91 protein-coding genes (2 of these 91 cut by a window edge) are annotated in these 115,343 nt (G+C 69.4%); 57 read left to right on the forward strand and 34 right to left on the reverse strand.

Annotated features, from left to right (window positions below; all coding sequences use genetic code 11):
* From NM961_RS14515 to NM961_RS14565, 11 genes are all read left to right on the forward strand, one after another.
* On the forward strand, positions 1–310 hold the 3' end of the coding sequence (locus NM961_RS14515; protein WP_255915121.1) for a DUF3379 family protein. Its footprint begins 413 nt before the window's first position; the window shows 310 of its 723 coding nt (coding positions 414–723); the start codon falls outside the window, past its left edge; its stop codon occupies positions 308–310.
* A gap of 46 nt (positions 311–356) precedes the next feature.
* The gene (locus NM961_RS14520; protein WP_255915122.1) at positions 357–1,109 is read left to right on the forward strand and encodes a glycosyltransferase family 2 protein; all 753 of its coding nucleotides are present in this window, start codon (positions 357–359) and stop codon (positions 1,107–1,109) included.
* A gap of 349 nt (positions 1,110–1,458) precedes the next feature.
* Positions 1,459–2,805 (forward strand): hypothetical protein, encoded by a 1,347-nt coding sequence (locus tag NM961_RS14525; protein ID WP_255915123.1) that lies wholly within the window; start codon positions 1,459–1,461, stop codon positions 2,803–2,805.
* A gap of 111 nt (positions 2,806–2,916) precedes the next feature.
* Positions 2,917–4,611 carry a gamma-glutamyltransferase gene (gene ggt / locus NM961_RS14530; protein WP_255915124.1) on the forward strand — a complete coding sequence of 565 codons (1,695 nt, stop codon included), beginning with the start codon at positions 2,917–2,919 and terminating at the stop codon, positions 4,609–4,611.
* 157 nt (positions 4,612–4,768) lie between these two features.
* Complete coding sequence (locus NM961_RS14535) at positions 4,769–5,968, forward strand: hypothetical protein (RefSeq protein ID WP_255915125.1); 1,200 nt, start codon at positions 4,769–4,771, stop codon at positions 5,966–5,968.
* Between the two features lie 710 nt (positions 5,969–6,678).
* Positions 6,679–7,308, forward strand: coding sequence for a nucleotide-binding protein (locus tag NM961_RS14540; protein WP_255915126.1), 630 nt, complete (start codon positions 6,679–6,681; stop codon positions 7,306–7,308).
* 171 nt (positions 7,309–7,479) lie between these two features.
* Positions 7,480–9,192 (forward strand): serine hydrolase domain-containing protein, encoded by a 1,713-nt coding sequence (locus NM961_RS14545; protein ID WP_255915127.1) that lies wholly within the window; start codon positions 7,480–7,482, stop codon positions 9,190–9,192.
* Positions 9,193–9,256: 64 nt separating this feature from the next.
* On the forward strand, positions 9,257–9,727 hold the full coding sequence (locus NM961_RS14550) for a SixA phosphatase family protein (protein WP_255915128.1): 471 nt from the start codon (positions 9,257–9,259) through the stop codon (positions 9,725–9,727).
* Between the two features lie 141 nt (positions 9,728–9,868).
* Positions 9,869–10,453, forward strand: a complete 585-nt coding sequence (locus NM961_RS14555) for a YceI family protein (protein ID WP_255915129.1) — start codon at positions 9,869–9,871, stop codon at positions 10,451–10,453.
* A gap of 1 nt (position 10,454) precedes the next feature.
* On the forward strand, positions 10,455–12,287 hold the full coding sequence (locus NM961_RS14560; protein ID WP_343231920.1) for a phospholipase D-like domain-containing protein: 1,833 nt from the start codon (positions 10,455–10,457) through the stop codon (positions 12,285–12,287).
* Between the two features lie 152 nt (positions 12,288–12,439).
* Positions 12,440–13,018, forward strand: coding sequence for a YkvA family protein (locus tag NM961_RS14565; RefSeq protein WP_255915130.1), 579 nt, complete (start codon positions 12,440–12,442; stop codon positions 13,016–13,018).
* A gap of 242 nt (positions 13,019–13,260) precedes the next feature.
* Here the strand turns inward: NM961_RS14565 and NM961_RS14570 are convergent, their stop codons facing one another.
* Positions 13,261–15,687 carry a NosD domain-containing protein gene (locus tag NM961_RS14570; protein WP_255915131.1) on the reverse strand — a complete coding sequence of 809 codons (2,427 nt, stop codon included), beginning with the start codon at positions 15,685–15,687 and terminating at the stop codon, positions 13,261–13,263.
* A 575-nt stretch (positions 15,688–16,262) separates the two neighbouring features.
* Here NM961_RS14570 and NM961_RS14575 point away from each other — a divergent pair.
* Positions 16,263–16,865, forward strand: a complete 603-nt coding sequence (locus NM961_RS14575; protein ID WP_255915132.1) for an RNA polymerase sigma factor — start codon at positions 16,263–16,265, stop codon at positions 16,863–16,865.
* Complete coding sequence (locus tag NM961_RS14580) at positions 16,855–19,536, forward strand: serine/threonine-protein kinase (RefSeq protein WP_255915133.1); 2,682 nt, start codon at positions 16,855–16,857, stop codon at positions 19,534–19,536. The genes NM961_RS14575 and NM961_RS14580 overlap by 11 nt, the downstream gene beginning before the upstream one ends.
* 199 nt (positions 19,537–19,735) lie before the next feature.
* On the opposite strand, the gene NM961_RS14585 is transcribed toward NM961_RS14580, so the two are convergent.
* Together NM961_RS14585 and NM961_RS14590 are read right to left on the reverse strand one after the other, a co-directional pair.
* Positions 19,736–20,905, reverse strand: coding sequence for an RDD family protein (locus NM961_RS14585; protein WP_255915134.1), 1,170 nt, complete (start codon positions 20,903–20,905; stop codon positions 19,736–19,738).
* A 107-nt stretch (positions 20,906–21,012) separates the two neighbouring features.
* Positions 21,013–22,296 (reverse strand): acetyl-CoA C-acetyltransferase, encoded by a 1,284-nt coding sequence (locus tag NM961_RS14590; RefSeq protein ID WP_255915135.1) that lies wholly within the window; start codon positions 22,294–22,296, stop codon positions 21,013–21,015.
* A gap of 70 nt (positions 22,297–22,366) precedes the next feature.
* Between NM961_RS14590 and NM961_RS14595 the strand changes: the two genes are divergently transcribed.
* On the forward strand, positions 22,367–23,083 hold the full coding sequence (locus NM961_RS14595; protein ID WP_255915136.1) for a 2OG-Fe(II) oxygenase: 717 nt from the start codon (positions 22,367–22,369) through the stop codon (positions 23,081–23,083).
* Positions 23,084–23,207: 124 nt separating this feature from the next.
* Here NM961_RS14595 and NM961_RS14600 read toward each other — a convergent pair whose 3' ends face one another.
* From NM961_RS14600 to gltB, 4 genes are all read right to left on the reverse strand, one after another.
* Positions 23,208–24,383 (reverse strand): DUF2167 domain-containing protein, encoded by a 1,176-nt coding sequence (locus tag NM961_RS14600; RefSeq protein WP_255915137.1) that lies wholly within the window; start codon positions 24,381–24,383, stop codon positions 23,208–23,210.
* A 9-nt stretch (positions 24,384–24,392) separates the two neighbouring features.
* Complete coding sequence (locus NM961_RS14605) at positions 24,393–24,731, reverse strand: hypothetical protein (protein WP_255915138.1); 339 nt, start codon at positions 24,729–24,731, stop codon at positions 24,393–24,395.
* Positions 24,732–24,801: 70 nt separating this feature from the next.
* Positions 24,802–26,226, reverse strand: a complete 1,425-nt coding sequence (locus tag NM961_RS14610) for an FAD-dependent oxidoreductase (protein WP_255915139.1) — start codon at positions 26,224–26,226, stop codon at positions 24,802–24,804.
* A complete protein-coding gene (gene gltB, locus NM961_RS14615; protein WP_255915140.1) occupies positions 26,223–30,683 on the reverse strand; it encodes a glutamate synthase large subunit in 4,461 nt (1,486 codons plus the stop codon). The genes NM961_RS14610 and gltB overlap by 4 nt, the downstream gene beginning before the upstream one ends.
* Before the next feature lie 388 nt (positions 30,684–31,071).
* Between gltB and NM961_RS14620 the strand changes: the two genes are divergently transcribed.
* Together NM961_RS14620 and NM961_RS14625 are read left to right on the forward strand one after the other, a co-directional pair.
* Positions 31,072–32,277 carry an EAL domain-containing response regulator gene (locus NM961_RS14620; protein ID WP_255915141.1) on the forward strand — a complete coding sequence of 402 codons (1,206 nt, stop codon included), beginning with the start codon at positions 31,072–31,074 and terminating at the stop codon, positions 32,275–32,277.
* Positions 32,274–34,886 (forward strand): ATP-binding protein, encoded by a 2,613-nt coding sequence (locus NM961_RS14625; protein ID WP_255915142.1) that lies wholly within the window; start codon positions 32,274–32,276, stop codon positions 34,884–34,886. Before NM961_RS14620 ends, NM961_RS14625 begins: the two co-directional genes overlap by 4 nt.
* 98 nt (positions 34,887–34,984) lie before the next feature.
* Here NM961_RS14625 and NM961_RS14630 read toward each other — a convergent pair whose 3' ends face one another.
* A complete protein-coding gene (locus NM961_RS14630; protein ID WP_255915143.1) occupies positions 34,985–35,344 on the reverse strand; it encodes a phage terminase large subunit family protein in 360 nt (119 codons plus the stop codon).
* Positions 35,345–35,463: 119 nt separating this feature from the next.
* Positions 35,464–35,802 (reverse strand): P-II family nitrogen regulator, encoded by a 339-nt coding sequence (locus tag NM961_RS14635; RefSeq protein WP_255915144.1) that lies wholly within the window; start codon positions 35,800–35,802, stop codon positions 35,464–35,466.
* A gap of 505 nt (positions 35,803–36,307) precedes the next feature.
* Here NM961_RS14635 and ubiK point away from each other — a divergent pair.
* The 3 genes from ubiK (at position 36,308) to NM961_RS14650 (ending at position 39,601) form a co-directional block, all read left to right on the forward strand.
* On the forward strand, positions 36,308–36,565 hold the full coding sequence (gene ubiK / locus NM961_RS14640; protein WP_255915145.1) for a ubiquinone biosynthesis accessory factor UbiK: 258 nt from the start codon (positions 36,308–36,310) through the stop codon (positions 36,563–36,565).
* 588 nt (positions 36,566–37,153) lie between these two features.
* Entirely contained in the window at positions 37,154–37,540 is a 387-nt protein-coding gene (locus NM961_RS14645; protein ID WP_255915146.1) for a suppressor of fused domain protein, read from the forward strand.
* Between the two features lie 549 nt (positions 37,541–38,089).
* Entirely contained in the window at positions 38,090–39,601 is a 1,512-nt protein-coding gene (locus NM961_RS14650; protein WP_255915147.1) for a YifB family Mg chelatase-like AAA ATPase, read from the forward strand.
* A 34-nt stretch (positions 39,602–39,635) separates the two neighbouring features.
* On the opposite strand, the gene NM961_RS14655 is transcribed toward NM961_RS14650, so the two are convergent.
* Entirely contained in the window at positions 39,636–40,784 is a 1,149-nt protein-coding gene (locus NM961_RS14655) for a phytase (protein ID WP_255915148.1), read from the reverse strand.
* Positions 40,785–40,932: 148 nt separating this feature from the next.
* On the opposite strand from NM961_RS14655, the gene NM961_RS14660 reads away from it, so the two are divergent.
* The 4 genes from NM961_RS14660 (at position 40,933) to NM961_RS14675 (ending at position 45,711) form a co-directional block, all read left to right on the forward strand.
* A complete protein-coding gene (locus NM961_RS14660) occupies positions 40,933–43,263 on the forward strand; it encodes a TonB-dependent receptor plug domain-containing protein (protein WP_255915149.1) in 2,331 nt (776 codons plus the stop codon).
* 111 nt (positions 43,264–43,374) lie between these two features.
* Positions 43,375–44,346, forward strand: a complete 972-nt coding sequence (locus NM961_RS14665; RefSeq protein WP_255915150.1) for an XdhC family protein — start codon at positions 43,375–43,377, stop codon at positions 44,344–44,346.
* Complete coding sequence (locus tag NM961_RS14670) at positions 44,343–44,912, forward strand: nucleotidyltransferase family protein (protein ID WP_255915151.1); 570 nt, start codon at positions 44,343–44,345, stop codon at positions 44,910–44,912. Before NM961_RS14665 ends, NM961_RS14670 begins: the two co-directional genes overlap by 4 nt.
* A 157-nt stretch (positions 44,913–45,069) precedes the next feature.
* Positions 45,070–45,711, forward strand: coding sequence for a TetR/AcrR family transcriptional regulator (locus NM961_RS14675; protein ID WP_255915152.1), 642 nt, complete (start codon positions 45,070–45,072; stop codon positions 45,709–45,711).
* A gap of 372 nt (positions 45,712–46,083) precedes the next feature.
* On the opposite strand, the gene NM961_RS14680 is transcribed toward NM961_RS14675, so the two are convergent.
* The 3 genes from NM961_RS14680 to trmL form a co-directional block, all read right to left on the reverse strand.
* On the reverse strand, positions 46,084–47,082 hold the full coding sequence (locus tag NM961_RS14680) for a hypothetical protein (protein ID WP_255915153.1): 999 nt from the start codon (positions 47,080–47,082) through the stop codon (positions 46,084–46,086).
* A gap of 199 nt (positions 47,083–47,281) precedes the next feature.
* Positions 47,282–47,833, reverse strand: coding sequence for a hypothetical protein (locus NM961_RS14685; RefSeq protein ID WP_255915154.1), 552 nt, complete (start codon positions 47,831–47,833; stop codon positions 47,282–47,284).
* A 133-nt stretch (positions 47,834–47,966) separates the two neighbouring features.
* Positions 47,967–48,431 carry a tRNA (uridine(34)/cytosine(34)/5-carboxymethylaminomethyluridine(34)-2'-O)-methyltransferase TrmL gene (gene trmL, locus NM961_RS14690; RefSeq protein ID WP_255915155.1) on the reverse strand — a complete coding sequence of 155 codons (465 nt, stop codon included), beginning with the start codon at positions 48,429–48,431 and terminating at the stop codon, positions 47,967–47,969.
* A 110-nt stretch (positions 48,432–48,541) separates the two neighbouring features.
* Between trmL and NM961_RS14695 the strand changes: the two genes are divergently transcribed.
* On the forward strand, positions 48,542–49,036 hold the full coding sequence (locus tag NM961_RS14695) for a cytochrome C (RefSeq protein WP_255915156.1): 495 nt from the start codon (positions 48,542–48,544) through the stop codon (positions 49,034–49,036).
* 1 nt (position 49,037) lies between these two features.
* Here NM961_RS14695 and NM961_RS14700 read toward each other — a convergent pair whose 3' ends face one another.
* On the reverse strand, positions 49,038–49,736 hold the full coding sequence (locus NM961_RS14700; protein WP_255915157.1) for an SDR family oxidoreductase: 699 nt from the start codon (positions 49,734–49,736) through the stop codon (positions 49,038–49,040).
* 174 nt (positions 49,737–49,910) lie between these two features.
* Between NM961_RS14700 and NM961_RS14705 the strand changes: the two genes are divergently transcribed.
* Together NM961_RS14705 and NM961_RS14710 are read left to right on the forward strand one after the other, a co-directional pair.
* Positions 49,911–52,649, forward strand: coding sequence for a M16 family metallopeptidase (locus tag NM961_RS14705; RefSeq protein WP_255915158.1), 2,739 nt, complete (start codon positions 49,911–49,913; stop codon positions 52,647–52,649).
* 164 nt (positions 52,650–52,813) lie between these two features.
* Positions 52,814–53,209: a DUF4156 domain-containing protein gene (locus NM961_RS14710; RefSeq protein WP_255915159.1), complete on the forward strand. Its 396-nt coding sequence runs from the start codon at positions 52,814–52,816 to the stop codon at positions 53,207–53,209.
* A gap of 51 nt (positions 53,210–53,260) precedes the next feature.
* Here the strand turns inward: NM961_RS14710 and NM961_RS14715 are convergent, their stop codons facing one another.
* A complete protein-coding gene (locus tag NM961_RS14715) occupies positions 53,261–55,321 on the reverse strand; it encodes a hypothetical protein (RefSeq protein ID WP_255915160.1) in 2,061 nt (686 codons plus the stop codon).
* A gap of 337 nt (positions 55,322–55,658) precedes the next feature.
* On the opposite strand from NM961_RS14715, the gene NM961_RS14720 reads away from it, so the two are divergent.
* From NM961_RS14720 to NM961_RS14745, 6 genes are all read left to right on the forward strand, one after another.
* A complete protein-coding gene (locus NM961_RS14720) occupies positions 55,659–56,675 on the forward strand; it encodes a 3-oxoacyl-ACP synthase III (protein ID WP_255915161.1) in 1,017 nt (338 codons plus the stop codon).
* Positions 56,676–56,784: 109 nt separating this feature from the next.
* Positions 56,785–57,684, forward strand: coding sequence for an alpha/beta fold hydrolase (locus NM961_RS14725; RefSeq protein ID WP_255915162.1), 900 nt, complete (start codon positions 56,785–56,787; stop codon positions 57,682–57,684).
* A 25-nt stretch (positions 57,685–57,709) separates the two neighbouring features.
* Positions 57,710–58,429, forward strand: coding sequence for a M50 family metallopeptidase (locus tag NM961_RS14730; RefSeq protein ID WP_255915163.1), 720 nt, complete (start codon positions 57,710–57,712; stop codon positions 58,427–58,429).
* A 4-nt stretch (positions 58,430–58,433) separates the two neighbouring features.
* Positions 58,434–60,092, forward strand: coding sequence for a fatty acid CoA ligase family protein (locus NM961_RS14735; RefSeq protein ID WP_255915164.1), 1,659 nt, complete (start codon positions 58,434–58,436; stop codon positions 60,090–60,092).
* 80 nt (positions 60,093–60,172) lie between these two features.
* A complete protein-coding gene (locus tag NM961_RS14740) occupies positions 60,173–61,042 on the forward strand; it encodes an NAD(P)-dependent oxidoreductase (RefSeq protein ID WP_255915165.1) in 870 nt (289 codons plus the stop codon).
* A gap of 98 nt (positions 61,043–61,140) precedes the next feature.
* Entirely contained in the window at positions 61,141–62,463 is a 1,323-nt protein-coding gene (locus tag NM961_RS14745; protein WP_255915166.1) for a PQQ-dependent sugar dehydrogenase, read from the forward strand.
* Between the two features lie 80 nt (positions 62,464–62,543).
* On the opposite strand, the gene NM961_RS14750 is transcribed toward NM961_RS14745, so the two are convergent.
* The 3 genes from NM961_RS14750 to NM961_RS14760 all read right to left on the reverse strand — a co-directional run bounded on the left by NM961_RS14750 (position 62,544) and on the right by NM961_RS14760 (position 65,981).
* A complete protein-coding gene (locus NM961_RS14750; protein WP_255915167.1) occupies positions 62,544–63,155 on the reverse strand; it encodes a thioredoxin family protein in 612 nt (203 codons plus the stop codon).
* Between the two features lie 70 nt (positions 63,156–63,225).
* Positions 63,226–63,837 (reverse strand): thioredoxin family protein, encoded by a 612-nt coding sequence (locus NM961_RS14755; RefSeq protein ID WP_255915168.1) that lies wholly within the window; start codon positions 63,835–63,837, stop codon positions 63,226–63,228.
* Complete coding sequence (locus tag NM961_RS14760) at positions 63,834–65,981, reverse strand: protein-disulfide reductase DsbD family protein (RefSeq protein WP_255915169.1); 2,148 nt, start codon at positions 65,979–65,981, stop codon at positions 63,834–63,836. The genes NM961_RS14755 and NM961_RS14760 overlap by 4 nt, the downstream gene beginning before the upstream one ends.
* A gap of 210 nt (positions 65,982–66,191) precedes the next feature.
* Here NM961_RS14760 and NM961_RS14765 point away from each other — a divergent pair, with 210 nt between their 5' ends.
* From NM961_RS14765 to NM961_RS14780, 4 genes are all read left to right on the forward strand, one after another.
* Positions 66,192–67,901 carry a DUF1800 domain-containing protein gene (locus NM961_RS14765; RefSeq protein WP_255915170.1) on the forward strand — a complete coding sequence of 570 codons (1,710 nt, stop codon included), beginning with the start codon at positions 66,192–66,194 and terminating at the stop codon, positions 67,899–67,901.
* A 10-nt stretch (positions 67,902–67,911) separates the two neighbouring features.
* A complete protein-coding gene (locus NM961_RS14770) occupies positions 67,912–69,342 on the forward strand; it encodes a DUF1501 domain-containing protein (protein WP_255915171.1) in 1,431 nt (476 codons plus the stop codon).
* A gap of 124 nt (positions 69,343–69,466) precedes the next feature.
* Positions 69,467–70,729, forward strand: coding sequence for a TCR/Tet family MFS transporter (locus tag NM961_RS14775; protein ID WP_255915172.1), 1,263 nt, complete (start codon positions 69,467–69,469; stop codon positions 70,727–70,729).
* Positions 70,726–71,073 (forward strand): EF-hand domain-containing protein, encoded by a 348-nt coding sequence (locus NM961_RS14780; RefSeq protein ID WP_255915173.1) that lies wholly within the window; start codon positions 70,726–70,728, stop codon positions 71,071–71,073. Before NM961_RS14775 ends, NM961_RS14780 begins: the two co-directional genes overlap by 4 nt.
* A gap of 18 nt (positions 71,074–71,091) precedes the next feature.
* Here NM961_RS14780 and NM961_RS14785 read toward each other — a convergent pair whose 3' ends face one another.
* Complete coding sequence (locus NM961_RS14785) at positions 71,092–71,493, reverse strand: hypothetical protein (protein ID WP_255915174.1); 402 nt, start codon at positions 71,491–71,493, stop codon at positions 71,092–71,094.
* A gap of 161 nt (positions 71,494–71,654) precedes the next feature.
* On the opposite strand from NM961_RS14785, the gene NM961_RS14790 reads away from it, so the two are divergent.
* Positions 71,655–71,831 (forward strand): hypothetical protein, encoded by a 177-nt coding sequence (locus tag NM961_RS14790; RefSeq protein WP_255915175.1) that lies wholly within the window; start codon positions 71,655–71,657, stop codon positions 71,829–71,831.
* Positions 71,832–71,926: 95 nt separating this feature from the next.
* Here NM961_RS14790 and NM961_RS14795 read toward each other — a convergent pair whose 3' ends face one another.
* Entirely contained in the window at positions 71,927–73,750 is a 1,824-nt protein-coding gene (locus NM961_RS14795) for a sensor domain-containing diguanylate cyclase (protein WP_255915176.1), read from the reverse strand.
* Positions 73,751–73,875: 125 nt separating this feature from the next.
* Here NM961_RS14795 and NM961_RS14800 point away from each other — a divergent pair, with 125 nt between their 5' ends.
* Entirely contained in the window at positions 73,876–74,268 is a 393-nt protein-coding gene (locus NM961_RS14800; protein WP_255915177.1) for a YchJ family protein, read from the forward strand.
* Here the strand turns inward: NM961_RS14800 and NM961_RS14805 are convergent.
* The gene (locus tag NM961_RS14805) at positions 74,241–75,251 is read right to left on the reverse strand and encodes a LysR family transcriptional regulator (protein WP_255915178.1); all 1,011 of its coding nucleotides are present in this window, start codon (positions 75,249–75,251) and stop codon (positions 74,241–74,243) included. The genes NM961_RS14800 and NM961_RS14805 overlap by 28 nt on opposite strands.
* Before the next feature lie 163 nt (positions 75,252–75,414).
* Between NM961_RS14805 and NM961_RS14810 the strand changes: the two genes are divergently transcribed.
* The 3 genes from NM961_RS14810 to NM961_RS14820 all read left to right on the forward strand — a co-directional run bounded on the left by NM961_RS14810 (position 75,415) and on the right by NM961_RS14820 (position 80,677).
* Positions 75,415–76,122, forward strand: coding sequence for an SDR family NAD(P)-dependent oxidoreductase (locus tag NM961_RS14810; RefSeq protein WP_255915179.1), 708 nt, complete (start codon positions 75,415–75,417; stop codon positions 76,120–76,122).
* 25 nt (positions 76,123–76,147) lie between these two features.
* A complete protein-coding gene (locus tag NM961_RS14815) occupies positions 76,148–77,356 on the forward strand; it encodes an efflux RND transporter periplasmic adaptor subunit (RefSeq protein ID WP_255915180.1) in 1,209 nt (402 codons plus the stop codon).
* Positions 77,357–77,500: 144 nt separating this feature from the next.
* Positions 77,501–80,677: an efflux RND transporter permease subunit gene (locus tag NM961_RS14820; protein ID WP_255915181.1), complete on the forward strand. Its 3,177-nt coding sequence runs from the start codon at positions 77,501–77,503 to the stop codon at positions 80,675–80,677.
* 170 nt (positions 80,678–80,847) lie between these two features.
* Here the strand turns inward: NM961_RS14820 and NM961_RS14825 are convergent, their stop codons facing one another.
* On the reverse strand, positions 80,848–82,530 hold the full coding sequence (locus NM961_RS14825; RefSeq protein WP_255915182.1) for an ankyrin repeat domain-containing protein: 1,683 nt from the start codon (positions 82,528–82,530) through the stop codon (positions 80,848–80,850).
* A 137-nt stretch (positions 82,531–82,667) separates the two neighbouring features.
* The gene (locus NM961_RS14830) at positions 82,668–83,240 is read right to left on the reverse strand and encodes a hypothetical protein (RefSeq protein WP_255915183.1); all 573 of its coding nucleotides are present in this window, start codon (positions 83,238–83,240) and stop codon (positions 82,668–82,670) included.
* Between the two features lie 309 nt (positions 83,241–83,549).
* Between NM961_RS14830 and NM961_RS14835 the strand changes: the two genes are divergently transcribed.
* Genes NM961_RS14835 through NM961_RS14850 form a run of 4 tightly spaced genes read left to right on the forward strand, consistent with a single transcriptional unit; the run spans position 83,550 to position 89,017 of the window.
* Complete coding sequence (locus tag NM961_RS14835; protein WP_255915184.1) at positions 83,550–84,890, forward strand: hypothetical protein; 1,341 nt, start codon at positions 83,550–83,552, stop codon at positions 84,888–84,890.
* Positions 84,887–85,570, forward strand: a complete 684-nt coding sequence (locus NM961_RS14840; protein ID WP_255915185.1) for a hypothetical protein — start codon at positions 84,887–84,889, stop codon at positions 85,568–85,570. The genes NM961_RS14835 and NM961_RS14840 overlap by 4 nt, the downstream gene beginning before the upstream one ends.
* Positions 85,563–88,388 (forward strand): AAA family ATPase, encoded by a 2,826-nt coding sequence (locus NM961_RS14845; RefSeq protein ID WP_255915186.1) that lies wholly within the window; start codon positions 85,563–85,565, stop codon positions 88,386–88,388. The genes NM961_RS14840 and NM961_RS14845 overlap by 8 nt, the downstream gene beginning before the upstream one ends.
* Complete coding sequence (locus NM961_RS14850; RefSeq protein ID WP_255915187.1) at positions 88,385–89,017, forward strand: DUF938 domain-containing protein; 633 nt, start codon at positions 88,385–88,387, stop codon at positions 89,015–89,017. The genes NM961_RS14845 and NM961_RS14850 overlap by 4 nt, the downstream gene beginning before the upstream one ends.
* A gap of 246 nt (positions 89,018–89,263) precedes the next feature.
* Here the strand turns inward: NM961_RS14850 and NM961_RS14855 are convergent, their stop codons facing one another.
* The 3 genes from NM961_RS14855 to NM961_RS14865 all read right to left on the reverse strand — a co-directional run bounded on the left by NM961_RS14855 (position 89,264) and on the right by NM961_RS14865 (position 92,954).
* Entirely contained in the window at positions 89,264–90,772 is a 1,509-nt protein-coding gene (locus NM961_RS14855; RefSeq protein WP_255915188.1) for an SH3 domain-containing protein, read from the reverse strand.
* A gap of 13 nt (positions 90,773–90,785) precedes the next feature.
* Positions 90,786–91,970: an SPFH domain-containing protein gene (locus tag NM961_RS14860; RefSeq protein WP_255915189.1), complete on the reverse strand. Its 1,185-nt coding sequence runs from the start codon at positions 91,968–91,970 to the stop codon at positions 90,786–90,788.
* A gap of 180 nt (positions 91,971–92,150) precedes the next feature.
* Positions 92,151–92,954 (reverse strand): helix-turn-helix domain-containing protein, encoded by an 804-nt coding sequence (locus tag NM961_RS14865; RefSeq protein ID WP_255915190.1) that lies wholly within the window; start codon positions 92,952–92,954, stop codon positions 92,151–92,153.
* Between the two features lie 178 nt (positions 92,955–93,132).
* Here NM961_RS14865 and NM961_RS14870 point away from each other — a divergent pair, with 178 nt between their 5' ends.
* Together NM961_RS14870 and NM961_RS14875 are read left to right on the forward strand one after the other, a co-directional pair.
* Positions 93,133–94,107: an alpha/beta fold hydrolase gene (locus tag NM961_RS14870; RefSeq protein WP_255915191.1), complete on the forward strand. Its 975-nt coding sequence runs from the start codon at positions 93,133–93,135 to the stop codon at positions 94,105–94,107.
* Between the two features lie 104 nt (positions 94,108–94,211).
* The gene (locus tag NM961_RS14875; protein WP_255915192.1) at positions 94,212–95,324 is read left to right on the forward strand and encodes a PQQ-dependent sugar dehydrogenase; all 1,113 of its coding nucleotides are present in this window, start codon (positions 94,212–94,214) and stop codon (positions 95,322–95,324) included.
* 10 nt (positions 95,325–95,334) lie between these two features.
* Here the strand turns inward: NM961_RS14875 and NM961_RS14880 are convergent, their stop codons facing one another.
* Positions 95,335–96,120 carry an aspartate/glutamate racemase family protein gene (locus NM961_RS14880; RefSeq protein WP_255915193.1) on the reverse strand — a complete coding sequence of 262 codons (786 nt, stop codon included), beginning with the start codon at positions 96,118–96,120 and terminating at the stop codon, positions 95,335–95,337.
* A gap of 251 nt (positions 96,121–96,371) precedes the next feature.
* Complete coding sequence (locus NM961_RS14885) at positions 96,372–96,827, reverse strand: hypothetical protein (protein WP_255915194.1); 456 nt, start codon at positions 96,825–96,827, stop codon at positions 96,372–96,374.
* 29 nt (positions 96,828–96,856) lie between these two features.
* On the opposite strand from NM961_RS14885, the gene NM961_RS14890 reads away from it, so the two are divergent.
* Positions 96,857–97,759 (forward strand): hypothetical protein, encoded by a 903-nt coding sequence (locus NM961_RS14890; protein ID WP_255915195.1) that lies wholly within the window; start codon positions 96,857–96,859, stop codon positions 97,757–97,759.
* A 198-nt stretch (positions 97,760–97,957) separates the two neighbouring features.
* Entirely contained in the window at positions 97,958–98,695 is a 738-nt protein-coding gene (locus NM961_RS14895; RefSeq protein WP_255915196.1) for an HAD family hydrolase, read from the forward strand.
* A 167-nt stretch (positions 98,696–98,862) separates the two neighbouring features.
* On the opposite strand, the gene NM961_RS14900 is transcribed toward NM961_RS14895, so the two are convergent.
* Positions 98,863–100,422 (reverse strand): hypothetical protein, encoded by a 1,560-nt coding sequence (locus NM961_RS14900; protein WP_255915197.1) that lies wholly within the window; start codon positions 100,420–100,422, stop codon positions 98,863–98,865.
* Positions 100,423–100,948: 526 nt separating this feature from the next.
* Between NM961_RS14900 and NM961_RS14905 the strand changes: the two genes are divergently transcribed.
* The 3 genes from NM961_RS14905 (at position 100,949) to NM961_RS14915 (ending at position 103,933) form a co-directional block, all read left to right on the forward strand.
* Complete coding sequence (locus NM961_RS14905) at positions 100,949–101,953, forward strand: two-component system sensor histidine kinase NtrB (RefSeq protein ID WP_255915198.1); 1,005 nt, start codon at positions 100,949–100,951, stop codon at positions 101,951–101,953.
* A complete protein-coding gene (gene ntrC, locus NM961_RS14910; protein ID WP_255915199.1) occupies positions 101,940–103,337 on the forward strand; it encodes a nitrogen regulation protein NR(I) in 1,398 nt (465 codons plus the stop codon). Before NM961_RS14905 ends, ntrC begins: the two co-directional genes overlap by 14 nt.
* A gap of 131 nt (positions 103,338–103,468) precedes the next feature.
* Complete coding sequence (locus NM961_RS14915; protein WP_255915200.1) at positions 103,469–103,933, forward strand: GNAT family N-acetyltransferase; 465 nt, start codon at positions 103,469–103,471, stop codon at positions 103,931–103,933.
* A 262-nt stretch (positions 103,934–104,195) separates the two neighbouring features.
* On the opposite strand, the gene folE is transcribed toward NM961_RS14915, so the two are convergent.
* The 3 genes from folE to radC form a co-directional block, all read right to left on the reverse strand.
* Positions 104,196–104,786 carry a GTP cyclohydrolase I FolE gene (gene folE, locus NM961_RS14920; protein ID WP_255915201.1) on the reverse strand — a complete coding sequence of 197 codons (591 nt, stop codon included), beginning with the start codon at positions 104,784–104,786 and terminating at the stop codon, positions 104,196–104,198.
* Between the two features lie 311 nt (positions 104,787–105,097).
* Positions 105,098–106,174 (reverse strand): hypothetical protein, encoded by a 1,077-nt coding sequence (locus NM961_RS14925; RefSeq protein ID WP_255915202.1) that lies wholly within the window; start codon positions 106,172–106,174, stop codon positions 105,098–105,100.
* 274 nt (positions 106,175–106,448) lie between these two features.
* Positions 106,449–107,120, reverse strand: a complete 672-nt coding sequence (radC, locus tag NM961_RS14930) for a RadC family protein (protein ID WP_255915203.1) — start codon at positions 107,118–107,120, stop codon at positions 106,449–106,451.
* A 124-nt stretch (positions 107,121–107,244) separates the two neighbouring features.
* Between radC and coaBC the strand changes: the two genes are divergently transcribed.
* The 3 genes from coaBC to NM961_RS14945 are packed head-to-tail and all read left to right on the forward strand — an operon-like array spanning position 107,245 to position 111,365.
* Positions 107,245–108,468 (forward strand): bifunctional phosphopantothenoylcysteine decarboxylase/phosphopantothenate--cysteine ligase CoaBC, encoded by a 1,224-nt coding sequence (gene coaBC / locus NM961_RS14935; RefSeq protein WP_439334219.1) that lies wholly within the window; start codon positions 107,245–107,247, stop codon positions 108,466–108,468.
* Positions 108,465–108,920: a dUTP diphosphatase gene (dut, locus tag NM961_RS14940; protein ID WP_255915205.1), complete on the forward strand. Its 456-nt coding sequence runs from the start codon at positions 108,465–108,467 to the stop codon at positions 108,918–108,920. Before coaBC ends, dut begins: the two co-directional genes overlap by 4 nt.
* Before the next feature lie 21 nt (positions 108,921–108,941).
* Entirely contained in the window at positions 108,942–111,365 is a 2,424-nt protein-coding gene (locus NM961_RS14945) for a phosphomannomutase/phosphoglucomutase (RefSeq protein ID WP_255915206.1), read from the forward strand.
* 474 nt (positions 111,366–111,839) lie between these two features.
* Here NM961_RS14945 and NM961_RS14950 read toward each other — a convergent pair whose 3' ends face one another.
* The gene (locus tag NM961_RS14950; RefSeq protein WP_255915207.1) at positions 111,840–112,508 is read right to left on the reverse strand and encodes a DUF4124 domain-containing protein; all 669 of its coding nucleotides are present in this window, start codon (positions 112,506–112,508) and stop codon (positions 111,840–111,842) included.
* Between the two features lie 217 nt (positions 112,509–112,725).
* Positions 112,726–113,370 carry an orotate phosphoribosyltransferase gene (gene pyrE / locus NM961_RS14955; RefSeq protein WP_255915208.1) on the reverse strand — a complete coding sequence of 215 codons (645 nt, stop codon included), beginning with the start codon at positions 113,368–113,370 and terminating at the stop codon, positions 112,726–112,728.
* Between the two features lie 157 nt (positions 113,371–113,527).
* Here pyrE and NM961_RS14960 point away from each other — a divergent pair, with 157 nt between their 5' ends.
* Both NM961_RS14960 and NM961_RS14965 read left to right on the forward strand, forming a co-directional pair.
* Positions 113,528–114,625, forward strand: coding sequence for a sensor histidine kinase (locus NM961_RS14960; RefSeq protein WP_255915209.1), 1,098 nt, complete (start codon positions 113,528–113,530; stop codon positions 114,623–114,625).
* Positions 114,622–115,343: the 5' portion of a LytR/AlgR family response regulator transcription factor gene (locus NM961_RS14965; protein ID WP_255915210.1), read on the forward strand. The gene runs 76 nt beyond the window's last position; only the first 722 of its 798 coding nucleotides appear in the window; its start codon is at positions 114,622–114,624; its stop codon lies beyond the right edge, outside the window. The genes NM961_RS14960 and NM961_RS14965 overlap by 4 nt, the downstream gene beginning before the upstream one ends.

Raw genomic sequence — 115,343 nt, forward strand, 5'->3', positions numbered from 1 at the left:
GCGCGGCGTACGTCTGGCCGGGCCGCTGCCGGCCGGTATCAGCTATGCCCAGCCCTGCCCGGTCGGCCTGCTGCCGTCGGTGCACATGGTCATGCCCGAGCCGGAAGGCCCGGTGACCGTGTTCTTCCTGCCCAGCCACCAGGAGCGGCGCGGCGACTACAGCCGCGGCAGCATGCGCGTGCGCGCCGTGCCCATGGCCGGCGGCACCCTGGCCCTGGTCGCCGCCGATGACGGCCGCTTCGACGCCCTGGAAAGCAGCTGGCGGCGCAGCCTGGAAGGCGAGGCCGAAGTCGCCGCCGGCAGCCGCTGAGCCCGCGCCTCCGCAGCGTTTGGGCCTGGGCGGCGCTCCGGCGATAATGCGCGCCGCATACGCTCCCGGATTCCCCGCAATGCCCCAGCTATCCGTCGTCGTGCCGGTGTTCAACGAGCGCGACAATGTAAAACCGCTGATCGACGAGATCGTCGCCGCCCTGCGCGGCCGGCAGGATTTCGAGATCGTCTACGTCGACGACTGCAGCAAGGACGACAGCCTGGCCGTGCTGCAGGGCCTGCGCCCGGCCGTACCGGAGCTGCGCATCATCAGGCACATTTCGCAGAGTGGACAAAGCACGGCGGTGCGCAACGGCGTCAAGGCCGCGCGCGGCGCCTGGATCGCCACCCTCGACGGCGACGGCCAGAACGACCCGGCCGACATACCCAAGCTGATTGCCGCGCGCGACGCCGGCCCGGCCGACGTCAAGCTCTACGCCGGCTGGCGCATCAACCGCCAGGACACCGGCAGCAAGCGCTGGGCGTCGAAGATCGCCAACGCGATCCGCTCGCGCCTGCTGCGCGACTCCACCCCGGACACCGGCTGCGGCATCAAGCTGTTCGAGCGCGAAGCCTTCCTGGACCTGCCCTACTTCAACCACATGCACCGCTACCTGCCGGCGCTGATGCAGCGGTCCGGCTGGAAGACGGTCAGCGTGCCGGTCAACCACCGCGCGCGCGGTGCGGGCGTGTCCAAGTACAACAACCTCAACCGCGCCCTGGTCGGCATCGCCGATCTGCGCGGCGTGGCCTGGCTGATCCGCCGCGCCAAGCGCACTGCGGTGGAAGAACTGCAATAACCAGCCTGCGCAGCGGCCAGCGGCGAATTCGTGCTGGCCGTGGACCGCGCGCGCAATGCCAGCAGCGGCATGTACCTGATCCGGTTCGCCGTGCTGGACAGCGGCTCCTGCGCGCCGCCGTTCGCCCGCCTGGCAGACCCGGATCTGCCGGGAGCCGCCCGCGGCGATAGCGGCCGCCACGGCGCGGAGCCCGCCGCGCCGGGGCTTCAACCCCGCCACCGCTGCGCCATCCGTTGCAGCGCTCCGGCCCGGTTGGCCGGCGGCCGCGCCGCTTTTCGCCCACGGCGCGCCATTCGCCGGCCCCAGCATGACCGGGCCGCAACCACCAAAAACAGAGGGGAGTCAGTCCATGAAATACCTGCTGGCCGTCACCGGCCTGCTGTTGGCGCCGTTCGCCCAGGCGCAGAACTGGAACCAGCTGCTGGGCGCCGCGCCCGGCCAATCCACCCGGCTGGCCGCAAGCCAGGCGCTGGACAACAGTGCCGACGGCAACATCCACGTACAGACACTCAGCACCGCCGGCAGCACGGCCACGGGCCGCCTGTACGCGCTCAACAGCAACGGCGCGCCGCTGACCGCGCTGACTACCAGCGCGCTGCAGCCGGCCAATGCCAGCACGGTCGCGCAGGCCGTGTCCGCGCGCAACGGCTACCGCGTCAGCTGGTATGACCGCGCCTACGGCGGCGGCGCGGTGCAATCCACGTTCTATTCCTACTTCCCCGGCCAGGCCGTACACGAGCGCGTCACCGGCGTCAGCGGCCAGGCCGTCTTCGCTGCCAGCGACGGCAACGGCAGCGCGCTGGTGGTCTACGAGGATCCGCAGTCCTACCAGCGACCGCGCATGCTGCTGATCGGCGGCCCGCAGTTCGTGCTCTGGTCGCGCATGACCGGTGGCTGTCCGCTCAACGATTTCCAGCCCGCCCGCATCCTCGCCGCCGATTTCCAGCCCGCGCCGGTGCCGCGCCTGACCGTGGTCGCGCGCTGCGAGGACACGCCGGCCAACGGCGGCGGCCAGATCATGGTGCGCAGCGTGGATCTGGCCGACGGCAGTACGCTGAGCAAGCGCCACAGCTGGCCCTATGCCGACAGCGCCGCGCCGGTCATCGGCGCCCGCGCGATAGGCCAGGGCCGCTTCGTGATCGAGCAGGCCGACAGCGCGAGCGGCGAACACGTGGCGCGCGTCATCAGCATCGACGGCGAGGAAGACCCGCTCGCCATGCCGGGCCAGTTCCGCCTGCAGGACACGGTGCGCTTCCCCGGCGGCGCGCTGATCCCGACCATCGACGACGTGCGCAAGAACCTCGGCCTGCTGGTATTCGACGCCCAGCGCAACGACTGGACGGAGCTGCCGGAACTGGCTGATCTGGCCCGCACCCCTCTGGCCTGGGGCGCCACCGCCGCCGGCAGCATGGCCGTGGCCTACAGGCAGGCCCAGCCCGACCAGCGCGGCCCGGTGCAGCTGCGTGTCCTGAACAGCGCCGGCCGTGTGATCGCCAAGCGCGCCCTTGCCTATGCCAGCCAGGCCCAGGGCCGCATCGAGCTGCGCGGCCTGGCCGACGGTAGCGAGGCGTTGCTGCTTGCCGCCGATGTGGAACAGGCCGACGGCAGCGGCGCGGTCTACGTGGAGCAGTTCGTACCCGAGGGCGACGGCACGGGCGAGATCGAGATGCCTGTGATCGACCTACCCCGGCATTGAGGCAGTCCCGCCGACCCTAGACCATGGTCGGCGCCGTACCCAGCCGTCCTACCCATGGACGGCGGATCCGGCCGGCTTATGCTGCGGGTTTCCGCCCCGGGAGCACGCAGCATGTCGCGATTGGCCCTAGCCTTGCTACTCACCCTGCCGCTGGCTGCCGCCGCGGCCGACCGCGTCACCGGAAAAGCCTTCGCCACGCGCTCGGAAGTCATCGCGCCGCACGGCATGGTAGCGACCTCGCAGCCGCTGGCGACCCAGATCGGACTGGACATCCTCAAGCAGGGCGGCAGCGCGCTGGATGCGGCCGTCGCCGCCAATGCCGCCCTGGGCCTGATGGAACCCACCGGCAACGGCATCGGCGGCGACCTGTTCGCCATCGTCTGGGATGCGAAGACGCGCAAGCTCTACGGCTACAACGGCTCGGGCCGTTCGCCGGCGACGCTGACGCTGGAGTATTTCCAGCAGCAGGGCATCACGGACATCCCGCCCACCGGGCCGCTGCCGGTCTCGGTGCCGGGCTGCGTCGACGCCTGGTTCGCCCTGCACGACAAATTCGGCCGCCTGCCGATGAAGAAGCTGCTGGCGCCGACCATCGCCTACGCGCGCGACGGTTTTCCGGTCAGCGAGCTGATCGCCTGGTACTGGCAGCGTTCGGTGCCGCGCCTGTCGAAATATCCCGGGTTCAAGGAACAGTTCACCCGCGACGGCGTGGCGCCGGCCAAGGGCGAGCGCTGGCGCAATCCGTATCTCGCCGACACCCTGGAGGCCATAGGCAAGGGCGGCCGCGACGCCTTCTACAAGGGCCGCATCGCCGGGACCATCGGCGACTACATGAAAGCCAACGGCGGCTTCCTCAGCGCTGCCGACCTCGCTGCCCACCGCGGCGAATGGGTGGAGCCGCTGTCGACCAACTACCGCGGCTACGACGTATGGGAACTGCCGCCCAACGGCCAGGGCGTGGCCGCGCTGGCCATGCTCAACATCCTGGAAGGCTACGATTTCAGCAAGATTCCTTTCGGCAGCGTGGAGCACGTGCATCTGTTCGCCGAGGCCAAGAAGCTCGCCTTCGCCGACCGCGCCCAGCACTTCGCCGACCCGGCCTTTGCCAAGCTGCCGCTGAAAGGCCTGATCGCCAAGGACTACGCCGCCGAGCGGCGCAAGCTGATCGGCGATACCGCGGCAAAATCGGTGGATGCCGGCCATCCGCCGCTGGACGAGGGCGACACCATCTACCTGACCACGGCGGACAAGGACGGCAACATGGTCTCGCTGATCCAGTCCAACTACCGCGGCATGGGCTCGGGCATGACCCCGCCGGGGCTGGGCTTCATCCTGCAGGATCGCGGCGAGATGTTCGTGCTCAAGCCCGGAAATGCCAACAGCTACGCCCCGGGCAAGCGGCCCTTCCACACCATCATCCCGGCCTTCGTCACCAAGGGCGGCAAGCCCTGGCTCAGCTTCGGCGTGATGGGCGGCGCCATGCAGCCCCAGGGCCATGTGCAGATCGTGATGAACCTGATCGACTTCGGCATGAACCTGCAGGAAGCCGGCGACGCCCCGCGCATCCAGCACGACGGCTCCACCGAACCTACTGGCCAGGCCACCGCCATGAGCGACGGCGGCGAGATCAACCTGGAAACCGGCTACAGCTGGGAAACCGTGCGCGGCCTGCTGCAGAAGGGCCACAAGGTCACCTATGCCGATGGCCCCTACGGCGGCTATCAGGCCATCGCCTGGGACGAGAAGAACCAGGTCTGGATCGGCGCTTCGGAAAGCCGCAAGGACGGGCAGGCTGCGGGCTACTGAATGCCGCGGCGGCGCCGGACCTGATCATCTTCGCCGCCGGATTGCGGTAGTGAAGAAGAGCAGAGTCACGCGGCGGCTGTATTTGGGATCGGCCGTCCGTGCCCGCCGGCACGGAGGCCGGCCTGACTCTGCCCCTTTCCTTGCCGGAGTGATGGCCATGTTCACCCGAATTGCCGCTGGCGTACTGCTGGCCCTGCTGATGGATGCCGCCCCGGCGCAGGATGCGGCGGCGGCTGAGGATGCTACGGCGGTCGAAATGGAACTTGTTATCGCCGAAGCCAAGGCTATCCTGCAATCCCTTCCTAGGGTGTACGAGATAGCCGGGCCGGTCTTTCGCGATCTCAGCGTCAGCACCGCGCCGCGCGACTGGATGCTGGCTTCGCAGCTGCAGACGCTGCTGGATCCGCTCGATCCCGCCTACAGTGGCAAGGTGCGCGCCGAACTGCTGCGCAACGCGGCGGCGGCGGCGCCGGACGATGCCCTGGTACAGTGGGTGGCGATGACGGCCATGCCCGGCGACGGCGGCAAGGTGGGCTGCGCCGCACCCGCCGGCCTGCCGGCCAACATAGACAACGTGCTGCGCCTGGAAAGCGACAACGGCCTGGCCTGGCTGCCGGTGCTGAGCCACGCCTACCAGAACGACGACGCGCTGGGCATGGACGCGGCGCTGGCGCGCATGGCCGCGGCCGAGCGCTTCGACGATCACGTAGATGATTTCGCCAAGGTACTGGCGCAATTCCATGCGGACCATCCGCAGTTGCTGCAGACCCTGAGCAAGATCGTGCGGGAGGCGGATCCACGCCAGCCGCCGCAGGAACCCGGCGACGAAGTCTCGGCAGAGGCCTTCGGGATCATGGAGGCGGAGAGAGTTTCTCCCTACCCGCTCCTGCTGCTGAGCGTCTGCGGCGGCGATCCGCAGTCGACGCCGTTGCAGCCCACGCGGCGCGCGATCTGCGCCGATGTGGCCCAGCGTATGCTGCGCCTGGGCAAATCGTCGGATCTACAGACGGCGGGACTGAGCCTGCTGCATCAGCTCGGCGAGCGGGATACGGCGGCTGAAGCCGCCGCGCGGGAATACCAGTGGCTGACTTCGGTGATTTTCCAGAGCCCCGACGTGGACAATGACGTCGCCGCCGAATGGCTGCGCAGCGGTAACGAACAGCAGGCAATGCGCACGGTTGCCCAGGCCCGCGGGCTGCCGCTGACGCCGCCGCCGTTCTGGCAGCCGGAGGAGCTTTCTTACGATCCGGATGACGACGCCCTGGACGCGGACGAGGAAGCCGCGGACGCCGCCGCCGGAGAAACTGATGCGGAAGCCGACCCATCCGCCGCCGCGCCCCCGGACGAGCGATTCTGACCAGGCAGCCGTACTGGCGGCATTGACGCCCTTTGCTGCCGGGCGGCCAGGCGGCAACGCGTGCGCCCACGCGGGACAGCCGCAAACGCCATGGCCGGGGATTGTCCGGCCGAACCAGCGCCCGGGCCCATGACAACGGGCGCTGTCGTCGGTACCTGCCGCGCTTGCGCGGCTGCCGCAGTTCCTGATCATCTTTTCCGCCGCAATCCGGTTGGACATAAGCGGAGTAGCACGGCGGTCGAGCGGGCCAGCCGTGAGGGCTGGAAGGGAGGCCAGCCTGACTCCGTATCTCGTCCAGGCGGTGGCCGGTGAGGTCTGTCCAGGCAGATCGGCGCCGCACGGGCGCCGCCGTACCGCGCCGTGTAACCCGCAGCGCGAAGACAGGTTCATCCCGCCTATGACCCACGCACCATCGCCATTGCCGGCAAGGCCGGGGATGCGTGACGTCGCAGGCTGCCGGCCGTGCCGTCAGCCCGGCAGCCATTCCCTGTTGGCCACCCAAATCGCGACGGCTGCTGCCATGAGCCTGCATCGCCTGCTGCGCGCCGGCCTGGGCCGGCGTGTCGCCCCGGTTGCATCAGCGAGCTGGGCGCGGCTGCCCGCAGGCGAATACCGCCGTATCCGCCGCAACGCGACCGGCTGCAATTTGCAGCCTTGTTGACACGGTGTACCCTCAGCCTGGGCCGTTTGCCCGGCGCGAGGACGCTTCGATGCTGAAAGTCCTGATTGCGAGTTGCAAAGGCGGTTGCGGCAAGACCACGCTGGCGACGCATCTGGCGGCGCACTACGCGGTCGAGGGCAGGAACACCGTGCTGGTCGACTGCGACCGGCTCGCCTCCAGCCGGCACTGGTGCGAACGCCGCGCCGGCCTGGCCAGCGCGGTACTGCCTATCGACGGCACCCGGCGCAACTGGCGCGAACGCCTGCCTGATGGCGTGGAGCGCGTCATCGTCGATACCCCGGCCGGTTCCAGCGCCGACGACGTGGAAGCCCTGCTGGATTTCGCCGACGCTGTGCTGATCCCGGTGCTGCCGTCCCCGTTCGACCTGGAAGCCTGCGCCCCCTTCGTCGCCGCCGTGGCCGAACTCGGCCGGATCAAGCGCGGCAAGGTCGCCGCCGGCATCGTCGCCAACCGCCTGCGGCCGTGGACCCACGCCAGCCAGGCCGCGCTGGAACAGATGCAGGGCTTCGCCCTGCCGGTGATCGCCAAGCTGCGCGACACCCAGGGCTACGTCGCCGCGACCGGCCTGGGCAAGAGCCTGTTCGACTACCACGCCGAGACCGTGCGCTCGCACCAGGACGACTGGAAGCCGCTGCTGAAGTGGCTGAAGAAGGTTTGAAGGCGGGAATCCGGGGCTGCAGATCCGGCATTCGTGACCGCGGTGCCGGGTGCTGAGCGGTTGCGCTTCTGCGTTGCTGCCACGTTGCGGCTTCACCAGTCCCGAAACCCGGATCTCCCATCCCGGGGCGCCCTTCGCGCAATCCTCACCGCGACCCGTCACACTGCGGGCATGCGCCGGATCGCCCGCGGTTTCGTTCTGCTCATCAGTCTGTTTGGCGGCGCCGCCCTGGCGCAGGACCCGCTGCCGGCCGTGCGGGAGAAGCTGCGTGTCGAATTCGCCGGCCTAGCCGGCTCGCGCAAGGTGCCGGGGTTGTCCGTCGCCCTGGTCGTGGACGGCCAGGTGCGCTGGATCGAGAGCTTCGGCCATGCCGATCGTGCCAGCCGCCGCGCCCTGGGCAATGACACCCGGCATGCCCTGGGCGACCTGAGCAAACCCTTCATCGCCGCGCTGGCGCTGCAACTGGCCGCCGCGGGCAAACTGGAGCCGCAGGCGCCGGTCACGCGCTACCTGCCGGATTTGCAGATCGCCGGCGGCGAGATGCAGGCCGTCAGCCTCGACCGCCTGCTCAGCCACCATGCGGGCCTGCCGCCGAACCAGCTCGCCGGCATGTACCGCGAAGCGGGCCAGCCTGCGCCGGCGCGCTCGCCGCCGGCCGAGGCGCTGTATTTCACCCAGCCGCCGGGGACGAGCTATGCCTATTCGAATATCGGCATGGAACTCGCCGCCCAGGCCCTGGCCGCGGCCGGCGGCGCCGGCTACGCGCAATTGCTGCAGGATCGCGTGCTCACGCCGCTGGGCCTGGACGGCGCCGGCTTCGTACCGCGCGAGGACGACGCCCGCGGCCACCGCAAGGGCCGTCCGGTCGCGCCGCTGCTGGCGCGCGAACAGGCTGCGCTGGGCCTGCGCGCCAGCATCGCCGACCTGGCCCGCTTCGCCGCCAACCTGACCGCGGCCGAGCCCGCCGTCGACCTCGCCGCCCTGTTCCGGACCTACAACGGCGACAGCGTGCTGGACCTGGACTACCGCAACGGCCTGGCCTTCTCCCTGTTCGCCGACCAGCGCAACGAGGTCGGCACGGTGGCGCGGCTGGTGTCCGAATTTCCCGGTTTCCGCGGCCGCCTGGATGTCGCCCTGCGCCAGCGCGTCGCCGTCATCGTGCTCGCCAACGGCGACGAAGCCGGCGAGGCGGTCAATGAAAGCACCGACAGATTGCTCGACGCCTGGCTGCAGGCGGCCCACGGCATTGCCCCGCGCCAGCGCAACGCCACGCTGCCGGAGGTTGGCGAATGGCCCGGGGCCGCGCAGCGCGACAGCCCGGCGCGCTACTACTCCAGCGCCGCCGGCCTGATCGCGCTGACGCCGGACGGCGAGGATCTCGACGTGCGCGTGCTCGGCCTGCGCCTGCGCGCCGAACGCCGCGCCGACGGCTGGTACCGGCTGCATCTGCGCCTGCTCGGCCTGCCGCTGGATCTGGGGCCGCTGCGCCGGATCCTGGTGGCGCCGGCCGTGCTGGCCGAGCGCCGCGTGCTGATGCTGTGGAGCGCGCGGCGACGCTTCCTGATCGGCACCGCCTGGCAGCCGCCGGCGCTGGATGCTTCGTTCCAGGCCCTGGCCGGGTCGTACAAACTGCTCAATCCGGACCGCCTCAGCGGCGAGCTGGGCATTGCCGGGATGCGGCTGGAACTGCAAGACGGCGTGCTCTGCGCCACCTATCCGCTGGATATGCCCCTGCTGGAGGCGCGCGTGCCGCTGCAGCCCGAAGGCCCGGACATCCTGCGCGTGCCCGGCCTGGGCTGGGCCACCGGCGAGCGCCTGCGCGTGGAGCGCGGCGGCGGACGTGTGCGCCTGCATTACTCCGGCTATGTTTTCGAACACGAATGAGTGTCGCCAAACCCGCACGGGCTTGGTGCACCATAAGCCACTCCGAAAGGCGAGGAAGCCAGCCATGCTAGAACTCATCCTGTTGCGTCACGCGCACGCCGGCGCCAGCGGTCCGGACCAGAGCGACATCGACCGCCCGCTCAGCCTGACCGGCGAGGCCGAGGCGGAAGCCGCCGCCGCCTGGCTCAAGACCCATCGCGCGCGACCGCAGCGGGTGCTGTGTTCCCCGTCCACGCGCACGCGCCAGACCCTGGAACGGGTACTGGCCAAGATCGAATACTCCGACACACGCTACGAACCGGCCATCTACGAAGCCACCGCCGGCGACCTGATGGGCCTGCTCGACGCGCACAAGGATGCCGACCAGGTGCTGCTGGTCGGCCACAACCCCGGCATCGAGACCCTGGTCGCGCTGCTGGCCACCGGCCAGTCCGGCGAATTCCGCGGCATGCCGCCGGCCGGCATCGCCTGGCTGGAGCTGGGCGGCGAGATCGAACCCGGCGCCGGCAGCCTCAAGGCTTTCTGGTCGCCTTGAGGAAGGTCTGGACAAAGGGTCCGCGGCGCGGCTCCCATGCCCATCCTCTCTTCCCTACAAACCCGCCGGACGCTTGCTGCGCAGGCGTTCGGCCGCCTCCTTGATTCAATGGGACGGCGCAAACCCGAGCGTGATCCCGGCTTGTTCAGAGGTTCCCCGGCAACCCTGTGGCGCCGCCTGGGCCTGCTGCTGGCGCTGGGGGCTGCGCCGCTGCAGGCCGAAGTACTCACGCTGGATCCGGCCCGCTCCAGCGCCGATTTCGAGATCCGCGCCATGTGGATGTTCGACGTCGGCGGCCGCTTCGGCGAGGTCACCGGCGAAGTGGATTTCGACCGGCAGGCGCGCAGCCTCACGGTGCGCGCGCAGATCGACGTGCGCGGCGTGGAGATGCGCCGGGACAGCTACGAGGAATGGGTCAAGTCCGACGAGTTCTTTCACGCCGAGAGGCATCCGCATATCGTGTTCCAGTCCGAACCGTTCCCGCTGGCCACGCTGGATCTGGGCGGCGACATCGTCGGCAGCCTCAGCCTGCGCGGCGTGACCCGCAGCATGCGTTTCCGCCTGCGCCCCACCGCATGCCCGGGCGCGGCTGCGCTGGAATGTCCGGTGATCGCCGACGGCAGCCTGCAGCGCAGCGATTTCGGCATGCGCACGCGGCGGGCAACCCTGGCCGACAAGGTGCGCCTGCACCTGAGCGTGGTGGCGAAGAAAGCAGTGCAGCCTTGAAATGATCATGTGGAACGGACGCCTATCCCTGTTGTTCCTGGCCGGCCTGGCCCTGCTGCTGGGCGGCTGCTCGCTGTCGCGCGACCGCGTGCGCCGCGCCGATGCAGTGATCGAGCAGCTGCGCGACCACAGCGCCAGCTGCGGCCAGCCCGACCATTGCGCCGCGCCGTCGCCGTATCACGGCCTGTACCAGGAAAGCGCGCAGGCGGCCGGACCGCTGCATTTCGTCACCCTGCTCGACCACGGCGCGGATTCGCTGGCCCTGCGCCTGCATCTGGTGCGCAGCGCGAAGAAAAGCATCGAGGTGCAGACCTTCATCTTCGCCGCCGACGACTCGGGCTATCTGTTCCTGGACGAGCTGATCAAGGCCGCGCGCCGCGGCGTCAAGGTGCGCGTGATCGCCGACCAGCTGTTCTCGCTGGGCGACTACACCCTGCTCGCGCGGCTGGCGCGGGCGCATGCGAATTTCGAGCTGCGCCTGTACAACCCGGCCTTCGACGACGCCGCCACCCAGCCGCTGGAATTCGCCGCCAATCTGCTGTGCTGCTTCTTCCAGTTCAACCAGCGCATGCACAACAAGCTGCTGCTGATCGACGGCGAGACGGGCCTGGCCGGCGGGCGCAATTACGAGGACCGCTATTTCGACTGGGATCCGGAATTCGATTACCGCGACCGTGACGTCGTCGTCACCGGCGCGCGCGCCGGCGCGCAGATGCAGGCCTCGTTCGAGCAGTTCTGGGCCCATCCGCGCACCCGCAGCATGGCCCAGCTCAAGGACGTCAACCGGCGCCTGCTGCAGGTCACGCGCGAACCTGCGCCGCCGTGGAGCACGCCGGCCTGGGTGCGGCCCGCGCGGGTCGCGGCGATCTCGCGCCAGGCCGACGACGCGCAGTGGATCGCCAGCCGCTTCGTCGCGCCCAGCTTCCGCGTGGCCGAGGTGGATTACTTTTCCGATTCGCCGAACAAGCCGCTGGAACCGGAAAACCGCGCGGACAAGGAACTGACCCGGCACATCATCACCCTGCTCGACGGCGCCCGCCACGAGATCGTGCTGCAGACGCCGTACCTGGTCATCAGCCGGCCGGCGCGGCGCGTGTTCCGCGCGCTGCGCGAACGTACGCCGGAACTGCGCGTGATCGTCTCGACCAATTCCCTGGCGGCGACCGATGCGTTCTACGTCTACGCGCTGTCGCACAAATACAAGAAGCGCTACATCAAGCACCTCGGCTTCGAGATCCACGAATTCAAGCCGTTTCCCGGCGATGCGGCGCAGATGATCCAGGGCTACGAGGAACTGTCCGGGCCGGCCGAGCCGCTGGCCGTGGACGACGATCTCGCGCCGGTGCCGCTGCACGCGGACGAGGACAGGAAAGTGCGCCTGGGCCTGCACGCCAAGTCCATCGTCATCGACGGGCGCATCAGCCTGATCGGCTCGCACAACTTCGATCCGCGCTCGGACAACTACAACACCGAATCCGGCTTCATCATTCACGACACCGCCTTCGCACAGGCGCTGCGCCGCTCGGTGCTGCGCGACACCGAGCCGCAGAACGCCTGGACCATCGCGCGCCGGCCGCGGCCGGTGCTGGTCGACCGCATCAACAACGCGATCAACGATTTCTCCACCGCCCTGCCGCTGTTCGACTTCTGGCCGTTCCGCTACGCCACCAGCTTTGAACTCAAGCCCGGCTGCCAGCCGCTGCGCAGCACCGATCCGGGCTTCTACGACTGCTACGAGCCGGTCGGCGATTTCCCCGGCGTGAACCTGCCGCTGAAGAGCATCTACACCCGCATCGTCACCGCCTTCGGCGCCGGCCTGGTCGGAATCCTCTGAGCCCGGCCGGCCGCGGCGCAGCACCGCCGCGACCGGGTGTACCGGTACACCGCCACGCCGTTTTGCGCCGCGCCGCGCGCGGCCCCGCCTCGATTGACGTCACGGCCCCGCGCTGGCAGGCTGCTACGCCTCCCGCAGCCTGAAGACCAGCCATGTCCCTCACCATCACCATCGAACTCGGCGACGCCGATCTGCAGCACTTCATAGACGGCATGAAAAAGGCGCAGGAGGAAACCAAGCACCTCAGCGCGCAGCAGGTCACCGACGCCGCCCGCAAGCTGCTGGCCGATTCGGCCAACGTCACCGTGCCGCATTTCATCGCCGAGCGCCTGGCCAAGCTGGACGCCATGATCGCCATGGTCCACGACGCCGGCTGGGCCCTGCCGGACGAGGACAAAAGCCGCGTGCTGTCGGCGCTGACCTATTTCGCCGATCCCAAGGACGTGATCCCCGACACCGTGCCGGTGCTGGGCTTCCTCGACGACGCCATCATGATCGAGCTGTGCGTGCGCGAGCTGAAGCACGAACTCGACGCCTACGACGATTTCTGCGATTTCCGCAACAACGAAGCCGCCCGCCTCGGCGTGGACCCGGCCAGCCACGATGTGCAGCGCGCGCAGTGGCTGGAAGGCCGCCGCGAGGAACTGCAGGACCGCATGCGCCGCCGCCGCCGCGATTCCTACAGCGGCGCGACCGGTTCCTGGAAGCCGACGCTGTTCCGCTTCGGCTGAACCGGTTCCGCGAACAAGGCAGTACCGCAAAGACCCCGGCCCCGGCCGGGGTCTTTGCGTATGGGGCGGCGCGACGGTCCGGCGGCCTGCGTTGCAGCGTGCGGATCCGGCATGGGCGGCCTGTCTGCGCCGGAGGCCGGATCTGCCCGCCGGTCGCCGGCCCGTCGCGGCCACCTTGCCGGCGGCCGTTTCCCGTTCCGGCGCCGGCGCGGGGTCCAGGCCGGGACGCTGCGGCGGGAAGCTCAGTCGAACCCGTCCAGGAAGATCGAATCCAGCTGGTAAGTGCGGCAGGCCGACAGCTCCGAACTCGCGCCGTTGTGCGCCCCGCCGATCTGCGTGGCGATGGCCGTGACCCGGGCATTGGTCAGCTGTGCCAGCGGGCTGCGCGGACGCAGCGGCAGGTTGAACGCCGCCAGGCCGTTCACACCGGGCGGCGCACTGCCGACGGTGACCAGGGCCCAGCCGGCCGGCTGGCGCGCTTCGGTGCCGCTGATGCAGTCGCTGGCGATGAAGGCTTCGACGAGGTACTCGCCGGCGTTGGTCAGCAGCCTGCCGCTCACGCTGCCGCGCTGTGCCGGGCCGCCGGCGATCAGCAGCACCGGCGCATTGATGCCGCGATTGGGCTGGGCGGCGGCGGCCGCGCTGCCGTCGTAGTCCAGCGGCTCGGGACCGTCGCTGCCCAGGTCCACGGCCAGCCCGGCGTTGTCCCAGATGCTGTTGCCGATGAAGCTGTTGCGCTGGCCGCCGGTCTGGCGGATGCCGGCGCCGCCGCTGTTGGCGATCTGGTTGCCGCTGATGCGGTTGTCGCTGGAGCTGCCCTGGATCAGCACGCCGTGGCTGCTGTTGGACAGGTCGTTGTCGCAGCCGCCGCCGGGGCAGAACTGGAAGCCGACCCGGCGCCCGAGCACGTTGTCGCGGATCTGGTTGCGCGAGGCGTCGAACAAGGCCAGCGGCGAGCTGGTGCCGGAAATGGCGTTGTCCACGACGACGTTGTCGTGGCTGCTGATGCCCACGCCCACGCCGTTGCCGCCGGTGGCTTCGTTGCCGCTGGCCTTGAGGCCGATCAGGTTGTTCTCCACCCGGCTGCGCGTGCTGGGCCAGTTCAGCGCGATGGCGTAGTCGCGCAGGCCGGGACCGAACAGGTTGATCCGCCAGGCATCGGCGCCGCCGATCGCGGTCTGTTCGGCGCTGCCGCGCACGAACACGCCCAGCGGACTGGCCAGGAATTCATTGCCGGCGATGCTGGAGCCCTGGCCGGCCTCCAGCGCGATGCCGGCCTCGCTGAAGAACGAGAACGCCATCCCGCTGACGCCGAGCTGCGCCGTGCTGCCGGCCGCCTGCGGCAGGCGCAGGCCGTAGTGCAGGCCGTTGATGCCGGTCAGGCTGACGCAGATCGTGGCGTTGGTGGACTTGCCTATAGGCGCGGTGTTGGGCGCGCTGCCGGGCTGCGAATAGCCGTCTATGCCGATATGCGAGAGGATCAGCGGCAGCTCGCTGTCCGGTGCGATCACGCGCGGGCAGGCGCCGGGAATATTGAAGCGGATGACCGAATAATCCGGATCGGCATTGGCCTGGTTCAGCGCCCAGCGCAGTGTGCCTATGCCGCTGCCGTCGTCGTTGCGCGTCACCAGGATTTCCCCGCCGACGCCAGTGACGGCCGACTCGTAGGCGCCGCGGTCGGGCGCCGGACCGATATGGCGCGGATTGCCGCTGATGTCGTACTGCGGCAGGCCGCCGCTGGGCGCGATCAGGCCGCTGTTGATGGCGGTGGAGGCGTTCTGCAGGCGGAAGTCCTTCGCCGCCGGATTCACGAACAGCGGATCGAACGACAGCGAGCCGCTGGAACTGGCCGCGCCGGCGAACTCGACGCTGACGCTGCTCAGCGTGTTGTTGCGGCGGACATGGTTGGATGTTCCGGCGATATCCAGATCCAGGCCGTTGCCCCAGAAGATGTTGTTGTCCAGGCGCACCGCGGCGCCGCCGTCGCCGGAACCCCGGCGCCAGCCTATGCACAGCCCGTTGGCCGGGTTGTGGGCGATGGTGCTGTGGTTCATCGTCAGCGCGTCGTCGCTGTCGACCAGGGAGCGGATGGTCAGCGCGCAGTGCCGCTCGGCCGCCGTATCGGGGCCGCCGCTGGAATGCACCAGCACGTCGGTGACGGAAACCTCCTCGCCCGAGAGGACATTGCCGAGCACGGCCGGCCCCTCGAAGCGCAGGCGCGCGGCGTCGAGCCGGGCGTTGGCGAACACGGGTCCGGTCGCGCTCAGATACACCTCGCCACCGAAATCGCGAAAGCTCAGCGAGTTCAGCGAGAGGTTGTCGGCGTAGATGGTCAGGCTCTCGCCGATGGCCGGCCGCAGCACGGTCAGGGCCGGATCGACGCTGCGCGCGGTGCAGCTGGCATCGGCATAGCCGCCGATCAGCGTGAGGTCGTTGTCGAACTGCGCGACCTCGGGACGGATGGCGTAAGTGCCCTGGACCAGGCGCACGATCGTATCTTCGCCTTCGTCGAGATAGTCCTGCAGTGCGGCATCGAGCAGTGCATTGCTGTCGACGCAGAAATCCTGCAGCGCCAGCGCCGGCGGCGCAAAAAAGCCCGCCAGCAGGAACAGCGGAGCCAGCAGGCACCGGCGCAGCAGGCGGGCCTTGGTTTTCGGAATATCGCGCATGACCAGTTCCTTTTGCATGGAGGCTGTGGACGCGGCTTGCCGTGCCACTGCGGGTCCAAGCAGGGCTGGCGCAAAATCCGAACGCGCGCCCTGGTGCTGCGGGTGAACGCGGCTTCATCCTTCGCCGGCATGTGCCGCGGCGGACGGGGCAGCCACTGTTCGCGCTGCGGCGGGTGTGCGCGGACGGCTGGCGTCTGGTGCTCCGCTGCACCGCCTTCGATGACGCTGCACGAGGCATCGGTGTCAGCCGCGCTGAAATGCCGCAAGTTACATTGTAGAAAATGCAACTTCAGGGCTGCCGCCGGTGCCGTCGCCGCTGTTTGCGGCGGCCGTGCATGACATCCCGGCTGATCGGACCGCTTTCGGCCTGCATTCCCTGCCGGGCGATCTGCGCCGGCGGCGGCGATACCGTGCCGTACGCCACGCACCGGCTTGCACCGCAGCGAACGGCGGGAGTAGCTTGGTTTGAAGGCAGGCGCGGATCTCCGGGGCTGCCGGCGGTCACGGTTGCGCCGATCAGGCGCGGTGCAGAATCCGGACACGCGGCGGCCTTCCGGCCGCAAGGATGGCAAATCATGCGCGACACCCCGCCCGCCCCTGCCGCGGTATCCGTGCACACCACGCAATTGCTGCTGGCACGCATCCGCGACGGCGACGGCGCCGCGCGCGAGGAACTGGTGCGGCGCGTGCTGCCGCTATTCGAGCGCTGGGCCCACGGCCGCCTGCCGGCGCGGGCGCGCGGCGCGGTGGATACGGCCGATCTGGTCCAGGTTTCCCTGCTCAGTGCGCTGGGCCGCATCGGGCAGTTCGAGTCCGCCCATCCCGGCGCTTTCTTCGCTTATCTGCGCCAGATCCTGCTCAATGCGCTGCGCCGCACCCTGGCCAACGAAGTGCGGCCGGGCGCGGCGGTGGATTTCGACGAAGTGCAGCACGAACTGGTCGACCAAGGTTCGGCGCTGGAGCGCATCGTCGGCCGCGACAACCTGCTCGCCTACGAGCAGGCCCTGGCCGGCCTGCCGCCGCCGCACCAGGCCCTGGTCGTGATGCGGTTCGAGTTCGGCATGAGTTTCGTGGAGATCGCCGCCGAACTCGGCGAAACGCCGGACGGTGTTCGGATCAAGCTCAATCGCGTGCTTAAGAAGATGGTGGCGGCGATGGGCGGCGCGCATGAGCAATGAACGGGCACTGGAACGACTCATAGAGCGGCTGCTCACCGGCGCGCCGGGCGAGACTGCGCAGACGAGTCCGCTCGAAGGCCTCTCGGCTGGCGAGGCGGCCGCACTGGATGTGATCGGCAGCGTGTTCGCCGGCTACGACGCACTGCGCAGCCAGCCGCTGCCGGCCGCCGCGCCGCGGCCGGAGCCGCAGGAAGGCGACCGGGTCGGGCCGTTCCGGTTGCGCGGCCGGCTCGGCGCCGGCGGCATGGGCGAGGTCTGGCTGGCCGAACGCGCCGACGGCCAGGTCGAGCAGCGTGTGGCGGTCAAGTTCCTGCGCATCAGCCAGCAGCATTTCGCCGAATGGTTCCAGCGCGAGCAGCGCCTGCTGGCGCGGCTGGAACACCACTACATCGCCCGCTTCATCGACGCCGGCCACGACGGCCGCGGCCTGCCCTGGCTGGCCATGGAATACGTCGACGGCGAAGCGCTGGACAGCCATTGCGATGCGCACGGCTACGGCCTGGAACAGCGCCTGGCGCTGTTCCTGCGCGTGTGCGAGGCGGTCGAGCATGCCCACCGCCACCTGGTGCTGCACCGGGACATCAAGCCGGCCAATATCCTGGTCAGCCGCGACGGCACGCCCAAGCTGCTGGACTTCGGCGTAGGCAAGGCCCTGGGCGCCGCCGCCGATGCCGAGACCCGGCAGCCCGCCTTCACCTTCGCCTACGGTGCGCCGGAACAGTTCCGCGGCGCGCCGGTATCCACCGCGACCGACGTGTTCTCGCTGGGCCTGCTGCTCTACCACTTGCTCGCCGGCGAGCTGCCGCGCTCGCGCCAGCAGGCTTCGGTGGCCGAGCTGGCGCTGCGCGAGCAGACCCTGGAACCGGCCTCCGCCCAGGCCCAGGACAACCCGGCTGCACCCGTGCCGGCGGCGCGCCTGCGCGGCGACCTCGATGCCATCCTGGCCAAGGCCACGGCGGCCGATCCGCGCGACCGCTATGCCGCGGTGACCGCGCTGGCCGACGACCTGCGCCGCTTCTGCGACGGCCTGCCGGTCAATGCGCGGCCCGCCACGCGCCGCTACCGCGCGCGCAAGTTCGTGCGCCGCCATCGCACCGGCGTTGTCGCCGCGGCCGTGGCGCTGCTGGCGCTGACCCTGGGCCTGGGCCTGGCCCTGTGGCAGGCCGGCGAGGCGCGCGCCCAGGCGCGCCGGGCCGATCTGCAGGCCGCGCGGGCCGAGCGCATCGCCGATTTCATGACCGGCCTGCTGCGCGAGCAGGATCCGCTGGAGCGCCCTGGCAGCCGGCCGCGTTCGGCGCAGGAACTGGTGGCCGACGGCGTGCGCCGCGCGCGCAGCGACCTGGCCGAGCAGCCGGAGCTGCGCGCCAGCCTGCTGGCCGTGCTCGGCGAGGCGACGGCCAACCTGGGCGACCTGGGCGCCGCGCAGGCGGTGCTGAGCCAGGCCCTGGCCGAAGCGCCGGCCGGCAGCGCCGCCGCGGCGCGCCTGGAAGCCTTGCTGGGCCGCATCGCCATCCAGCAGGGCCATGACGGCGAGGGCGTGGCGCGGCTGGACGCGGCCTTGCCGCTGCTGCTGGCCGGCAGCGCGCAGGACCAGGTGTTCGCCGCGCGCCTGCAGGTCTACCAGGCCAACGACCTGTTGCAAAAGGGCAGGACCGAGCCGGCGCTGGCGCTGATGCGCACCAGCTACGCGCGTGTCAGCGCGCGCCTGGGCGAGGACAACCTGGATGTGCTGGACGTGCGCGAGAGCCTGATCGGCCTGCTCGAACAGGCGCGCCGCGACGACGAGGCCGAACCGCTGGCGCGCGACCTGATCGCGCGGCTGGAACGCCTGGCCGGCGCCGATTCGCCGCAGCTGGCCGACGCGCTGCGCTACCTGGCCGGCATCGAAAAACGCCGCGGCAACTTCGCCGCGGCGGGTGCGCTGTACCAGCGCGCCATCGCCCTGGCGCTCAGGCATCTGGGCGCGCGCCACCACGCGACCGCGACGCTGTACTCGCGCTATGCCAATGTGCTGCAGGACGCCGGCCAGCCCGAGTCGGCCCTGGCCCAGCTGGCCCTGGCCGAGCAGGCCCTGCCCGACGGCGCCGACAAGGCGCGCGCGCAGATCCTCGCCACGCGCGGCGAAACTCTGATCGACCTCAAGCGTGCCGACGAGGCCGAGCAGGTGCTGCGCGAAGCCCTGCGCCTGCGCCGCGAAGCCGGCGGGCCGCAGGACGCGCTGGCCTGGTATGCGCAGAGCGAATGGGGCCGCGCGCTGCTGGCGCAGGGCCATATGGCCCAGGCCGAGGCCGCCCAGCGCGAGGCCCTGGCCCAGATGCAGCGCATCATGGGCGCGGACGCCTATCAGCTGACTTTCGTGCTGCGCGCGCTCGGCGATACCTGCATGGCCGCCGGCCGGCCCGCCGAAGCGGCGGCGCTGCGCGGCCGCGCGCGCGAGCTGGCCGCGCGGCGCTACGCCGCCGGCCACATCATCGTGCTGCAGTTCCGCCTGGGACAGGCCGAGGCGCTGCTGGCCGCAGGCGACGCGGCGGCGGCGCTGGCGCAGCTGCAAGCCATCCTGGCCGAACCCGAGCAGCCGGGAACCCAGGCAATCCGTGCACGGGCGCGCGAGTTGCAGGCCGCGGCGCCGCACAGCGCCGGTAGCGCCGCGAAAAAGAGTACGCGGCGGTGATCTCCATTGGCTCGGCAAGTCTGCGCGGAGCCGGTGCAGGTGCTCGCACAGGAGCGCGGCAGTCCGACGCAGCCACGGCGACCTGCGGCAGCGTCATGCATGCATTCCCGCCGCATTCGCCGCCAACAAAAAAGCGCCCGGCGGGCGCTTTCTTGTTCCAGCGAAACCGCGCCGCCGTCACCGGCGGCGGGCAAGGCGATCAACGCATCGCGGCGACGAAGGCCATCGCGGCGAGGAAGAACAGCGGCGGCAGGGACAGGCAGACAATATTGATCAGCCAGCCGTACCAGGGCATGGGCGAGCGGTCGGTGGGCAGGGGCTGGCCCGGCTGCACCGTGTCGAAGACCACGAAGGTGCTGGCCAGCATGTCGTGCAGGCCCTGCTTGCGCTCGGTGAAGCCGACCATGAAGAAGCCGATGCCGAGGATGATGCCGGACAGGATCTTGCCGAAATGGCGGCCGGTGGCGCGGGCGAAGCTGATGCGGTTGCCGAATTCGTTGACCACCTTCAGCTGCATGGCGCGCTTGCCCAGCGTGGCCTGGGCGTCGCCGGCTTCGAGCTTGGCGAAGTAGAGCCAGCCGATGACGATGCCGACCAGCGAAGCGAGCAGGTTGACGCCCAGCGCCACCTCGGCCGAGCCGGTCATGGCACCGGCGAAGCCCAGGATGAAGCTGACGATGAAGTTGGCAATGCCGATCAGGAAGCTGTCGATCAGGTAGGCGCTGGTGCGGCGCCAGAAACCCGCATGGATGGCTTCGCCGGCGGGCAGCGGCTCGTCGGAGAGGATTTCGCCACTGTTGACCGGATCGGAGTATTCGGTCGGGTTGGCATAGGGCGAGTATTCCTCGGCCGCGGTCAGCACCGGCGGCGCGGCGGCGGCGCGCGGTTCTATCGGCTGGTAGGCGCCGGGCGGCGGCTCGGCGCGGAACGCAGGCGGTGCCGGCGGCGGCGGCGGTACCGCGGCGGCCGGCGGCGGAGACAGGCGGCTGAACGGGCCCCAGTTGTTCTCGCCGACCTTGGCCACTTCCACATTGCCCGACCAGTCGCCGGTGGCGACCTTGCGCTCGATGAAGGCATGCGGCACCGGGCCGCGCGGCTTGCCGCCGACGACGGCAAACAGGCTGCCGCGCTCGTCCAGCACATGGATCTCGCTTTCCGCGCCGATGCCGCGCAGGCCGTCCTGCAGCCCCTGCAGCTTGCCGAGGTCGTCGCTTTCCTTGAGCGTTACCGGCGCGCGCGGCACCAGCTGGGCGCTGACCTTGTCCGGTTCCATGCGGAAATAGCTGGCCAGGGCCGGCCATACCGATTCCGCGGCGTGACCGGGCAATACGATGCCGGTCAGCACCAGGGCGTGTTTGGTGTTTTCCATTGTGATCCCCAGATGACGCGCACGCCGGGACCGGCGCGCTGGCCCGACTTTACCGTTTCAGCATCGGCGCGCAACCCGCGGCGGGCGGCGTGCGCGCGGTGCTGTGCCTACGGCCGTTCGAGGATCGCCGTCACGCCCATGCCGCCGGCGGTGCAGATCGAGATGAGGCCGCGGCCGGAGCCTTTCTCCTCCAGCAGCTTGGCCAGCGTCGCGACGATGCGCGCGCCGGTCGCGGCGAAGGGATGGCCCAGCGCCAGCGACGAACCGTTCACATTCATGCGCGCCGGATCGATGCTGCCCAGCGGCGCATCCAGGCCCAGGCGGTTCTTGCAGTAATCCGGGCTTTCCCAGGCGCGTAGCGTGCACAGCACCTGCGCGGCGAACGCTTCGTGGATCTCGTAGAAATCGAAATCCTGCAGGGTCAGGTTGGCGGCCTTGAGCATCTGCGCCACGGCCACGGTCGGCGCCATCAGCAGGCCTTCGCCGTGGACGAAATCCACCGCCGAGACCTTGGCATGGGTCAGATAGGCCTGCACCGTCAGGCCGCGCGCGGCGGCCCATTCATCCGTGCCCAGCAGCACCGCCGAGGCGCCGTCGGTGAGCGGGGTGGAATTGCCGGCAGTCAGCGTGCCCTGGCCCGAGGTCTTGTCGAAGGCGGGCTTGAGCGTGGCGAGCTTTTCCAGCGTGGTATCCGGACGCAGGATGTTGTCCCGCTCCACGCCGCGGAACGGTATGACCAGATCCTTGAAGAATCCGCGCTGGTAGGCCGCGGCGCCTTTCTGGTGGCTCTCCCAGGCCAGCTTGTCCTGGTCGGCGCGGGCGATCTTCCACTCCTTGGCCATGAGTTCGCAGTGGTCGCCCATGGACTTGCCCGTGCGCGGCTCGGCCACGCCGGGGAAATGCGGCTTGAGTTCGCTGAAGCTGAAACCGCGCAGCGCGGTCTTGACCTTGTCCAGCGGCGTCTTGGCGCGGGCCGCGGCGAGCAGGCGCTGCTGCAGCTTGCGGCCGTAGACCACGGGCACGTCGCTGGTGGTGTCGGAGCCGCCGGCGACGCCGCAGTCCATCTGGCCGACGGCGATCTTGTTGGCGATGTAGATGGCCGTGTCCAGCGAAGTGCCGCAGGCCCGCGTGATGGTGATGCCCGGCGTGGTCGGGGCCAGGCCCGAGGACAGGGCCGCCTCGCGCGCGAGGTTCCAGTCCGAGGAATGGTGGATCACCGCGCCCATCGCCACTTCGCCGACTTCCACGCCGTGCAGGCCGAACTTCTCGACCAGTGCGCCCAGGGTCTTGATCGACATGCCCAGGTTGCCGACGTCGGCATAGGCGGTGTTGTTGCGACAGAAGGGGATGCGAACCCCGCCGATGATGCCTACGCGCTGCTTGCTGGTCACGATTCGCCTTCCTGCGGCTGAGGGAGAAGCGCCTGTTATCATCGGACGTTTCCGGGCGCTTGTTTATTCTATGCCGTACGTTTTCGATCTTGACAGGTTGGGGCTGCTGGCCGAAACCGGCGCCGCCGGTTTCCGCGCCGCCGATCCCTACCCGCATGCGGTGTTCGAGGACTTCCTGCGGCCCGAAGCCGTGGCCGAGCTGGCGGCGGTGTTTCCCAAGCCCGAGGATCGCCTTTCCTGGGACCGCTTCGGCGCCATCGGCTACGAAGTGAAGCTGGGCTCGTCCGACGAGGTGCGTTTTCCCGCCGCCCTGCGCCGCGCCATCCACGACCTCAATTCCGGCCCTTTCATCCGCTTCCTGGAGCGCCTGAGCGGCATCGACCACCTGCTGCCGGATCCCGGCCTGGTCGGCGGCGGCATCCATCTCAGCCGCCAGGGCGATCATCTGGGCATCCATGCCGACTTCAACTGGCATGAAGGCCTGCAGGCGCATCGCCGCCTGAACCTGCTGATCTACCTCAGCCCGCACTGGGAAACCGGCTATGGCGGCGAGCTGGAGCTGTGGGACACCAGCGGCACGCGCCGCGTACGCACGGTGGAGCCGCTGTTCAACCGTGCCGTGGTGTTCAACACCCGCTCGGACACCTTCCATGGCCATCCCAACCATTGGGCCGCGCCCGACGGCGTCTACCGCCAGTCCATCGCGCTGTACTACTACACGACCCAGCGCCCGGCCGAGGAACAGCGCGCGGCCCATGGCACCTTGTACAAGGGTTACAACGTGTAGGAGCGGGATTCGGGATTCGTGAGAGCCGGCTTCGGCTGCGTTGACCAAGCCCTCAATTCCTGGTCAGAAGGCCGGGATTCGGGATTCGCAAGTACCGGCCTTGGCTGCTCCGACCAATCCCGAATCACGGCATATGCGTGGCCAGCGCCGCCAGGGTATACGGCGCGCGCAGGCCGTCCGGCGGTGCGGCCGGGTATTCCTTGCCTTCGAGGAAGCTGGTGCGGTCGGCCAGCAGGCGTACGGTGGCCTGGCACAGCGCGAGCTGGCCCGGCGCCATGCCGACGATGCTGAATTCCAGCACGCCGCGCCGGCCCGGCCGCAGCGCGTGGCAGTCGACCACCTGGTGGTCGGAATTGACCAGCACACGTTCCTCGGCCCATTCCAGCACTTGGCCGTCGAACCGCGGCGCGACGGCGTAGCCGAGCAGGTCGCCGCTGCTGGCCGCCACGCGCGGCTGCGGCTGCTTGTTATCCAGCGCCGTCTGCAGCAGCTGCACCGGTTCCAGCGCCTGGGTCGCGACCCAGCCGTCGCTGATCCAGCGCACCTTCACATGCCAGCTGTCCGGGTCGGCCAGCGGCGTGTTCTCATGCAGTATCCAGGCCATGATGCGGCTGTCCTCGGGTCGCGCCCGAGCGCTGTCCAGGCGGCGCGCGTCGGCGGCGCTGATCAGGCGGAACTTCGCCGGAACGTCGATGGAGAAGCCGGTGGAATCGCGCGTCCAGCGGCCGCGGTTGAACACGGCGCGGCGCGCGGCTTCCGCATAGCTCAGGGTTTCGACGGGGCGTTCCTGCGCGGCGACCGGGCGCGGATTGTCGAACTCCGCGTCGCGCGCGCGCGACGGCTCGCCGCTGCCGTGAGCGCCGGCTGCCACTGCACCGCTGCCGTCGCCCTCGTCGCGCACGCCCAGCTCACGCCAGGCCGCGTCGGATACGGCCTCGTCCTCGCTGAGCAGGCGCTGTTCCTGTTCCGGGGTGATGGTGAGGCCCTGCTCGCGCATGATCTTGATGACCTGGCTGCGCGCCTGGAGGTCGGCCTTGTCGCCCACGCCGCTCATGCCGCCGGCGTGGCGGGTCATGCTACTGGCGGACCAGATCGCCACCACGCTGCAGATGAAGATGCCCAGTACGTGGAAGCGGATGTTGTGATCCGGGTCGTTCCAGTACTTGATCAGCGCGACGATGAAATAGAACGGCAGCAGCAGGGTGAGCACGCCGTCCAGCGTGCTGGCGCGCCAGACGCGCACCACCATCAGGATGCCGAACACCAGTGAGATCAGATAGGCGACGAGGACCAGGGTCATGATGCTGCCTCAGCGCGGCGCGATGCGCGCGACATTGGCGCGCGGCAGGGTGTAGCTGACGCTGCGCGCGGGCAGCTCTATCGCCAGGGTCAGCGCATCGCGGCTGACGGCGGTCAGGGTGCCGAGATAGACGCCCTGGCTGCGCGTCTCCACCACCACGCGCTGGCCGACCAGGCTGGCCGCACTGTCGGTTTCGGCGGCCTTGCCGCGGGCCGGCTTGCCCTTGGCTGCCGGCGCGGCGGCTTCGGGTTTCGCCGCGAGCAACTGCTCGATACGGGCCTCGTCCGGGCCGGCGGCAAGGGCCGGCAGCGCCGCCAGCGACAGCATCGAAAGCATTACGGCACGCATCAGATCCGGCTCCACCGCGCCCCTCCCGGGCGCGGCGATTCTCCGGGGCGTCCTGCCCGGCTGCAAGCCGCTATGTGGCCGCCGTCACAGCTTGCAGCTGGGCGAGGATGGCGCGCGCGGCCTCGCGGCCGTCCAGCACGGCGCGCACCACCAGATCCGCGCCGCGCACGGTGTCGCCGCCGGCGAAGACCTTGGGATTGCTGGTCTGCTGGCGCGCGCGGCCGGCGCCGCCGACCACGATACGGCCGCTGGCATCGGTGGCGATGCCGTGGTCCGCGCACCAGTCCGGCGGACTGGCGAGGAAGCCGAAGGCCTGGATCACCACGTCGGCCGGCAGATCCTGTTCGCTGCCGGGAATGGCGCGGCTCTGCGCGCGGCCGCGGCCATCGCTCACCAGTTCGGTCTGCACCACGCGCACGCACTGCGCGCGGCCCTCGCCGTGTATCGCCAGCGGCTGGCGCTGGAACACGAATTCCACGCCTTCGTCGCGGGCGTATTTCACCTCGCGGCGCGAGCCGGGCATGTTGGCCTCGTCGCGGCGGTAGACGCAGCTCACGCGCGCCGCGCCCAGGCGGATGGAGGAACGCACGCAGTCCATCGCCGTATCGCCGCCGCCGAGCACGACCACGCGCTTGCCGGCCAGATCCGGCAATGCATCGCCCGCGCCCGCGGTGCCGAGCAGGCGGCGCGTGTTGGCGATCAGGAACGGCAGCGCGGCATACACGCCGTCGAGCTGCTGTCCCGGCAGCTGTGCATCGACATTCGTATACGCGCCGGTGGCGAGGAACACCGCGTCGAATTCGCGCAGCAGCGTAGCGAACGGCAGATCGCGGCCGACCTCGGTGCCCAGGCGGAAACGCACGCCCAGTTCTTCGAGCACGCTGCGGCGGGTGCGCACCACGCTTTTCTCCAGCTTGAACGCCGGAATGCCGAAGGTGAGCAAGCCGCCGATTTCCTCGTGCCGGTCGAACACGTCGACCTCGACGCCGGCGCGCACCAGCCGGTCCGCCGCCGCCAGTCCGGCCGGGCCGGCGCCGACGATGGCCACGCGCCGGCCGCTGCGCTCCTGCGTATGCAGCGCCGGGCGCCAGCCGCGGCGCAGCGCCTCGTCGGTGACCCAGCGCTCGATGCCGCCGATGGTGACCGCGCCGAAGCCGCCTTCCTCCAGTGTGCAGGCCCCTTCGCAGAGACGGTCCTGCGGACAGACGCGGCCGCAGATCTCCGGCAGCGGATTGGTTTCGTGCATCAGGCTGGCGGCATCCTCGATGCGGCCGTCGCGCACCAGCTGCAGCCACTGCGGAATGCGGTTGCCCAGCGGACAGCCCCAGGAACAGTAGGGATTGCCGCAGTCGATGCAGCGCGCGGCCTGGTCGCCCGCATCGCCGTTGACGAAGCCGCCGTGGATCTCGCCGTGGCCGAGCACGCGGATCGGCACCGGCACTTCCTGCGGCAGGGCGCGGTGGAACTTGAGGAAGGGAAAGGTTTTCTCGCTCATGCGGCGCGCCTCAGCGTTTCGGCCAGCGCATCCAGGCTCGCCGCCTTGGGCTTGACCAGCCAGAACTTGTGCAGCACATCGCGGAAGTCGGCCAGCAGGCGCGCGGCCCACTGACTTTCGGTCGCGGCGATATGCGCGCGCAGCAGGCTGCGCAGATGCTGCAGATGGTTTTCCATGCCTTCCAGCGAAATGCGGTGGATGTCGACCAGCTCGTGGTTGTAGCGGTCGACGAAATCGCGCGAGAGGTCCAGCACGTAGGCGTAGCCGCCGGTCATGCCGGCGCCGAAGTTCAGCCCGGCCTGGCCGATCACCACCACGGCGCCGCCGGTCATGTATTCGCAGCCGTGGTCGCCCACGCCCTCGACCACGGCCAGCGCGCCGGAATTGCGCACGCCGAAGCGTTCGCCGGCGCGGCCGGCGGCGTACAGCTCGCCGCCGGTCGCGCCGTACAGGCAGGTGTTGCCGACGATGGCGGATTCCTGGCTGGCATAGCGCGCCGTGGCCGGCGGCCGTACCACGATGCGGCCGCCGTGCATGCCCTTGCCGACCCCGTCGTTGGCCTCGCCGCTCAGCACCAGGTGCAGACCGCTCGCATTCCACGCGCCCAGGCTCTGGCCGGCGCTGCCGCTCAGATGCAGGGTCAGCGGCGTGTCGAGGATGCCTTCGTCGCCCCAGCGGCGCGCGATCTCGCCGGACAGGCGCGCGCCTATCGAGCGGTCGGTGTTCTTTATCGCATAGTGGAATTCGCCGCCTTGCCGCGCGGCGACCGCGGCCGCCGTGTCGGCATTGATGCGCGCGGCCAGGCCGTCGGGTGCCGGCGGCGCGATGCAGGGGCCGCAGGCAGCGCCGGCGGCGGGCGGCGCCGTCGCGTCGAGCAGGCCGTCCAGTTCCAGCTGCTGCTGCTTGCGCGTGATGCCGGGCGTGCGCGCGAGCAGGGACTGGTTGCCGATGACTTCATCAAGGCTGCGCAGGCCCAGGCTGGCGAGGATCTCGCGCGTTTCCTCGGCGACGAAGCGGAAATAGTTCTGCACCATCTCCGGTATGCCGTGGAAATGCTGGCGGCGCAGCACGTCGTTCTGCGTGGCCACGCCGGTGGCGCAGGAATTCAGATGGCAGATGCGCAGGAACTTGCAGCCCAGCGCGACCATGGGCGCGGTGCCGAAACCGAAGCTCTGCGCACCCAGCGCGGCCGCCTTGACCACGTCCAGCCCCGTCTTCAGGCCGCCGTCGGTCTGCACGATGACGCGGTCGCGCAGGCCGTTCATGGCCAGGGTCTGCTGGGTCTCGGCCAGGCCCAGTTCCCACGGCGAGCCGGCGTAGCGGATCGAGGTCAGCGGGCTGGCGCCGGTGCCGCCATCGTGGCCGGAGACGGTGATGAGATCCGCGCCGGCCTTGACCACGCCGGCGGCGATGGTGCCCACGCCCGCGTGCGAGACCAGCTTGACCGAGATCAGCGCGCGCGGGTTGATTTCGCGCAGGTCGTGAATGAGCTGGGCCAGGTCCTCGATCGAATAGATGTCGTGGTGCGGCGGCGGCGAGATCAGGCCTATGCCGGGCTTGGCATAGCGCAGCCGCGCGATCAGGCCGTTGACCTTGTGCCCCGGCAGCTGGCCGCCTTCGCCGGGCTTGGCGCCCTGCGCAATCTTGATCTGCAGCACTTCGGCATTGACCAGGTAGGCCGGCGTCACGCCGAAGCGGCCCGAGGCGACCTGCTTGATCTTGGAACTGCGCTCGGTGCCGTAGCGCGCCGGATCCTCGCCGCCCTCGCCGGAATTGGAGCGTGCGCCGAGGCGGTTCATCGCCGTCGCCAGCGCTTCGTGCGCCTCGGGCGACAGCGCGCCCAGCGACATGCCGGCGGAATCGAAGCGGCGCAGTATGGCTTCAACCGGCTCGACTTCGTCCAGCGGCAGCGGTGCAGCGGCCGCCTGCAGCGTGAACAGATCGCGCAGCGCGGCCGGCGCGCGGCCGTTCACGTGCTCGGCGTATTCGCGGTAGCGGCGGCTGTCGCCGGTGCGCACCGCGGCCTGCAGGCTGCCGACCACGGCCGGGTTGTACATGTGGTATTCGCCGTCGGGCACGGCCTTGAGCAGGCCGCCCGGCGGCAGCGCATAGCTGGGATCGCGCGCCGCGGCGAGCTGGGTGCGGTATTCGGCCTCGATGTCGGCGAAGCTGGCGCCGCCTATGCGCGAAGGCGCGCCGGGGAAGCACAGCTCCACCACGTCGCGGGCCAGGCCGACGATCTCGAACAGCTGCGCGCCGCGGTAGCCGGCGACCGTGGCTATGCCCATCTTGGACAGGATCTTGAGCAGCCCCTTGCGGATGCCGCGGCGGTAGCTGCGGCCGATCTCCGACGGCGGCTCGCCTTCAAGGCCCTTGAGTTCGCCGCGCCGGTTCATGTCGAACAGCGTCTGGTAGGCCAGATACGGATACACCGCGGTCGCGCCGAAGCCGATCAGGCAGGCGAAGTGATGCGCGTCGCGCGCGGTGCCGGTTTCGATCAGCAGGTTGCAGTCGCAACGCAGCTGGGTCTTGAGCAGGTGGGCATGTACCGCGCCGGTGGCGAGCAAGGCGTGGATGGGCAGCAGGCCGGGCACGGGATAGCGGTCCGACAGCAGCACCACCAGCACGCCCGCGCGTACCGCGGCCTCGGCATCGCGGCAGAGCTGCTCGATCGCGGCCTTCAGGCCGATTGCCGGGTCGTAATACAGGTCCAGCTTGATCTGCGCGTCCTGCGCCTGCGGCAGCGCCTGGATCTGGCGTAGCTTGCGCTGGGACAGGATGGGCGAATTCAGCAGCACCTGGCGCGCGTTCTCGGGCTTGAGCTCGAACACATTGCCTTCGCGCCCGATCTGGGTGACCAGCGACATCACCAGGCGCTCGCGCAGCGGATCGATCGGCGGATTGGTGACCTGGGCGAAGGCCTGGCGGAAATATTCGTACAGGGGCCGCGACTGCTGCGACAGCACGGCGATGGGCGTGTCGTCGCCCATGGAGCCGGTGGCCTCGGACTCGTCCTCGGCCAGGGCCTTGAGCACCACGTCGCGTTCCTCGCGGGTCAGCGCGAACTGTTTCTGGAAGCGCGCCAGCACCTCCGGCGGGAAGGGTTCCGCCGCCAGTGCCGGGTCGATCAGGTGCGATTCGAGGTAGGTCATTTCCTCGCGCAGCCATTGCTTGAACGGCGCGCGCGCGCGGTTGATCGCGTCGATGGCGGCGTTGTCGAGCAGGCGCTGCTGCTGCAGGTCCACCGCGAGCATTTCGCCGGGACCCAGGCGGCCCTTGGCAATGATGGCCGCGTCGTCAATGTCCCAGATGCCGGCCTCGGAGCCGATGGCAAGGTGATCGTCCTCGGTGCGCAGCCAGCGCGTCGGGCGCAGGCCGTTGCGGTCCAGCGTGCAGGCGGCGTAGCGCGCATCGCACATGACCAGACCGGCCGGACCGTCCCAGGGTTCGCTGTGCAGGGCGTAGTACTCGTAGAAGGCTTCGAGGTCTTCGTCCAGGTCCTCGCGCGCGCTCCAGGCCGGCGGCACGAGGATACGCATGGCGGTGAGCAGGTCGATGCCGCCGGCCAGCAGCACGTCGAGCATTTCATCCAGGCTCTGCGAATCCGAGCCGGTGCTGTTGACCAGCGGGCCTATGTCGGAAAGATCCAGCAGCGGCGACACCATCCTGGCCGCGCGCGCCGCGCCCCAGCTGCGGTTGGCGCGGATAGTGTTGATCTCGCCGTTGTGGGCGAGCAGGCGGAACGGCTGTGCCAGGCGCCAGTTCGGCAGGGTGTTGGTGGAAAAGCGCTGGTGGAATACCGCGGCACTGGCGGCCAGGGCCGGATGCTGCAGATCGGCGAACGCCGCGCGCAGCGCGCCCGGCGCGGTCATGGCCTTGTAGGTGATGGTCGCGGCCGACAGGCTGACGATGTAGAAGCCTGACGCGGCCGCCAACTCATGGCCGGCGCGGCGGCGCGCGCGGAACAGGTGGCGTTCGAAGGCGGCCTCGTCGGTGGCGTCCGCCGCATTCACGAACAGCTGGCGCACGCGCGGCGCATGCGCCTGGCCCAGCGGGCCGCAGGCGGCCGGATCGACCGGCACCTCGCGCCAGCCGGCCACCTGCACGCCTTCCTCCTCGAGCAGGGCTTCCAGCCGGGCCACGCAGTGCGCGGCCACGCTGTCATCGTGATCGAGGAAGACCAGGCCGGCGGCGAAGCGCGGCGCCAGCGCGATGCCGGCCGCCTCCGCCAGCGCGCGCAGCCAGTCGTGGGCGCGATAGAACAGCATGCCGCTGCCGTCGCCGGTGACGCCGTCCGCATTCACGCCGCCGCGGTGGGCCATGCGGCCCAGTGCGGCGAAGGCCTGGTCGACCAGCCAAGTGCTGGGCCGGTTGCCGATCTGGGCAATGAGACCGAAACCGCAGCTATCGTGCTCGTAGGCGGGGTCGTACAGGCGTGGCGTGCGGCGTTGCGTCATGCTGAATTCCTGGCAAGGCCGCGGCGGCCGTTCCAGTGCGGCCATACCGGGCAAGGCTTGGGCAGTGCGCGATCCGTCGCGACTGTGAGTTTTGCGCTGGCGTCTTGCGCTTCGAGTTAAACCCCAGATGCTGCGATGCGTCAAATAACCAAAAGCAAGTGCCGCTTGCTGCTGTGCGGTCCGGGCCAAAGGTTCCAATCCGGTGTCGCAGATCCGATCCGAGCAATCCATCGAAACCTGTCCGGTCATTGGTCCGGGCGCGGCGATTTCCATTTGTTGCGCTTGCGTGCGACAGGCGGCGCGGCGGGGCCGCCGGCAGCGGCGAGACCGGTTCACCCACTTGCCCCGGGTTCGCGGTACATTCGGGCGGTCAGGCAAGGGGGGCTGAATGAGTTCACGGATCGCTCAGCTGTCGGTGATGGTGGTCGAAGACCACAGCTTCCAGCGCAGCATCGCGCTGCGCCTGCTGGCCGGACTGGGCGTGGAACGCGCCTACGAAGCCGCCCACGGCCGCGAAGCCCTGGACCGCCTGGAGCAGCTGCTGGAAAAGCCCGATGTCGCGCTGGTCGACCTGGATCTGCCCGAGATGGACGGCATAGAACTGATAGGGCATATCGCCAGCCGCCGCCTGGCCCGCGCCATCGTGGTGCTGTCGGCGCTGGATCCGGCCCTGCTGCACACGGTGCAGACCATGGCGCGTGCCTCTGGCCTGCGCGTGCTCGGCGCGATAGAAAAGCCGCTGACCGTGACCAAGCTGCAGGAAGTGCTGAGCCACTTCCACCACGAGCCCGAGGAAAGCGGCTATGTCATGCCGCTGGAATTCGAGCGCGACGAACTGATCGAGGCGATAGAGACCGAGCAGATCGAACCGTGGTTCCAGGCCCAGGTCGCCATCGCCAGCGGCCATGCAGTCGGCGTGGAGGCGCTGGCACGCTGGGTGCGCGGCGACCAGGTGCTGCAGCCGGCCCAGTTCCTGCACCAGATCGAGCGCGAAGGACTGATCGACGCGCTGACCGAAAGCATGCTGCGCAAATCCTGCCGCTGGCGCGCGCGCTGGGCCGTGGCCGGGCTGGACCTGCGCCTGTCGGTGAACGTGTCCATGCTCAATCTCGCCCGTGTGGACACCGCCGACCGCTACCAGCAGATCGTGCAGCAGGCCGGCGTACGCACCCGCGATGTGGTGCTGGAAGTCACCGAAGGCTCGGTCATGGGCGAGGCCGCCAGCGCGCTCAACGTGCTCGCGCGCCTGCGTCTGAAGGGCTTCGGCCTGGCCATCGACGATTTCGGCACCGGCTATTCCTCGCTGTCGCAGCTGTCGCGGATTCCCTTCACCGAACTGAAGATCGACCAGGGCTTCGTCACCGGCGCCGTGCGCCAGCCGCGCAAGCGCGCCGTGGTCGAGACCAGCCTGGAACTGGCGCGCAAGCTGGACCTGGGCACGGTCGCCGAAGGCGTGGAAACCGTCGACGACTGGCAGATGCTGGCCGAGCTGGGCTGCGACTACGCCCAGGGCTATCTGATCGGCTCCGCGGTATCCGGCGCCGCACTGATCGAGCAGGTGCGCCATTGGAGATCACCGCAGCTACAGGAATGAAGCCGGGCGTGTTCCGGCTCAGCATCCGCCAGCAGCTGCTCGGCCTGTTCGGCCTGCTGCTGTTCACCGGCGCCACCGTGCTGGTGCTGGATACGCTCAACGAGCGCGCCACCGTGCGCACCATGACCCAGCTGCGCGAGGATTCGCTGGCCGGCCTGCGCTACGTCAAGAACATTTCCGACGCCTACGGCCTGGACGTGGTCGATACCACCTTCCGCGTGCGCAACCACCTGATGGGCTGGGACCAGGGCGTGGAAGTGCTGGACCGCGCCGCGCTGACCATCCAGGAGAACTGGGACAAGCTGGCCAACACCCACCTCACCGAGGTGCAGCAGACCCTGCTCGACGACGTGCGGCGCCAGCGCGAGACCGCCGACCGCGCTGCGGCCAAGCTGCGCGCCATCCTGATCTCGCGCAAGATCGACGACCTGGGCGTGTTCGCCGATACCGAGCTGTACCCGGCCATAGATCCGGTCACCACGCGGCTGAAGTTCCTCTCGGAACTGAAGATGATCACGGCCAATGCCAACCTCGATGCCGATGCGCGGCGCACCTCGCGCATCAGCTACTGGCGCGTGGGCCTGAGCCTGCTTGCGTTCGCGATCGTGTTCGTTGCCGGCCGGCGCATCCTGCGCCACATCTACCGCGGCGTGGAAAAGCTGGTGCAGCTGGCCCATGCCACCCGCGCCGGCGACTACACCCGCGCGGTCGGCGAGTGGCCGCGCGGCGAGCTGGGCCAGGTCGCCCACGCCTTCGTCGACATGCGCGACGCGCTGGCGCGCAATGAGGTGGAGCTGCGCCATTCCGAGGCCCTGGCGACCGAGGCCAACCGCGCCAAGAGCGCCTTCCTCGCCGCGATGAGCCACGAGATACGCACGCCCATGATCGGCGTGGTCGGCATGCTGGAACTGCTGGGCCATACCGATCTCGACGCCGAGCAGCGCCGCTGCGTCACCGTGATAGAGACTTCGGCCCAGGCGCTGCTGCAGATCATCGGCGACATCCTGGACTTCTCCAAGATCGAGGCCGGCCGCCTGGACATCGCCAGCCGCGCCACCGACCTGCGCCTGCTGCTGGAACAGACCGTCAACAACTTCCTCGGCGTCGCTTCCTCGCGCGGCCTGTACCTGAGCCTGCGCATAGACCAGGACGTGGCGCCGGCGCACCTGGTCGATCCGCTGCGGCTGCGCCAGATCCTCTCCAACCTGATCTCCAACGCGCTGAAATTTACTCACAAGGGCGGCGTGCGCGTGGAGCTGGAACTGCTGATGCAGGACGAGAACGGCCAGACCCTGGCCCTGCGCGTGCACGACACCGGCATCGGCATAGGCCAGGAACAGCAGGACAAGCTGTTCACGCCCTTCGCCCAGGCCGAGGCCGGCATCGCGCGCAGCTACGGTGGCACCGGCCTGGGCCTGGCCATCAGCCAGCGCCTGGCCCAGGCCCTGGGCGGCGAGATCGGCCTGCGCAGCCAGCTCGGCGAAGGCACCTCGGTCAGCCTGGTGCTGACCTTGCCGGTGAGCACTGCCGAAGCCGTCGCCGCCGACGCACCGGCGCGCCCACAGGCAGCCGGACAGTGGCCGCAGCGCGCCGCGCCGGATGTGGAAACGGCGGAACGCGAACGCAGCCTGATCCTGCTGGTCGACGATCACCCCACTAACCGCGAAGTGATCTCGCGCCAATTGGCCAAGGCCGGCTACGCCTGCCTGACCGCGGCCGATGGCGAGGAAGGCCTGCAGGAATGGCGCAGCGGCCGCTATGCCCTGGTGCTGGCCGACATCCACATGCCGCGCATGGACGGCTATGCCATGGCCGCGGCCATACGCGCGACCGAGCAGCGCGAAGGCCGCGTGCGCACGCCGCTGATCGCGCTCACCGCCAACGTGACCAAGGGCGAGGCGGAACGCTGCCTGGCCGCCGGCATGGACGATTTCCTGGGCAAGCCGGTCAGCATAGGCCAGCTCGCCGCGCGCCTGCGCATCTGGTTGCCGCATGTGTCCTTCGCCGCGAACAGGGCGTTGCCGGCGGCGGTCGCCGTGGTGCCTGCGCCGGGTCGGACGGGACCGGTGGATGCCGGCGGCGCGGCACCGGCGGCTGCTCGCGGTGGCGCAACGGACGCGGCGGAGAACATCGCGTCCGCGGCCGATCGCGGCGCGGAGGCGGGCAGCGCTGCGGCCGTCGACGGCCGGACGGCTGCAGCAGCGAGCGGCCCGGCCTCGGCAGCGAGCGAGGCGGCCGCGGGAGATTTCCGCGCGGCCGCGGGAGAGGATGCTGGCGCGCCAGCCGTGGACGAGCCGGCCTTCGATCCGCGCGTACTGGCCGAAATCACCGGCGGCGACGCGGCCGAAGCCGGGCGTCTGCTGGACGAATTCATCGCCACCGCGGCCCAGGACACCGAGGCCCTGCAGGCCACCCTGCAGCGCGGCGACTGCGCCGGCGCCGCGCGCGAAGCGCACCGGCTCAAGGGCGCGGCGCGGCTGGTCGGCGCCAACGCGCTGGCGGCCGAGGCTGCAGCGCTGGAACAGGCGCTGCGTGGCGGCGGGGAGGCGGATACGCCTGATCTGGCCGGGCTGCACGCGGCGCTGGCGGCGCTGCGGCGCGGGCGCTAGTCGGGGATCTGGGCCTCAGCGTGGCGGCGCCGCTGCCTGCCGCTGCGCCGAAGGCGGGGCGCTGCGCTGGCGGAAACGGGCGCGCGGGTCCCGCCGGGCTATCCCGGCGTCGGCGCAACGGCTTCAAACGTCTGCGGATCGCGCGACTCGCGCCATTCCTGCAGGCCCATGACCGCCGCCAGCGCGAACCACCCTGCCAGCATGACCGGCTTTTCCAGCGCCGGCAGATCCGTCAGCAGATACAGCGGCAGGCCGGTCAGCCAGAGCAGGATCGCAACGCGGAACAACATCGACGTGGCATGCCGCGAGCGCAGCTCCACCGCGCAGTGCGGGCAGGACAGGCGTAGCCACGGCAGTCCGAAGCGGCGGCGCGGCGGATCGAACAGCCGGGTCAGCAGTTCGGCGCGGCTGAAATGCCCGCCGCAGGATGGACAGACGTGGAACCGGGCGTGCGCCATACGCGCCTCGCGGGCGTTCTGCGCCGCCGCCGCGGCGGCAGTGCGAGCTTCTTCGCAGACACAGACGGCGTCGGCCGTCGCAAGCGGCCTGCCGCAGGCGGCGCAGGCCAGGGCCGGGTTCACAGCGCCTCGGCGTCCATCTCGCCCGTGCGTATGCGCAGTACCTGGTCCAGCTGGTAGACGAAGATCTTGCCGTCGCCGATCTTGCCGGTGTTGGCCGACTGCATGATGGCCTCGACCACGCGGTCGCACATGTCGGCGCTGACCGCCACTTCCAGCTTGATCTTGGGCAGGAAATCGACCACGTACTCGGCGCCGCGGTAAAGCTCGGTATGCCCCTTCTGCCGGCCGAAGCCCTTGACCTCGGTCACGGTGATGCCTTGCACGCCGACTTCGGCCAGGGCCTCGCGCACATCATCGAGTTTGAACGGCTTGATGATGGCAGTGATCATTTTCATGGCAGTTCCGGCATGGACGAGGACGGCGGCAATATAGCCCAGGCCCAGCCTGCGGCGCCCGCGTTGCGGTGCGGGGTGGCGGAGCCCGGCGGTTGTGTGGCTGCTGCGGTTGGCGTTGGAACCCGGTTGCTGTGCGGCTGTTGCGGCCGGCAGTGGAACCCGGCCCTGTGGGGTTGTTGCGACGGGTGGTGGAGTCTGCTGCTGCGTGGCTGCTGTGGCCGGCAGCGGAATCCGGGCGCTGCATTTGTCTGCCGCACCCGGCGCGCCGGATGCGCAGATTTTTCCCCGCCATTCCAGCGGCTTGCATCTGCCGCAAGCGCAGCTAGGAAATTTCCTAGGGATCGCCCAGCGGAATCCTGAGGCCAAGCCCCCGGCCAGCGGCTACACTAGCTGCAGGTCGAAGGCCAGCCCGGCTCGCCGTCGACGCACCCGCCGGGCATGCCGCGCCGGGGCTGTACCTGTCGCTGCCAGGGATGCGCAGGGTTTTTCCGCTGGAGAAGTCGCAATGATCGATGCACGAACCCTAGACGAACTCGCGCGCCGTCTGGCCGAGCTGATTCCTCCCGGCGCCAGCGCCGCCGGCGCGGACATCGCCGACAACGTCAAGGACGCCCTGCGGGCCGGCCTGCGCAAGCTGGACCTGGTCACCCGCGAGGAATTCGATGTGCAGCGCTGCGTGCTGCTGCGCACCCGCGAGAAGGTCGAGGAACTGGAAACCCGCGTCGCGCAGCTGGAACAGCTGCTGCAGGCGCCACGGCATTGAGCCGCCGCGTTGCGGCCTAGGGCGGCTCAGCACCGGCGCGGATAGCGCGCCGGCTGCAGGCGAGCGTCACCGCAGCGAGGGACCGGCATCGCCGGTACCGGACACGAGCCAGTCAGGCCGGCCGCCGCCCGCGGCTGCGGCAACGTTTTGCCCCGAAGGGACGCAAGTCCCGGCAAGTCAGGAATCCGCTCGCCCAGCCTCGCTGGTCATGTGGAAACCGGCCACGGATGGCCACCCACTTTGCTTCGGTCTCGGTACCGCCGGTCCGGCTGCCCGCGCCACATCCGCCGCACCTTGGCCTGTGCAACATCCGCTGCACCTGCCGAACCTTTCCCGCGCGGTTCACGCCAGTGCTGTATGCAAGCGGCGGTTGCGCTCATCGGGCAAGAAGCAGCGACGGGGCGCAATCCGCGGCGGCAAACCCGGGGCCGCCCAGCCATGACGCCGTAAAAATACCGCCGCCAGTTCAACCAAGACGACGCCATAGGCTGGGATTGCCTGGACCGGCACCTGCAAACCGTCTACGGCACCCAGGAACCGCGCCATTACGCTCGCGCCCTGCGCTGGGCCCGGGGCGGCGACAATCCATTGGACGGCTGCAGCATCTACGACTGCCGCGAAGGCGGTGCCCTGCACCGGTATATCGTCAGCTACGGCATGTCCGCGTGTACTACGACGAAGACAGCGCCGGCGGTAAATACAGCGGCTGGGGCTTTGAATTCAGCATGCGCGTACTGCCCTTCGCCGGCGACCCGGCCGCCGGCGCCCACGCGCACGCGCCCCATTGGGGCCATGGCCGTGATGAAGAACCTCGCCTGTTACGTATCCAACAGCGGCAACGGGCTCGAGTCCTACCGCTTCATCTCCGCCAACGGCCCGGCACGCCTGCAAACCGACATCCGGATCACCGCCCTGGCCCTGGTGCCCGATCCGGCGCTGGGCACACGGGACACGCCGCACGACCGCGTGAGCTAGCTGCAACTGGCCGTACTGACCGATGCGGAATACGAGTGGCCGCGCGAGGATCCGACGGCGACGCGGACCGAGGCGCTGATTGCCCGGATGCGGGAGAAGAATCCGTGGCTGGTGACGGATCTGAAGCGGCAGGAATCCTTCGTCTGAGGATGCGTCGGGGGCTGCTCATGCAGCCCTTGCGCGATTGCCTGGAGTGCAGGACTTGTCGCCAAAGATGGCGGCGTCTGTCCTTCCGCTCCTTCTTTCAGTCCGGAAGCCAAGCGCGCAGGCAACCTGCGCGCGTAATACGACGACACCGTGGACGCGCGGATTGCCGGTCAGTCAGGTCGGCCAGCGCCGGCACAGCACCACCAGCTTGCTCGCATCTTGCAGTTGGTGAGCGACTGGGACCTCGACGGCACTACCAGAAATTTCCGATCTCCCATCCGGCAACGAACCCATGCGCCGTGCGCCGCCGCCGGGCCACCATCGCTCCATGAAGATCCCGGCGAGCAGCAGTTCCTCTCGGCACACGGCGCCATTGCGCGACTCTGCGCACAGGCCACGCCCATGAGCCTGGCCATAGTCCACTCCCGCGCCCAGGAAGGCGTAGCCGCGCCGCCGGTGACGGTGGAAGTGCATCTGTCCGGCGGCCTGCCCGGCACTTCCATCGTCGGTTTGCCGGAAACCGCGGTGAAGGAGGCGCGTGATCGTGTCCGCGTGGCGATACTCAATACGCGGCTGGAATATCCGGGCCGCCGTATCACGGTAAATCTCGCGCCGGCGGATCTGCCCAAGGACGGCGGGCGCTTCGATCTGCCGATTGCGCTGGGAATACTGGCGGCGTCGGGACATGTGCCGCGGCACGCCTTGTCGCAGTGCGAATTCATGGGCGAACTGGCGCTGTCGGGTGAGTTGCGTCCGGTCAGCGGCGTGTTGCCGGCCTTGCTGCAGGCGCAGCGGGCCGGGCGGCAGGCGGTAGTGCCGCGGGCGAACGCGGCCGAGGCGGCGCTGCTGGGATCGGCGGATGTGCGCGTGGCGGACAGCCTGCTGGAAGTCTGCGGCTTTCTGCGCGGCGCCGGCGAGCTGTCGCGGGCCACGCAGGACGATACGTGCGCCGCGCCGGCAGCGCCCGGCGGGCCGGATCTGGCCGATGTGCGCGGGCAGTCGCAGGCGCGTCGTGCGCTGGAGATCGCCGCCGCGGGCGCGCATCACCTGTTGCTGGTCGGCCCGCCGGGTACGGGCAAGACCATGCTGGCCAGCCGTCTGCCCGGTATCTTGCCGCCGCTGTCCGAGGGCGAGGCGCTGGAATCCTGCGCCGTGCGTTCGGTCGCAGGCCAGGGTGTGGATCTGGCGCGCTGGCGCCAGCGGCCGTTCCGCGCGCCGCATCACACCGCGTCGGCGGTGGCGCTGGTCGGCGGCGGTTCGATACCGCGGCCCGGCGAGATCAGCCTCGCCCATCACGGCGTGCTGTTTCTCGATGAACTGACCGAGTTCGACCGGCATGTGCTCGACGTGCTGCGCGAACCGCTGGAAACGGGGCGCATCCTGATTTCACGCGCCGCGCGGCAAGCGGAATTTCCGGCCAGCTTCCAGCTGGTCGCGGCGATGAATCCCTGTCCTTGCGGCTACGCCGGCGATCCGCGCGGCAATTGCGCCTGCACGCCGGACCAGGTGCAGCGCTACCGTTCGCGCGTGTCCGGGCCTTTGCTGGATCGCCTGGACCTGCAGCTGGAAGTGCCGCGCGTACCCATGTCCGAACTGCACGGCTCGGCGCCCTGCGGCGAATCCAGCGAAACCGTGGCGGCCCGCGTCGCCGCCGCGCGCGAGCGCCAATGGGCGCGCGCCAGCAAGACCAATGCAACGCTGGACAACAGCGAGGCCGAACGCGACTGCGCCCTCACGCGGCGCGATTGCGCGCTGCTGGAGCGGGCCGTGGATACGCTGGGACTGTCGGCGCGCGCCTACCACCGCCTGCTGCGCGTGGCGCGCACCATCGCCGATCTGGACGGCAGCGATGCGATCGCCTCGGTGCACCTGGCCGAGGCGATCCAGTACCGGCGGCTGGAGCGGCGCGAGTGAGTCCGCTGAAAACCCGCCGATCTGCGCGCCCGCCTCAGCGCTTTCCGGCCGCCTCGCAATTCACCCGCAGCTTGAGCGCCTTGGCAATATCCCGCCAATCGAACGCTCCCACCGCCTGGTCGTCATGCACGGCATAGAACACGCCGTCCGGGAAGCGTTTCGTGCCGGCCTGGTGCAGCCAGATGCCGTCGGTATTGGCCACGGTGGCGCCGGCGAAGGCGCCGAGGTGCTCCAGGCTATTGCGGTCGTAGACGTGGAACAGGGAGCGGTCCTTGAACTGGTCGGTGGCGATCCAGTAGCCGCTGCCGTCGCTGCATTGCCACAGGGTCAGGCCCTCGGCCTGGGCCCTGAACAGGCCCAGGCCTATGCTGCGGCCGCGGAAGCGACCATCGAGGTCGTATTCGCGCACGGCGGTGCCGGTGGCGGTGTCTTCCTCGGCGATCAGCAGGCGGTCGTGGGCGCTGTCGCCCCAGATCGATTCCGGGATGCGGATTGCGCCGGCTTCGCCGGTATCGCCGATGCTGCTGTCGAAACGGGCTTCAAGCCTGGTGCCGACGCTGACGCTGTAGCGGCGAACGCGCTTGTCCAGCTGGGCCAGCGGCGGCACCACGTCGTCGCCCTTGGCGTCCTTGCCGGCCATGTAGGCGTCGCTGATGAAGACGTCGAAGCGCTGCGGGCCCAGGCGGCGCAGCCAGATGCCGTACGGCTGCTGCAGTTCGTGCGGGCCGAAGGAGCCCAGCGGCTGGAATTCCGGCAGGCGCAGCACCTGCACGCGGCGGTTATCGCGCTCGACCACGAACACCAGGTCGTCGACGACGAAGATGCCGTTGGGACGGTCGAATTCGCCGGCGCCCTTGCCGGCCTTGCCGCGCACGCCCAGCGCGGCGCCGCTGTCGCCATCGTAGGTCATCAGCCGGCCCGTGGCCTTGGCGGTGGCCAGCAGCAGGGGCTTGCCGTCGGGGCTCATCCACAATGCGGGAGAGTCCACATTGTCCTGCGGCGTGGCCGGCGTGACGAAGGCTTCGCGCAGGCTGGCGTGGGCGATGCCGGCCGTGGCCAGCCGGGGTTCGGCCGCGGCCTGCTCGTCGGGTTCGCGCTCCACGGTCTGCCGGGTGGCACAGCCGCCGGCGAGGACGGCTGTCAGGCCCAGGACGAGCAGCGCGCGAAAGCGGGAAGAGAGCATGGGCGGTTTCCAGGTTGGCGGGAGACGGCGCTTCTAGCATGCCTTGATTGCGCATTCCTGGCGACTGCGTGACAGGGCGGCCGAAAACTCCCTGTCATCGCCGCGCCATGCAGCCTGATTAAAAAGCCGTGCTTTTCAGGGAGTGGACATGAAGAAGCACGTGCTTGCACTGGCCCTGCTGCAGGCCCTGTCCGGCTTCGCCGCCAGCGGCGCCGTCCTGGCCGGAGGCAGCGCCGAAGCGCAGCCGGATGCGGCGCCGGTCACGGAGCTGGACAAGGTCCTGGTCACCGGCGAGATCACCTATCGCGACCGCGCCGACGAGATCGCGCCGGTGCTGGCTTATGACCTGGAGTTCTTCCAGCGCTTCGAGCCGCGCACGGTCGGCGACATGCTCAAGCGCGTGCCCAGCGTGGCCTTCGTGTCCGACGTGCTGGAATACGACGGCGCGCGCCTGCGCGGCCTGGATCCGGGCTATACCCAGATCCTGATCAACGGCAAGAAAGTGCCGGGCGGCGGCGACGACCGTTCCTTCTTCGTCGACCGCATTCCGGCCGAAGTGGTCGAGCGCATCGAGATCGTGCGCAGCGCCAGCGCCAACCGTTCCGGCGATGCCGTCGCCGGCGCCATCAACATCGTGCTGCGCGACGCTTACGAATTCGACGGCGGCTATCTGCGCGCCGGCGTTTCGCATTTCGACGACGGCGAGAACAAGCCCACCGCCGCCGCCGTGGCCAGCGGCGAGTTCGCCGGCGGCCGGCTGCTGGCCGGCGTCAGCCACCAGGGCCGCTACAACCCCAAGAGCAAGCTCAGCCTGCGCTATGACGAACCGCGCGGCGCGTTCGACAACCGCGAGGACCAGAGCGATGTGCGCGACGGCACCGACGATTCGCTCAACCTGTCCTATGCGCGCGAGATCGGCGCGGGCAAGCTGAACCTGTCCGGCCTGTACGTGCGCACCGACCGCAGCGAGACTGAGCACTCGCTGGAATACAACGATCGCCGCAGCACTGCGCGCGACAACCTGCTGTCGCTCAACGACCAGGTCGCCGCTATCCGCCAGCACAATATCGCGGTCAAGGGCGACTACCGCATCGACCACGCCGACGGCGCCCGGACCGCGCTGGATTTCAGCTACGCGCGCATGAAGGACGCCACGCGCGATGTCGAACAGGAAATCGGCTACGACGATGAAGATACGCCGCCGTCCTTCGACGAGTCCGAAGGCGCGCTGCAGCTGTCGCGCCTGCGCGACAGCGAACGCGGCATAAGCCTCTCGCACGCTCGCAGCGCCGGCGCGGCGCGCATGGAGTTCGGTCTGGACTACAGCGACAAGCGGCGCGATTTCCGCCTGGACCTGAGCGAAGTCGACACCGATGAGGAAGGCGCGCCGCTGCCGCCCTACGTCGAGTTCGATACCAGCGCCAGCCGCATCAGGGAGCGTCGTGCCGACCCTTATCTGATGTTCTCGGGCAAGGGCCGGGCCCTGTCCTGGGAAGCCGGCCTGCGCTACGAGACCACGCGCAGCGAAGTCGGTGCCGGCGGCGAGCGCCACACGCGCGACTACAAGCTGCCGCTGCCCTCGGCGCATCTGCGCTGGGACCTCGGCGATGCGGACCGCCTGAGCTTCTCGGTCGCGCGCACCGTGCGCCGGCCCAACTTCAACTACCTGCTGCCGGTGCTGCTGGAAGGCGAATACGGCGACAACGATTTCGTCGGCAATCCGCGCCTGAGCCTGGAAAAGGCCTGGGGCGTGGATCTGGGCTTCGAGCACCGCCTGGGCAGGCACGGCGTGGTCGGCGTCAATCTGTTCTACCGCGACGTGACCGACCTCATCGAGATCAGCAACACCGGCGCCGCCAGCGCCACCGCGCTGGAGGATTTCGAGGACGAGGTTGCCGAATTCCTGGAGGAAAATCCCGGCGCCACCCCGGCCACGCCGGGCTATCCGGTGCTGGATCCGGACAGCTTCGTCTACACCGCGTCCAACGTCGGCGACGGTCAGGTCTACGGCGTGGAGTTCGACCTGTCCACGCCGCTGACCGCGCTGAACCTGCCCGACACCGGCGTATTCCTCAACTATTCCTGGCTGGACAGCCGTGTGCGCGACACGCTGGGCCGGCGCCGCTTCAACGACCAGGCGCGTTCGGTGCTCAATGTGGGCTTCATCCAGGATCTGCCCGGACTGCAGGCCAGTTTCGGCGTGAGCTACCGGCGCCAGGGCCAGGCGCTGTCGCGGGTGCTGGCCGAGGAAGTGGAGACCCGCTACGGCGCCGATCTCGAAACCTTCATCGAAAAGCGTTTCGGCACGCAGTGGTCGGTGCGCCTGACCGGCACCAACCTGCTGGACGCGTCCAAGGACGAATATTTCCACAAGTTCGACACGCTGGACGATCAGCTCGGCCGCGACTACGACGAATACGAAATCGAGCGCGAAAAGGCCGGCCCGGTCTACCAGCTGGTCGCGCGCTACGCCTGGTAAATCCGGCGCTGGCGGCGGATGCGGCCGGGCGAGCCGCGTCCGCGCCGCGCCGTTGCCGCCGGCGGGCCGGGCGTGCGTAGAATCGCCGCACCGATTCGACCGCAGGCAGCGATGGGCGACCCCACAGCGAACGGCACCGACTCCGGCGGCAGCCTGCGCGCGCTGCTGCAGGCAATCGGCGCCGACAGTTTCCAGGCTGCCACGCTGGCCGTGGTGGTGGACACGCAGGGCTCTACCTACCGCAAGCCCGGTGCGCTGATCCTGCTGGCGCGCGCGCAGCGCCGCGGCTGGCTCTCCGGCGGCTGCCTGGAGGCCGAGCTGGAGCAGGCCGCGGCCGAAGTCGCCGCCCAGGGCCGCGCGCGCCATCTCACCTTCGACACGCGCAGCGACGACGATCTGGTATTCGGCTCGGCCTCGGGCTGCCGCGGCATCGTCGAACTGATGCTGCTGCCGCTGACGGCGCAGGCGCCGTTGCGCCAGGCCCTGTGCGCGCTGGCTCTGCGCGGGCCGCTGGATCTGCAGCTGGATACGGCAGGCGGCGGCATGGCCGCTATCGGCGCGCAGCGATGGGCATGGCCGGGCGCCATGCCTGCGCCGCCGCGCTGGCGGCTGCGGCTGCGCGCACCGCCGCGGCTGCTGCTGCTGGGCGCCGGGCCGGAATCCGTGCCGCTGCTGCGCCTGGCCCGGCTGCTGGGCTGGCAGAGCGAACTGGTCGAGCAGCGCGCCCGCTGGGCCGCCGCCGCCGCTGCCGCGGACAGCCACCACGACCTGCCGGCCGGCGCACTGGCGCCGCTGCTGGCCGCGGGCGCGTTCGACGCGGCGCTGGTGATGAGCCATCACTATTCGCGCGATCTGGACGCGCTACGGCTTTGTGCACAAAGCGATATTCCATGGATAGGCCTGCTCGGGCCGCCGGCGCGGCGCGACGCCCTGCTGGGCGAATTGGACGAACTCAGCCGCGCCCGGCTGCGGCCGCGCCTGCAGGCGCCGGTGGGGCTGCGCCTGGGCGGCGAAGGGCCCGAGGCCATCGCCCTGTCCATCGTTGCGGCGCTGCAAAGCCACATCGCCGGCGGCACGCCATGAGCAACCACGGCGCGGTCGTGCTCGCGGCCGGCGCCTCGCGCCGGCTGGGCCGGCCCAAGCAGTTAGTGCAGGTCGACGGCGAATCGCTGCTGCGGCGCAGCCTGCGCTGCGTGCTGGCGACGGCGCCGCGCGATACCGTCGTGGTGCTGGGCCACGCGGCGCAGGAACTGGCCGCGCATATCGCCGATCTGCCGGCGCGCTGCGTGCTGGGCGCGCAGTGGCAGCAGGGCATGGGCCATTCGCTGCGCCAGGGCGTGGCGCAACTCGCGCCCGGCTGCGATGGTGTGCTGGTTGTGCTGTGCGACCAGCCGGCGCTGGACGAGGCACATCTCCAGGCCCTGCTGCGCGCCTGGCAGGCGAACCCGCGCCAGGCCGCCGCGACCGGCTACGCGCAGACCTTGGGCGTGCCCGTGCTGCTGCCGCGCGGCTGGCTGCGGGATGCCGCGCTGGACGGCGACCGCGGCGCGCGCGATCTGCTGCGCGCCCGGGCGGCGCAGGTGCAGGTAGTGGAGAATGCGGCATTGGCGCGCGATGTCGATGTGCCGGGCGATCTCGCCGACGGCTGAGTCCGTCATCCGTATTTGTCGTTTTCCGTTGCGTCTGCGGCTTTGTCATACAAAATCTGCGCTGGCCCTGACCAAAGTAATACGACTTTTGTCCTATTCATCGGGCCGCCGCGCGACGGGATAATGCTTACCAACCAATCGGTCAGTTGCAGTCTCTGTGGTCCCTATCCCGCTGGCATCCGCACCTGAAATCGCCGAGAGATCGGCGCTCACGCGGATCCTGGCCGAAGCCGAGATGCTGTTCGCGCAGCGTGGCTTCGACGGGGTTTCGATCAACGAAGTCGCCCTGGCCGCCGGTGTGTGCAAGGCGAATGTCTTTCATCATTTCGCGACCAAGCAGGATCTGTACGAGCGCGTACTCGCCCAGGCCTGCGATGCGTTCGGACGTTCGCTCAATGCACTGGAATTGAAGGAGCAGGATCTCGCGACGCGCCTGCGCCGCCTGGTGGAATGGCATAACGCCTTCCTGTACCAGCGGCCGCACGGCACCCGCCTGATACTGCGCGAGCTGACCGGTTCGCCGACGGTGCTGGAACGCAATCCCGTGTTCGAGCTGGTGCGGCGCAACTTTGATCGTGTGGTGGCGCTGCTGGCCGAGGTTTCGGATCAGATGCGCGAAGGAATCAGCCCGGCCCTGGTGGCCAAGGTGGTGCTTTCGCTCAACCTGTTCGGATTCCAGACCGAGCGTCTGAATGAGAAACTGGCGGTGGCCGGTTCACTGGCGACGCGGCCCGAACTGCAACAGCAATTGCTGGATCTGCTGCTGCACGGGATCGAGGCGCCGAACCATCCGCCCTAAACAACGCGGCGCACGGACGCCCGCCACAGGACTCCCTGGTCCGGTCCGTCCGTGCTCCTCCCTGCCCTCCGTTGCCAGGTGGCCGGGTCAGGGAAACTGAAAAAACGGCGATTTTTTCGCTGCTGTACTTGAAGACGCGAAACGTGTCCTCACCTAGGCAACAACCGGGTTCCCCGCCTGCCCCGGTACCGGCTGACTCCCTCCTCCCCCCCCCGATCACCGGTACCGGGCCAGGCACCTTCCTCGCCACGCCAGGCGGCGCGTATCGCGCCGCCTGGCGTCGGATGACCTTCTCTCCCGTTTTCGCAGCAGTGCCGGCTGCGCCTGCGTCGTTTGCGCGGGAATCCGCGCAGCTCTCGCTTCACGCTCCCGTCAGGTACGGCCCCATTCGATACTCGTGATCCGTGCCTGGCCGTGTTCGCGCGCCACGGTGACGATGACGGCTTCATGAAAACCGGCGCCGTTGAGGGATACATAGACCAAAGCCAGTTCGCCGCCTTCCAGATCCACTATTTCGCTGTCCGACGACATGGGCAGCACGTCGATTTCCTCGTTCTCGACCGCTTCCTCGCCGTCCCGTCCCGCCTCGATCAGCTGCTCGTATTCCCGGCGCAGCTCATCCGCGGACAGATCCCGCAGCGATTCGCCCAGCAGGGCCGTGGCGCCGTCGAAATCACCGTCAACCAGATGCTCGACGAAGCATTGCCCGGTCTCCGCAGCGAGATCCACGTCGGCGAGGTTGACTTCGACGGCGATTTCCTCGTTTTCCCCGTCATCGCCTTCGGGCGGCGGCATGCCGGACACCGAGGCCCACATTTCGTTGAAGGACTTGTGCAGTGCATCCTCGCTGCCGGCCTCTTCCACCATGCGCTCGTAGAGCTGTTGCGCTGCATCTTCCAGCTCGTCGGGAATGCCGGCCGCCTGCCGGCGGTATTGCTCGGCAAGATGCGTGGCCGCGCCTTCATAGTCTCCGCGGACGGCTTCCAGCGCCTGACAGGCCGCGGCAGGGTCGCCGTTCTCGCTCAGCTGGATACCGCGCAGATAGGCCCAGTACGATTCGTAGTGCAGTTCCAGCGCAATGTCGTACAGAAGCACCACGTCGTTGCCGGAGCGGCGCTGCAGCAGCGCGTAAATCTCGTTCGCGGCGGCCCTGCGGTCTTCCGGTGTGATCGCCACGCTTTCGCCGCCGGATGCCTGCGCCGCCGCCTGCGCATGGGCCGGCGAAAGCTGCGCGGCGATCTGCAGCAATGCCCGGCTGCGCTGCTGCCGCACCGCCAGCCGGGCGGCGTCGAAATTGCCCGCTGCCGCCAGCCGCCGGGCTTTCGCCGCGATCACCCGGGCCGCGCTTTCTGCGAGTTCGTGATTTTCCAAGATCCTTCCTCCCCTGCGGTCGGCCGGATTTCCGGCGGGCCGCTGTCGATACAGTCCACCCAGGCTTGCAGCAGGGGATTCTATCGGCCGAGCGCGCCGGGACGGATCGCGCTGCGGATCCGGATGCGAGCGGAACAAAAAAGCCCGGCACAAGGCCGGGCTCGGAGTGCTGCGCTTGCGCGCGGTGATGAGCGGTGGATCAGAAGGTCAGGCGCGGGCCGACCAGGAACGACTTGTCGTTCTCTGCCACGCGCGCCTCGGCGACGAGGCCGAAGACCGGCGTGAACTTGTACTGGCCGGAGACGCCGAGCGAGGCATTGCTGTCGGTGTGGTCCAGCTTCTCATAGCCGACCCAGGCCGCGCCTTCAAACTTGGGCGTCAGGGCCGAGCGCACGCCGACACGGGCGCCGTAGCCGTCCAGATCCAGCGTGGTGTTCTTGAGGTAGGAAACGTCGGTGAACAGGTCGGTGCGGTCGCTGATCGGCGTGTGGTAGCCCAGGCCCAGGTACCAGGACTTCAGATCCTTGGCCAGCGGCGCATCGACGTTGAGCTTGTTCCAGCCGGCGATGACGTTGAAATTGGCGCCGAGTTCGCCGGAGCCGCGGATGGCGACGCCGTCGGTGTTGTCGGCATTGTCGGGGTTGACATGCACGTAATCCGCTTCGAGCCAGTTGTAGCTCAGATCAGACGCCTGCGCAGCAGCGAACGGCAGGGCCAGCAGACCAGCAAGGACGAGGGCAGTACGCTTCATTGTTGTATTCCTGTTTGGCTTTCCAAACGGCAGATCGCCGTGGCCAGCAACCTATGGGGCATCGGCGCGAAACCAAGGCAGGCGTACGGCTGTGTTTACGGCGGATTCATCACACTGAACCGCTCGCTGAAATTTAGAGCGATCCTTCAAATCCGAACTGGCGCCATGCCTCGTAGGCAACCACGGCGACCGCGTTGGAGAGATTCAGGCTGCGGTTGTCCGGCCGCATCGGCAGGCGCAGGCAGTGCTGCGGCGGCAGCGCATCGAGCAGTTGCTGCGGCAGGCCGCGCGTTTCCGAACCGAACAGCACCGCGTCGCCGCGTTCGAAGCGCACGGCGTAGGGACTCGTCGTGCCGCGGGTGGAGAGCGCATATACGCGCGCCGGAGCGACCTTGCTCAGGAATGCGGCGTAGTCGTCGTGCAGCTGCAGGCGGGTGTATTCGTGATAGTCCAGGCCCGCGCGGCGCAGGCGCGCATCGTCCAGCTCGAAACCGAGCGGACGGATCAGGTGCAGCGCCGCGCCGGTATTGGCGCAGAGCCGGATCACGTTGCCGGTGTTGGGCGGAATTTCCGGCTGGTGCAGGACGACATGCAGCATCGCGGGATTATCACCAGCGCGGCGAAAGCGCGCCAGCTGACAGTTTCTGCAACCCCGCTGCGTCCTCTGGCACATACGCCGCACGCCGCGGCTCTTTCCCAGGAACTGCCATGTACAAGACCTTGCTGCTGCTCGCCCTGTGTGCGGCCGGGCTGCCCGCGCTGGCGCAGCCGCCGGCAGCCGATGCCGCCACCCTCAAGCGCGGCCGCGAGCTGCTGTTCACCAGCGGCTGCCATGACTGCCATACGCCAGGCTTTGCCATGGCCGGCGGCACGGCGCCGGAATCGGTCTGGCTGATCGGCGACAAGCTGGGGTGGAACGGACCCTGGGGCACCAGCTATGCGACCAATCTGCGCCTGCGCCTCAACGACATGAGCCTGGTCGAATGGCGCGCCTTCGCCAAGGCGATGAAGGCGCGCCCGCCGATGCCGTACTGGGCGCTCAACCAGATGGCGGAGAGCGATCTGGACGCGATCTGGCTGGTGGTGAAATCGCTGGGCAAGGCCGGCGAAGCCGCGCCCGCCGCGCTGCCGCCGGGCGTGGAGCCGCAGGGACCGGCCGTACGTTTTCCGGCACCGCCGCCGGCCATGGCCGCGGCGCGCTGAGTCACCAGGGCAGTTCCTCGTCCTCGCTGCCGAAGAAGCGGCCGCTGCCTTCGGCGTCCAGGCGCAGGATGCGCTCCAGCAGCGCGCTCACCGCGCCTTCCACGTCCAGGGTCGCGTTCGGCCCGCCCATGTCGGTCTGCACCCAGCCGGGGTGGAAACTGGCCACGCGGATGCCGCGCGGTGCGAGTTCCGCGGCGAGCAGGCGCGTGGCCATGTTCAGCGCGGCCTTGCTCATGGCATAGCTGGGACTGCGGAACACTTCCGCGCGGGCGATCGAACCCATCACGCTGGAAATGTTGGCCACACGCGCGGCCGCCGCATTGGCCAGCAGCGCGGCGCAGGCCTGGGTCAGCAGCAGCGGGCCGCTGGCGTTGACGGCAAAGCTCGCGGCGAGGTTTTTCGCCTCGACGGCGCCGAAACGCTCGCCGCCGACCAGCAGGCCGGCGTTGTTGACCAGAAGATCCAGCCTGTCGGCGACCAGGCCGGCCTCGCCGACGAAGGCGGCGATGGAGCGCTCGCTGGTCACGTCCAGCGGCATCACATGCAGATGGCCGGGATGCGCGCCGGCCAGGCCGGTCAGGCGCAGGCCCTGGCCGGTGTCGCGGCAGGCGGCAATGACGCGCCAGCCGCGTTGCAATAATTGCTGCACCATTTCCAGGCCCAGGCCGCGGTTGGCTCCACTGACGATGGCGACAGGCATGGGCGGCTCCGCTGCGATGGCCGCTCCATGCTGCGGCAGCCGCGCCGGCCTGGCAACCGCGGCCGTGCGGCGGTGAACTGTCGTACATGCCTTGCGGTCATGGCCGGGCAATTGCCACTGGCGGCGCGGCTGGTTAGCCTGCCGCCTCGCCGCACCATTGCCCTGGAGTGATACATGCGCAAGACGCTCGCCTTCGCGGCCGTCGCCCTGTTCGCCGCCGGCCGCAGCTTCGCCGCCGCGGCCGATGCCATCGACATCCCGTACGAGAAATTCCAACTGGCCAACGGCCTCACCGTCGTCGTGCACGAGGACCGCAAGGCGCCCGTGGTCGCGGTCGGCGTGTGGTACCACGTCGGCTCCAAGGACGAGCGTCCCGGCAAGACCGGCTTCGCCCACCTGTTCGAGCACCTGATGTTCCAGGGTTCGGAAAACCACAAGGACGAGTTCTTCAAGCCGCTGGAGCTGGTCGGCGCCACCGACAGCAACGGCACCACCAATCCGGACCGCACCAATTACTACGAGACCGTGCCGACCACGGCGCTGGACATGGCGCTGTGGCTGGAATCCGACCGCATGGGCCACCTGCTCGGCGCGATCGACCAGAAGCTGCTGGACGAGCAGCGCGGCGTGGTGCAGAACGAAAAGCGCCAGGGCGACAACGAACCCTACGGCCTGACTTACGAACACGTCTTCCGCGCCAGCTATCCCGAAGGCCATCCCTACCGCTGGGAAACCATAGGCTCGATGGAAGACCTCAATGCGGCCACGCTGGACGACGTCAAGCAATGGTTCCGCGACTACTACGGCGCGGCCAACACCACCCTGGTGCTGGCCGGCGACATCGACGTCGCCACGGCCAAGGAAAAAGTGCAGAAATACTTCGGCGCGATCGCATCCGGCCCGCCGGTGGCGCGGCGCGAGGCCTGGGTGGCCGCGCGCACCGAATCTACCCGCGACGTGATGCAGGACCGCGTCGCCCAGGTGCGCATCCTGCGCCACTGGAATGTGCCGCAGCGCGGTACCGAGGACCTGACCCGGCTGCAGCTGGCCGCGGCCGTGCTTGGCGGCGGCAAGACCTCGCGCCTGTACGAACGCCTGATCTACCGCGAGCAGCTGGCCGACTCGGTCAGCGTGGGCGTGGATGCGATGGAGCTGTCCAGCCTGTTCGGGCTGGAAGTCGATGTGAAGGCCGGCGTGGATCCGGCACGGGTGGAGCAGGTCATCGCCGAGGAATGGCAGCGCTTCCTCGACAAGGGCCCGACCGAGGATGAACTCAAGCGCGTCAAGACCAGCGCGCTGGCCGGCATGGTGCGCAGCCTGGAAAAGGTCGGCGGCGGCGGCAAGGCGCGCGTGCTGGCCGAAGGCCAGGTGTTCAACGGCGATCCGGCCTCGTACAAGAAGGGCCTGGCGCGCATGGACGCGGCCACGCTGGCCGATGTGCACAATGCGGCAAAAGCCTGGATCGCACGCGGCGACTACACCCTGATCGTGGAACCCTTCCCCGAATTCAACACCAGCGCCGACACGGTGGATCGCAGCAAGGGTCCGCCCACGGTCGACCGCTTCCCGGACCTGAGCTTCCCCGCGATCGAGCGCGGCAAGCTGCGCAACGGCATCGAAGTGGTGCTGGCGCGGCGCAGCTCCCTGCCGGTGGTGCAGCTGAGCATGCAGTTCGACGGCGGCTACGCCTCCGACCAGGGCCGCAAGCTGGGCACGGCATCGTTCACCATGTCCATGCTCGACGAGGGCACGAAAACGCTGGACACGCTGCAAATCGCGCGGCGCCAGGAAGAGCTGGGCGTGGGCATCTACGCCGGCGCCAGCCTGGACGTGGCGGCGGTGTCGATGAATGCGCTCAAGGCCGAACTCAAGCCTTCGCTGGCGCTCTACGCCGACATCGTGCGCAACCCGGCCTTCGGCGCCAAGGACATGGAGCGCGTGCGCGGCCTGTGGCTGTCGAGCATCGCGCAGGAACGCACCCAGCCCACCTCGATCGCGATGCGCCTGCTGCCGCCGCTGGTCTACGGCCAGGGCCATCCCTATGCCATCCCGCTGACCGGCACCGGCACGCTGGAATCGGTCAAGGCGCTGACGGCGCAGGATCTGGCCGACTACCACCGCGATTTCATACGCCCCGACAACGCCCGCATCCTGGTCGCCGGCGACACCACGCTGGCGGAAATCACGCGCGAGCTGGACGCCGTATTCGGCGACTGGAAGGCGCCGTCCGCGCCGCTGCGCAAGCCCGAGATCGCCCAGGTCGCGCCGCCGGCCAAGCCGCGCGTATTCCTGATGGACCGCCCGGGTGCGCAGCAGTCGCTGATCCTCGCCGGCGCGCTGGCGCCGTCCTCGCGCGCGCCGAACTATCTGGAAATCAGCACCATGAACACGGTGTTGGGCGGCAATTTCACCTCGCGCCTGAACATGAACCTGCGCGAGGACAAGCACTGGGCCTACGGCGCCTACAGCCTGCTGCAGGCCGCCGAAGGCCAGCGCATGTTGATGCTGTACGCGCCGGTGCAGACCGACAAGACCGCCGAATCCGTGGCCGAACTGGTCAAGGAAGTGCGCGAGATCAATGGCGCCCGGCCGATCACGCGCGAGGAGATCGAGCGCGTGCGCAGCAACGAGGTGCGCGAGCTGCCGGGCCGCTTCGAGACCATAGGCGCGGTATTGGGCGCGGTCATCGACATCGTGCGCTACAACCGTCCCGACGACTACGTGCAGACCTACAAGGCGCGCGTCGAAGGCCAGAAGGACGATGCCATCCGCGCCGCTGCGCGCGAGGTGATCAAGCCCGACGGTATGACCTGGGTCGTGGTCGGCGATGTGGCCAAGATCGAGGCCGGCATGCGTGCGCTGAACCTGGGCGAAGTCAAGGTGGTCGACGCCGACGGCAAGCCGTTGCGCTGAGAGCCGGGATTGGTGATTCGGGATTCGGGATTGAGAACGGAGGCGGGACATCCCGGATCCTCGATCCCGGATCCCGGCTGTTCAGAGCTTTCTCAGCTTGCGGCGGCGACGCTGCGGCAGTCATGCCGCGCGTCCCGCCGCGGCTGCCGACAGGGAACCCCGCCATGAAGAAAATCCTGCTGCCTGTTTCCGCCCTCGCGCTGCTCGCCGGCTGCACCTGGGTCAAGCTCGACGATGCCGGCTCGCGCGTGCGTGTGGCCTACGACGGCCGCGTCGGCGGCTGCGAGCGGGTCGGCGAGGTCAGCGTCTCGGTCAAGGACCGCGTAGGCCTGTACGAGCGCAATGGCCTCAAGGTCAAGGACGAACTGGAAACCCTGGCGCGCAACGAAGCCGCCGGCATGCCCGCCGACACCCTGGTGGCAAAAGGCGAGCCGCACAACGGTGCGCAGGCCTTCGACGCCTACCGCTGCGGCGCCGGTCCGCGCGGCGCGGCGCGGGAAAATCCGCCGCCCGCGCCGCCGGCGCGCGGCGGCGAAGCCGAGACCTTTCCGGTACGTTGAAAAACCCGCCCGTTTTCCGGCGGCGGCCGTGCCGCCGCCGGAAGCGCTGCATCAGTCGGTGCAGTGCGGCATGGTGTCCGGCAGGCTGAGGCGCTCCAGGTTCAACGCCACCGGCGCGCTGCCGGGCCTGGTCAGCTGGGCCGTGCCGCGGGTGCAGCCCAGGCGGATCCTGAGCGCCAGCGCATCCCGCGTGATGACCACCGCGGCCGGATCGTAGTTGTCGCCGAACACCGGGCCGCGCACCGTGACCATGAAGATGTCGCGTTCCGTGGCGAGGTTGCCGTCGACCACCGCGCTGGCCCAGCCGACGAAGTCGCTGCTGCCCGGCGCGCCGTAGTACATGATCAGGCTGCGATTGTCGCCCAGTTCCTCGACGTGGAAGCCCGAGCCCGCATGGGCCGGGTCGAACCAGGAGCCGCTGGCCTGTACCGGCGCCGGGCCGCTGTCGCCGCAGCCCAGGCCCTTGAGCGCGGTGATGCGGCTGAGCTTGACCGTCTTGCGGCCCCAGCCGTCCGGGCCTTCCCAGCGCAGTTCGCCGTTGTTGCAGTCGCTGAAGCCGATCCAGAAGCGGCCCCAGTTCGTTGCCTCAGGCGTCAGCGGGCCGCCGTCGGGGCGGCTGGGCCGGTAGGCCGCCTGCTCGAAGGCGATGCCGCCGGGCACGACACGGCCTTCGCCGAGTATCCAGGCCTGCGGCGGCGTCTGGCCCTGCGGCGGGAAAGTGAAGAAATAAACAATGGCGCGGTTGTCGGGAAGTATCTCCAGCATGATGCCTTCGCCGTTGCGCGACGGATCGAACCAGCTGCCGCTGAAGCGCGCGTCCACCAGTACGGGTTCGCTGCGCGGCGGCACCTTGGCGTCGAAGGAGGTCGGCTCGAAGTCCGGGTCGAAGCGGCACTCGCCATCGCCGCTGACACTCAGGCAGCCCTGCTGCAGCAGGGCCACGGTCGGCTTGGCGCCGCCGTCCTTCCAGCGCCGCAGCGCCTCCCAGGCGACCAGGCCCTCGCGTTCGGAGAAGCCGCAGTGGCTGGGCTCGGCCTCGCGCACCACGCTGCTGACCAGCTGCGCCGGCGGCGTGAGCTGGCGCAGCACGTACTGGTGCTGCGGCACGACCAGCTCGTCGCCGCTGGTATGCACCGAAAGGATCTTGGCCGAGCCCACGTCGCCGCGGTAATTGGAATGCCAGTTGAACTCGACCTGCGCCGCCGGCTGCGGCGTCACGCGGCGTATGCGCGCGTCGAGATCGGCGTCGGCGTAGGCCGCGCCGATGTTGCCGAAGGGATTGCGCCCGCCCATCTTGTCCGCCGCGCGCAGCACGTCGCTCATGACAAAGGTGGAATAGGCGATGTTGGTGAGCAGGAATTTCTCGTCGCGGATGCCGGTGATCGCCTGCAGCCGCGCCAGGCGCGAGCGCATGCCGTTGGTGCGTATGCTCTGCGGCAGGGTGATGCCGGTGCAGACGGTCACGTTGAGCAGGGCGCTGCGCACGTCCGGATCGAATTCCAGGTTGTCCAGGTCGTCCGGGATGTCGTCCATGTTGTAGGCCCAGGGATAGGGCTCCGCGCCGGTCTTGAGCTGGCCGTGGTCGATGTCGGCGCAGACCACGTCATAGGCCAGGCGCACATCCAGGCCGCTGTCCCAGGCGCGCGAGGCGGCCACTGGTGGGCACAGCGCCAGGGCGCCCTTGATCAGGGGGTTGAGATCGCGGTCCTCGGTGAGCTTGAGCGCGATCAGCCCGCCCATGGAGCCGCCGAAGGGCACCAGCTCGCCCGGTGCGCCGACGCGGGCGCGGAAGATCTGCAGCAGCTCCTTGTTCTCGTCCACCGCGCGCAGCAGCGACCAGCCGCGCGAACTGAAGCCCGACGCCGCAATGGCATAGCCCTGCTGCAGCGCGATGTCGCGCAGCGGGCCCAGGCCGGGATCGGTGTCGGGCGAAAAATTGAGACCGTGCTGATACAGCACCAGCGCACCGCCCGGCTGCCAGCCGTCGGGCACGGCGATCTTGTAATAGGCGCCGGAGGCGGCCTGGCCCTCGATCTCCTGCACCGCCGCCGCGGCCTGGACCAGACCGCAGGCCAGCAGGCCGCCGAGCAGGACGCGCATTCCCATGTTCATAGGCTTTCTCCCTAGAGCTGCAACGGACGCCGAACTTATCCGGCCCAGTCTGAACCCGGCGTTGAGCCGGCTTCGCTGCCGGTCCACGCAGGCGGCGTGCCAGCCTGCATACTCGCAGGTTCGCGCGGGCCTGGCTCCAAGCCCTTGTTGTAAAAACGTTTTGTTAACGAGAAATTGATCCGGACGAGAGCCGCACCGGGCAGTCCGCACTGCACGGCGGCCGCCGCGGCGTGCAGAGTGCAGGGCCGCCCGGCCTGTTTCCTGGCCGTCACATCGGTTGCGGGCCAGGGACTTAGCCTATAGCCTTCGCGGTCACCCCATTGCGGCACCTCACCAAATGCTCTTCAAGCACGTCGCCATCGCCAGCGTTGCTCATATCGACGCGCCGGTCCGCCTGACCTCGGCCGAACTCAACGAGCGGCTGAAACCGACGATCGAGCGGCTGGGCATCCGCGACAACGTGCTGGAAGACATCGCCGGCATCCGCGCCCGGCGCATCTGGGCCAAGGACACCATGCCGTCGGAAGCCGCCACCGCCGCGGCGCAGAAGGCGCTGGCCGAGTCGGGCGTGCCGCACGAGAAGATCGGCATTCTGATCAACACCTCGGTCTGCCGGGATTACCTGGAACCGTCCACCGCCAGCATCATCCACGGCAACCTGGGCCTGGCCGACACCTGCCAGAATTTCGATGTCGGCAATGCCTGTCTGGCCTTCCTCAACGGCATGGACATCGCCGCGCGCATGATCGAGCGCGGCGACATCGAATACGCCCTGATCGTCGACGGCGAAACCTCGAACCTGATCACCGAGAAGACCATCGAGCGCATGCTCTCGCCGGATATCGAGGAAAAGGAGTTCCGCAGCGAATTCGCCTCGCTGACCCTGGGCTCGGGCGCCGCCGCCATGGTCATGGGCCGTGCCGAGCTGCTGCCGGAAGGCCACCAGTTCCTGGGTTCGGTCACGCGCGCGGCGACGGAATTCTCGCACCTGTGCCGCGGCAACCTGGACCGCATGATCACCGACACGCGCAGCCTGCTGGTCGAAGGCCTCAAGCTCGCCGGCAAGACTTTCCAGGCCGCCCGTGCCGCGCTGGGCTGGGCCATCGATGAACTCGACGAATTCGTGATCCACCAGATCAGCCGCGTCCACACCGAGGAATTCTGCCGCCTGCTCGGCATCGATCCGAAGAAGGTCCACGCCATCTTCCCCGAGCACGGCAACATCGGTCCGGCCTCGGTGCCCATCGTGCTGTCCAAGCTGCGCGAGATGGGCCGGCTGCAGAAGGGCAAGCGTGTCGCCCTGCTCGGCATAGGCTCGGGCCTGAACTGCTCGATGGCCGAAGTCGTCTGGTAAGTTCCTGACCGCCGCCGGGCCGGCCCTGCGCCGGCCTCGGCCGCGCCCGCGGGTCGGCTATCATGCGCCCGCCGCGGCAGCTGCCGCCTGACGAGTGACTACGCCGCGCATGCGCGTACTACCCGACTACCCGTTCCGCGGGCTGCGCTTCACCCACGCCAACGGCCTGAGCCAGCACTACCTCGACGAAGGCGCGCCCGACGCGCCGCCGGTGCTGATGCTGCACGGCAATCCGTCCTGGTCGTACTACTGGCGCCGCCTGGTGCTGGGCCTGCGCGACAGCTACCGCTGCATCGTGCCCGACCACATCGGCATGGGCCTGTCGGACAAGCCCGACGACAGCCGCTACGCCTATACCTTGCAGTCGCGCGTGGACGACCTGGATGCGCTGGTCGACAACCTGATCCGCGCCGGCGCGCCCGAACGCGGCTGGACCCTGGCCGTACACGACTGGGGCGGCATGATCGGCATGGCCTGGGCCTGCCGCCGGCCCGAGCGCATCGCGCGCCTGATCGTCACCAACACGGCCGGGTTTCCCAATCCCAAGGGCCGGCGCCTGCCGCCCAGCCTGCGCCTGGGGCGCGATTCAAAACTGGGCGAATGGCTGATCCGCGAACACAACGCCTTTGCCCGCGGCGCTGCGCGCTGGGGCGTGACGCGGCCGCTGCAGCCGGAGGTGCGCGAAGCACTGCTGGCGCCCTACGACTCGCCGGCCAACCGCATCGCCACCGCGCGCTTCGTGCAGGATATTCCGCTGGGACCGGGCGACCGCGCCTGGCCGCTGGTGGAGGCCACCGGCCGCGAGCTGGCCCAGTTCGGCGACCGTCCCATGTTCATCGGCTGGGGCCTGCGCGATTTCGTGTTCGACCGCGCCTTCCTGGCCGAATGGCGCCGCCGCTTCCCCGGCGCGGAGGCGCACGAATACGCCGACGCCGGCCACTACGTGCTGGAAGATGCGCACGAACGGCTGCTGCCGGCGGTGCGCGCCTTCCTGCAGCGCACCGGCTGAGTCACCCGCAGCAAAGGAGACGGCGATGAGTGGTTTCTCCGACGGTTGGCGCTGGACCGAGCTGGCCGGACTGGCCGGGCTCACCCTGATCCTGCTGGTGCTGGCGCAAGTCCCGGGCGTGGGCCTGCTGGTCTATCCCTTCCGCCTGTTCGGCACCTTCGTGCACGAAATCAGCCACGGCCTGGCCGCGCTGGCCACCGGCGGCGATTTCCACCGCTTCACGGTGAGTCCGGATCTCTCCGGCCTGGCCTGGTCCGCCGGTGGCTGGCGCTGGGTCATTTCCAGCGCGGGCTATGTCGGCAGTGCGGTGTTCGGCGGCGTGCTGATCCTCGCTGCCGCGCGCGGCATCGCCGCACGCCATCTGCTGCTGGCCCTGGGCATAGGCCTGGCCGTGCTCTGCCTGCTGTTCGTGCGCAACCTGTTCGGCATCGTCACCGGGCTGGGCCTGGCGGCGCTGCTGTTCCTGGCCGGCAGCCGGCTGCGCCCGCCCTGGAGCGACCTGACCCTGCTCGTGCTGGCCCTGCAGCTGGTGCTGGACGGCTTCAACAGCTTGTTCATCCTGCTGCGCCTGTCCGCGGCGAGCAACGTGCAGACCGACGCCATGAGCATGGCCCAGGCCACCGGCATACCGGCGGTGATCTGGACCGTGATCTGGGCCGCGGTGTCGCTGGCCATGCTGGCCTGGACCCTGCGCGCGGCCTACCGCAAGCGCGCCGCGCCGGCCGTCGCCGCGCCGGTGCGCTGAGCGCATGGGCGGCCCGGTCAACATCGCCCACGCGCTGAGCGAGATGGCGCGGCTGCGCCCGCAAGCCATCGCCCTGCGCGTGCCGCAGCGGGCCTCGCGCGGCGCGGAACTGCCGCCGTACCTGGACATCAGCTACGCCGACCTCGACGCCGGCAGCGACCACTGCGCCGCGGCGCTGGCCCATGCCGGCATCCGCCGCGGCATGAAGACCGCGCTGATGGTGCGGCCCGGGCGCGCCCTGTTCGAGCTGATGTTCGCCCTGTTCAAGCTGGGCGCGGTGCCGGTGCTGATCGACCCCGGCATAGACCGCCGCGCCCTGCGCCAATGCCTGGCCGAGGCTGCGCCGGAAGCCTTCGTCGGCATACCGCTGGCGCAGATTGCGCGCATCCTGCTGGGCTGGGCGCGGCGCTCGGTGCGCATCAAGGTGACCGTGGGCGGCCGCCTGGCCTGGGGCGGCCAGCGCCTGGACGCGCTGCGCGCAGCCGTGCCGGCGCAGCGGCTGACGGCGGCGCCGACGCAGGCGGATGAACTGGCCGCCATCCTGTTCACTTCCGGCTCCACCGGCGTGCCCAAGGGCGTGGAATACCTGCACCGGCATTTCCTCGCCCAGGTCGAGCTGTTGCGCGAGGCCTTCGCGCTGGCGCCGGGCCTGGTGAACATGCCTACCTTTCCACCTTTTGCCTTGTTCGATCCGGCGCTGGGCTCGACTTCGGTCATTCCCGATATGGACCCGACCCGGCCGGCCTCGGCGGATCCGCGCAAGCTGGTCGCCGCGATCGGACGCTACGGCGTGGACATGCTGTTCGGTTCGCCCGCGCTGCTGGATACCCTGTCGCGCCATTGCGAGCGCCACGGCGTGCGCCTGTCCGGCCTGCGCCGGGTGATTTCGGCCGGCGCGCCGGTGGCGCCGGCGATACTGGCGCGGCTGCGCCCGCTGCTGGACGAGGATGCCGGCATCTACACACCCTACGGCGCCACCGAATGCCTGCCGCTGGCGGTGATCGAAAGCCGCGAACTGCTGCGGGAGCGCGCCCGCACCGAAGCCGGCGCCGGCACCTGCGTGGGCCGGCCGCTGGCGGCCAACACGGTGCGCATCATCGCTGTCAGCGATGCGCCCATCGCCGACTGGAGCGCGGTGGTGGAACTGCCGCCCGGCGCGGTCGGCGAGATCACCGTCGCCGGCCCGACCACGACCGAGCGCTACCACGCCCGGCCCGAGGCGACCGCCCTGGCCAAGATCCGCGACGGCGCGCGCTGCGTGCACCGCATGGGCGACCTGGGCTATTTCGACGCCGACGGCCGGCTCTGGTTCTGCGGACGCAAGTCGCAGCGCGTGCGTGCGGCGGCCGGCGACATCTATACCGAACAGGTGGAACCGATCTTCAACGCCATCGCCGGCGTGCGCCGCAGCGCCCTGGTCGGCATCGGCCCCGCCGGCGCCCAGCGCGCGGTGCTGTGCCTGGAGCTGGAGCGCGGCGCCGCCGATGCGGCCGAGCGCATCGAGGCCGAGGCGCGCAATCGCGCGCGCCAGTACGCCCATACCCGCGACCTGGCGCATTTCCTGTTCCACCCGGCCTTTCCGGTGGATATCCGCCACAACGCCAAGATCGGCCGCGAGAAGCTCGCCGTCTGGGCGGCGCAGCGGCTGGGCGCCGGACGCTGAAATTCGGCCCGGGCCGCGGCGCGCGGCGGCGGCTAAACTAGGCGGTCCCGGGCCAGTCCCGCCTGATTACGGAATCCGCTATGCAAGCTATCCGCGCCGGCTTCGTCGGCCTGGGCGCCATGGGCTGGTCCATGGCCGCGCACCTGCACCGTCTCGGCCTGCTGGCCGCGGTCGCCAACCGCAGCGCGGAGAAGGCGCAGCGCTTCGCCGCCGAACACGCCGGCGTCGGCGCCGCCACGGCGCAGACAATTGCACAAGGCTGCAATGTGATCGTGCTTTGTGTGAGCGCCGATGCCGATGTGCTCGACGTCTGCCGCGCGGTCGCCGCGAACGCCGCCCCCGGCAGCGTGGTGATCGACCACTCCACCGTGTCCTCGGCCACGGCGATGCAAGCCGCGGAGCTGCTGCGCGCCGCCGGCGCGGACTTCGTCGATGCGCCGGTCTCCGGCGGCGTGGAAGGCGCGCGCAACGGCAAGCTGTCGATCATGGCCGGTGCGCGCGACGGCGTGCTCGAGCGGGTGCAGCCGGTGTTGCAGGCCTACGGCGCGCGCATCAGCCACATGGGCGGCATCGGCGCCGGGCAGAACACCAAGGCGGTCAACCAGGTGCTGATCGCCGGCATCGCCCAGGCCGTCACCGAAGGCCTGGCCCTGGGCGAGGCGCTGGGCCTGGATCCGGCCGTGCTGCTGCCGACGCTGGGCGCCGGCGCCGCCGGCAACTGGTTCCTGGAAAAGCGCGGCGCGACCATGCTGCGCAACGAGTTCAGCGTGGGCTTCAAGCTGAGCCTGCTGTACAAAGACCTGGGTATCGTACAGTCGCTCGCCGCCGCGGCCGGCACCGACCGCAGCATCATCGAGAAGTCGCTGCACGACTATGCGGAGCTGCTGGCGCGCGGCCATGGCGACGAGGACATCTCCGCGCTGATCCGGCTGAAACGGCCGCAGGTCTGAACTCCTGTGCACGGCGTCACGCCAGTGCGCTGCCGTGCTGGTTTCCGCTGCGGCGCTGGCGTACAACGGGGAGTCTTTTCCGCACCGGGAGATTCCCCATGTCTCGCTTCCATGGCTTGTTCGCGGCCGCGCTGTTCGCCGCCGCCGCTGTGCCTTCGTTCGCCGCTCCGCCGCCGGATCTCGCCGCGGTGCGTGTGCCTAACAGCTCGACCACGTTCTCCAGCGCCGTCGCCATACGCGCCCCGCACGACGGCAGCGGCCGTCTGTTCGTGGTCCAGCGCAACGGCACCATCCGCGTCATCAAGAACGGCGCGCTGCTGACCGCGCCCTTCATCACCGTCCCCACCAGCATGGGCAGCGAAAGCGGCCTGCTCGGCATGGCCTTCCATCCGAACTTCGGCAAGCCCAGCCTGCCGCATAACACCGAGTTCTACCTTTTTTACACGCGGCCTTCGTCCGATCCGCAGCTGGGCCAGTACGAAGACGAAGTCGTCGCACGCTTCACCGTGCCCACGCCCGACGCCGACGTGGCCAATTCCGCCGGCACCCTGGTGCTGCGCCTGCCCGACCTGCAGGACAACCACAACGGCGGCGACATCCATTTCGGCGCCGACGGCTATCTGTACGTTTCCTCCGGCGATAGCGGCGCCCAGGGCAATCCGCACGGCTTCGCCGAATGCCTGTGGAAGAAGCCGGCCGACAACAACAAGAACAGCTGCGGCACCAATCCCAGCGGCACGCAGTATTTCCTGCTCGGCAAGATGCTGCGCATCGACGTGGACAACCGCGGCGGCACGGTCAGCGCCGACATGTGCGGTTCCAGCGGGATCAGCCCGGCGGAATATTCGATCCCGGCCAGCAATCCGCATGTCGGCACCAGCCAGACCTGCGACGAGATCTGGTCCGCCGGCTTCCGCAATCCCTGGCGCTTCAGCTTCGACCGCGCCGACAACCGCCTGATCATCGGCGACGTAGGCCAGGGCTCGTACGAGGAAATCACCGTCAGCGCCGCCGGCGTCGGCGGTCTCGATCATGGCTGGAGCCGCTGCGAAGGCCGCCACTACGACGACGCTTCCGGCACCGGCACCACCTGTCCGCAGACCACCAATACCGTCGCGCCGGTGATCGAATACGACCACAGCAGCCGCTGCGCGGTCAGCGGCGGCTTCGTTTTCCGCGGCCCTGTGCGCCGCATGCACGGCACCTATTTCTACGGCGATTCCTGCAACAGCCAGCTCTGGTGGAGCGAAAGCACCGGCGCAACCTGGGACAGCGGCGGCGAGCACTCGCTCACCCTCGGCAGCGGCAACATCTACGGCTTCGGCGAGGACGAGGACGGCTACGTCTACATCGTGCGTTCCAACGGCCAGATCCACAAGCTGGTGTCGGAATTCATCTTCGACGACGATTTCCAGCAGTAACGCGCACGGCATAGCCGTCCCGATGCGGAAACGAGAACGGCGGGCCTGGCCCGCCGTTTCTCGTTCCGGCCTGCCTGAAATCAGGAACCGTATTTCACCGAACAGCCGTACGGCTGCGATACCGGCACGCTGACCGCCTTGCCGCTGCCGAGTTCGGCCAGGGCCTGCTTCACGTATTGCGTCGCTTTGGGAATGTCGGCGGCGTCGGCGCTCTGGATGGAGTCGATGCCGCCCATGTAGCGCAGCACGCCCTGGCCGTCGATCACGTACATATGCGGCGTGGTCTTGGCGCCGTAGGCCTTGCCGGTGGCGCCTTCCGGGTCGAGCAGGTAGGCGGTGGGCGCGGCATTGCCGGTCTTGACGATGGCGTTGGCGCCGGCGCCGTCCACGGCGCCCTGCTTGCCCGGCGCGCCGGAATTGATCGACAGCCAGACCACGCCGGCGGCGGTGGCTTCCTTCTGCTGCGCCTGCATGTTGCCGCTGCCGTAGTGCTTCTTCACGAACGGGCATTCGGCGTTGGTCCATTCCAGCACGACGGTCTTGCCTTTGAATTCTTCCAGCGTGCGCGTCTTGCCGTTGCTGTCGGCGAGGCTGAAGGCCGGCGCGGGCTGGCCGACTTCGACCTTGGCGAGCGCGGGCAGGGCGGCGGTGGACAGGAGGGCGGCGGCGAGGAAGGCGGACAGGTGTTTCATGAGGCACTCCAGCTGGCGGGGGATCGGAGGCAACCGCGCCGGCGCTGCCGGCCGCGGCGCCGGTGCGTACTCAGTTCGGGGCGTATTTCACGGCGCAGCCGTAGGGCGCGGACAGCGGCACGCTGACGGGCTTGCCTGCAGCCAGTTCGGCCAGCGCCTGCTTCACGTATTGCGTCGCTTTGGGAATGTCGGCCGCATCGTCGCTGATGATGGAGTCGATGCCGCCCTTGTAGCGCAGCACGCCCTGGCCGTCGATCACGTACATGTGCGGCGTGGTGGCCGCGCCGTAGGCCCGGCCGGTGGCGCCGGTGGGATCGAGCAGGTAGGCCGTCGGTGCGCTGTGGTCTATCTGTATCTGCTGGTTGGCGTCGCCGCCGTCGACTTCGCCCTGTTTGCCGGGCGCGCCGGAATTGATCGCGAGCCAGACCACGCCGGCGGCGGTGGCTTCCTTCTGCTGCCGCTGCATGTTGCCGCTGTCGTAGTGCTTGCGCACGAAGGGACATTCGGCGTTGGTCCATTCCAGCACCACGGTCCTGCCTTTGAATTCTTCCAGCGTGCGCGTCCTGCCGTTGCTGTCGGCGAGGCTGAAGGCCGGCGCGGGCTGGCCTACGTCGACACGTGCCGAAAGCGATGTGGCGCTCAGCGCGAGGACGGCGGCGAGCAGGGCGGACATCCGTTTCATGGGGAACTCCCGGAAGTTGAATAGGACGGGGACGGGGAGGCCGCCGCGCGCGCCAGGGCTGCGTCGACCAGGCCGGGCGTGAGCAGCTGCGGCAGCACTTCCGGCGCGCCGCCGCCGCGCGGGTAGACCACGTAGAGCGGCACGCCGCTGCGCTGGAAATTGGCGAGGTAGCGGGTGATGGCGGCGTCCTGGTTGGTCCAGTCGCCCTTGAGGTAGTGGATGCCGTCGCGGCGCAGGCGCGCAGCGAAATCCTCCGACGACAGCGCGATGCGCTCGTTGGCCAGGCAGGTGATGCACCAGGCCGCGGTCATGTTGACGAAGACGGGTTCGCCGCGGTGCTGCAGTTCCTCGAAGCGCTGCGGCGTCCAGGTCTGCCAGGCCTGGCCTGCGCCGGCTTCGGCACCGGGACGGACGGCGAGCGTGGTCAGCGCGGACAGCGGCGCCAGCGCCAGCAACAACAAGGCGGCGAAGACCAGGCGGCGCCCCCAGCCGGCCTGCGGCTGCAACTGGCTGCGGCCGTGGTAGAGCAGCGCCGCAATCAGCGCGACCAGGCCCAGCAGCGCGACGGCGGCCGCATCCGCGCCGACCTGGCGCATCAGCACCCAGAACAGCCAGACCGCGGTCACGTACAGCGGCCAGGCCATGACCTGCTTGAAGGTCTCCATCCAGGCGCCGGGCCGCGGCAGCCAGCGCGCCAGCAGCGGGATGAAGCTCAGCGCGACGATGGGCAGCGCCAGGCCGGCGCCCAGCGCGGCAAACACCGCCAGTGCCGCCGCCGCCGGCTGGGTCAGCGCGAAACCCAGCGCCGGCCCCATGAACGGTGCGGTGCAGGGGCTGGCGACGACGCAGGCGAGCACACCGGTGAAGAAAGCTCCGCGCGCGCCGCCGCCGCCGGCCAGCGACTGGCCCACGCCCATCAGGCGCGCGCCGATGACGAAGGCGCCGGAAAGACTCAGGCCCATCGCGACCATGAGATAGGCCAGCGCCGCGACCAGCAGCGGCGATTGCAGCTGGAAGCCCCAGCCCAGGCTCTGGCCGGCCGCGCGCAGGGCCAGCAGCACCGCCGCAAGCACGAGAAAGCCGCTGACGGCACCGGCGAGATAGGCCAGGCCGTCGCGCCGCGCCGCGGCCGGCGCATGCGCCGATTCGGCCAGGCCCAGCGCCTTGAGCGACAGCACCGGGAATACGCAGGGCATCAGGTTCAGCACGATGCCGCCGAGGAAGGCCAGCAGCAGCGCGATGCCGAGGCCGCCGACCTCGCCCGGCGCGGCGCCGTGCGCCGTCTCCGCGGCGGCCGGTCCCGCCGCGGCGGCGGCCGCCGGCCAGGGCGCCGCAACCTGCCAGGCGCGCAGCGCTTCGCCGCGGCGCTCGACGAAAACCAGGTCCAGCGCCGCCGGTGCCGCGACGAAATATTCGCTGCGCGCCGCGTTCACCACGAGCGCGGCGCCGTCGCGCGCGATCTGCGCCGGCGCATTGGCCAGCACCTGCGGTTGCAGGGCGAACACGTCAAGGGCGTCGGCCGCGGGCAGATCGGCGCCTTGTACGCGGATGTTGATGCGCTCGCCGTCTGCACTGACCGCCGCCTTCCAGCTTGCCGCGACCGGCCGCCGGGCCAGCGCTGCGCGGACGGCCGCGGCAGCCGGGCTGTCCGCCGGCGCGGCGGCGGCGGCGGCGACCGGCAGGGTCAGCGTCAGCTCGGCCTTGCCCGGTATGCATTCCTCCTTGCACACCAGCCAGTTCGCCGCCAGCCGGACGGTCGCCTCGGTGCCGGCCGCGGCGGCCGGCACCTCGATCGCAACCGGCAGCAGGGCCGTACCCGAATAGCCGAAATTGAACAGGTCGCCGATCTGCAGCCGCTCCGGAGCCGGCCAGGCGATGGGGCCGGCCTTCCAGCCGGGCGGCAGCGTCCATTCAAACCGTGTGGGCAGGCCGGTATCGCCGGCGTTCTGCCAGTAGGTATGCCAGTGTTCCTCGTGCTCCAGGCGCAGGCCGACCCAGTTCGCCGCGCCGGCGACCAGCGCCTGGCGCTCGGCCACCAGTTCGACGGCGAGATGCTCGCTCTGTAGCGGCGCGGCCTGCACCGCGCCGGCCGACAGGGCGGCCAGGCCGATCAGGCTGAGCAGTCTTGGCCAAGAGTGCGGCATGCGGATCCTCGCGCTGGACGCCGCGCCGGCGGCGGGCTGTGGATGATGGGCTGTCGGAAGCAGGACCGCACAGTAGCGCGGGCTGTTTCAGGTCTTCTGGCTAATCAGCGCCCAGATGTTGCAATGCTGCGCCAGTCCGAGTCGCCGCCCGACAGTTCCGCGCCGCCTTCCCCGTCCTGCGGATCCATACGACAGAGAAGGGGAAATCTCATGCGGCTGTTCCTGCGTGCCCTGGTCCTGCTGGCCGGGCTCTGGCCGGCCCTGCCGGCGTTTGCCGCCGAGCTGGTCTTCCGCGACGGCTTCGAGACGTCCCTGCGCCCGGCCACGCGCGGCGAGGCGGCGCGCTTCCTGACCCAGGCCACGTTCGGGCCTTCCGACAGCACGGTGGATGCGCTGGCCGCCAGCGACTACGCCGCCTGGATCCAGGCCCAGACCGCGCTGCCGCCGAGCTTCGTGCTGCCCTACATGCGCACCCAGGCGGGCATCGGCAATCCGCTGGAACCGATTCCCTTCCACTATTTCCGCCAGGCCTGGTTCGTGCGCGTGCTGGATGCGCCGGACCAGCTGCGCCAGCGCGTGGCCTTTGCGCTGAGCGAGATCCTGGTCGTGTCCGAACGCGGCAACGCCCTGGGCAACGACGGCCTGGCCCTGGGTGCCTACTACGACATCCTGCTGCGCAACGCACTGGGCAACTACCGCCAGCTGCTGGAGGACGTGACCCTGAGCCCGGCCATGGGCCGCTACCTGAGCATGTACCGCAACCGCAAGCCCGATCCGGCCAACAACATCCAGTCGGACGAGAACTATGCGCGCGAGGTGATGCAGCTGTTCTCCATCGGCCTGGTCAAGCTCAACCGCGACGGTACGCCGGTGCTGGTCAATGGCCAGACCGTGCCGACCTACGACGGCGATGTGGTGCGCGGCTTCGCCCGCGTGTTCACCGGCTGGGCCTGCCATTGCGGACCGGGCCAGCCCTGCCCGGCCGATCCCTTCCCGGTGGAGCCGTTCACCTGCAGCACCGAGCACGAGATGGTGCCGTACGAGAACTACCACGATCAGGGCGAGAAGCGCGTGCTCGACGGTGTGGTGCTGCCGGCCGGCGTGACCGCCCGGGCGGAGCTGGAGCACGCGCTGGACATCCTGTTCCAGCATCCCAACGTGGCGCCGTTCGTCTCGCGCCAGCTGATCCAGCGCCTGGTCACCAGCAATCCGTCGCCGGCCTATGTCGAGCGCGTGGCGAGCGTGTTCGAGAACAATGGCCAGGGCGTGCGCGGCGATCTCGCCGCCACCGTCGCGGCCATCCTGCTCGACCGCGAGGCGCGCACGCCGCAGCCCGACAGTGCCGCCTTCGGCAAGGTGCGCGAACCGCTGCTGCGCCTGACCGCGCTGTGGCGCGCCTTCGACGTGATGTGGGAGAACGACGAACTGTTCCCCAACGACCGCGAGATCCACGAGACGCACAACCAGTCGCCGCTGTTCTCGCCGTCGGTATTCAATTTCTTCTCGCCCGCCTACGCCCCCGGCGGCGCCCTGGCCGATGCGGGGAAAGTGGCGCCGGAAATGCAGATCATCACCGCGAGCTTCGCCATCAGCCTGGCCAACGATGTGTCCAACCGCGTGTTCTGGGGCTATCGCGGCGGGCCCATGGACGAATTCGACGACCGTGTGCGGCTGATCCAGCTGCAGCGCTGGGAACAGGCGCTGCGCCCGGCCGCCGGCGAGAACGAGGCGCCGGCCGGCGCGGTGGACCGCCTGCTGGACCGCTGCGCCGAGCTGCTGCTGGGCGGGCGGATCTCGCCGGCGCTGCGCAGCCGCATCCGCAGCCGCGTGCTGGCGCTGCCGGCGGACGAGCCGCTGCGCCGCGTGCAGAACGCGATCTATCTGATGGCCACTTCGCCGGAATTCGCGGTACAGCGCTAGGAGCATGCCCATGAGCAACGATTTCCAGAACGCCTCGCGCCGGCGCTTCCTGCGCAACAGCCTGGCCGCGCTGGCCGGCGGCGCCGGCTTCTTCGGCGCGCCGCAGAGCCTGTCCCTCATCAACAGTGCCTGGGCGCAGCAGCGCGGCGCCGAGTGCGGCGGCGACTACAAGGCGCTGGTCTGCGTGTTCCTGCTCGGCGGCAACGACGGCCACAACCTGGTCGTGCCGCGCGGCAACGTGGAATACGGCCACTACGCCCAGCGCCGCCGCGGCCTCTCCATTCCCCAGGCCCAGCTGCTGCCGCTGCAGGCCCAGGGCGCACCGTTCGCGCTGGGCCTGCATCCGGCCATGACGCGGATGGCGAATTTGTTCAATACGGGAAAAATGGCCGTTATCGGCAATGTCGGCGCGCTGCTGCAGCCAGTCAGCCGGCAGCAGTACGACGACCGCACCGCGCGCCTGCCGCCGCAGCTGTTCTCGCACAACGACCAGCAGGCGTTCTGGCAGTCGCTGCAGGTGCGCTCGCCTACCGACATCACGCCGGCGACCGGCTGGGCCGGCCGCCTGGCCGAGCTGATCCAGGACAGCCACAACCCCTGCGGCCGTCTGACCATGAACCTGTCCCTGGCCGGCGCGAATCCGTTCCAGGCCGGCAGTGCCAGCGAGGCGCTGAGCGTGGACAGCGGTCCCATCCGCGCCGTCGAAAGCGACCGCGAGCCTGGCGCCGTGGCCGAACTCGAAGCAGTCTACGCCCTGGGCCAGGGCAATCCGCTGGTCGAGGAATACCGCCGCGCCACACGCAGCGCGATCGACAACTACGCCGTGCTGCGCGAGGTGCTGGCCGCCGCACCGGCGCTGCCGACCGTGTTTCCGCCGGCGCCGGAAGCGGGCGATCCGCCGTCCGCGCGCTTCGCCTATGCCCTGGGCAGCCAGCTGCGCCGCGCCGCGGAGCTGATCTCGGTGCGCGCCGCGCTGGGCCAGCGCCGGCAGATCTTCTTTTGTTCGCTCGGCGGCTTCGACACTCACGATGCGCAGAGCGCCGATCAGCCCGAACTGCTGAGCGGCCTGGACCAGGCCCTGGCCGCGTTCCACCAGGCCACGCGCGACCTCAATGTGGAAAACGCCGTCACGACATTTGCCGCCAGCGAATTCGGCCGCTCCCTGACCAGCAACGGCGACGGCTCCGACCATGGCTGGGGCAATCATCTGTTCGCGCTCGGCGGCGCGGTCAACGGCGGCCGCGTCTACGGCGCGATTCCGGATCTTTCGCCCGGCAGCACCGATTTCGCCGGCGACGGCAACCTGATCCCGAAACTGTCGGTGGATCAGTACGGCGCCACGCTGGCGCGCTGGTTCGGCGTGAGCGATGCGGCGCTGCTGGATCTGTGCTTTCCCAACCTGGCGAATTTCAGCGTGCGCGACCTGGGTTTCCTGGCCTGAGGCCCGGCGCCGGCCGGGCGCCGCGGCCGGCGGACGAAGTCAGCAGCGAGCGGCGCCGGCCGGTCGTGCGGACCGGCCGGAACGGTCTGCTAGACTGCGCGCCGCCGCACCCGCAGGAACCGTCGTGTCCTCCCCCGCTCCCGTTTCGCCCGCGCGCAAGGCCGCGCTGGCCTTCATCTTTGTCACCGTACTGCTGGACATACTCGCCTTCGGCATCATCATTCCGGTGCTGCCGCAGCTGATCAAGCAGATGGTCGGCGGCGACACCGGCGCGGCGGCGACCTGGTACGGCGTCATCGGCATGGTGTTCAGCGCCGTGCAGTTTTTCTGCAATCCGGTCCAGGGCGCGCTGTCGGACCGCTACGGGCGGCGCCCGGTGATCCTGCTGTCCAATCTCGGCCTGGGCCTGGATTTCGTGCTCATGGCCCTGGTGCAGACCCTGCCCTGGCTGATCGTCGCGCGCGTGATCTCGGGCATGACCTCGGCCAGCTTCAGCACCGCCAACGCCTACATCGCCGACGTGACGCCGCCGGAGCGGCGCGCCGCCGCGTTCGGCCTGCTCGGCGCGGCCTTCGGCATCGGCTTCGTACTGGGGCCGGCCCTGGGCGGCCTGCTCGGCGAGGCCGACCTGCGCCTGCCGTTCTGGGTGGCCGCCGGGCTGTGCCTGGCCAATTTCTGCTACGGCTATTTCGTGCTGCCCGAGTCGCATGCGCCGGAAAAGCGCACGCCGCAGCTGGACTGGCGCCGCGCCAATCCGCTGGGTGCGCTGCGGCTGCTGCAGCGCTATCCGCAGGTCTACGGCCTGGCCCTGGTGATCTTCCTGTCCAACCTCGCCCACTTTGTGCTCAACCACACCTTCGTGCTGTACGCGGACTACCGCTACCACTGGGGACCGTGGGAAGTCGGCCTGACCCTGGGCCTGGTCGGCATCTGCAACGCCGTCGTGCAGGCCGGCCTGGTGCGCAAGGTGGTGCCGCGCCTGGGCGAGCGCCGCACCATCTTCACCGGCCTGGTGTTCGGCGCGATCGGCTTCGCCTGGCAGGGTTCGGCGACGACGGGGCTGATCTCGCTGCTGGCGATTCCCTGCCTGGCGCTGTGGGGCATGGCCGGTCCGGCGACCCAGTCGCTGGTCACGCGCCAGGTCGATCCGTCGGAACAGGGCCGCCTGCAGGGCGCCATCGCCGGCCTGGCCAGCATCGCCGGCATCGTAGGCCCGGGCCTGCATACGCAGATCTTCGCCTGGGGCGTGGCCAGCGACGCGGTGTGGCACCTTCCCGGCGCGGCCTTCCTGTTTTCCGCGGTGCTGCTGCTGGTGGCGCTGGGCGTGGCCTGGCGCGTGACCCGGCCCGCCGCCGCGCCGCTGCGGCCGGAGGCGGCCGAGCCGTGAAAGCGGCGCGTATGCCGCTGCTGCTGCTGTTCGCGGCGCTGCCGGCGGCGGCCCAGTTCGCCGACACCACGCGCGACTACCTGCGCGAATTCGACCGCGACGGCGACGGCCGGGTCAGCCTGGCCGAATACCAGGACAAGCTCAGCGACGCCTTCCTGCAGATGGACCGCAACGGCAACGGCATCGTGGATCTGGATGAATTCGATCCGGCCGTGGTCGGCCCTAACACGCGGCCGATCTCGCTGGCCCGCCACCGCGCCCGCCTGGCCGAGGTATTCCGCCGCCAGGATGTGAACCGCAACGGCTATCTCGATGTGCGCGAACTCGGCGCGCCGCCGCGCTGAGCGGCGGCGCGCCGCAGTTCACGCCGGTTTCTGGTTCTCCCCGTCGCCGCCGCCGACCAGGCGCAAGGTGGCGCGCGGCCCCGGCGGCGCGAGCGCGGCGTCGTAGGGATCCCAGGCCACGCCCAGCCCGGTCAGCCAGTGCCGCTTCACCGCCCGCCGCGCCCGCCACAGCGCGCCGGCGCAAACGCCGCGGCGCTCGCGCGCCTTGCCGCGGCCCAGGGCGGCCTGGCGCAGCCACTGCCGCGCCAGTACGGCGTCCTCGTCCTGCCAGTCCTTGAGCGCGCCGTCGAGCAGGCGCTGGGCGCGGGCCACTTCATCGCCGGCGGCGGCGAAGTAGTCGAAGGCGACCAGCTGCACCGCGTCCTCGATGCAGTCCAGAAGTTCCAGAAGTGGATCGGTATAGGGAATGCGGTTGTGCATAAAGTGTCTCCTCGTCGCGGGCGCGCAGCATGCGGCCGCGCCGTCTCGGTGCCTGCGACCGCGGCGTGACTGGCGCCACGGATCGCTTGTCTCACCCTCTGGCACTTCCGCCGAAGCCGCCGCTGGGGCACCCTGGGCAGGGAGTTCATCGAGGCGTGTCCATGCGGAAAGTCCTGCTCTGGCTGCTGTTGCTGGTCGCCTGCCTGCCGCTGGCCGTGATCGCGCTGGTGATGTACTCGCTGGGCTGGCTGCTGGCCCTGGCATTCCGCTTTGTCGGCATCGTGCTGGGCAATGCGTTTGAATTCCTGCGCGAGATGTTGCGCGGCAAGTCGGCCTAGCGCCGCGCCGGCCGGTGCGCCGGACGATTCCGCGGGATGGCGCGGAGTGCCGGTGACCCCGGCGATCCGCCGGCTCTCCTGCCGCTGACCCTGCTTCAGTCCACCGCCGCGACGACGCGGTCGCGGCCACTGCGCTTGGCCCGGTACAGCGCCTGGTCGGTCAGGCGCAGCAGTTCGGCCAGGCTGCCGGTGTGGCGCGCATCGAAGCTGGCCACGCCTATGCTCACGGTGACAGTGAGCGCCGCGCCTTCGATCGGCACCGGGCTTGCGCTCACCGCCAGGCGCAGGCGCTGGCCCATGGTGGCCGCCTCGTGCGTGCCCAGGCCGGGCAGCACGGCCATGAATTCCTCGCCGCCGTAGCGCGCGACGAAACCGCCGGGTACCTCGCAGGCATCGCGCAGGCGCTGCGCCACCGTGCGCAGGCAGTCGTCGCCGGCGGTATGGCCGTGGTTGTCGTTGATGGCCTTGAAGTGGTCAATGTCGATCATCAGCAGGCTGAACAGCGGCGAGCCGGCCTGGGCCGCCTGCCAGATCGCATCCAGCGACTGGTCCAGATAGCGCCGGTTGTAGGCGCCGGTCAGGCCGTCGCGCAGCGAGGATTCGCGCAGCTGGCGGTTGGCCTGTTCCAGCCGCTGCGCCGTCGCGGCCAGCTCCAGCGTGCGCTCGCTCACGCGCTGCTCCAGCAGCTCGCGGGCTTCGGTGGCGAGGCGCTCGTTGGCATCGCGCAGCAGGTGGATGCGATAGGCCAGCGAGAACGACAACAGCAGCATTTCCGCGGCGGAGCCGAATTGCACGCTGTACTCGGTCAGCACCGTGCGCGGGATCACGCCGAAGGACGACAGCGGCAAGGCGATGCCGCCGCCGATCAGCAAGGTCCAGGCGATCAGGTAATACCAGGCCGGCCGGTAGCCGCGCCGGGCGCAGATCACCGCGGCCGCGGTCACCACCAGGCCCAGCGCGATCACGCCCAGGTTGAAGACAATGGTGATGTCGTAGCGCCAGCGCGTGAAGGCGAACGCGATCAGCGCGGCGAAGACCGCCACGCTGTAGCGCAGCGCCCGCGCCAGCGCCGGCAGGTGCTGGTTCAGATCGAGGAAGCTGGCCGCGAACATCACCGTGGTGCACAGCACCGCGCCTATGGAAAACGGCAGCGAGGTGTTCTGCCACTCCGGCGAGTCCGGCCACAGGTACTGGAAGCCCACGCCGTTGAACGACAGCATGAGCAGGCCGAACGCGGCGACATAGGCGACGTAGTAGAGATAGGTCGGGTCGCGGATCGACAGCAGCACGGCCAGGTTGTACAGCAGCAGGGCCAGCAGCAGGCCGTAGTACAGCCCGGCGCCGGCCTGGCCGTCGTAGCTGGCGCGGTACAGCTCGTTGGGCGTGTACAGCGCCAGCGGCAGCTGGATCGAGGAACTGGATTCCACCCGCAGCAGGATGTCCACCGCCTCGCCGGCACCCAGGTCCAGCGCGGTATTGGGGAAACGGTGCGGTTCGCTGCGTTCGGCGAAGGGCAGGGCGTCGCCGAGCCGGGCCGTGTGGCTGGCGCCGGCCGCATCGCGCCACCACAGGTCGATGCGGTCCAGCCGCGGCTGTTCCACCGTCAGCAGCCAGCGCCGTGCCGGATGGTCGCGGTTCTCCACCCGCAGGGCGAACCAGAAAGCGTCATGGCTGAAGCCGTAGCTGGCCGATTCCTGCACCGGCCGGAAGCGGCCCTCGGCCAGGGCCTGCCAGGCCTGGGCCGGGTCCAGCGCATGGCCCGGATCGCGCAGCAGGGACAGGCCCGCGTGCAGGTCGATGCGGAAGCCGCTGTCGCGGCCGAGCGCGACCGGCTCGGCCGCCTGCGCCAGCAAGGCGCAGAACAACAGCCACAGCGCGCCGCCGCGGCCCAGCCATCGTCGCAACTCCCCCCTGTCCATGGGCGGCATCATATCGCTGCGCCCGGCGTCATGAATGACACAGGTTCCGCTTTGCCGATTGCGCACCGGGGCTGACGCCGCGGCCGATTGCCGCCAGAATGGGACGTTGTCCCGATTCCAGCCCTATGTCCGACCGTATCGACTGTCCCTGTGGTTCCGACCAGGCCTATGCCGAGTGCTGCATGCCGCTGCACGCCGGCGCCGCGGCCAGCACCGCCGAAGCGCTGATGCGCTCGCGCTATACCGCGTATGTGCTGGGTCTTGAGGATTATCTGCTGGCGAGCTGGCACCGCTCGACCCGCCCCGCCGCGCTGAATCTGGCGCGGGAGAAGCCGGCGCCGCGCTGGCACGGCCTCAAGGTGCTGCGCTATCAGCCGGTGGACGAGAACAACGCCTTCGTCGAGTTCGTCGCCAAGTACAAGGTCGGCGGCGGCAGCATGCAGCGGCTGCGCGAACTCAGCCGCTTCCGCCGCGAGGACGGCCACTGGTACTACGTCGCCGGCGAGTGGAGCACCTGAGGCCCGAAGCGCACGTTCTGCGCCATCTGCTCGCAGGGGTGCCACCACTCGGTCAGGCTCATGCGTTCGAGCAGGAAATCCACGAACACGCGCACCTTGGGCAGCTGTGAGCGGCCCGGCGGATAGACCGCGTTGAGATCCAGCGCCGGGCCCTGCCAGGCACTGAGCACGCGCCGCACCTTGCCGCCGGCGACCAGCGGCTCGACCAGGCTCTCGCTGATCAGGGCCAGGCCGCTGCCGTTGACCAGGGCGCTGCGCAATACGGTGGGATCGTTGGCGACGAACACCGGCGAGACGGCGAAGTCGCCGCCCGCCGCACCGTTGCGCAGGCTCCAGACATAGCGCCCGCTGGCATTGCGGTGCTGGCTCATGGCCAGGGTCTGGTGATGGGCCAGTTCCTCCGGCGTGATCGGCTCGCCGTGGCGGGCGATATAGTCGGGGCTGGCATAGACCTGGGCGACAAAGCTGCCCAGGCGGCGCGCACTGAAGCTGGAATCCGCCAGCGGCCCCACGCGCAGGGCCAGGTCGATCTCCGAGGCGACCAGGTCCAGCCGGTCGTTGCTCAGCACCAGCTCCACGCGCAGCTCCGGATGACGGCGTAGGAACTCCGGCAGGATAGGCGCCAGCGCGTTGTTGCCCAGGGTGTAGGGCGCGGTCACGCGCAGCCAGCCGCGCGGCGCGCCGTGCAGCTGGTTCACCGCGCTTTCGGCCGCATCCAGGTCGCGGGCGATGTTGCGGCAGTGTTCGTAATACAGCGCGCCGGCCTCGGTCAGGCCTATGCGCCGGGTGGTGCGCTTGAGCAGGTGCAGGCCCAGGCGCTGTTCCAGTTCCTGCACCTTGCGGCTGACGCTGGTCTTGGGCAGGCCCAGCGCGCGTGCGGCGGCGGAGAAGCCGCCGTGATCCACCACGCGCACAAAGATCAGGGTTTCATTGAAATCGCGCGTCATGACAGCGGCCGATTGTTCCAGCGATGGGAAAATCATTCCCGAATCGGCCCACTAATGAAAGTCCGCGGCCGTTCCTACCTAGCAAACCCAGTCAACCCGCCGGCGGCGAGGGAACTGTCCCGTCCATGGACCGAAGTCCCGGCCATGCACCCGACAGCGGCGCCAGCCCGGGTTCGTACCTGTCCACGAGGCGGTCTTCATGAAATCCAGTGTCATCGTCGTCGGCGCCAGCGGAGGCATAGGCAGCGGGGTGGTCGCCAGCCTGCTTGCCGAGGGCTATCCGGTGGTCGGCGTCGGCCGTCACCGCGACACCTTGCTCGACCTGGCCGACCGCCTGCAGCGCCCGGCGGGCCTGACCCTGCTGCCGGCCAGCGTGGAAAGCGAGACCGCCGCGCGCGACCTGGTGCAGCAGCTGGCCGGCCTGCGCCGCCGCTTCGCCGGCGCCGTGGTCGCCATAGGCCCGCCGCGAGAATGCGGCCGCCTGCTGGAGCGCGATGAAGTCTTCCTGGAAGACCGCCTGCACGCCCACGTCGTGACCCAGTTCAGCGCGGCGCGGCACCTGATTCCGTTCCTGGCGCAGAACTCGCCGAACGCGCTGTTCCTGGGCGTGTCCAGCGCCGCCACCGAACATCCCTGGGCCGGCTTCGGCCATTTCTCCATCGCCAATGCGGCCCTGCGCATGCTGGCCAAGGTGCTCCATGCCGAATCGCGCGACCTGCCGGTGCGCGTGCAGCAGCTGGCCCTGGCCGGGCTGGTGCGCACCTACCGCAACGATCACTGCGCCTGCAGCGAATGGCTGGAAGCCGACGCCGTGGGCCGCGCCGCGATCGACCTGTTGCAGCACTCCGACGGCAGCGCCGCGGTGCTGGAACTGCGTCCCGGCGGCAGTCCCGAACCTGTTGAATGACCTTGAAGATCCGAAGGAGTGGGAAATGAGTACGAAAACCTTACCCGTCTGGCCCGCGCTGGCGAACGCCGCTCTGCTGATGCTGCTGGGCCTGGCCCTGGCCGGCTGCAGCAAGTCCGGCGGCGCGCCGCCGCAGATGCCGCCGCCGCAGGTCAATGTCGCGGCCGTGGTGCAGAAGGACGTGACCCTGTGGGATGAATTCACCGGCCGCATCGAGGCCGTGGACAAGGTGGAAGTACGCCCGCGCGTGGCCGGCTATCTCGAAAAGGTGAACTTCGAGGAAGGCCATGACGTGAAGAAGGGCGAGCTGCTGTTCCAGATCGACGACCGCGAATACCGCGCCGCCCACGCCCGCGCCGTGGCCGAGGTGGAACGCGCCCGCTCGCGCGCCGCGCTGGCCCAGCGCCAGCTGGAGCGCTCGCGCCAGCTGGTCAGCAACAAGCTGGTCGCGCGCAACGATCTCGACCTGCGCGAGGACGAACTGGCCCAGGCCCAGGCCGACGTGAAGGCCACCCAGGCGGCGGCCGAGCAGGCCCGGCTCAACCTCGATTTCACCCGCATCACCGCGCCCATCGACGGCCGCGTCGGCAAGGCTCTGGTCACCCAGGGCAACCTGGTCGCGCCGGGCAGTTCGCTGCTGACCACGGTGGTGTCGATGGATCCGGTCTACGTCAGCTTTGAAGGCGACGAGAACACCTATCTGCGCTACCAGGGCCTGGACCGCCAGGGCGAGCGCCAGTCCTCCCGCATCGCCAGCAACCCGGTGCGCATGGGCCTGGCCGACGAGCAGGGCTACCCGCACGAAGGCGTGATGAACTTCGTCGACAACGAGCTGGATGCCGGTACCGGCACCATCCGCGCCCGCGCCGTGTTCTCCAACAAGGACGGCCTGTTCACGCCGGGCCTGTTCGCCCGCATCCGCCTGCTCGGCAGCGGCGCCCAGTCGGCCCTGCTGATCAACGACCGCGCCGTGCTCACCGACCAGGACCGCAAGTTCGTCTACGTGATCGGCCCGGAGAACAAGGCCCTGCGCCGCGACGTGAAGCTGGGCGCGGCGGTGGACGGCCTGCGCATCGTCACCGACGGTCTGGCCGCCAACGACCGCGTCGTGGTCAACGGCGTGCAGAAGGTGTTCTTCCCTGGCATGCCGGTAGCGCCGCTGGACGTGCCCATGGACAAGCCCGAGCAGGCGCCGCCCGCGGTGGCCAGCGCCGGCGCGGCCGGATCGCACTAGCACCGGCCCGGCGCCGCGGCCCGCAGGACGCACGGCTTCCCCGTCCACCGGCGGGGTTGCCGCCGGCTTGCCCGGCCGCCGCCGCGACTGCAGCGCCGCGCCAGAAAAACGCACTATGTCCTGTCCAGGTAAAGGAGTGTAACCGTGGACTTTTCCAGATTTTTCGTGGACCGGCCGATCTTCGCCGCCGTCCTTTCCATCATCATCTTCGTCGCCGGCCTCATCGCCATACCGATACTGCCGATCAGCGAATACCCGGACGTGGTGCCGCCCTCGGTGCAGGTGCGCGCGGTGTATCCGGGTGCCAATCCCAAGACCATCGCCGAGACGGTGGCCGCGCCGCTGGAGGAAGCCATCACCGGCGTGGAGAACATGATCTACATGAAGTCGGTGGCCGGCTCCGACGGCGTGATGACGCTGACCGTCACGTTCAAGATCGGCACCGACATCGATCTGGCCCAGGTGCAGGTGCAGAACCGCGTCAGCCAGGCCACCCCGCGCCTGCCCGAGGACGTGCGCCGGCTCGGCGTGACCACGCTCAAGCAGTCGCCCAACCTGACCATGGTCGTGCACCTGCTCTCGCCCAAGGGCAATTACGACGTCACCTACCTGCGCAACTACGCAGTGCTGCACATCAAGGACGAACTCGCGCGCATCCAGGGCGTGGGCCAGGCGCTGATCTTCGGCGCCGGCGACTACTCCATGCGCGTATGGCTGCAGCCTGACCGCGTCGCGGCGCTGGGCCTGACCGCCGGCGATGTGGTGCGTTCCATCCAGGAACAGAACCTGCAGGTTTCCGCCGGTTCCATCGGCGCGCCGCCGCAGAAGATGGCCTCGGACGTGCAGCTGTCGATCAACGCCCAGGGCCGCCTGGTCACCGAGGAAGAATTCGGCAACATCGTCATCAAGAGCGACGACGCCGGCAACATCGCGCGCCTCAAGGATGTCGCGCGCATCGAGCTGGGCGCGTCCGAATACGCGCTGCGCTCGCTGCTGTCCAACCAGCAGGCCGTGGCGATACCGATTTTCCAGGCGCCGGGCTCCAACGCCATCGCCATGTCCGACGCGGTGCGCGCGCGCATGGGCGAGCTGGCCAAGCAGTTCCCCGACGGCGTGGCCTGGGACGTGGTCTACGATCCCACCGTATTCGTGCGCGACTCGATCAAGGCGGTGATCACCACTTTGTTCGAGGCCATTGCCCTGGTCGTGATCGTGGTCATCCTGTTCCTGCAGACCTGGCGCGCTTCCATCATTCCGCTGCTGGCCGTGCCGGTGTCTGTGGTCGGCACCTTCGCCGTGCTGTGGATGCTGGGCTTCTCGGTCAACGTGCTGACCCTGTTCGGCCTGGTGCTGGCCATCGGCATCGTGGTCGACGATGCCATCGTCGTGGTCGAGAACGTGGAGCGCAATATCGAGGAAGGCCATGCGCCGCTGGAAGCCGCGCACCGCGCCATGAGCGAAGTGAGCGGCCCCATCATCGCCATCGCCCTGGTGCTGTGCGCGGTATTCGTGCCCATTGCCTTCATCGACGGCGTGACCGGCCAGTTCTACCGCCAGTTCGCGGTGACCATCGCCATCTCCACGGTGATCTCGGCGATCAACTCGCTGACCCTGTCACCGGCCCTGGCCGCTGCCCTGCTCAAGCCCCACGGCGCGCCCAAGGACTTCCTCACCCGCGTGATCGACAAGGCCTTCGGCTGGGTGTTCCGGCCGTTCAACCGCTTCTTCCGCCGCGCCAGCGACAGCTATGCCAACGGCGGCCGGCCGGCCCTCAAGCGCGCGCCGCTGATGCTGATTGTCTATGCGCTGCTGATAGGCCTGACCGTGGTCGGCTTCCGCGCCGTGCCCGGCGGCTTCATCCCGACCCAGGACAAGCTGTATCTCTTCGCCGGCGTGAAACTGCCCGAAGGCGCGTCGCTGGATCGCACCGAGGCGGTAATACGGCGCATGAGCGCCATCGCGCTGGAAAATCCCGGCGTGGCCAATGCGGTCGCCTTCCCCGGCCTCAACGGCCTGCAGTTCACCAACACGCCGAACATGGGCACGGTGTTCCTGCCGCTGAAGCCGTTCGATCAGCGCAATGGCCTCACCGCCGAGCAGATCGTGCAGCAGCTCAACGGCCGTTTCTTCACCGAGATCAACGAAGGCCTGGTGTTCGCACTGATGCCGCCGCCGGTGCTGGGCCTGGGCAATGCCGCCGGCTACGAGATGTACGTGCAGGATCGTTCCGGCCAGGGCTTCGGCGAACTCACGCGCCAGATCGAGGCGCTGAGCCACGCCCTGATGCAGACGCCGGGGTTCGAGCGGCCGATCAGCTCGTTCCAATCCAACGTGCCCCAGCTCACCGCCGACGTGGACCGCACCAAGGCCAAGGAGCAGGGTGTCGCGCTGACCGACCTGTTCGAGACACTGCAGGTCTACATGGGTTCGCGCTATGTCAACGACTTCAACCGCTTCGGCCGCACCTACCAGGTGATCGCCCAGGCCGACGCGAACTTCCGCGACGAGGTCAGCGACCTGGCCAACCTCAAGACGCGCAACGCCGCCGGCGACATGGTGCCCATCGGCAGTGTGGTGAAGATCGGCCAGACCTACGGCCCGGATCCGGTGATCCGCTACAACGGCTATCCGGCGGCCGACCTGCAGGGCGGCGTCAATCCGGCGCTGATGTCCTCGGCCGAATCGGTACAGGCCGCCGCGGCGCTGGCGCAGCAACTGTTGCCCAACGGCATGAGCTTCGAATGGACCGGCCTGACCTACCAGCAGGTCACCCAGGGCAAGGCCGCGCTGCTGGTATTCCCGCTGTGCGTGCTGCTGGTATTCCTGGTGCTGGCTGCGCTGTACGAGAGCTGGTCGCTGCCGCTGTCGGTCATCCTGATCGTGCCCATGTGCATGCTCTCGGCCATCGCTGGCGTCTGGTTCACCGGCGGCGACAACAACATCTTCACCCAGATCGGCCTGGTGGTGCTGATGGGCCTGGCCTGCAAGAACGCCATCCTGATCGTGGAATTCGCCCGCGAACTGGAACACAAGCAGGGCATGGCCATCGTCGACGCCGCGCTGGAAGCCTGCCGCCTGCGCCTGCGCCCGATCCTCATGACCAGCCTCGCCTTCATCATGGGCGTGCTGCCGCTGGTCTTCGCCCACGGCGCCGGCGCGGAAATCCGCCACGCCATGGGCGTGACCGTGTTCGCCGGCATGCTCGGTGTGACCCTGTTCGGCCTGTTCCTGACGCCGGTGTTCTATGTGCTGATCCGCAAGCTGGCCACGCGCGGCAAACCCGCGCTGCCGGTGGCCGCGGCGCCGGCCCACGCGCACTGATCCACCCCGCTGTTGACCGCCTCGCCGCGCTCCTCGCTCCGGAGCGCGGCGCCTGCCGGGCGGTCGAACCGGCCGATGCGTTGTCGGCCGGTTTTTTTTTTTCTCATACAGTCCCGGTTTTCATCGCGGACAGGCCGCAGGCATTTCGGCAGAAGCAGGCTGCGGTGAATTCACGGCGGCATTTTCAACAGACGCTTCATTTCAGCACGCTGGCGCGGCGTCAGCTTTTCATTGAGCCGCAGATAGTCCTGTGCCGTCCCGCCCGTGCTGTCCCGCGCCGCGGGATCGGCGCCGTGATCCAGCAGCAGCCGGGCCAGGGCCGGCGTCGCGTGCCAGGCCGCGTACATCAACGGCGTGCGGCTGCCGGCCTTGAGCTGGTTGCAGCCGATGTGCGGATCGGGGTACGTGGCCAGATTGGCGTCGGCGCCGCCGGAGAGCAGGGCGCGCGCGCTGTCCGGCTGGTTTTCCGCGATTGCGTACATCAGGGCCGTCTTGCCGAAATTGTTCTGCCGGTTCGGCTCGGCGCCGGCCTTGAGCAGTGCGGCTATCGCCTGCGGGCGGGCGGCGGCGAGCATCAGCGGGGTTTCGGGGGGCGAGAGGAACTTGTAGGGCGCCGGGTTCAGTTCCGCGCCGGCGCCAATCAGGCGTTCGACGGCTGGTTGTGGATAGTCGTTGACCAGGGCCAGCGCCAGCAGATAGCCCCGCACGGCCGCCGGCGCGGTGTTGATGAATTCGCCGTTCGGGCAGCTCTTTTGTGGCAGCGCGTCGTTGGCGAGATAGGCGTCCAGGTCCTTCCTGTCGTAGCAGTAGCTGGTATAGCTGAGCGTCGACGAAGCGCCTACCCGGCCGGTATAGACGTCGAGCAGGCGCTGTACGTGATAGCCGGCGGTCGCGGCCGCCTGCGCCGGTTTCAGGCCGTGCTGCTGCCGGTAGTAGCGGTCGAGGGCGGTGCGTGCGTGGACGGCGAGTTGCTCTATCCGCGCGGCCTGACGCTTTTCCCACAGGCCTTGCTGCGCCCAGTGCGCCAGTCCCGGCGTATAGCCCAGTTTGGCCGTCCGCGCGGCGCGGGCTTCATCGCGGGCCCGTATATCCGGCGCGGTTTCCACCACGGCGAGTATCGCGGCCACGCGCTGTTCGCGGGCGAAGCCGACGGTCATCGAACCTTTGCAGCCGGTGTTGTCGCCATCGGCGCTGTAGGCGCTGCGCAGCGCTGCGACCAGCGGCGCGGTTTCCGGCACGGTCCTGGTCACGTCGAGCGTGCGGCACAGCGGCTGCCACCCGTCGCGGGTGGAATAGAAATGCGCGCCGAACAGTCGCTCCGCCTCGCGCGGCTGGCGGCGGAAGTAGTCGCAGGAGAGTTCGGACAGGTGTTCGTCGGGGCGGTGCTGCGCCAGTTCGTTCAGATCCTCCGGCGTCATCGCATCGAACAGGCGCAGGGCCGAGGCGATGGTCGCCGCGTCGTGGATGGCCTCGGGCGCCAGGGCCGGCGCCTGCGGCAGCAGCTGCGCGATGCGGCTGCGATAGTGGTAATACAGGCACTGCGCGCTGCTGCGGCAGGCGGTGCCCGAAATCGCGGCGTTGCGGGCACAGGGCGTCGCAGGCCCGCAGTCATCGCGCTCCGCCAGCCAGGCGCGCTGGTCCGCGATCAGCTGTTTGCGTCGGGTTGCGGGCAGCGTGCGATGCAGCTCCGCGTAGATCCGGGCCAGGCGGCGGTCCAGGCCGGCCAGTTCGGCATCGGTGCAAACCAGCTGCTCGGCGCGTGTCCTTGCCTTGGCACAGTCGAAGCTCGGTGTCGCGGGCTCGGGCACCGCGCCGGTGGCGAAAGAGAACATCAGGCCGGCAAGCCAGGGCATGGTAGCGTTCCTGCGAGGCGCTGTGGTGGATGGCTGGGCGAAGGGCTGCAGCGAAGCACGCCTGCCTGTCTGCCGGCGGGCAGGCTGATGGCGAATTGAGGGCGGACGGGCACCCGGCCGCGGCGCCGGTGCGCCGCCTATTTTCGCCGCGCTGCGCGCCAGCTCAGTCCCAGCACCACCAGCACGAACACCACGATGCTGACGCCGGCGGCGAGATAGGGCACGGACAGCAGGCCCGAGGGCGCGCGGGCGTAGCCATCGGCGTCGTAGTCGCCGGCACGGCTGGCAGCGAGCGCATCGCGTACCTGGGCTTCCAGCGCAACGAAATCGGTGCCGGCGGCCGGGCCGGAGCGCGAGCACGGCGCGATCAGGCCTTTTTCATTGGTGAAGAACCAATACTCCTGCGGCACCGACACATTCAGGCCGCAGGCGCGCGGCAGCGGCGAGACCATCTTGTAGAACGGGGGCTTTCCGCCCTTGAGCGGAATGGTCTCGCCGACGTAGATCTCGGTGGCGAAACCGTCGGCGGTGCGCACGATTTCGGCGCCGACGACCACGCCGCGGAACACGTGCGCCGCCGCGGCGATGTCGGCGTCCACGGTTTGCGCGGGCGGCTCGCAGCGGCAGGTACCGGCAAGTGCGCCGGTGCTGCCCGATGCCGCCGCAGCGATCAGCCAGAACGAAGTCAGAACACGCCGAATCGAAGCCATATCCGTGATTTCCTGCTTGACTGCGCCGGCCCTGCCGCAAGGTGTGGAAACTGCGGCCGCAGCGCTGCAGGAATAGTAAATCCTTGTGCCGCGCAAGGCGACAGAGCGCTCGCGCAGGCGCAATCTTTGTATAAACAATTACATTTTCAACGGTGCCGGGCCCGGTCGTGCGCAGGGCGGCGGGTTTGCGGCGCCATCCTCCCTGCCGGGCCTTGACTTCCGCGTCCGCGCCGCCTCCGGCCGCCGCCGCTTGCCTCGCCGCCGCCCATGCCCGACCATTGCCGGCCGCAACAAGCTGTCTGGAATTCCGTGTCCCGTACCGCGTCCGACGAGGGCCTGCAGGATTTCCTGCGTCCCGGCCTGCTCGTCAACGACATCCCCGCCCTGTTCGGCCTGCGCAAGGCGCGCGAGCTGCTGCGCGCCTTTTCCACGCTGTTCCACGGCGGCGAGGACGCGGTCATGGTGCGCCTGCTGATTCTGCGCACCATCGGCGAACGCGGCGCGGCGCCGGACTGGAGTCCGCAGGAGCTGCGCGAGCATTTCGCCTACATCGACGGCACCAAGCTGGACACGGTGCTGTTCCGCCTGCGCGACAACAGCCTGCTGACCTGGGACGGCGAGACCCAGCGCTACCGGGTCAGCCCGGTCGGCCGCCAGGCGCTGTCGGCGCTGAGCCTGCTGCTGCAATTCCAGGGCGAAGGCGACGAGCTGGCCTATGTGACCTCGCAGATCGCCGCCGGCGAAGCCACCGGCCGCGTCGGCAGCGAAGATCTTCAGCACCTGCTGTCGCGCCTGAACGAGCTGCGCGACGACTTCGACCGGGCCGTGCTCAGCGGCTCGGAACACCGCATACGCGCGGCTGCGGCAACCTTGAAATCGGTGTGGCGCTGGGTGGAAAAAGGCACGGCCGTGGTGCGGATGATCGCCCAGGATACGGAGCTGGATCCCGCCACCCACCGCGTCGCCCAGCAGATCGGCCGCGCCCAGAGTGCGATGCTGCGCCAGGCCTCGGTATTCCAGCGCGCGCTGAACCAGCTCGACCGCCATCGCGTGCATTTGGGCGGCAGCGGGCTGTCGTCTTCGGACGTGAATCAGTGGCTGCGTTCGCTCGATGCGGAGCGCCTGGCCGCGCTGGCCGCCGATGTGCTCGCGCAGCGCCTGGCGCCGGCCTTCGTGCTCGGCGACATCGCCCTGGACGTGGCCGACTACGAGCTGCTGGAACGCGAGCGCGAGAGCAGCGTCGTCGAAACCCTGCCCGACGCCTGCGGCGCACCCGAACAGGAGACCGCGCCGATCGCCAGCAACGATTACGCCCTGGCGCAGGAATGGCAGGCGCAGCTGGCCGCGCTGCCGGCGGCGGCCACGCTGGCCAGCCTGGTGCCCGGCGACGATTTCGCCGCCTCGGCCTATCGCCTCTCGCTGCTGGGACTGCTGGGCGATCCCGGTGCCGATGCGCGCGAAGGCCCGCTGGCCGAGCTGGCGCGGCTGCCGCTGCGGCTGCGCCTCAGCGGCGAGCTGCAGGCGGTGGCCGGCGGTGAAGTCGGCTGGATCAGCGCCGGCAGCCTGGCGCCGCTGGACGACGAACCCGAACCGCAGGAAACCGCGGCCAAGGCGCCTGTGCGCCGCCGCGGCAAGGAAAAGAACGCATGAACGATCCCGTCGCCGCACTGATCGCGCGCCTGCTGGCGGAACGCTGGCTGCCGCGCGAGGACGAACTCGCGCGCCAGGCCCTCACCGACGCCGGCTTCCGCGAGGAACTGGACCGGCGCCTGGCCGCCGCCGGGCTGCGTCTGCTCGATCATCCCTACGCCGCACATGTCGGCATCGCCGTGGCCAAGGCGCAGGAAGCCGCGGTGTTTGCCGGGCCCAAGGCCTGGTCGGCCAGCAACCTCGGTCTGGACCGCGATGCGGTGGCGCTGCTTGTGGTTTTGTGGAGTTTGCTGATTCTTCCCAAACGCCAGCGCCAGATCAGCCGCATCGAGGCCGACCGCGATCAGGAACAGGCGCAGATCTTCGCCGAGATGAAGCCCGTGCCGGTCGGCGAGGAAGTCGCCGAACCGCTGGCCGAGCGCACCCTGCTGGCCGATTTCGGCGACCGCCTCGGCGGCAAAATGCGCATCAACATGAACCTCGGCGCGCTGGCGCGGCACGGCTTCATCGTGCGGCGCAAGGAACGCATCTACGAAGGGCCGCTGCTGGATCTGGCCTTCGACTACGAACGCACGGCGCGGCGCGTGCTCGATGGCGCGCTCGCCTTCGTGGTGGAGCAGGCGCGCCAGTCCGCGCGCGAAGATGCGGTCGACGACGAGGCGGAGGCCGGCCATGTTTGAGTTCCGCGCGCTGGAAGTGGTGCATTGGGACTACTGGCAACGCTTCACCCTGCCGCTGGATTCCTCCATCGTCACCGTGGTCGGCCCCAACGGCTCGGGCAAGACCACCCTGCTCGACGCGCTGCGCACCTTGCTCGCGATCGAGGACCGCGAGACCGCGCGCGACTACAAGACCTATCTGCGCCACAACGGCAAATCCTTCGCCTGGCTGCGCGGCCTGGTCAGCAACCGGCCCGACCGCAACGGCCGCCGGCCGTTTTTCCCGCTGATGGATGCGGAAGTGACCCTGGCCTGCCGCATCCGCAAGAAAGGCGGCGACTGGTCGCGCGATTACCAGATCCTCGGCGGCGATGTCAGCGTGGAAGCGATCGAGGCCCAGGGCGGCGAATGGCTGGGCCTGCGCGATTACCGCGTGCGCCTGGAAGGCGCCGGCCTGACCCGCGCGATCCGCCGCGTGCTCACGCTGGAGCAGGGCGCCACCGACAAGCTGTGCCAGTACCCGCCGCGCGAGCTGCTGCAACTGGTGTGGGATGTGTTCGGTGAGAAACCCGTGCTGGAGGACTACCAGCGCGCCCGCGCCGAGCAGTTCGCCACGGAACAGGAACTCAAGACCCTGGGCCAGGACCTGGCCGCGCTGCATACGCGGCTGGAAGCGGCCAAGGCCGATGTGCGCTCGTTCGAGGAATACGGCGAAATCCTGCGCGAACAGCAGCGCCTGGAAGTGGAAATTGCACCAAAAGTTGCGCTGGCCGAGCGCCGTGCCGGGCTGGAAGGCGCGCGTCCGCGCCTGGCCGGCCTGCGCCGCAGCCTGCGCGACTGCCTGCGCCGCGAACAGGAGCTGGACCAGGCCGAGGCCGGCGCCGCGCAGCTGCTGCGCGACGATGCGGCACAGTTGCAGCAGGCCCAGTCGCGCGCGGTAGCCGCCGAAAGCGCGTTCCTCGCGGCGCGCGACGCGGCGCGCGATGCCGAGCATCTGACGCGCCGGCGCGAGCAGCTGGAGCAGCTGGCCGCCAGCCAGGGCGCCGGCGACGTGGCCGAGCTGCTGCGCGAAGTCGAACGCGACCGCCGCCGCCAGGCCGAACTCAAGCTCAAGGCCGAACAGGGCGAGGACCGCGGCGCCGAACTCGACGCGCAGATCGCCGCGCTGGCCAGCGGCCAGCGCTACGCGCCCGGTTTCGAGCGCGAATTCCGCAGTGCGCTGGAGCAGGCCGGCATCGCCCACCGCATGCTGGCCGATGTGGTCGAGGTCACCGATCCGGCCTGGGAGGCGGCGGTCGAAGCCGTGCTGCATCCGTACCGCCACCTGGTGCTGCTGGCTTCGCCGTCGGACGCGAAGCAGGCCTTCGCCCTGGGTGAGCAATTCCAGTACCGCCATTTCGTCGTCGCCCAGCGCAGCCCCGTGGACAAGGCCACGCCGGGCTCGCTGCTGGAAGTGCTGCGTTTCTCGGCCGATCCGCCGGCCTGGCTGCCGCGCCAGCTGGACAAGCTGCGCCGCGTCGCCGATGTCGCCGCCGGCGCGCGCCTGGGTGAAGGCCAGGACTGGATCACGCCCAAGGGCTATCTGCGCGAGCACCGCGGCGGCCGCCATATCGGCACCGACGAGCGCAATTTCGGCGCCGGCGCGCGCGCCGCACAGCTGCAGGCGCTGAAGGCCGAGCGCGCCGCACTGGGCCCGATGCTGGAGCAGCGCGCGCAGGAACTCGCTGCGCTGGCGCGCCGGCTGGATGCCAACCAGTCGCGCCTGCTCAAGCTCGATGCGGCGCAGGAACTGCTGACCCGCGCGGCGGAATTTGAAAGCGCAGCGGAGAACCTGCCCGCGCTGCAGCAGGCGGCGCAGGATGCCGCACTGGCACTGAGCGCGGCACGCGACGCGGTCGACGCCGCGCGCGAAGCGCAGAAGCGCGAGGAACTCGCCGCGCAGAAGCGCCAGGGCGAGCGCGCCGCCCTGCGCCGCGAACACGCGGAAAAGGAACAGCAACTGGCGCAGGAACGCCAGAGCCAGGTGCGCCGCATTCTGGAATACCGGCGCCAGCGCAGCCTGCTGCCGCCGGCCTGGCGCAGCAGCGCGGTGCTGGAGGCGGCGCGGGCGGAGTTCGAGACCGATCACGAAGTGCAGCGCGAACTGGAACGCCTGGCCCATCGCATCGAGCGCGGCGGCTATATCACCGACGATGCCTGCGTCGCCCTGCGCGACAAGATCGCCGCCGATCACGAACTGCTGGAGACCACGCTGAGCCGGCGCGACTCCCACCTCGCCCGCGCCCGCCGCATTACCGACGAGGCCCGCGGCGCCTACATCAACGTGCTGCGCGCCACGGTGCGGCAATACGCGCGCAATCTGCGCGCGCTGGGCGAGCTGTCAGGCATCAATGTGGAAGTCGACCAGCCCGAACTGGCCAACGACGACGTCGCCCTGGCCCAGGCCGGCCTGGCCGTGCGCTTCGATTTCGACCGCAAGGGCTGGATAGGCCTGGACGACGGCGAAGCCTCCGGCGGCCAGCAGGTGATGAAATCCCTGCTGCTGCTGGTTGCCCTGCTGCGCGACGAGACCCATCCGGGCGGCTTCGTCTTCATCGACGAACCGTTTGCCCATCTGGACGTTTTCAACATTGAGAAAGTGGGAAGCTTCCTGCGCGCGACCGAGGCCCAGTACATCCTGACCACGCCGATCACGCACAATCTCAATGTCTTCCATCCCACCGACCTGGTGCTGACCACGACCAAGCGCCGGCCCAACAGCACCTGGGCCGAGCCGGTGGCCGTGCTCAAGCGCGCGAAAGCCGAGCCGGCGGCACCGAAGAAAGCGCTGGGCGCATGAGCGGCAAGCCGTTCTCGCCCGCCTGCGAGCGCAACCGCGAGCCCATACTCGGCGTGCTGCGCGAAGCCTTCGCCAGCCGCCGCGCGGCGCTGGAGATCGGCAGCGGCACCGGCCAGCACGCGGTGCATTTCGCCGCGCATATGCCCTGGCTATGCTGGCAGAGTTCGGACCGCGCGGAAAACCTGCCCGGCATCCGCGCCTGGCTGGACGAAGCCGCGCTGCCGAACACGCCGCCGCCGCTGCAGCTGGACGTGGCCGCGGACGAATGGCCCGCCGGCCCGTTCGACGCGATCTTCAGCGCGAATACCTTGCACATCATGAGCTGGGCCGAGGTGGAACGGCTGTTCGCCGGCCTGGGCCGCTGTGCCGCGCCTGATGCGGTATTGGCGATCTATGGCCCGTTCAATGTGGACGGCCGTTTCACCAGCGAAAGCAACGCCGCCTTCGACGCTTCGTTGCGCGCGGCGGCGCCGCACCGCGGCATCCGTGATCGCGCGGCGGTTGCGGAACTGGCGGCGGCGCAGGGCTTCGCGCAGATGGCCGACCACGCGATGCCGGCGAACAACCGGTGTCTGGTGTGGGTGAGAGGCCGCGGTCAGGGAAGCGGCGATCGGACCCAGTCTCGCTGATCGCAGCGGAATGTCGAGGACGGCCTGGGGTCCAGGCATTGCCGGGCAGGTGCCGGCTGTTGCATCCGGTCCTGCTTGTTCCGGCGCCTGTCCTCGAACTGCGCGCTCGCACCTCTCCCAATCGCGCTCAGTAAGCGACAGTTTTCCGCTTGGATTCGGAGTCGCGGCGGCTGATCCCGGAAATCCCACAGCTGCGCCGAGTCCGCATTTGCAAATCCCGAATCCCGAATCCCGAATCCCGCCCCGTCACCGCAACGCCACACTCTGCCGCTTCCACGCGGGATCCTGCGAGCGGTAGAACACGCTCAGCGAAGCCGGATTGTCGGCCTGCTTCTCCACCGCCAGCGTGCCCAGGTCGATCACCTCGAAGGTACGCTTGAAGCGGCCTTCGACCCGCGCCTCGCGCGCGGCCAGCAACTGCGGTTTGCCGGGAACCCAGCCGGCGAATTCGATATAGCCCAGGTCCGGGCCGTCCAGGCCCGGCGGCAGTACGTCGATGCGCCAGCCATCGCTGCCTTGCTGGAACAGCCAAAGCTCGCGCCAGCCGTCCAGCGGCTGCACGGCCAGGGCCAGGGCGGTGCCGGCGGCGTTGGCGCTGGCCGAGGCGGTCCAGACCAGGCCGTAGGTGCAGCGCTGGGCCAGCGGTGCGCTGCTGTCGTGTTGCGCGTCGAGCAGCAGCACGCAGCTCTGTCCGGCCTGTTCGCCGGCGCGCGTGGCCACGCGCAGGCCCTGCGGTACGGGCGGGACGATTTCCGCGGCCCAGCGCGAGGCGCCTACGCGCACGGCGGCGTCGGTGTAGGCGCTGTTGTCTTCCTCGGCCAATTCCAGCTTGTTCACGCCGGCAAGCTCCTGCAGCGCCAGCGCCATGGCCGCGCGCGCGTCCTCGCCGCGGCGGGCGCGCTGGAAGGCGAAGCTGGCCTGTACGCCGGCACTGCGCAGGCGCAGACGGTTGCGCCAATGTTCCGGCAGCCGCTCGCGCGGCGCGCGCGCCAGCACTTCGACGCGCCAGGCATCCAGCGCGTAGCGGTCGGCAATGCCGAGGTCCGGCGGGATGCAATCAGGCCGGGTCAGCGCGAGCGCGGCGCGGGCGCGCTGCAGATCGTCCGCCGGCACTGCGAGCACGCGGCGCCAGGCTTCGCCGTCGTAGCACAGCTGCATGCGACCTTCGCGCTCGAAGCTTTTGATCGCCACGCCAAGGCTGGCCGCCACTTCCAGATGTGCGGCGATGACGGCATCGTCGGCCTTGGCATGGCGCGACGAGGCGCGCCGGGCCAGGCGGTCGGCGAAGCTGCCCAGCGCGGCGAAGGCCTCGCTGTCGATGGCGGCGGCCGGCGCGGCCTTGAGGTAGCTGGCGACATAGGCCATGCCCAGCGCCTCGGCGCCCGGCGTGTCGCGCAGGAAGCGCACCACGGCCAGCAGTTCCGGCGCAGCTTCGGCTTGCAGCGACACGCGCCGCAGCTGTGCGGCGCGCACATAGCCGCCGCGTTCGCGGCGATGGTCATACACCTGCAGATAGTCCTGGCGCTCGCCGCGCACTTCCAGCACATCGCCTTGCCACAGCACGGCCTGCTGTGGCGCTGAATCCCTGGGCGCGGCGCGCAGGGCGATCTGGTCCTGTACCACGATGGCGCTGGCGGCGGCTTCGGCCGCCGTCGCGGCGGCCGGTTCGGTCTGCGCCGTGGCGGCGCTGGCCGCGTTCTGCGCCGCGGCCGCGCCGGACAGCAGGCACAACACTGCAAGAAAACAGTTTTTCATGGTTGCCCCGCGCCTACTGTCCGGCATCGGCGGCAGCGCCGCCCTGCTGCGCCACCGTGGTTGCGCCCAGAAGCGTATTGCCGATGAAGCCGCCGCCGGCCGGCGGCGGTGCGATGATGACCGAGACCTTGTCCGACAGCTTATCGGCCAGGGTTTTCTGGATCAGCAGCGGATGGCGCGTGACCAGCTCGCCGTCGCGCGCCATCTGTTCGCTCTGCACCTTGCCCAGGCGCTCCAGGCGAAAGGCTTCGGCCTCGGCCAGCTTCTGGCGTGAATCGGCTTCGCCGGCGGCCTCGATGCGGCGTGCTTCGGCAGAGGCCTCGGCCAGCTTGATGCGCGAGGTCTTCTCGGCCTCCGCCTCCAGCTGGCGCTGCTCGATCTGTTTCTGCTTGAACGGCAGCACGTGCTTCATGGCTTCTTCCTGCGCCCTGGCCGCGATGATCTGCTCCGAGGCCGCGGCCTGGGCCGCCTTTTCGCGCGTGATCTTTTCCGCATCGGCGGCGAGTTCGGCTTCCTTGACCTGCTTTTCCTTCAGTTCCAGCGTGTACTTCATCTTCTCGGTTTCCAGTTCCACCGCCAGCAGCTTGTCCATGCCGGCGCGGTAGTCGGAAGGAAGATCGACATTGCCCATCAGCACCGAGCGCAGAAGGATGCCGTCGGCCGCCAGGCGCGGCCGCAGCTCGGCTTCCAGCGCTTCCTGCAGTTCCTGGCGCTTGCTGGAGAAGATTTCGCGCACGGTGTAGCGGGTGAACACCTTGTAGATCACGCCTTGCACGGCCGGCTCCAGGCGCTCGCCGTCGATGGCCTCGGGCAGGGTGCGCGAGATCGCGTCGACCTTGGCCGGATCCAGGGCGTAGCGGATGGCCAGCTCCACGCCCAGGGAGAGGCCTTCCACCGACTGGAACGGCGCCTCGCCGTCGGCCTTGGCGCTGCGTTCGGGCCGGTACAGGCGATCCTGCAGCGGATAGCGGCGCAGCTCGTGGATGCCGGGCAGCTTCAGCACCACGCCTTCGCCGGTGCTGCTGACCGCGCCGGTCCAGCGGTTGATGCGTATTCCCAGTTCGCCGTGGCCGACGCTCTCGGTGGGCGGATGCCTGTACAGCGCATAGCCGCCGGCCAGCACGGCGGCCAGCAGCAGGTTGCGACGGTTGAAGACGGCACGCCTGAACTGCGACAGCCGGGACGACTGGGGGGACACGAAACCTTCTCCTCGCGCGGAATGTTCTGGGAATCGCGCCGGGACCGGCGCTGGCGTGTATTGCGCGCGCGGCGGGAGCCGCGGCGGCGCTGGAGGACGGGCGGCGCGGTGGCGAGTTGTGGCGGAATTCGGGCGGCGCTGGCGTGGGCGTGCGCGCGGCTGAAAAAGTGGATCTACCCTTCAGCCGGCCGCTGCCAGCTCCCGGCACAGGAGGGCCGTCGCCTCATCCACCGGAAAGCAGCATTCGATATGCAGCTCCGCCAGCGTCACGTCGCGCGGCGTGCCGAAAGTGGTGATGGTGGAGAAGAAATGCAGCTCCTGTCCGCCGCGGCGCAGCCGCGTGGTCAGCAGCGGCAAAGGCGCGCTGGCCGGTTCGCGCCGGCGCCAGCGCGCGGGAACGCCGGGGTAGGCGAGCATTTCGTCCAGCAGGGCGCGGGCCTTGGCATCGGTCGGCGCAGCGGCGATTTCGCTGTGCAGGTGATGGATCAGGCTGCCGGCGACTTCTTCCCAGTTGGCCACGGCGCCGCGCAGGTCGTCCGGATCGAACACCATGCGCAGCAGGTTGGCATGCGCGCTGTCGCGGCCCAGCGCGAAGCGGTTGCAGCGCGCGGCGGCGGCATTGGCGGCGAGCACGTCCCAGTGGCGGTTGAGCAGGAAGGCCGGGTACGGCTCCTGCTGCGCCAGCATGGCCTCGATCGCGCGGCGCATCTGGGTCAGCGCCGGAGTGGCCAGGGCCGATTCGGGGTACTTCGGCGCATAGCCGGCGGCGACCAGCAGCGCATTGCGTTCGCGCAGGGGCAGCGCCAGCGTTTCGGCCAGACGTTCGACCAGCTCGCGGCTGGCCTGGGCCTTGCCGGTTTCCACGCAGCTCAGATGGCGCGCGGACACGTTCGCCTCCAGCGCCAGGTCGAGCTGGCTGAGCCGCCGCACCGCGCGCCATTCGCGCAGCAGGGCGCCCAGCGGCACGGTGTCCGCTGCTGGCATCGGGGAAAGCTTGCTGCGCGACACGGCAGTCCGGCGTAGGGGCGGTGGGCCGATGCTAAGCAGCGCGCTGCGCGAAAGCCATGACCTGCGAGGTCATGCGGAATTGACCTGGCGCGTCATTGAGACCGTGCCCCGCCGCGCGAATCATGCGGCCATCGCCACCGTCCCCGGAGCATGCATGAACCGCAGAACCTTCCTCCAGCTCGGCGCCAGCGCCGCCGTCACCGCTACGCTGGCCGCCTGCGTGCCGCGCGCCGGCCGTGCCGTTGCCGGCACGGAATTCGATGCCGCCGGCTTCACCGCGGCGCGGCGCTACCAGCAAACCCGTTTCGGCCGCATCGCCTACGCGGAACGCGGCAGCGGCCCGGCGGCGCTGTTCCTGCACGGCTTTCCGCTCAACAGCTTCCAGTGGCGCGGCGCGCTGCCGCGGCTGGCGCCGCTGCGCCGCTGCATCGCGCCGGATTTCCTCGGCCTGGGCTATACGGAAGTCGCCGCCGGCCAGAGCGTCGCTCCCGCGGCGCAGGCGGAAATGCTGGCCGAGCTGCTGGACCGCCTGGGCGTGGACAGCGTCGACCTGGTCGCCAACGACAGCGGCGGCGCGGTCGCCCAGCTGTTCCTGATCCGCTATCCGCAGCGCGTGCGCAGCCTGCTGCTGACCAACTGCGACGTGGAAACCGACAGTCCGCCGGCCGCCGTGATACCGGTGATCGAGGCCGCCCGCGCCGGCCGTTTCGCCGACGATACCTTCCGCCCGCAGTTGGCCGACAAGCCGTTCGCCCGCTCGGCCGGAGGCATAGGCGGGCTTTGTTATACCTATCCACAAAATCCGGGCGACGCGGCCATCGACTACTACTTCGCGCCGCTGGTCGCCACGCCGCAGCGCAGCGCGCTGACCAATGCCTATGCCGCCGCGCTGGATCCCAACCCGCTGGCCGGCGTCGCGGCGCCGCTGCGGCGCTGCCGCCAGCCGGCGCGCATCGTCTGGGGCGAGGGCGACACCATCTTCCAGCAGGCCAGTGCGGATTATCTGCACCAGCTGCTGCCGGGCTCGCGCGGCATACGCCGGATTCCCGCGGCCAAGCTGTTCTTCCCGGAGGAATTCCCCGATCTCATCGCGGAAGAGGCGCGCCGGCTGTGGGCGGCGGCCGGCTAGTGCGATCGGGCGGCCGCTGCACTGACATTTCCTTCTCGTATTCTGCGGCATAAGTCGGATTCGGGCGCCGCGCCCATTGCCGGCGCCGCCACAGGAGCAAGGCCATGCCGATCCGAATTCTCTGTGCCGCCGTCGCCGCATTGCTGTGCCTGGGCCAAGCCCAGGCACAGGACGCCGCCGCCCGGCCTTTCACCGCCACGCCGGTGACGGAGTTGAACGAACCCTGGGCGATGACGTTCCTGCCCGACGGACGTCTGCTGGTCACCTTGAAGAAAGGCCAGCTGAAAGTCCTCACCCAGGACGGCAAGAGCGGCGATGTCAGCGGCGTGCCCGCGGTCGACTACGGCGGCCAGGGCGGCCTCGGCGACGTGATCCTGCATCCGAAATTCGCCAGCAACGGCATCGTCTACTTGAGTTATGCCGAAGCCGGCGACAAGGACACCCGCGGCGCCGCGGTAGCGCGGGCCAGACTCACGCTGGATGACAAGGGCGGCGGTGCGCTGTCCGACCTCGCGGTGATCTGGCGCCAGCAGCCCAAGATGGAAGGCCGCGGCCATTATGGCCATCGCCTGCTGTTCGCGCCCGACGGGCATCTGTTCATCAGCTCGGGCGAACGCCAGCACTTCGACCCGGCCCAGGACATGCAGAGCAACCTGGGCAAGATCGTGCGCCTCAACGACGACGGCTCGGTGCCCAAGGACAACCCCTTCGCTGCCCAGGGCGGCGTGGCCGCGCAGGTGTGGAGCCTGGGCCACCGCAATCCGCTGGGCATCGCCTTCGATGCCAGAGGCCGGCTGTGGGACATGGAGATGGGCCCCAAAGGCGGCGACGAACTCAATCTGGTCGTGCGCGGGGACAATTACGGTTATCCCATCGTATCTAACGGCGATCACTACGACGGCAAGGACATCCCCGACCATTCCACCCGGCCCGAATTCCACGCCCCGGCGATCAGCTGGACGCCGGTGATCTCGCCGGGCGCCTTCATCATTTATTCCGGCGCGCTGTTTGCCGGCTGGAAAGGCGACGGCCTGATCGCCGGGCTTTCCAGCCAGGCCCTGGTGCGGGTGGAGTTCGACGGCGACAAGGCGCGCGAGGCCGCGCGCTACGACATGGGCAAGCGCATACGCGAAGTGGAACAGGGGCCGGACGGCGCGCTCTGGCTGCTTGAGGACGGTCCGGGTGGCCGCCTGCTCAAGCTCACCCCCAGGACTTGAGCGAGCGGGTTCAGCCCAGCAGCGCGGCCAGGTTCTGCCGCGTCGCGGCCATGCGCTGCTGCGCCACCAGGCTGCCCGTTTCCGCCAGCCCGGCGTTGCGCCGTTGCAGCCAGGCGGCGACCGTGCGCCGCGCCAGGCAGGCCGAGGCATCGACGCGCTGCAGCGGCGTATGCAGTTCGCCGCTCAGCGCGCACAGGTCGGGACAGGCGATCAGCACGGTGTCCACGCCGGCGGCATAGGCGCGCCGGGCCAGCTGGTCCCACAGCACGGCGCGGTCGCAGGCATCGCCGCGGCGGCGCGCATTGCGGCGCAGCTGGTCGGTCTCGTGCTGCCAGTCCACTGGCGCCAGGGCCAGGCCGCGGCGCTCGCAGGCGCGCCGGTAGCTGCCGGCGGCGACGCACTCCCGCGCCGCGACCAGCCCGATCACGCGCGCCGACGCGGGTATGGCCTGCACGGTTGCCTCGACCTGGTCCAGCAGCGGCGTGCGCAGGCTTTCGGCCAGCAGCGGATGGAAGATCTGCGCCGTGCCGCAGTCGACCGCGAGCAGGTCGGCACCGGCCCGCTCCAGTCCGAGCAGGCCTTCGCGCAGCGCGCTTTCCAGCTGCAGCGGATCGTTCGCCCGGTCGTCGTGGAACGGCAGCGGCAGCATATGCAGCAGCAGCGGCGGAAAATCTCCCGCGCGGCTGGCGCCGTACTGGCGCTGGCATTCCTGCAGGATCTGCTGCAGGAAGGCCGACGTGGCCAGCGGCGCCATGCCGCCGAGAATGCCCAGGGTCGGTACTGCGGTGTCGCGCATGGCGGTCGCTCGCGGGAAGGGGAGTGTCGGTACCGAGGACGGGACGGAGGCACAGTTGCTGTCAATCGGGGCGGCGCTGCGGTGTTGCAGATAGTGCGGCAACGGCCAGGCGGCATGGATCGCACCGGCCGGCCGCGGCGCCGGCCGGCACGGCAGCGCCGGATGCCGGCCAGACATCATTGAATACTCTTTGTAAATTTCAATAGAAGCTGGCGGCCGATTCGCACGCAGGACCGGCACACCGTTTCTCCTCACTCGGCGGCCCAGCGACGGGAGCCCGGCGCGCCCTGGCGATGCCGCTGGAAACGGCGCAAACCCGGATGCCATTGCAGCAGACGCCAGAACAGCGGTCCTGCGATCCTCGCCCGCGGCAATGGGAAGGCGATGCTGAGTTTCAGGCCGCTGTCCCAGCCCTGTATTTCCTCTTCCGGCGTCCGCGGAAACCACACGGTTGCGCCAGTCCCGTAGTCGCATTCGACCACCGCGTCGATGCGGACCAGGCCGCGCGCGCAGCCCTCCGCATATACCTGGCGCGCCAGCACCTCGTTGTCGGTTGCGACCGGCAGACGCAGCCAGGCGGGACGGCCGCAGCGCAGCCAGACGTCGTCGCGGAACACCCGGAAAATAGCGGCGGAATGGCCTTGCCGGCGCAGAAAGCCGCGCAGCGAATCGACGGCTGTATCGAATGGCGGTATGGTCAGGTTCATTGCGCGCCCAGTTCCTTCGGAGCCATACGATGAAGCACTTCGGCTACGGCTGCAGCATGGTGCTGGGTGGATGGCTGCTGGTTGCGCTCGCGATCGTGTTCTGGCTGCAGGATAGCTACGGCGCGCGCATCACCGATACGTTCGGTATCGCCGCCGCCGCCGGCCTGCTGGGCTGGGGCGGCCTGGGCCTGCTGTTCTCGGCCGGGGTTACGCTGCGCGAGCGTTTCGCCGCGCGGGCGGCGCTGAACGGCGCGATGCCGCGCGACGGTGCCGGCGCAGTCGTGATCGGCACGGTGCAGGGCCATGGTGCGCCGCTGCTGGCGCCGTTCAACGGCGAGGAATGTTTCGCCTACAGCTACCGTATCTCCCACGACAACGGCAAATCCGGCAAGCGGCGCACGGTCGTCCAGTTGTACGAGGGCTATGCACTGGCGCCCTGCGCGATCGCCACCGAAACCGGCTACTTCCGCCTGCTCACGGTGCCCTGGCTGGATCCGGCTACCACCTGCAGCAGCGGCACCAATCTGGCGGCGGCGCAGCGCTACGTCGCGGCGACCACGTTCCTGCCCCAGCACCAGCATCTGCCCGAACTCAAACGGCGCTGGGAAGACGCCGACGGCAGCTATCGCTCCGATATCGGCCGCCCGCTGCAGGAGGACATGTCCTGGCACCGCTGCACGTTGGTCCAGCAGGTGCTGCGGCCGAAGGTGACGGTCTGCGTGATCGGCTATTTCTCCAGCGAGCAGCGCGGCTTCGTGCCGTCGCCGCCCTGGGCCAAGGACGCCTACATCTACCAGTGCAGCGGCGCGGAACTGCTGCGCAAACTGGCCAGGTCGGTGCTATGGCGGTTGTTCTGGAGCCTGGCGCTGGGTGCCGCGGCCGCCGGGCTGGTGGCGGCCTTCGTCTCCGATCACCTCGCCCGGGTTTCCTAGCGGGAACGCGGGACGTGGCGGACCTGTCCCGCCCGGCCGCTGCTGCGCAGCTTCGCCGCGCTCCACATGCCCACCTCGCCGGGCCGGGACAGGACGACAACGACGGGGCCTGCCTGCACAGGGCGGCGACACTCCCACCGTCGCCGTTGTCTACAATCCGCCGCCTGGGCGGGGCCGCACAAATCTTTGGAGCAAGCGATGCTGGAACTGGTGGGCTTCGACGGCGACGACACCTTGTGGCACAGCCAGGGCTACTACGATGCGGCGCAGGCGGAGTTCGAGCGCATCGTCGGGCGCTATGTCGATCTCGGCGATGCGCGCCTGCATGAGCGCCTGCTCGCGGTCGAGTCGCGCAACGTGCACGTCTTCGGCTACGGCGCCAAGGGCATGGCCCTGTCCATGATCGAGGCGGCGTTCGAGATCACCGGCGGCCAGGTCAGTGCCGGCGACCTGCATCGGCTGGTCGGCATAGGCAAGGACGTGCTGGCGCATCCGGTGGAGTTGCTGCCGGGCGTGCGCGAAGCCGTGGAGCAGGTGGCCGCGCGCCATCGCATCGTGCTCATCACCAAGGGCGATCTGCTGCACCAGCAGGACAAGGTGCAACGCTCAGCCCTGGGCGACCTGTTCCACCGCATCGAGATCGTGACGGAAAAACATCCCGCTGCCTATGCGCGCGTACTGCGCGAATGCGGCGTGACCGCACCGGCGTTCGCGATGGTCGGCAACTCGCTGCGCTCGGACATCGCTCCGGTGATAGCCCTGGGCGGCTGGGGCGTCTACATGCCCTATCACTCCACCTGGTCGCTGGAGCTGGAGACCGATTTCCAGGCCGGTTCGCCGCAGGTGATCGAAGTCGGCGGCGCCGATGGCATCCTGGCCGCGGTGGAGCAGCTGGCGCAGCGCGCGGCTGCGGCGGCCAGGGCGGGCAATCGCTGACGGACTGCGGCAGGGCAAAGCCCGGCGCTGCCGTATTCGCGCCGGCTGGGCGAGGTTCTGCGCCAGCCTTGGTTCGCACCCATTGAAACCGCCCAAAACGAAGGCGGGATGCTTGGCTTGCGCCGCGCATCCCGCCTCGTACAGCAGTCCGTCAATTGCCGGACGGTTTACGGCAGCTCGAAGCCGTTAGCGAAGATCTCGTCGCTGGGGCCGGCAACGATTTCGATGTCGTCCAGGTGGATGTTGGTGGAGCCGGAGGCCGCGGCGTTGTTCGACTCGAAGCGCAGCGTGTGGCTATTGCCGTCCGCGTAGGCCGAAATATCCACCGATGCCATCGTGTACTCGGTGTTGTACGCGGCAGCCGTTGCCGGCGTGAGGGCGAAGACCGTGTTGCCGTCGATCTTGACGTTGAAGGTGGCGGCCGGATCGGGCGGCGCATCGACGCTGGAGGACCACCAGATATAGAAGTTCAGCGTCTTGGGACCCGTGGCAATCACGCCGGACTGCTCCAGGCTACCCGCTTCGGCAGCTGTACCGGCGCCGCCGAACCAGGCCCAGTAATCGCCGGTGCGGGGGCCGACGCCGCCGCAGGAAGAATCGCACAGCGGCGTGCCGAAGTTGGTGGAGGTCTGCGCCCAGTACGTGGAGACAAAGCCCGCTTCGAAACTGCCATCCTGCACCAGTCCGGGGCCGCCGCCGCCGGTGCCGATGGTCACGGCCAGCGTCTGCTGCGGCGCCGCGCTGTAGGTGGCGTTGCCGGCCTGGTTGGCGAGCACGGTGCAGGTTCCGGCGGTCAGGATGGTGACCGTCGCGCCATTCGTGCCGCCGGCCGTGCACACGGATGCGCTGGCGGCGTCGATGGTGAACACCACCGGGTTGCCCGAAGCGCCGCCCGTGGCGGAGACGGTGAAGGTGCCGTCGGTCACGACCGGATTGGCCGGATTGGCGACGAAATTCGTGATGCTCTGGCTGAGCAGGGCGGTGGTCGAATAAAGCTGGATTACCGTCGCTTCATTCGTCTGGCCGAACGTCCTGGAGTCGGAGGACAGGAAATTGAAATCAGTGCGATTGCTGGCGTTGCGATACCCGTAGGTGTCGGGCAGGGCGTTCGCGCCCACGGCGATGGGATTGGCGCCGTAGCGCAGCAGCGAGGTGAGGTTGTTGTTGGCCGCCAGGCCCGAGCCCGTGTCGCCCTGGTAGCTGACGGCGAAGCCGTGGCCGGTGAGCCCGGTAAGGGGAATCGGCGAGGCCAGCGCCACATCGATGGGGGAGAAGGTGTTGGGGTTCAGCGTGATGGGGCCGGCAATGTCGGCCTCGATCGTCGTTCCCGCTGCGGCGGAAAACACGGGAGTGGCGGTTTCCGACCAGGTATCCCACAACTGTATGCGCACGCGCAGGCTGTTGTAGGTCTGCGCCGCCGTGCCGGTATAGGCCAGGTAAGCGGTGATCTTGGTGATCGACGGGTTGCTGCCGGCGGCGCTGCCCAGGTCGACAGGCATACCCATGAAGGTTCTGGGAGTGCCGGACGTCGTGGTGTAGCTCTCGGCATCGGTGAAGGAGTCGAACACCAGAACTTCATTGCCGCGCACGATGCGCGACTGTTCGGCGCCGACGACATGGGCGGTCAGGCCCTTCTGCATCCAAAAAACTTGCTGCGGGGTTTCGTTCTGCGCGGCCCCCGCGGCGGGAGCGCCCAGCAGCAACAGTAACGGCAACAGATATTTCATGGTTTCTTTCCCCATTGGTTTTCGGCTGGAGGAATGGAGACACGCTTTCCCGGACTTCTGCGACTCACTTCTTATTGCACGGAAAGCAAAGCCTCCCGTACGCCGGCGGTTGCTGTCAATCTCGCTTTTGCGGCGAACCACTTTCCGGCGCACTCAGCCGAAGCCGACGGGCACGTTGCACTGCGGCGATGCGGCGACGGCGGGCGGCGAGCCGAAGCGCCGGAACGGAGGAATTGCGGTCCGGCCGTGCGGATATTCGCAGGCAAGGCCAGCCGTCCGCAGGCATCTGTTGCGTTGCATCGACCTGGCTATCGCGCGAGGCGTGCTCCGCTGCGCCCTGATTTTGGCCGTGCTGGCGGACGCGAGATCGCCGCGTTCGCATGGCCGGGGGGGGACGCGCTCAGCCACTGGCTGCAGCCCCGCCGACAATCGCGCCGGCGAAACGACTAAGGATCGTGCACCTGCGCGCAGACCTTCGCTCCGATGCGCTACTCTGGTGCAATCCTCCGCCTTTGCACCAAAGCCTGTGGACACTGCGACTTTCTGGCCCCAGCTCAGCACTGCCGCCGCCTGGCTGGACGGGCAGCAGTTGCTGCATGCGCCCAATCCCGCCCTGTGCGAGTTGCTGGGGCTGGGCGAGCGCCGGCTGGAAGGCATGACGCTGGCGGCGCTGGCGCCGGAGCGGGCCGAGCTGGCCGAGGCGTTCCGGCGTGCACTGCAGCAACAGCGCGTGGTGCAGCTGCGCGATTTTCCGCTGGCCAATGCGGCGGGCGGGACGGTCGCGGTGGACCTCACCTTGAGTCCGCTCGCGGCCGGCGGCGTGCTGCTGGAAGCGCATGCGCTGGCCGCCGCGGCGCCGGAGTCGACGGCGCAGCTGTCGGAATCGCTGCGCGGTTTCGCGCATGAAGTGAAGAATCCGCTGGCCGGCCTGCGCGGCGCCGCGCAGCTGATCGCGCGGCGGGTTGGTGATGAAGGTGTGAAGGAACTGGCCGGACTGATCATCGCCGAAGCCGACCGCCTCGCCGCACTGGCCAATCGCCTGTTGCAGGGATCGGCCGACACGCGCTTCGCCGCGGTGAATATCCACGAGGTGCTGGAGCGGGTGGCCGCATTGCTGGCCTCGCAGGACGCAGTTTCGATTGCGCGCGATTTCGACCCCAGCCTGCCGCCGCTGGCCGGCGATGCGGACCGGCTGACCCAGCTGCTGCTCAATCTCGGCCGCAATGCACTGGAGGCCGGCGCCGACCGCCTGCTGCTGCGCACCCGCGCCGAACACGCGGCGCGGATCCAGGACCGCATCGTGCGCCTGGCCCTGCGCGTGGATGTGATCGACAACGGCGCCGGCGTCGCGCCGGCCCTGGCCGACACCTTGTTCCTGCCCATGGTCAGCGGGCGCGCCGACGGCAGTGGCCTGGGCCTGGCGCTGAGCCGCGAGATCGCCGCCGAACACCAGGGCGCGCTGAACTACCGCAGCCGTCCCGGCGAAACCGTGTTCAGTCTGATCCTGCCTTACGGAGATGCACATGGCTGAAGCCCTGGTCTGGCTGGTGGACGACGATCGCGGCGTACGCTTCGTGCTGGCCGCGGCGCTGCGCGATGCCGGCCTTGCGGTGACGGAATTCGAGGACGCCGAAAGCGTGCTCGCCGCGCTGGAAACGCAGCTGCCGGATCTGCTGTTCACCGATGTGCGCATGGCCGGCCAGGGCGGCCTGAAACTGCTCGAACGCCTGCACGCGCACCACGCCCAGCTGCCGGTGATCGTGATGAGCGCCTACACCGATGTGGCCACGACGGCGGCGGCGTACCGCCACGGCGCCTTCGACTATCTGCCCAAGCCGTTCGACCTGGACCAGGCCGTGGCCGCCGCCAACCGCGCCCTGGCGCAGCGCCGCAGCCCCGCGCCGGCGGCGGCAGCGGCGCCGCCGCGCGAGCCTGAGCTGATAGGCCGCTCCGCCGCGATGCGCGAAGTGTTCCGCGCCATAGGCCGCGTCGCCGCGAGCGGATTGAACGCGCTGATCACCGGCGAGACCGGCAGCGGCAAGGAACTGGTCGCGCGCGCCCTGCATACCCACAGCGCGCGCGCGCTGCGGCCGTTCGTGGCGCTGAATACCGCGGCGATTCCGTCGGAGCTGCTGGAATCGGAACTGTTCGGCCACGAGATGGGCGCCTTCACCGGCGCGACGCGGCGCCATGCGGGACGCTTCGAGCAGGCCGATGGCGGCACCTTGTTCCTGGACGAGATCGGCGACATGCCGCTGCTGTTGCAGACCCGGCTGCTGCGTGTGCTGGCCGAGGGCGAGTTCTACCGCGTCGGCGGCCGCGAACTGATCCGCGCCGATGTGCGCGTGATCGCGGCCACGCACCAGGATCTGGAAAGCAAGGTCGCGCGCGGCGAATTCCGCGCCGATCTGCTGCACCGCCTGGACGTGGTGCGCATCCATCTGCCGGCCCTGCGCGAGCGGCGCGAGGATATCGCCGTGCTGGCCGAGCATTTCCTCGCGCGCGCGGCGCTGGAGCTGAAAGTCGGCGCCAAGCGCTGGTCGGGCAAAGCGCTGGCCGTGCTGGAAACGCTGGACTGGCCCGGCAATGTGCGCCAGCTGGAAAACCTGTGCCGGCGTCTGGCGGTGATGGCGCCGGGACGCGAGGTGCGCAGCGAGGATCTGCCGTTCGCGCAGCCATCCGTCGTTCCGCAGCAGCCTGCGTGGACCCAGGCGCTGCGCCGCTGGGCCGATGCCGAATTCGCCGCCGGCCGCGTCGGCCTGCACGCGGCGGCGCTGGCGGAACTGGAGCGCGTGCTGTTCGACGCCGCGCTCGCCGCGCACGGCGGACACCGTCAGAACGCGGCCGAGGCGCTGGGGCTGGGACGCAATACGCTGACACGCAAGCTGGGCAGTTCGCGCACCCGGCGCCGCTGAAGGCGCGGCACCGGGCGGCACCGCCCGCGGCGGGATGACGGCGGCGCGGCAGGTTTACGCCACGGCGTTGACCTCGCAGGGGCCGCACGCTCAAAGTGCGGCAGAACCAGCAGCCTGCCCGGAACTTGCGCATGACCGCCATCCCTGTTCGCGCCGCGACGCGCGAGGACATTGCCTTTCTCGTCCAGTCCAATGCCGCCATGGCCTGGGAAACCGAACAGCGGCGGCTTGACCTCGATCTGCTGCAACGCGGCGTCAGCGGTGTGTTCGAGCAGCCGGGCCGCGGCGTCTACCGCATCGCCGAGCGCGACGGCCGCGCCGCAGGCTGTCTGCTGCTGACCCGCGAATGGAGCGATTGGCGCAACGGCGACTGGTGGTGGATACAGAGCGTCTACGTGGGCGAGGAACACCGCCGCCACGGTGTATTCGGCGCGCTCTACCGCAGCGTGGAAGCCGAGGCCCGCGCCGCCGGTGCCGTGGGCCTGCGCCTGTACGTGGAATGGGAGAACGAACGCGCGCAGCGCACGTATGAGGCGCTGGGCATGCAGCGCGAGCATTACCACATGTACAGGAAGGGATTTATCGCAGGTGGCTGAAATTGCATGCGGGGCCGGCGGTCCGCCGCACGCGGGCGCCGCGAGCCGGGCTTGCTGGCAGGATCAGCCGGCGCGCTGCTGACGGCCCGGGCGCGGTGCAGAGCGGGCGGCGTGCGATCCGCAGCGTTGTTCGGCGGATCCGGTTTTTTTCCGGCGCGGGCAAACGGTGCGATTGAACGAATGCGGGAAATTCACACCCTGGCCTGGAACCACCCGCACGCCCTCACGCGACCGCCCGGGCATCCAATCCCGAACCCCAACCCTACCGCCTGCCCATCACAAACTGCAGGAACTCCGAGCGTGTGCGCGCATCGTCGCGGAAGGAGCCGAGCATCTGGCTGGTGGTCATCGAGACGCCGGTCTTGTGCACGCCGCGGGTGGTCATGCACTGGTGGGCGGCTTCGATCACGACGCCGACGCCACGGGGCTTGAGCACATCCTCGATGCAATGGGCGATCTGCGCAGTGAGCTTCTCCTGCACCTGGAAGCGGCGGGCGAAGCCTTCGACGACGCGGGCGAGCTTGGAGATGCCGACGACTTTGTCCGTGGGCAGGTAGCCGACATGGGCGCGGCCTATGATCGGCGCCATGTGGTGTTCGCAATGCGATTCAAACTCGATGTCGCGCAGCACGATCAGTTCGTCGTAGCCGGCCACTTCCTCGAAAGTGCGGCGCAGGTACTCGGCCGGATCCTCGGCATAGCCGGAGAACCAGTCGCGGTACGCATCCACGACGCGGCGCGGGGTGTCGAGCAGGCCCTCGCGGCTGGGATCTTCGCCGGCCCAGCGCAGCAGCGTGCGTATGGCGGCCTCGGCTTCGGCGCGGTCTACGGGCGGGGAGGAGTCGGCACTCATGCGCGTTCCTGCGATGCATTACGGGCCGACGATTGTAGGGGAGATAGTCCGGAATCGGCACGAGCGCAGTGCGTTGCCTGCGTCCGGCGCAGAGCGGAAGCGGCGGGCCGATCATCATTGAACCGTGTGTGACAAAGCCGCCGCCATCCGCATCTTGCAATCCGCTCGATACCCCGCAAGCTGTTCCCGAATCCCGAATCCCGAATCCCGAATCCCGAATCCCGAATCCCGAATCCCGAATCCCGAATCCCGAATCCCGAATCCCGAATCCCGAATCCCGAATCCCGAATCCCGAATCCCGAATCCCGCGCCTACCGCATTCCGCGCGTCTCGATCTCCCGCGTCAGGCTGCGCAGGGTCTCGATCACTTCGGCGCCGTTGGCCGGCCTGCCGCCGATCGCGATGCGGGCACGCAGTGACATGGTCAGGGCTTTCAGCGGGGCGGCATTGGCCTGCTTGGCAGCGGAAAAGGCCTGGCGGCCCGCTTCGGAATTGAAGCGGTGCAGCTCGAAGAAGAAGCGCTCCTGGCCGTCGGTGAGGAAGCCGAACACGGGCAGGGCAGAGGCCGGATCTTCGATGGAGCGGTGGCAGCGCATCTCGCGTTCCAGGCACAGGCGCGTGCCGGTCTCGACGAAGCGGGCGAAGGGTTCGGCCACGTTGGCCGTGTCCAGGTCGGCGGCGAGCAGGGCCAGTTCCAGCGCATGCACGACGGCGGGTTGTTCGCGCCAGCCCGGCACATGCTTGTCCAGCTTGGCGTCGAGTTTGGAGGCCAGCGCGCCGCCGCTTTGCACCAGGTCCACCGAGTTGTATTCCCAGTCCTGCGCCGGCGGGCGCGCATCGAAGGTGGAGCCAGCGATGGTCAGTTCCAGCGCGGTATGGAAATGCGCGTCGCGGTCGCGTTCAAAGCCGGCCAGGTCGAGGATGCGCAGGCCTTCCTCGATGCTGGCGCGCTCGTTGCTGCCGACGCCGGCGCTGTACAGCGCCGGCTCGCGCTGGCGCAGGTCGTGACAGGCGGCGAACAGTCCCAGCAGCAGCCAGTCGTCCAGGCTCAGGGCCTGCACGCCGGCGTGTTCCATCAGCCGCGCGATGCGGCTGTCGAAAATTTCCAGAATGTGGTGTTCGTTGTGGTAAGCGTGAAAATCCTCGCCCCAGCTGCCGTGGCGCAGGGCCAGGCGGGCGTAGGCCAGTTCCACCGCGGCTTCGCAGTGCTGCACGCGCCTCTGCGCGGCGGCGTCGGTGATCAGCGGCGCCAGCGCCGCGCGGCGCCGCGCCAGGGCGGCGCCGAGGCCGGGCGCCAGCGTGGTCAGCAAGGCCCGCGCCTGGGCCACGTCCGCTATGGAGCGTTCGGCAGCGTCTTCGGGAAACTTGCACGGAAACGGCAGGATCACTTGGCGCCAGGCCCTCCCCAAGGCGTCCGCAGTATATGTCAGCGCGGTGACGACGCCAGCCACCGCGCGCTGCGGCGGAGCCCGGCCGCGGGCGGCTTGCACGGCCCGGCTGTGCGGGGCGTAAGCGGTCCGGGTACGCGGCGGATTCCCGCTGCGCCCGATTCGCACCCGGTGCTTTCCCGCCGGCGCCGGCAAACACGCCCGCACGCCTGTCCGGCCTGCGCGCTGCCTGCGCGGTGGCCGCGGCCGGTGGCACGCATTTCCTCGCCGGCTGTCACATCAGCCCGCGCTGGGCCAGCGACACCGGCGCGGAATCGCCGATGACGAAATGATCCAGCACGCGCACGCCGACCAGCCCCAGGGCCTGGCGCAGCTCGGCGGTGATGGCGCGGTCCGACTCACTGGGCTCGGCCACGCCGGAAGGATGGTTGTGGGCCAGGATCACCGCCGCGGCGTTGTGGCGCAGGCAGGCGCGCACCACTTCGCGCGGATGCACCACGGTGCCGTCGATGGTGCCGCGGAACAGTTCCTCGAAGGCCAGTACGCGGTGGCGGTTGTCCAGGAACACCACGGCGAAGACCTCATAGGGATAGCTGCTCAGGCGCGAGCGCAGGAACTCCGCCGAGTCGGCCGGATTGCGCAGGGTGGCGTCGCGCTTGAGTTCCGGCCCGCTGCAGCGCCGCGCCAGCTCCAGCGCGGCCAGCACGCGGCTGCGCTTGGCCGCGCCCAGGCCGCGCAGGCGCGGCAGCGGCTCCTCGCGGCTGAGCAGGGCGCGCAGGCCGCCGTTGTGGTTGAGCAGCTGGCGGCCCAGATCCACCGCGGTCAGGCCGCGGCAGCCGCTGCCCAGGAAGATTGCCAGCAGTTCGGCGTCGCTCAGCGCCGCGGCGCCCAGCGTTGCCAGTTTTTCGCGCGGACGTTCGTCCAGCGGCCATTGACGGATGTTCATTGCGTGTGCTGCCTGGTCGGGAAACACAGCCTAGCCCTGCTGCGATACGGTTCGCGCGCGTCCGGAGAGGGCTTTCCCGTAAGCTATCGCCGCTGAAACAGGTAGGAATGTTCCGATGGCAGTGATCGACTTGGCGGGCAGGCGCGTGCTGCTCGGCGTGACCGGAGGCATTGCGGCATACAAGGCGGCCGAGCTGGTGCGCCGCCTGGGCGATGCCGGTGCGCAGGTCCGCGTGGTGATGACCGAGAACGCGGCGCGCTTCGTCACGCCGCTGACCTTCCAGGCGCTGTCGGGCCATCCGGTGCGCCTGAGCCTGTGGGACGAGAGCGCCGAGGCGGCCATGGGCCATATCGAACTGGCGCGCTGGGCCGAGGACATCCTGGTCGCGCCGGCCTCGGCCGACTTCATCGCCCGCCTGGCCCACGGCCTGGCCGACGACCTGCTCACCACTTTGTGCCTGGCCAGTGCCGCGCCGCTGCATGTGGCGCCGGCGATGAACCAGCAGATGTGGGCGAACGCGGCGACCCAGGCCAATGTTGCCATCCTGCGCCAACGCGGCATCAGCCTGTTCGGTCCGGCCGCGGGCTCGCAGGCCTGCGGCGAGGTCGGTGCCGGCCGCCTGCTGGAACCGCTGGAACTCGTCGCCGCCCTGGCCGCGCGCGGCCGCGGCGGCGTGCTCGCCGGACGCCGCGTGCTGATCAGCGCCGGTCCCACCTTCGAGGACATAGACCCGGTGCGCTTCCTCGGCAACCGCAGCTCCGGCCGCATGGGCTTCGCCGTCGCCGAGGCGGCGGCGGAGGCCGGCGCCGAGGTAGTGCTCGTGGCCGGGCCGGTACACCTGCCGACGCCGGCCGGCGTGCGCCGCATCGACGTGCGCAGCGCGCGCCAGATGCACGCGGCGGTGCTGGATGCGGCCGTGCGCAGCGACGTCTACGTCGCCGCCGCCGCGGTGGGCGATTTCCGGCCCACCGAGGTCGCCGCGCACAAGATCAAGAAACGCGGCGATGGCGGCCTGAGCCTGGAACTGACCCAGAATCCCGACATCCTCGCCGACGTCGCCGATCTGCCGCAGCGCCCGCTGCTGGTCGGCTTCGCCGCCGAGACCGAGAACGTCGAGGCCTACGCCCGCGCCAAGCTGGAACGCAAGCGCCTGGACCTGATCGCCGCCAACCAGGTCGGCGGCGGCCTGGGTTTCGAGGTCGAGGACAACAGCCTCACCCTGATCTCGGCCGACGGCATTCGCCACCTGCCCACCGCGCCCAAGCGCGAGCTGGCGCGCCAGCTGGTCGGCGTGATCGCCGAGCGCCTGGCCGGCCGCGCCGCGGCGAATCCGGCGGCCGGCGCATGAAAGACATAGAACTGAAAGTACTGGACCCGCGCCTGGGCAATGAGATCCCGCTGCCGGCCTATGCCACCTCGGGTTCGGCCGGCCTGGACCTGCGCGCGGCGCTGGACGCGGCGCTGACCTTGCAGCCCGGCCAGTCCGAACTGATTCCCACCGGCTTCGCCATCCATCTGAATGACCCGGACTACTGCGCGGTGATCCTGCCGCGCTCGGGCCTGGGCCATCGCCACGGCATCGTGCTGGGCAACCTGGTCGGACTGATCGATTCGGACTACCAGGGACCACTGATGGTGTCGTGCTGGAACCGTTCCGACCGGGCCTTTACCATCCAGCCCGGGGACCGCATAGCCCAGCTCGTTTTCCTGCCGATAACCCGCGCCGGCTTCCGGCTCGTGGACGAGTTCGCGCCGACCGGGCGCGGCGAGGGCGGTTTCGGTTCTTCGGGTGTGTCCTGACCGTCGCACGGAGTTCAGCGGATGAAGAAGAAGCAGGGCAATGGGGCGGGCGCCGCCGCCGCGGAGACGGTGGCGCGGCCGCGTCTGCAACTGCCGGCCCTGGATTGGCGCCGCCTGATTCCGGTCGTGCTGGCCGCCTTGTTGCTGAGCCTGAGCGCGTTCTTTTTCTGGCAGGCGCTGCAGGTCTGGCGCGATATTTCCGCGCGCGAGACGCTGGCGCAGCAGCGCCAGAGCCAGTCCGCGGCGCTGGCCGCGCTGATCGACGATATGCGCAAGCGCTTCCAGGGCGCACTGGCCAGCCCGGTCGTTCAGCAGCCGCTGCTGAGCGGGGACCCGGCCCAGCGCGAGGCCGCGATCACCGCGCTGCGCCTGGCCCTGCCGGAAATGGCCGAGGGCTATTTCTTCAGTCCTTCTCTCGATGAAGTCATGCGCACCGACCTGCGCCAGTTCGGCTACGCCAAGGCGGCGCAGCTGATCCAGGCGCAGAATGGTTCGGCCGAGGCGCAGTCGGTGGTGATCGGCAAGCTGGGCCGCATGATTACCCTGGCCGAGATGGTCAAGCAGGACGGCCGCAATGTGGCCGTGGCCTGGGTCGCCCTGCCGATGCAGCCGGTGTTCGACCTGCTGGCGCAGGCGCCCATCAGCGACGGCCGCCTGGAACTGCGCCAGGGCAGCGGCAGCACCAGCGATCTGGTGCTGATCGGCGTGGGCCACGGCCTGGCCGAGGAATATCCGGATCTCGGCGTCCCCGTGCCCGGTTCGGCCTTCCGCGTCGCCCAGCTGCCGCCGGATCTGTTCCTGCTGGTGCCCCAGGACAATCCCTGGCTGCCGCTGGTGCTGGCCCTGGTCTGCGGCATGGCCGGCGGCGTTGGCCTGTGGCTGCGCAAGGTCGGCTGGCATGAAGGTGTGGCCGTGCTGGCGGGCAAGCTGGGCCAGAAGAAGACCGTGGAATCCGAACTCACCATGGCCGAGGCGCTGCAGGCCGAAGGGCCGCCGCGTCCCGCCGCGCCGCGCGCCGCCGCCGGCGGCGTGCGCCCGCCGCCGGCACCGGTGCCGGCACCCCGAATCTCCATCGACCGCAGCATCTTCCGCGCCTATGACATCCGTGGCGTGGTCGGCAAGACCCTGGACAAGGAAATCGCCCGTCAGATCGGCCGTGCCGTCGGCAGCGAAGGCGTGGAACGCGGCCTGCGCGAGATCGTGGTCGGCCGCGACGGCCGCCTGTCCGGGCCCGACCTCGCCGCCGGCCTGATCGAAGGCCTGCGCCAGGCCGGCATGGACGTGATCGACGTGGGCCAGGTGCCCACGCCGCTGGTCTACTTCGCCACCTATCACCTCAATACCGGCTCGGGCATCTCGGTCACCGGCAGCCACAATCCGCCGGACTACAACGGCTTCAAGATCGTGCTCGGCGGCGAGACCCTGGCCGAGCAGGCGATCCAGTCGCTGTACGCGCGCATCGCCGAGAACCGTTTCACCAGCGGCACCGGCGGCCTGCAGGCCATGGACGTCAAGGCCGACTACATCGACCGCGTCACCGGCGATATCCAGGTCGAGCAGCGCCTGCGCATCGTGGTCGACTGCGGCAACGGCGTGCCCGGCCTGATCGCGCCGGCGGTGCTGGAAGGCATAGGCTGCGAAGTGATGCCGCTGTACTGCGATGTCGACGGCACCTTCCCCAATCACCATCCGGATCCGTCGGACCTGCACAACCTGCGCGACCTGATCCTCACGGTGAAGCAGGTCGGCGCGGACCTGGGCCTGGCCTTCGACGGCGACGGCGACCGCCTGGGCGTGGTCACCAAGAGCGGCGAAGTGATCTTCCCCGACCGCCTGCTGATGCTGTTCGCCAAGGACGTGCTGGTGCGCAACCCCGGCGCGACCATCATTTACGACGTGAAATGCACCGGCAAGCTGCAGCCGGAGATCCTCAAGCACGGCGGCAGTCCGGTGATGTGGAAAACCGGCCATTCGCTGATCAAGGCCAAGATGCGCGAGACCGACGCGGAACTGGCCGGTGAGATGAGCGGCCATTTCTTCTTCCGCGAGCGCTGGTACGGCTTCGACGACGGCATCTACGCCGCTGCGCGCCTGATGGAGATTCTCGCCGGCGACATGGAAGGCCGCGAGCCGCAGAAGATCTTCGACAGCCTGGCCAAGGGCGTGAGCACGCCCGAACTCAAGGTCGAGATGGCCGAGGGCGAGCACTACCGCTTCATCGAGCGCTTCCGCGAACGCGCCAGCTTTGAAGGCGCCCGCGTCACCACCATCGACGGCGTGCGCGCCGACTGGCCTGACGGCTGGGGCCTGGTGCGCGCCTCCAACACCACGCCCATCCTGGTGCTGCGCTTCGACGCCGACAGCGACCAGTCCCTGCTGCGCATCCAGGATGTGTTCCGCAAGCAGCTGCTGGCGCTGGACTCGCAGCTCAAGCTGCCGTTCTGATCGTACAACCCCGTTCGCGGCGCGCCGGCATTACCGGCGCGCCGCGCTGCGGGTGGTTCAGGCGGAGCCGGCGGCGAACAGCCCGTTGGCCACATCGCCGGCCAGGAATACGTTGGAGATCGGACCGTTGCTGCCCGCTGACAGACTGCCGCGGCGGGAGCTGAAGCTGAGGTTGTTGCCGTCAGCCGACAGCGAACGAGATTGGACGCAACGGAGCAGAATGGAGCGGCCGCCGCCGCCGCCGGGGCCCCGCTGTCGCCGTTGGCCGGCCGGGGTACGGCGAGTACGGTCTGGTTGACCCGCTCGATCGGTTACGCCGCGGCGCCGCCGGCTGCGCGCACGGCCAGCGCCGCCGGGGCGCTGTGCCGGAACTGTACAAATAGGGACATGGCTGTCTGGGCCGGCAGTTGCTGCCGGCCTTGCCGAATCAACCGGATTCAGGCGCGGGCGATCAGCGTGGCGCGCCGCCGCGGTTCAGCGCCCGCCCTTGCGCAGCTCTTCCTGGCGTGCCTTGAGCTTGCGGTAGCGGTCCAGGTCGTCGACCAACTGCTTTTCCATCGCGACGCGGTCGGCGGTGCGGCGTTCGAGAAAGGCTTTCTGGTCGGCGATGCCTTTCTTCAGGGTTTCGATCTGCTTGGTCACATTGGCCGGCACGGGCTTGCCGGTACGTTCCTGTTCGGCGGCATGGACCAGGCGTTCGGCCAGGCTCTTCTCCTGGCTGGCGATGCCGACTTCGGTGGCCTGGATGTTCTGCGTGATCAGGTCGATCTGCGCCTGCAGCGATTTGCGCAGATCTTCCTCGGCCGGATAGGCCGCCAGCATCTGCGCGTCGCCGCGCGAGATGTCGTCGGCCTTGCGCTTCTCCTCGGCCTTGCGCTCGGCCTCTGCCTTGGCCGCGGCCAGTTCTTCCTCGGTCTTGGCGCGTTCCACCCGGCGCACCACCACGCCCTGGCCGTTGACCATCTCGTAGCCCAGCCTGGCGGCTTCGGGCGGCAGGTTGTCGGAGAAGTGCAGGTTGCCGCTCTCGTCGCGCCACTTGTAGCGCACGCGCGCGTCGGCGCCGGCGCCGATCGCTTCCAGGGCCGTGCCGATACTGGCGACCAGGGCCAGGGCCAGCAGGGTCTTCTTGATTGCCGACTGCATGCGCAACTCCTTGGAGCAAAGCTGATTGGTACTAAGGAAGGCCTGAGCAGGCGTCCACGGCGGCTCTTGTGCCCATCCTGTCTTCTCCGCAACCTGAGCCAAATGCTTGCTGCACAAGCATTTGGCCGCCCCCTTGAGGCAAGGGGACTCCACACGCCAAATCCACATTCCGCAGCCGCCTGCCAGTATAGGCAGCGCCGCCGCGGCCCGCCGCGACCTAGGCCACGCCGTAACGCGCGCGGTAATCCTGCAGGCGGGCCTGTTCGGCCGCCAGCTCCGGGCGTTCCGCCGCCAGTGTGAGCAGGTCGCCCAGGCTGGCGATGGCCAGCACCGGGATGCCGAACTCCCGCGCCACTTCCTGAGCTGCCGAAAGCTCACCCTGGCCGCGTTCCTGCCGGTCCAATGCAATCAATACGCCAGCCGCGGTCGCGCCGGCGGCGCGGATGATCTCCAGGGATTCCCGTATTGCGGTGCCGGCCGTGATCACGTCATCGACGATCAGCACCCGGCCGGCCAGCGGCGCGCCGATCAGCTTGCCGCCTTCGCCGTGGGTCTTGGCTTCCTTGCGGTTGAAGGCGAAGGGCAGGTCGCGGTCGTGCTCGCCGGCCAGGGCGATGGCGGTGGCCGCGGCCAGGGCGATGCCCTTGTAGGCCGGGCCGAACAGCATGTCGAAGGCCAGGCCGGACTGGACCGCCGTGGTGGCGTAGGCGCGGCCCAGCCGGGCCAGGGCCGCGCCGCTGTCGATCAGGCCGGCGTTGAAAAAGTACGGGCTGGTACGGCCGGATTTGAGCGTGAATTCGCCAAAGCGCAACACCTGCTTGTGCAGGGCGAGGTCGAGGAAGTCGCGTTGATGCGGCTGCATGCGGATCTCCGAAAAGGGCGATTGTAGGCAAGCCGGGCCGCCGCGGCGCGGCGGTGCGCGGCGGCCTGCCGCGCCCAACGGTTGCGGCGGCGCGCCGAAGTGCGCTCTGCTACGCCGCTGTGGCCCTAGCATGGCGGACATGGTTTCGCATTCCCAAATGAGCAGCCTGAAACGCTTTTTCGCCTCCCCGTCGCGCTTGTTCTGGGTGCTGCAGACCGGCGGCTGGCTGGGCTATTTCAGCCTCCACTATCTTTCCGCCATCGGCCATGGCAAGCCGCTGGCCTATGCCTGGGTGTCGGCCGCGGCCACCGCCATCGGCTTCGGCGTGACTTCCCTGCTGCGGCTGGGCTTCCGCGCGATCTGGAACCTGTCCACCGGCCGCATGATCGCCGCCGCGGCCGCGCTGCTGACCCTGGCCACCGCGGTCTATTCGCTGACCTACGCCGAGGCCGTGTTCCGCTGGTGCTTTGAATGCCGGCCCGAGAGCCTGCTGGGCTATATCGGCTACTTCGGCTCGGCCCTGTACGTGATGCTGTCCTGGAGCGGGCTGTATTTCGGCATGAAGTTCAGCCGCGAGATCGCCCACGAGAAGGAAATCGCCCTGCGCGCCAACGCCACGGCGCACGAAGCCCAGCTCAAGATGCTGCGCTACCAGCTCAATCCGCATTTCCTGTTCAACACCTTGAACGCCATCTCCACCCTGGTGATGGACAACCAGAACACCACCGCCAACCGCATGGTCAGCGGCCTGTCGGCCTTCCTGCGCCATTCGCTGGATTCCGACCCCATGCAGCGCGTCACCCTGGACGAGGAACTGGGCGCGCTGACCCGCTACCTGGGCATAGAGCAGCTGCGCTTCGGCGAGCGCCTGCGCGTGGTCGTGGACGTCAGCGACGAGGCGCGCCGGGCGCTGGTGCCCAGCCTGGTGCTGCAGCCGCTGATCGAGAACTGCATCAAGTACGCCATCAGCAAGCGCATCGAAGGCGGCACCATTGCGGTGCGCGCGCGGGTGTCCGAGGAAAGCCTGCTTATCAGCGTCGAAGACGACGGCCCCGGCCTGCCCGAGGGCTGCGACGGCCACAACAACGGCCACGGCGTCGGCCTGGCCAATACGCGCGAGCGCCTGAAGGTACTGTACGGCCCGGTCCGGCAGAGCGTCAGCGTGCGTTCGCGCCAGGGCATAGGCGGCACCTGCATCGGTGTCGAGGTTGCCCTGGTCCTTCCCTATGAAACCGCCAAGGCGGGCTCCGCATGATCCGTACCCTGATCGTCGATGACGAACCCCTGGCCCGGCGCGGCCTGGAACTGCGCCTGGGCGCGCATGCCGACGTGGAGATCGTCGGCCAGGCCGGCAACGGCCGCGAGGCCGGCTTCGCCGTTGCCGCGCTCAAGCCGGACCTGATGTTCCTGGACATCCAGATGCCGGAGATGGACGGCTTCGCCCTGCTGCGCTCGCTGCCGGCCGAATCGCTGCCGCTGACCGTCTTCGTCACCGCCTACGACCAGTACGCCCTGGATGCCTTCGCCGCCTGCGCCGTGGACTATCTGCTCAAGCCGGTGGAAGAGGCGCGCCTGCACCAGGCCCTGCAGACCGTGCGCGAACGCCTGGGCGCGCGCGCGGCCGAGGACAACCGCGACAAGCTGCTGCGCCTGCTGGCGCGCATGTCCGGCAAGGCCGACCTGACCCTGGCCGACGCCCTGGCCCAGGAGCCCGCCAGCGAGGCGGCGCCGCAGAAGCTGGCCATCCGCGACGGCAACCGCACCGTGCGCCTGGACCCGGAGGCGATACGCTGGATCGACGCCGCCGGCGATTACCTGTGCATACACACCGCGGCCGAGAACTTCGTCATCCGCGCCACCATGCGCGAAATGGAGCAGCGCCTGGATCCGCGCCGCTTCCAGCGCATCCACCGTTCCACCATCGTCAACCTGGCCTGCGTGCGCGAGCTGCGCTCGCATCTGAACGGCGAATA

It is taken from the genome of Tahibacter harae (assembly GCF_024437735.1).
GTDB classification, from domain to species: Bacteria; Pseudomonadota; Gammaproteobacteria; order Xanthomonadales; family Rhodanobacteraceae; genus Tahibacter; species Tahibacter harae.

What these genes read in the sequence shown, in the direction of transcription:
- NM961_RS14735 (WP_255915164.1), top strand. Translation starts at nt 58,434, where the DNA reads ATGGGCGGCCCGGTCAACATCGCCCACGCGCTGAGCGAGATGGCGCGG.
- NM961_RS14665 (WP_255915150.1), top strand. Translation starts at nt 43,375, where the DNA reads ATGGGCGACCCCACAGCGAACGGCACCGACTCCGGCGGCAGCCTGCGC.
- NM961_RS14830 (WP_255915183.1), bottom strand. Translation starts at nt 83,240, where the DNA reads ATGGCTTCGATTCGGCGTGTTCTGACTTCGTTCTGGCTGATCGCTGCG.
- NM961_RS14625 (WP_255915142.1), top strand. Translation starts at nt 32,274, where the DNA reads ATGAAGCCGGGCGTGTTCCGGCTCAGCATCCGCCAGCAGCTGCTCGGC.
- trmL (WP_255915155.1), bottom strand. Translation starts at nt 48,431, where the DNA reads ATGCTGCATGTCGTCCTGCACCAGCCGGAAATTCCGCCCAACACCGGC.
- NM961_RS14745 (WP_255915166.1), top strand. Translation starts at nt 61,141, where the DNA reads ATGTCTCGCTTCCATGGCTTGTTCGCGGCCGCGCTGTTCGCCGCCGCC.
- NM961_RS14660 (WP_255915149.1), top strand. Translation starts at nt 40,933, where the DNA reads ATGAAGAAGCACGTGCTTGCACTGGCCCTGCTGCAGGCCCTGTCCGGC.
- gltB (WP_255915140.1), bottom strand. Translation starts at nt 30,683, where the DNA reads ATGACGCAACGCCGCACGCCACGCCTGTACGACCCCGCCTACGAGCAC.
- NM961_RS14760 (WP_255915169.1), bottom strand. Translation starts at nt 65,981, where the DNA reads ATGCCGCACTCTTGGCCAAGACTGCTCAGCCTGATCGGCCTGGCCGCC.
- NM961_RS14880 (WP_255915193.1), bottom strand. Translation starts at nt 96,120, where the DNA reads ATGCGCGACACCGCAGTACCGACCCTGGGCATTCTCGGCGGCATGGCG.
- NM961_RS14585 (WP_255915134.1), bottom strand. Translation starts at nt 20,905, where the DNA reads ATGGAAAACACCAAACACGCCCTGGTGCTGACCGGCATCGTATTGCCC.
- NM961_RS14705 (WP_255915158.1), top strand. Translation starts at nt 49,911, where the DNA reads ATGCGCAAGACGCTCGCCTTCGCGGCCGTCGCCCTGTTCGCCGCCGGC.
- NM961_RS14520 (WP_255915122.1), top strand. Translation starts at nt 357, where the DNA reads ATGCGCGCCGCATACGCTCCCGGATTCCCCGCAATGCCCCAGCTATCC.
- NM961_RS14855 (WP_255915188.1), bottom strand. Translation starts at nt 90,772, where the DNA reads ATGAAAAACTGTTTTCTTGCAGTGTTGTGCCTGCTGTCCGGCGCGGCC.
- folE (WP_255915201.1), bottom strand. Translation starts at nt 104,786, where the DNA reads ATGAGTGCCGACTCCTCCCCGCCCGTAGACCGCGCCGAAGCCGAGGCC.
- ggt (WP_255915124.1), top strand. Translation starts at nt 2,917, where the DNA reads ATGTCGCGATTGGCCCTAGCCTTGCTACTCACCCTGCCGCTGGCTGCC.
- NM961_RS14650 (WP_255915147.1), top strand. Translation starts at nt 38,090, where the DNA reads ATGAGCCTGGCCATAGTCCACTCCCGCGCCCAGGAAGGCGTAGCCGCG.
- NM961_RS14875 (WP_255915192.1), top strand. Translation starts at nt 94,212, where the DNA reads ATGCCGATCCGAATTCTCTGTGCCGCCGTCGCCGCATTGCTGTGCCTG.
- NM961_RS14565 (WP_255915130.1), top strand. Translation starts at nt 12,440, where the DNA reads ATGTCCCTCACCATCACCATCGAACTCGGCGACGCCGATCTGCAGCAC.
- dut (WP_255915205.1), top strand. Translation starts at nt 108,465, where the DNA reads ATGAAAGACATAGAACTGAAAGTACTGGACCCGCGCCTGGGCAATGAG.
- NM961_RS14610 (WP_255915139.1), bottom strand. Translation starts at nt 26,226, where the DNA reads ATGAGCGAGAAAACCTTTCCCTTCCTCAAGTTCCACCGCGCCCTGCCG.
- NM961_RS14720 (WP_255915161.1), top strand. Translation starts at nt 55,659, where the DNA reads ATGCTCTTCAAGCACGTCGCCATCGCCAGCGTTGCTCATATCGACGCG.
- NM961_RS14620 (WP_255915141.1), top strand. Translation starts at nt 31,072, where the DNA reads ATGAGTTCACGGATCGCTCAGCTGTCGGTGATGGTGGTCGAAGACCAC.
- pyrE (WP_255915208.1), bottom strand. Translation starts at nt 113,370, where the DNA reads ATGCAGCCGCATCAACGCGACTTCCTCGACCTCGCCCTGCACAAGCAG.
- NM961_RS14950 (WP_255915207.1), bottom strand. Translation starts at nt 112,508, where the DNA reads ATGCAGTCGGCAATCAAGAAGACCCTGCTGGCCCTGGCCCTGGTCGCC.
- NM961_RS14885 (WP_255915194.1), bottom strand. Translation starts at nt 96,827, where the DNA reads ATGAACCTGACCATACCGCCATTCGATACAGCCGTCGATTCGCTGCGC.
- NM961_RS14960 (WP_255915209.1), top strand. Translation starts at nt 113,528, where the DNA reads ATGAGCAGCCTGAAACGCTTTTTCGCCTCCCCGTCGCGCTTGTTCTGG.
- NM961_RS14945 (WP_255915206.1), top strand. Translation starts at nt 108,942, where the DNA reads ATGAAGAAGAAGCAGGGCAATGGGGCGGGCGCCGCCGCCGCGGAGACG.
- NM961_RS14785 (WP_255915174.1), bottom strand. Translation starts at nt 71,493, where the DNA reads ATGCACAACCGCATTCCCTATACCGATCCACTTCTGGAACTTCTGGAC.
- NM961_RS14800 (WP_255915177.1), top strand. Translation starts at nt 73,876, where the DNA reads ATGTCCGACCGTATCGACTGTCCCTGTGGTTCCGACCAGGCCTATGCC.
- NM961_RS14595 (WP_255915136.1), top strand. Translation starts at nt 22,367, where the DNA reads ATGCCGTACGTTTTCGATCTTGACAGGTTGGGGCTGCTGGCCGAAACC.
- NM961_RS14750 (WP_255915167.1), bottom strand. Translation starts at nt 63,155, where the DNA reads ATGAAACACCTGTCCGCCTTCCTCGCCGCCGCCCTCCTGTCCACCGCC.
- NM961_RS14825 (WP_255915182.1), bottom strand. Translation starts at nt 82,530, where the DNA reads ATGCCCTGGCTTGCCGGCCTGATGTTCTCTTTCGCCACCGGCGCGGTG.
- NM961_RS14570 (WP_255915131.1), bottom strand. Translation starts at nt 15,687, where the DNA reads ATGCGCGATATTCCGAAAACCAAGGCCCGCCTGCTGCGCCGGTGCCTG.
- NM961_RS14525 (WP_255915123.1), top strand. Translation starts at nt 1,459, where the DNA reads ATGAAATACCTGCTGGCCGTCACCGGCCTGCTGTTGGCGCCGTTCGCC.
- NM961_RS14915 (WP_255915200.1), top strand. Translation starts at nt 103,469, where the DNA reads ATGACCGCCATCCCTGTTCGCGCCGCGACGCGCGAGGACATTGCCTTT.
- NM961_RS14575 (WP_255915132.1), top strand. Translation starts at nt 16,263, where the DNA reads ATGCGCGACACCCCGCCCGCCCCTGCCGCGGTATCCGTGCACACCACG.
- NM961_RS14755 (WP_255915168.1), bottom strand. Translation starts at nt 63,837, where the DNA reads ATGAAACGGATGTCCGCCCTGCTCGCCGCCGTCCTCGCGCTGAGCGCC.
- NM961_RS14840 (WP_255915185.1), top strand. Translation starts at nt 84,887, where the DNA reads ATGAACGATCCCGTCGCCGCACTGATCGCGCGCCTGCTGGCGGAACGC.
- NM961_RS14600 (WP_255915137.1), bottom strand. Translation starts at nt 24,383, where the DNA reads ATGACCCTGGTCCTCGTCGCCTATCTGATCTCACTGGTGTTCGGCATC.
- NM961_RS14725 (WP_255915162.1), top strand. Translation starts at nt 56,785, where the DNA reads ATGCGCGTACTACCCGACTACCCGTTCCGCGGGCTGCGCTTCACCCAC.
- NM961_RS14870 (WP_255915191.1), top strand. Translation starts at nt 93,133, where the DNA reads ATGAACCGCAGAACCTTCCTCCAGCTCGGCGCCAGCGCCGCCGTCACC.
- ntrC (WP_255915199.1), top strand. Translation starts at nt 101,940, where the DNA reads ATGCACATGGCTGAAGCCCTGGTCTGGCTGGTGGACGACGATCGCGGC.
- NM961_RS14810 (WP_255915179.1), top strand. Translation starts at nt 75,415, where the DNA reads ATGAAATCCAGTGTCATCGTCGTCGGCGCCAGCGGAGGCATAGGCAGC.
- NM961_RS14580 (WP_255915133.1), top strand. Translation starts at nt 16,855, where the DNA reads ATGAGCAATGAACGGGCACTGGAACGACTCATAGAGCGGCTGCTCACC.
- NM961_RS14865 (WP_255915190.1), bottom strand. Translation starts at nt 92,954, where the DNA reads ATGCCAGCAGCGGACACCGTGCCGCTGGGCGCCCTGCTGCGCGAATGG.
- NM961_RS14540 (WP_255915126.1), top strand. Translation starts at nt 6,679, where the DNA reads ATGCTGAAAGTCCTGATTGCGAGTTGCAAAGGCGGTTGCGGCAAGACC.
- NM961_RS14890 (WP_255915195.1), top strand. Translation starts at nt 96,857, where the DNA reads ATGAAGCACTTCGGCTACGGCTGCAGCATGGTGCTGGGTGGATGGCTG.
- NM961_RS14805 (WP_255915178.1), bottom strand. Translation starts at nt 75,251, where the DNA reads ATGATTTTCCCATCGCTGGAACAATCGGCCGCTGTCATGACGCGCGAT.
- NM961_RS14770 (WP_255915171.1), top strand. Translation starts at nt 67,912, where the DNA reads ATGAGCAACGATTTCCAGAACGCCTCGCGCCGGCGCTTCCTGCGCAAC.
- NM961_RS14850 (WP_255915187.1), top strand. Translation starts at nt 88,385, where the DNA reads ATGAGCGGCAAGCCGTTCTCGCCCGCCTGCGAGCGCAACCGCGAGCCC.
- NM961_RS14695 (WP_255915156.1), top strand. Translation starts at nt 48,542, where the DNA reads ATGTACAAGACCTTGCTGCTGCTCGCCCTGTGTGCGGCCGGGCTGCCC.
- NM961_RS14670 (WP_255915151.1), top strand. Translation starts at nt 44,343, where the DNA reads ATGAGCAACCACGGCGCGGTCGTGCTCGCGGCCGGCGCCTCGCGCCGG.
- radC (WP_255915203.1), bottom strand. Translation starts at nt 107,120, where the DNA reads ATGAACATCCGTCAATGGCCGCTGGACGAACGTCCGCGCGAAAAACTG.
- NM961_RS14900 (WP_255915197.1), bottom strand. Translation starts at nt 100,422, where the DNA reads ATGAAATATCTGTTGCCGTTACTGTTGCTGCTGGGCGCTCCCGCCGCG.
- NM961_RS14740 (WP_255915165.1), top strand. Translation starts at nt 60,173, where the DNA reads ATGCAAGCTATCCGCGCCGGCTTCGTCGGCCTGGGCGCCATGGGCTGG.
- NM961_RS14605 (WP_255915138.1), bottom strand. Translation starts at nt 24,731, where the DNA reads ATGCGTGCCGTAATGCTTTCGATGCTGTCGCTGGCGGCGCTGCCGGCC.
- NM961_RS14685 (WP_255915154.1), bottom strand. Translation starts at nt 47,833, where the DNA reads ATGAAGCGTACTGCCCTCGTCCTTGCTGGTCTGCTGGCCCTGCCGTTC.
- NM961_RS14710 (WP_255915159.1), top strand. Translation starts at nt 52,814, where the DNA reads ATGAAGAAAATCCTGCTGCCTGTTTCCGCCCTCGCGCTGCTCGCCGGC.
- NM961_RS14730 (WP_255915163.1), top strand. Translation starts at nt 57,710, where the DNA reads ATGAGTGGTTTCTCCGACGGTTGGCGCTGGACCGAGCTGGCCGGACTG.
- NM961_RS14815 (WP_255915180.1), top strand. Translation starts at nt 76,148, where the DNA reads ATGAGTACGAAAACCTTACCCGTCTGGCCCGCGCTGGCGAACGCCGCT.
- NM961_RS14635 (WP_255915144.1), bottom strand. Translation starts at nt 35,802, where the DNA reads ATGAAAATGATCACTGCCATCATCAAGCCGTTCAAACTCGATGATGTG.
- NM961_RS14545 (WP_255915127.1), top strand. Translation starts at nt 7,480, where the DNA reads ATGCGCCGGATCGCCCGCGGTTTCGTTCTGCTCATCAGTCTGTTTGGC.
- NM961_RS14630 (WP_255915143.1), bottom strand. Translation starts at nt 35,344, where the DNA reads ATGGCGCACGCCCGGTTCCACGTCTGTCCATCCTGCGGCGGGCATTTC.
- ubiK (WP_255915145.1), top strand. Translation starts at nt 36,308, where the DNA reads ATGATCGATGCACGAACCCTAGACGAACTCGCGCGCCGTCTGGCCGAG.
- NM961_RS14845 (WP_255915186.1), top strand. Translation starts at nt 85,563, where the DNA reads ATGTTTGAGTTCCGCGCGCTGGAAGTGGTGCATTGGGACTACTGGCAA.
- NM961_RS14795 (WP_255915176.1), bottom strand. Translation starts at nt 73,750, where the DNA reads ATGGACAGGGGGGAGTTGCGACGATGGCTGGGCCGCGGCGGCGCGCTG.
- NM961_RS14790 (WP_255915175.1), top strand. Translation starts at nt 71,655, where the DNA reads ATGCGGAAAGTCCTGCTCTGGCTGCTGTTGCTGGTCGCCTGCCTGCCG.
- NM961_RS14700 (WP_255915157.1), bottom strand. Translation starts at nt 49,736, where the DNA reads ATGCCTGTCGCCATCGTCAGTGGAGCCAACCGCGGCCTGGGCCTGGAA.
- NM961_RS14895 (WP_255915196.1), top strand. Translation starts at nt 97,958, where the DNA reads ATGCTGGAACTGGTGGGCTTCGACGGCGACGACACCTTGTGGCACAGC.
- NM961_RS14535 (WP_255915125.1), top strand. Translation starts at nt 4,769, where the DNA reads ATGTTCACCCGAATTGCCGCTGGCGTACTGCTGGCCCTGCTGATGGAT.
- NM961_RS14715 (WP_255915160.1), bottom strand. Translation starts at nt 55,321, where the DNA reads ATGAACATGGGAATGCGCGTCCTGCTCGGCGGCCTGCTGGCCTGCGGT.
- NM961_RS14655 (WP_255915148.1), bottom strand. Translation starts at nt 40,784, where the DNA reads ATGCTCTCTTCCCGCTTTCGCGCGCTGCTCGTCCTGGGCCTGACAGCC.
- NM961_RS14550 (WP_255915128.1), top strand. Translation starts at nt 9,257, where the DNA reads ATGCTAGAACTCATCCTGTTGCGTCACGCGCACGCCGGCGCCAGCGGT.
- NM961_RS14560 (WP_343231920.1), top strand. Translation starts at nt 10,455, where the DNA reads ATGATCATGTGGAACGGACGCCTATCCCTGTTGTTCCTGGCCGGCCTG.
- NM961_RS14765 (WP_255915170.1), top strand. Translation starts at nt 66,192, where the DNA reads ATGCGGCTGTTCCTGCGTGCCCTGGTCCTGCTGGCCGGGCTCTGGCCG.